General features: G+C 39.2%; 111 protein-coding genes (2 of these 111 cut by a window edge). 56 read left to right on the forward strand and 55 right to left on the reverse strand.

Annotated elements, in window-relative coordinates; all coding sequences use genetic code 11:
- Positions 1-923: the 3' portion of a sensor histidine kinase gene (locus EHQ52_RS18145; protein ID WP_135616692.1), read on the forward strand. The gene continues 973 nt to the left of window position 1, outside the view; the window shows 923 of its 1896 coding nt (coding positions 974-1896); its start codon lies beyond the left edge, outside the window; its stop codon occupies positions 921-923.
- Positions 924-958: 35 nt separating this feature from the next.
- Here the strand turns inward: EHQ52_RS18145 and EHQ52_RS18150 are convergent, their stop codons facing one another.
- The 3 genes from EHQ52_RS18150 to EHQ52_RS18160 form a co-directional block, all read right to left on the reverse strand.
- The gene (locus EHQ52_RS18150) at positions 959-1576 is read right to left on the reverse strand and encodes a glutathione S-transferase family protein (RefSeq protein WP_135616695.1); all 618 of its coding nucleotides are present in this window, start codon (positions 1574-1576) and stop codon (positions 959-961) included.
- 116 nt (positions 1577-1692) lie between these two features.
- A complete protein-coding gene (locus EHQ52_RS18155) occupies positions 1693-2124 on the reverse strand; it encodes an MAPEG family protein (protein WP_135616698.1) in 432 nt (143 codons plus the stop codon).
- 76 nt (positions 2125-2200) lie between these two features.
- The gene (locus EHQ52_RS18160) at positions 2201-2779 is read right to left on the reverse strand and encodes a PaaI family thioesterase (protein WP_100710294.1); all 579 of its coding nucleotides are present in this window, start codon (positions 2777-2779) and stop codon (positions 2201-2203) included.
- 183 nt (positions 2780-2962) lie between these two features.
- On the opposite strand from EHQ52_RS18160, the gene EHQ52_RS18165 reads away from it, so the two are divergent.
- Both EHQ52_RS18165 and EHQ52_RS18170 read left to right on the forward strand, forming a co-directional pair.
- A complete protein-coding gene (locus EHQ52_RS18165; RefSeq protein WP_135616701.1) occupies positions 2963-4000 on the forward strand; it encodes a zinc-binding dehydrogenase in 1038 nt (345 codons plus the stop codon).
- A gap of 62 nt (positions 4001-4062) precedes the next feature.
- Entirely contained in the window at positions 4063-4788 is a 726-nt protein-coding gene (locus tag EHQ52_RS18170) for a hypothetical protein (protein ID WP_135616704.1), read from the forward strand.
- 3 nt (positions 4789-4791) lie between these two features.
- Here the strand turns inward: EHQ52_RS18170 and EHQ52_RS18175 are convergent, their stop codons facing one another.
- Positions 4792-6504, reverse strand: coding sequence for a methyl-accepting chemotaxis protein (locus EHQ52_RS18175; protein ID WP_135616706.1), 1713 nt, complete (start codon positions 6502-6504; stop codon positions 4792-4794).
- Positions 6505-6834: 330 nt separating this feature from the next.
- Here EHQ52_RS18175 and EHQ52_RS18180 point away from each other — a divergent pair, with 330 nt between their 5' ends.
- Together EHQ52_RS18180 and EHQ52_RS18185 are read left to right on the forward strand one after the other, a co-directional pair.
- Positions 6835-8331, forward strand: coding sequence for a hypothetical protein (locus EHQ52_RS18180; RefSeq protein WP_135616708.1), 1497 nt, complete (start codon positions 6835-6837; stop codon positions 8329-8331).
- A 42-nt stretch (positions 8332-8373) separates the two neighbouring features.
- Entirely contained in the window at positions 8374-8769 is a 396-nt protein-coding gene (locus EHQ52_RS18185; RefSeq protein ID WP_135616711.1) for a DUF4345 domain-containing protein, read from the forward strand.
- 53 nt (positions 8770-8822) lie between these two features.
- Here EHQ52_RS18185 and tmpT read toward each other — a convergent pair whose 3' ends face one another.
- Positions 8823-9452 (reverse strand): thiopurine S-methyltransferase, encoded by a 630-nt coding sequence (gene tmpT, locus EHQ52_RS18190; RefSeq protein ID WP_135616713.1) that lies wholly within the window; start codon positions 9450-9452, stop codon positions 8823-8825.
- A gap of 356 nt (positions 9453-9808) precedes the next feature.
- On the opposite strand from tmpT, the gene EHQ52_RS18195 reads away from it, so the two are divergent.
- The gene (locus EHQ52_RS18195) at positions 9809-10366 is read left to right on the forward strand and encodes an O-acetyl-ADP-ribose deacetylase (protein WP_135616715.1); all 558 of its coding nucleotides are present in this window, start codon (positions 9809-9811) and stop codon (positions 10364-10366) included.
- Between the two features lie 4 nt (positions 10367-10370).
- Here the strand turns inward: EHQ52_RS18195 and EHQ52_RS18200 are convergent, their stop codons facing one another.
- Positions 10371-11888, reverse strand: a complete 1518-nt coding sequence (locus tag EHQ52_RS18200; protein WP_135616718.1) for a pectin acetylesterase-family hydrolase — start codon at positions 11886-11888, stop codon at positions 10371-10373.
- Positions 11889-11950: 62 nt separating this feature from the next.
- Positions 11951-13384, reverse strand: a complete 1434-nt coding sequence (locus tag EHQ52_RS18205; protein WP_135616720.1) for a pectin acetylesterase-family hydrolase — start codon at positions 13382-13384, stop codon at positions 11951-11953.
- A gap of 195 nt (positions 13385-13579) precedes the next feature.
- Here EHQ52_RS18205 and lon point away from each other — a divergent pair, with 195 nt between their 5' ends.
- The 4 genes from lon to EHQ52_RS18225 all read left to right on the forward strand — a co-directional run bounded on the left by lon (position 13580) and on the right by EHQ52_RS18225 (position 18351).
- Positions 13580-16021 carry an endopeptidase La gene (gene lon, locus EHQ52_RS18210; RefSeq protein ID WP_135617119.1) on the forward strand — a complete coding sequence of 814 codons (2442 nt, stop codon included), beginning with the start codon at positions 13580-13582 and terminating at the stop codon, positions 16019-16021.
- Between the two features lie 93 nt (positions 16022-16114).
- Positions 16115-17230, forward strand: coding sequence for a DegT/DnrJ/EryC1/StrS family aminotransferase (locus tag EHQ52_RS18215; RefSeq protein ID WP_135616722.1), 1116 nt, complete (start codon positions 16115-16117; stop codon positions 17228-17230).
- 71 nt (positions 17231-17301) lie between these two features.
- Positions 17302-17694: a TIGR04452 family lipoprotein gene (locus tag EHQ52_RS18220; RefSeq protein ID WP_135616724.1), complete on the forward strand. Its 393-nt coding sequence runs from the start codon at positions 17302-17304 to the stop codon at positions 17692-17694.
- Between the two features lie 189 nt (positions 17695-17883).
- Entirely contained in the window at positions 17884-18351 is a 468-nt protein-coding gene (locus EHQ52_RS18225) for a Dps family protein (RefSeq protein ID WP_016543993.1), read from the forward strand.
- A 105-nt stretch (positions 18352-18456) separates the two neighbouring features.
- On the opposite strand, the gene EHQ52_RS18230 is transcribed toward EHQ52_RS18225, so the two are convergent.
- A complete protein-coding gene (locus tag EHQ52_RS18230; RefSeq protein ID WP_135616726.1) occupies positions 18457-20760 on the reverse strand; it encodes a hypothetical protein in 2304 nt (767 codons plus the stop codon).
- 322 nt (positions 20761-21082) lie between these two features.
- Here EHQ52_RS18230 and EHQ52_RS18235 point away from each other — a divergent pair, with 322 nt between their 5' ends.
- Positions 21083-22303, forward strand: coding sequence for a helix-turn-helix domain-containing protein (locus EHQ52_RS18235; RefSeq protein WP_135616728.1), 1221 nt, complete (start codon positions 21083-21085; stop codon positions 22301-22303).
- Here EHQ52_RS18235 and EHQ52_RS18240 read toward each other — a convergent pair.
- The gene (locus EHQ52_RS18240) at positions 22284-23618 is read right to left on the reverse strand and encodes a peptidoglycan recognition protein family protein (RefSeq protein WP_135616730.1); all 1335 of its coding nucleotides are present in this window, start codon (positions 23616-23618) and stop codon (positions 22284-22286) included. The two genes, EHQ52_RS18235 and EHQ52_RS18240, sit on opposite strands and share 20 nt — an antisense overlap.
- Positions 23612-24190, reverse strand: a complete 579-nt coding sequence (locus EHQ52_RS18245) for a hypothetical protein (protein ID WP_135616732.1) — start codon at positions 24188-24190, stop codon at positions 23612-23614. The genes EHQ52_RS18240 and EHQ52_RS18245 overlap by 7 nt, the downstream gene beginning before the upstream one ends.
- A 76-nt stretch (positions 24191-24266) precedes the next feature.
- On the opposite strand from EHQ52_RS18245, the gene EHQ52_RS20140 reads away from it, so the two are divergent.
- Positions 24267-24434: a hypothetical protein gene (locus tag EHQ52_RS20140; protein ID WP_167373742.1), complete on the forward strand. Its 168-nt coding sequence runs from the start codon at positions 24267-24269 to the stop codon at positions 24432-24434.
- Positions 24435-24472: 38 nt separating this feature from the next.
- Here the strand turns inward: EHQ52_RS20140 and EHQ52_RS18250 are convergent, their stop codons facing one another.
- Both EHQ52_RS18250 and EHQ52_RS18255 read right to left on the reverse strand, forming a co-directional pair.
- A complete protein-coding gene (locus tag EHQ52_RS18250) occupies positions 24473-24859 on the reverse strand; it encodes a GxxExxY protein (protein ID WP_135616734.1) in 387 nt (128 codons plus the stop codon).
- Between the two features lie 122 nt (positions 24860-24981).
- The gene (locus EHQ52_RS18255) at positions 24982-25785 is read right to left on the reverse strand and encodes a tetratricopeptide repeat protein (protein WP_135616736.1); all 804 of its coding nucleotides are present in this window, start codon (positions 25783-25785) and stop codon (positions 24982-24984) included.
- 47 nt (positions 25786-25832) lie between these two features.
- Here EHQ52_RS18255 and ribH point away from each other — a divergent pair, with 47 nt between their 5' ends.
- Genes ribH through EHQ52_RS18280 form a run of 5 tightly spaced genes read left to right on the forward strand, consistent with a single transcriptional unit; the run spans position 25833 to position 30726 of the window.
- On the forward strand, positions 25833-26294 hold the full coding sequence (gene ribH, locus EHQ52_RS18260; RefSeq protein ID WP_135616738.1) for a 6,7-dimethyl-8-ribityllumazine synthase: 462 nt from the start codon (positions 25833-25835) through the stop codon (positions 26292-26294).
- Positions 26295-26297: 3 nt separating this feature from the next.
- Positions 26298-26762 carry a transcription antitermination factor NusB gene (nusB, locus tag EHQ52_RS18265; RefSeq protein ID WP_135616740.1) on the forward strand — a complete coding sequence of 155 codons (465 nt, stop codon included), beginning with the start codon at positions 26298-26300 and terminating at the stop codon, positions 26760-26762.
- Positions 26710-28782, forward strand: coding sequence for a tetratricopeptide repeat protein (locus EHQ52_RS18270; RefSeq protein WP_167492235.1), 2073 nt, complete (start codon positions 26710-26712; stop codon positions 28780-28782). Before nusB ends, EHQ52_RS18270 begins: the two co-directional genes overlap by 53 nt.
- Positions 28783-28802: 20 nt before the next feature.
- Complete coding sequence (locus tag EHQ52_RS18275) at positions 28803-30119, forward strand: HEAT repeat domain-containing protein (RefSeq protein WP_208653540.1); 1317 nt, start codon at positions 28803-28805, stop codon at positions 30117-30119.
- 1 nt (position 30120) lies between these two features.
- Positions 30121-30726 carry a hypothetical protein gene (locus EHQ52_RS18280; RefSeq protein WP_244244956.1) on the forward strand — a complete coding sequence of 202 codons (606 nt, stop codon included), beginning with the start codon at positions 30121-30123 and terminating at the stop codon, positions 30724-30726.
- 64 nt (positions 30727-30790) lie between these two features.
- Here EHQ52_RS18280 and EHQ52_RS18285 read toward each other — a convergent pair whose 3' ends face one another.
- Both EHQ52_RS18285 and EHQ52_RS18290 read right to left on the reverse strand, forming a co-directional pair.
- Positions 30791-31432, reverse strand: a complete 642-nt coding sequence (locus EHQ52_RS18285; protein ID WP_135616744.1) for a hypothetical protein — start codon at positions 31430-31432, stop codon at positions 30791-30793.
- Positions 31404-32048 carry a molecular chaperone DnaJ gene (locus EHQ52_RS18290; protein ID WP_135616745.1) on the reverse strand — a complete coding sequence of 215 codons (645 nt, stop codon included), beginning with the start codon at positions 32046-32048 and terminating at the stop codon, positions 31404-31406. The genes EHQ52_RS18285 and EHQ52_RS18290 overlap by 29 nt, the downstream gene beginning before the upstream one ends.
- 113 nt (positions 32049-32161) lie before the next feature.
- Between EHQ52_RS18290 and miaB the strand changes: the two genes are divergently transcribed.
- The 3 genes from miaB to EHQ52_RS18305 all read left to right on the forward strand — a co-directional run bounded on the left by miaB (position 32162) and on the right by EHQ52_RS18305 (position 36200).
- Positions 32162-33511, forward strand: a complete 1350-nt coding sequence (gene miaB / locus EHQ52_RS18295; RefSeq protein ID WP_135616747.1) for a tRNA (N6-isopentenyl adenosine(37)-C2)-methylthiotransferase MiaB — start codon at positions 32162-32164, stop codon at positions 33509-33511.
- Positions 33508-35289 (forward strand): LptF/LptG family permease, encoded by a 1782-nt coding sequence (locus EHQ52_RS18300; RefSeq protein WP_135616749.1) that lies wholly within the window; start codon positions 33508-33510, stop codon positions 35287-35289. The genes miaB and EHQ52_RS18300 overlap by 4 nt, the downstream gene beginning before the upstream one ends.
- Positions 35290-35363: 74 nt before the next feature.
- On the forward strand, positions 35364-36200 hold the full coding sequence (locus EHQ52_RS18305; RefSeq protein ID WP_135616751.1) for a hypothetical protein: 837 nt from the start codon (positions 35364-35366) through the stop codon (positions 36198-36200).
- Between the two features lie 67 nt (positions 36201-36267).
- Here EHQ52_RS18305 and EHQ52_RS18310 read toward each other — a convergent pair whose 3' ends face one another.
- Positions 36268-37074: an FcpA-related putative periplasmic flagellar protein gene (locus EHQ52_RS18310; RefSeq protein ID WP_135616753.1), complete on the reverse strand. Its 807-nt coding sequence runs from the start codon at positions 37072-37074 to the stop codon at positions 36268-36270.
- Between the two features lie 93 nt (positions 37075-37167).
- Here EHQ52_RS18310 and EHQ52_RS18315 point away from each other — a divergent pair, with 93 nt between their 5' ends.
- On the forward strand, positions 37168-37614 hold the full coding sequence (locus tag EHQ52_RS18315; RefSeq protein ID WP_135616756.1) for a methylglyoxal synthase: 447 nt from the start codon (positions 37168-37170) through the stop codon (positions 37612-37614).
- A gap of 1 nt (position 37615) precedes the next feature.
- Here the strand turns inward: EHQ52_RS18315 and EHQ52_RS18320 are convergent, their stop codons facing one another.
- The 6 genes from EHQ52_RS18320 to EHQ52_RS18355 all read right to left on the reverse strand — a co-directional run bounded on the left by EHQ52_RS18320 (position 37616) and on the right by EHQ52_RS18355 (position 46951).
- Positions 37616-38005, reverse strand: a complete 390-nt coding sequence (locus EHQ52_RS18320) for a hypothetical protein (protein ID WP_135616758.1) — start codon at positions 38003-38005, stop codon at positions 37616-37618.
- Positions 38006-38013: 8 nt separating this feature from the next.
- Positions 38014-40422: a TonB-dependent receptor gene (locus tag EHQ52_RS18325; protein ID WP_135616760.1), complete on the reverse strand. Its 2409-nt coding sequence runs from the start codon at positions 40420-40422 to the stop codon at positions 38014-38016.
- 499 nt (positions 40423-40921) lie between these two features.
- Positions 40922-41413: an SRPBCC family protein gene (locus EHQ52_RS18335; RefSeq protein WP_135616764.1), complete on the reverse strand. Its 492-nt coding sequence runs from the start codon at positions 41411-41413 to the stop codon at positions 40922-40924.
- Between the two features lie 35 nt (positions 41414-41448).
- A complete protein-coding gene (locus EHQ52_RS18340) occupies positions 41449-43470 on the reverse strand; it encodes a tetratricopeptide repeat protein (RefSeq protein ID WP_135616766.1) in 2022 nt (673 codons plus the stop codon).
- Positions 43467-45506: a 6-bladed beta-propeller gene (locus tag EHQ52_RS18345; RefSeq protein ID WP_135616768.1), complete on the reverse strand. Its 2040-nt coding sequence runs from the start codon at positions 45504-45506 to the stop codon at positions 43467-43469. The genes EHQ52_RS18340 and EHQ52_RS18345 overlap by 4 nt, the downstream gene beginning before the upstream one ends.
- Before the next feature lie 518 nt (positions 45507-46024).
- The gene (locus EHQ52_RS18355) at positions 46025-46951 is read right to left on the reverse strand and encodes a histone deacetylase family protein (RefSeq protein ID WP_135616772.1); all 927 of its coding nucleotides are present in this window, start codon (positions 46949-46951) and stop codon (positions 46025-46027) included.
- Positions 46952-47043: 92 nt separating this feature from the next.
- Here EHQ52_RS18355 and EHQ52_RS18360 point away from each other — a divergent pair, with 92 nt between their 5' ends.
- A complete protein-coding gene (locus tag EHQ52_RS18360; RefSeq protein WP_135616774.1) occupies positions 47044-48180 on the forward strand; it encodes a putative glycoside hydrolase in 1137 nt (378 codons plus the stop codon).
- A gap of 72 nt (positions 48181-48252) precedes the next feature.
- Here the strand turns inward: EHQ52_RS18360 and EHQ52_RS18365 are convergent, their stop codons facing one another.
- The 3 genes from EHQ52_RS18365 to EHQ52_RS18375 form a co-directional block, all read right to left on the reverse strand.
- A complete protein-coding gene (locus EHQ52_RS18365; RefSeq protein ID WP_135616775.1) occupies positions 48253-49530 on the reverse strand; it encodes a tetratricopeptide repeat protein in 1278 nt (425 codons plus the stop codon).
- Positions 49531-49762: 232 nt separating this feature from the next.
- Positions 49763-50464, reverse strand: a complete 702-nt coding sequence (gene mtnC, locus EHQ52_RS18370) for an acireductone synthase (RefSeq protein ID WP_135616777.1) — start codon at positions 50462-50464, stop codon at positions 49763-49765.
- Positions 50465-51850, reverse strand: coding sequence for an MFS transporter (locus tag EHQ52_RS18375; protein ID WP_135616778.1), 1386 nt, complete (start codon positions 51848-51850; stop codon positions 50465-50467).
- A 257-nt stretch (positions 51851-52107) separates the two neighbouring features.
- On the opposite strand from EHQ52_RS18375, the gene EHQ52_RS18380 reads away from it, so the two are divergent.
- The gene (locus EHQ52_RS18380; protein ID WP_135616780.1) at positions 52108-53058 is read left to right on the forward strand and encodes an alpha/beta hydrolase; all 951 of its coding nucleotides are present in this window, start codon (positions 52108-52110) and stop codon (positions 53056-53058) included.
- 18 nt (positions 53059-53076) lie between these two features.
- Here the strand turns inward: EHQ52_RS18380 and EHQ52_RS18385 are convergent, their stop codons facing one another.
- A complete protein-coding gene (locus EHQ52_RS18385; protein WP_208653536.1) occupies positions 53077-54102 on the reverse strand; it encodes a hypothetical protein in 1026 nt (341 codons plus the stop codon).
- A 149-nt stretch (positions 54103-54251) separates the two neighbouring features.
- Here EHQ52_RS18385 and EHQ52_RS18390 point away from each other — a divergent pair, with 149 nt between their 5' ends.
- The gene (locus EHQ52_RS18390) at positions 54252-55337 is read left to right on the forward strand and encodes an endonuclease/exonuclease/phosphatase family protein (RefSeq protein WP_135616782.1); all 1086 of its coding nucleotides are present in this window, start codon (positions 54252-54254) and stop codon (positions 55335-55337) included.
- A 70-nt stretch (positions 55338-55407) separates the two neighbouring features.
- Positions 55408-55866 carry a VOC family protein gene (locus tag EHQ52_RS18395; protein ID WP_135616784.1) on the forward strand — a complete coding sequence of 153 codons (459 nt, stop codon included), beginning with the start codon at positions 55408-55410 and terminating at the stop codon, positions 55864-55866.
- Positions 55867-55912: 46 nt separating this feature from the next.
- On the opposite strand, the gene EHQ52_RS18400 is transcribed toward EHQ52_RS18395, so the two are convergent.
- The 6 genes from EHQ52_RS18400 to EHQ52_RS18425 form a co-directional block, all read right to left on the reverse strand.
- Positions 55913-57379 carry an adenylate/guanylate cyclase domain-containing protein gene (locus tag EHQ52_RS18400; RefSeq protein WP_135616787.1) on the reverse strand — a complete coding sequence of 489 codons (1467 nt, stop codon included), beginning with the start codon at positions 57377-57379 and terminating at the stop codon, positions 55913-55915.
- A gap of 21 nt (positions 57380-57400) precedes the next feature.
- Positions 57401-57775 (reverse strand): DUF1987 domain-containing protein, encoded by a 375-nt coding sequence (locus EHQ52_RS18405; protein WP_135616788.1) that lies wholly within the window; start codon positions 57773-57775, stop codon positions 57401-57403.
- Positions 57776-57777: 2 nt separating this feature from the next.
- Positions 57778-58329: a SiaB family protein kinase gene (locus EHQ52_RS18410; protein ID WP_135617122.1), complete on the reverse strand. Its 552-nt coding sequence runs from the start codon at positions 58327-58329 to the stop codon at positions 57778-57780.
- A 32-nt stretch (positions 58330-58361) separates the two neighbouring features.
- The gene (locus tag EHQ52_RS18415) at positions 58362-63740 is read right to left on the reverse strand and encodes a protein kinase domain-containing protein (RefSeq protein ID WP_135616791.1); all 5379 of its coding nucleotides are present in this window, start codon (positions 63738-63740) and stop codon (positions 58362-58364) included.
- A 48-nt stretch (positions 63741-63788) separates the two neighbouring features.
- Positions 63789-64766, reverse strand: coding sequence for a ketoacyl-ACP synthase III (locus EHQ52_RS18420; protein WP_135616794.1), 978 nt, complete (start codon positions 64764-64766; stop codon positions 63789-63791).
- Positions 64767-64838: 72 nt separating this feature from the next.
- Positions 64839-66650, reverse strand: coding sequence for a CoA-transferase (locus tag EHQ52_RS18425; protein WP_135616797.1), 1812 nt, complete (start codon positions 66648-66650; stop codon positions 64839-64841).
- Positions 66651-66950: 300 nt separating this feature from the next.
- Between EHQ52_RS18425 and EHQ52_RS18430 the strand changes: the two genes are divergently transcribed.
- From EHQ52_RS18430 to EHQ52_RS18445, 4 genes are all read left to right on the forward strand, one after another.
- On the forward strand, positions 66951-67421 hold the full coding sequence (locus tag EHQ52_RS18430) for an acyl-CoA thioesterase (RefSeq protein WP_244244957.1): 471 nt from the start codon (positions 66951-66953) through the stop codon (positions 67419-67421).
- Entirely contained in the window at positions 67418-68296 is an 879-nt protein-coding gene (locus EHQ52_RS18435; protein ID WP_135616798.1) for a four helix bundle protein, read from the forward strand. The genes EHQ52_RS18430 and EHQ52_RS18435 overlap by 4 nt, the downstream gene beginning before the upstream one ends.
- On the forward strand, positions 68293-69054 hold the full coding sequence (locus tag EHQ52_RS18440) for an SDR family NAD(P)-dependent oxidoreductase (protein ID WP_135616800.1): 762 nt from the start codon (positions 68293-68295) through the stop codon (positions 69052-69054). The genes EHQ52_RS18435 and EHQ52_RS18440 overlap by 4 nt, the downstream gene beginning before the upstream one ends.
- Before the next feature lie 176 nt (positions 69055-69230).
- Positions 69231-69995 carry a PP2C family protein-serine/threonine phosphatase gene (locus EHQ52_RS18445; RefSeq protein WP_135616802.1) on the forward strand — a complete coding sequence of 255 codons (765 nt, stop codon included), beginning with the start codon at positions 69231-69233 and terminating at the stop codon, positions 69993-69995.
- 10 nt (positions 69996-70005) lie between these two features.
- Here the strand turns inward: EHQ52_RS18445 and EHQ52_RS18450 are convergent, their stop codons facing one another.
- Both EHQ52_RS18450 and EHQ52_RS18455 read right to left on the reverse strand, forming a co-directional pair.
- A complete protein-coding gene (locus EHQ52_RS18450; protein ID WP_135616804.1) occupies positions 70006-70545 on the reverse strand; it encodes a SiaB family protein kinase in 540 nt (179 codons plus the stop codon).
- Positions 70546-70552: 7 nt separating this feature from the next.
- Positions 70553-71839: a beta-ketoacyl-[acyl-carrier-protein] synthase family protein gene (locus tag EHQ52_RS18455; RefSeq protein ID WP_135616806.1), complete on the reverse strand. Its 1287-nt coding sequence runs from the start codon at positions 71837-71839 to the stop codon at positions 70553-70555.
- Positions 71840-72105: 266 nt separating this feature from the next.
- Between EHQ52_RS18455 and EHQ52_RS18460 the strand changes: the two genes are divergently transcribed.
- Positions 72106-72534 (forward strand): LA_2478/LA_2722/LA_4182 family protein, encoded by a 429-nt coding sequence (locus EHQ52_RS18460; protein WP_135616807.1) that lies wholly within the window; start codon positions 72106-72108, stop codon positions 72532-72534.
- 73 nt (positions 72535-72607) lie between these two features.
- On the forward strand, positions 72608-73126 hold the full coding sequence (locus EHQ52_RS18465) for an OsmC family protein (RefSeq protein ID WP_135616810.1): 519 nt from the start codon (positions 72608-72610) through the stop codon (positions 73124-73126).
- Positions 73127-73130: 4 nt separating this feature from the next.
- Here the strand turns inward: EHQ52_RS18465 and EHQ52_RS18470 are convergent, their stop codons facing one another.
- From EHQ52_RS18470 to EHQ52_RS20295, 5 genes are read right to left on the reverse strand one after another with little or no spacing between them, the layout of a single operon-like run.
- Complete coding sequence (locus EHQ52_RS18470; RefSeq protein WP_135616812.1) at positions 73131-74078, reverse strand: lysylphosphatidylglycerol synthase transmembrane domain-containing protein; 948 nt, start codon at positions 74076-74078, stop codon at positions 73131-73133.
- A 19-nt stretch (positions 74079-74097) separates the two neighbouring features.
- Complete coding sequence (locus tag EHQ52_RS18475; RefSeq protein WP_135616814.1) at positions 74098-74445, reverse strand: histidine triad nucleotide-binding protein; 348 nt, start codon at positions 74443-74445, stop codon at positions 74098-74100.
- Complete coding sequence (locus tag EHQ52_RS18480) at positions 74442-75347, reverse strand: ROK family protein (protein ID WP_135616815.1); 906 nt, start codon at positions 75345-75347, stop codon at positions 74442-74444. Before EHQ52_RS18480 ends, EHQ52_RS18475 begins: the two co-directional genes overlap by 4 nt.
- Positions 75344-76009, reverse strand: coding sequence for an ABC transporter ATP-binding protein (locus EHQ52_RS18485; protein ID WP_086446064.1), 666 nt, complete (start codon positions 76007-76009; stop codon positions 75344-75346). The genes EHQ52_RS18480 and EHQ52_RS18485 overlap by 4 nt, the downstream gene beginning before the upstream one ends.
- Complete coding sequence (locus tag EHQ52_RS20295) at positions 76006-76308, reverse strand: hypothetical protein (RefSeq protein ID WP_244244958.1); 303 nt, start codon at positions 76306-76308, stop codon at positions 76006-76008. Before EHQ52_RS20295 ends, EHQ52_RS18485 begins: the two co-directional genes overlap by 4 nt.
- A 292-nt stretch (positions 76309-76600) precedes the next feature.
- Between EHQ52_RS20295 and EHQ52_RS18495 the strand changes: the two genes are divergently transcribed.
- From EHQ52_RS18495 to EHQ52_RS18510, 4 genes are all read left to right on the forward strand, one after another.
- The gene (locus EHQ52_RS18495) at positions 76601-78163 is read left to right on the forward strand and encodes a tetratricopeptide repeat protein (RefSeq protein ID WP_135616819.1); all 1563 of its coding nucleotides are present in this window, start codon (positions 76601-76603) and stop codon (positions 78161-78163) included.
- A gap of 33 nt (positions 78164-78196) precedes the next feature.
- Positions 78197-78790: a hypothetical protein gene (locus tag EHQ52_RS18500; RefSeq protein ID WP_135616821.1), complete on the forward strand. Its 594-nt coding sequence runs from the start codon at positions 78197-78199 to the stop codon at positions 78788-78790.
- Positions 78791-78864: 74 nt separating this feature from the next.
- Positions 78865-80328 (forward strand): TolC family protein, encoded by a 1464-nt coding sequence (locus tag EHQ52_RS18505; RefSeq protein ID WP_135616823.1) that lies wholly within the window; start codon positions 78865-78867, stop codon positions 80326-80328.
- Between the two features lie 2 nt (positions 80329-80330).
- Positions 80331-81512 (forward strand): efflux RND transporter periplasmic adaptor subunit, encoded by a 1182-nt coding sequence (locus EHQ52_RS18510; protein WP_135616825.1) that lies wholly within the window; start codon positions 80331-80333, stop codon positions 81510-81512.
- Here the strand turns inward: EHQ52_RS18510 and EHQ52_RS18515 are convergent.
- Together EHQ52_RS18515 and EHQ52_RS18520 are read right to left on the reverse strand one after the other, a co-directional pair.
- Positions 81502-81903: a type II toxin-antitoxin system VapC family toxin gene (locus EHQ52_RS18515; protein WP_135616827.1), complete on the reverse strand. Its 402-nt coding sequence runs from the start codon at positions 81901-81903 to the stop codon at positions 81502-81504. The two genes, EHQ52_RS18510 and EHQ52_RS18515, sit on opposite strands and share 11 nt — an antisense overlap.
- A gap of 3 nt (positions 81904-81906) precedes the next feature.
- Positions 81907-82203: a type II toxin-antitoxin system Phd/YefM family antitoxin gene (locus EHQ52_RS18520; RefSeq protein WP_135616829.1), complete on the reverse strand. Its 297-nt coding sequence runs from the start codon at positions 82201-82203 to the stop codon at positions 81907-81909.
- A gap of 88 nt (positions 82204-82291) precedes the next feature.
- Between EHQ52_RS18520 and lexA the strand changes: the two genes are divergently transcribed.
- The 7 genes from lexA to EHQ52_RS18555 all read left to right on the forward strand — a co-directional run bounded on the left by lexA (position 82292) and on the right by EHQ52_RS18555 (position 87787).
- Positions 82292-82900, forward strand: a complete 609-nt coding sequence (gene lexA, locus EHQ52_RS18525; RefSeq protein WP_086446331.1) for a transcriptional repressor LexA — start codon at positions 82292-82294, stop codon at positions 82898-82900.
- Positions 82901-82959: 59 nt separating this feature from the next.
- Entirely contained in the window at positions 82960-83262 is a 303-nt protein-coding gene (locus EHQ52_RS18530; protein WP_135616831.1) for an LA_1448 family UV-C exposure upregulated protein, read from the forward strand.
- Entirely contained in the window at positions 83252-84619 is a 1368-nt protein-coding gene (locus EHQ52_RS18535) for a S41 family peptidase (RefSeq protein WP_135616833.1), read from the forward strand. The genes EHQ52_RS18530 and EHQ52_RS18535 overlap by 11 nt, the downstream gene beginning before the upstream one ends.
- Positions 84620-84621: 2 nt before the next feature.
- Positions 84622-85638, forward strand: coding sequence for a tRNA (adenosine(37)-N6)-threonylcarbamoyltransferase complex transferase subunit TsaD (tsaD, locus tag EHQ52_RS18540; RefSeq protein WP_135616835.1), 1017 nt, complete (start codon positions 84622-84624; stop codon positions 85636-85638).
- Complete coding sequence (gene pssA, locus EHQ52_RS18545; RefSeq protein ID WP_135616837.1) at positions 85635-86393, forward strand: CDP-diacylglycerol--serine O-phosphatidyltransferase; 759 nt, start codon at positions 85635-85637, stop codon at positions 86391-86393. Before tsaD ends, pssA begins: the two co-directional genes overlap by 4 nt.
- A gap of 114 nt (positions 86394-86507) precedes the next feature.
- A complete protein-coding gene (locus tag EHQ52_RS18550) occupies positions 86508-86765 on the forward strand; it encodes a DUF433 domain-containing protein (RefSeq protein WP_135616839.1) in 258 nt (85 codons plus the stop codon).
- 416 nt (positions 86766-87181) lie between these two features.
- The gene (locus tag EHQ52_RS18555) at positions 87182-87787 is read left to right on the forward strand and encodes a hypothetical protein (RefSeq protein ID WP_135616841.1); all 606 of its coding nucleotides are present in this window, start codon (positions 87182-87184) and stop codon (positions 87785-87787) included.
- Between the two features lie 11 nt (positions 87788-87798).
- Here the strand turns inward: EHQ52_RS18555 and EHQ52_RS18560 are convergent, their stop codons facing one another.
- Positions 87799-89097 carry a hypothetical protein gene (locus EHQ52_RS18560; RefSeq protein ID WP_135616843.1) on the reverse strand — a complete coding sequence of 433 codons (1299 nt, stop codon included), beginning with the start codon at positions 89095-89097 and terminating at the stop codon, positions 87799-87801.
- The gene (locus tag EHQ52_RS18565; RefSeq protein ID WP_135616845.1) at positions 89098-89964 is read right to left on the reverse strand and encodes a hypothetical protein; all 867 of its coding nucleotides are present in this window, start codon (positions 89962-89964) and stop codon (positions 89098-89100) included.
- A 287-nt stretch (positions 89965-90251) separates the two neighbouring features.
- Here EHQ52_RS18565 and EHQ52_RS18570 point away from each other — a divergent pair, with 287 nt between their 5' ends.
- Genes EHQ52_RS18570 through EHQ52_RS18590 form a run of 5 tightly spaced genes read left to right on the forward strand, consistent with a single transcriptional unit; the run spans position 90252 to position 94510 of the window.
- On the forward strand, positions 90252-90476 hold the full coding sequence (locus EHQ52_RS18570; RefSeq protein WP_086446075.1) for an LIC12298 family protein: 225 nt from the start codon (positions 90252-90254) through the stop codon (positions 90474-90476).
- 2 nt (positions 90477-90478) lie between these two features.
- On the forward strand, positions 90479-91150 hold the full coding sequence (locus tag EHQ52_RS18575) for a JAB domain-containing protein (RefSeq protein WP_135616847.1): 672 nt from the start codon (positions 90479-90481) through the stop codon (positions 91148-91150).
- Between the two features lie 37 nt (positions 91151-91187).
- Positions 91188-91958 (forward strand): ABC transporter permease, encoded by a 771-nt coding sequence (locus tag EHQ52_RS18580; RefSeq protein ID WP_135616849.1) that lies wholly within the window; start codon positions 91188-91190, stop codon positions 91956-91958.
- On the forward strand, positions 91955-93157 hold the full coding sequence (locus tag EHQ52_RS18585; protein ID WP_135616851.1) for an ABC transporter ATP-binding protein: 1203 nt from the start codon (positions 91955-91957) through the stop codon (positions 93155-93157). Before EHQ52_RS18580 ends, EHQ52_RS18585 begins: the two co-directional genes overlap by 4 nt.
- 42 nt (positions 93158-93199) lie before the next feature.
- Complete coding sequence (locus tag EHQ52_RS18590; protein ID WP_135616853.1) at positions 93200-94510, forward strand: UDP-glucose dehydrogenase family protein; 1311 nt, start codon at positions 93200-93202, stop codon at positions 94508-94510.
- 1 nt (position 94511) lies between these two features.
- On the opposite strand, the gene EHQ52_RS18595 is transcribed toward EHQ52_RS18590, so the two are convergent.
- Positions 94512-95333 (reverse strand): thioredoxin family protein, encoded by an 822-nt coding sequence (locus EHQ52_RS18595; protein ID WP_135616854.1) that lies wholly within the window; start codon positions 95331-95333, stop codon positions 94512-94514.
- Positions 95334-95453: 120 nt separating this feature from the next.
- Here EHQ52_RS18595 and hisE point away from each other — a divergent pair, with 120 nt between their 5' ends.
- On the forward strand, positions 95454-95732 hold the full coding sequence (gene hisE, locus EHQ52_RS18600) for a phosphoribosyl-ATP diphosphatase (RefSeq protein ID WP_008593771.1): 279 nt from the start codon (positions 95454-95456) through the stop codon (positions 95730-95732).
- 7 nt (positions 95733-95739) lie between these two features.
- On the opposite strand, the gene EHQ52_RS18605 is transcribed toward hisE, so the two are convergent.
- From EHQ52_RS18605 to EHQ52_RS18630, 6 genes are read right to left on the reverse strand one after another with little or no spacing between them, the layout of a single operon-like run.
- Positions 95740-96144 (reverse strand): zinc ribbon domain-containing protein, encoded by a 405-nt coding sequence (locus tag EHQ52_RS18605; RefSeq protein WP_135616856.1) that lies wholly within the window; start codon positions 96142-96144, stop codon positions 95740-95742.
- Complete coding sequence (locus EHQ52_RS18610; RefSeq protein WP_135616858.1) at positions 96144-96728, reverse strand: cytochrome c-type biogenesis protein CcmH; 585 nt, start codon at positions 96726-96728, stop codon at positions 96144-96146. Before EHQ52_RS18610 ends, EHQ52_RS18605 begins: the two co-directional genes overlap by 1 nt.
- Entirely contained in the window at positions 96725-98908 is a 2184-nt protein-coding gene (locus EHQ52_RS18615; protein WP_135616860.1) for a heme lyase CcmF/NrfE family subunit, read from the reverse strand. The genes EHQ52_RS18610 and EHQ52_RS18615 overlap by 4 nt, the downstream gene beginning before the upstream one ends.
- Entirely contained in the window at positions 98905-99303 is a 399-nt protein-coding gene (locus tag EHQ52_RS18620) for a cytochrome c maturation protein CcmE domain-containing protein (RefSeq protein WP_086446084.1), read from the reverse strand. Before EHQ52_RS18620 ends, EHQ52_RS18615 begins: the two co-directional genes overlap by 4 nt.
- Before the next feature lie 7 nt (positions 99304-99310).
- Positions 99311-100135, reverse strand: coding sequence for a YdcF family protein (locus EHQ52_RS18625; protein ID WP_135616862.1), 825 nt, complete (start codon positions 100133-100135; stop codon positions 99311-99313).
- A 2-nt stretch (positions 100136-100137) separates the two neighbouring features.
- Positions 100138-100317 carry a tautomerase family protein gene (locus EHQ52_RS18630; protein WP_135616863.1) on the reverse strand — a complete coding sequence of 60 codons (180 nt, stop codon included), beginning with the start codon at positions 100315-100317 and terminating at the stop codon, positions 100138-100140.
- A 155-nt stretch (positions 100318-100472) separates the two neighbouring features.
- On the opposite strand from EHQ52_RS18630, the gene EHQ52_RS18635 reads away from it, so the two are divergent.
- Entirely contained in the window at positions 100473-101009 is a 537-nt protein-coding gene (locus EHQ52_RS18635; RefSeq protein WP_135616865.1) for an Mpo1 family 2-hydroxy fatty acid dioxygenase, read from the forward strand.
- Positions 101010-101081: 72 nt separating this feature from the next.
- On the opposite strand, the gene EHQ52_RS18640 is transcribed toward EHQ52_RS18635, so the two are convergent.
- Both EHQ52_RS18640 and EHQ52_RS18645 read right to left on the reverse strand, forming a co-directional pair.
- Positions 101082-101864, reverse strand: coding sequence for a helix-turn-helix transcriptional regulator (locus EHQ52_RS18640; RefSeq protein ID WP_135616868.1), 783 nt, complete (start codon positions 101862-101864; stop codon positions 101082-101084).
- 15 nt (positions 101865-101879) lie between these two features.
- Positions 101880-102707 (reverse strand): alpha/beta fold hydrolase, encoded by an 828-nt coding sequence (locus EHQ52_RS18645; RefSeq protein ID WP_135616870.1) that lies wholly within the window; start codon positions 102705-102707, stop codon positions 101880-101882.
- 144 nt (positions 102708-102851) lie between these two features.
- Between EHQ52_RS18645 and EHQ52_RS18650 the strand changes: the two genes are divergently transcribed.
- From EHQ52_RS18650 to EHQ52_RS18665, 4 genes are all read left to right on the forward strand, one after another.
- On the forward strand, positions 102852-103229 hold the full coding sequence (locus tag EHQ52_RS18650) for an SMR family transporter (protein ID WP_135616872.1): 378 nt from the start codon (positions 102852-102854) through the stop codon (positions 103227-103229).
- Between the two features lie 161 nt (positions 103230-103390).
- The gene (locus EHQ52_RS18655; protein WP_135616874.1) at positions 103391-104257 is read left to right on the forward strand and encodes a polysaccharide deacetylase family protein; all 867 of its coding nucleotides are present in this window, start codon (positions 103391-103393) and stop codon (positions 104255-104257) included.
- A gap of 87 nt (positions 104258-104344) precedes the next feature.
- Positions 104345-105517 (forward strand): CaiB/BaiF CoA transferase family protein, encoded by a 1173-nt coding sequence (locus EHQ52_RS18660; protein ID WP_135616876.1) that lies wholly within the window; start codon positions 104345-104347, stop codon positions 105515-105517.
- Positions 105518-105582: 65 nt separating this feature from the next.
- Complete coding sequence (locus EHQ52_RS18665) at positions 105583-106524, forward strand: MBL fold metallo-hydrolase (protein ID WP_135616878.1); 942 nt, start codon at positions 105583-105585, stop codon at positions 106522-106524.
- A gap of 13 nt (positions 106525-106537) precedes the next feature.
- On the opposite strand, the gene EHQ52_RS18670 is transcribed toward EHQ52_RS18665, so the two are convergent.
- The 4 genes from EHQ52_RS18670 to EHQ52_RS18685 all read right to left on the reverse strand — a co-directional run bounded on the left by EHQ52_RS18670 (position 106538) and on the right by EHQ52_RS18685 (position 111385).
- Positions 106538-106942: a hypothetical protein gene (locus EHQ52_RS18670; RefSeq protein WP_135616880.1), complete on the reverse strand. Its 405-nt coding sequence runs from the start codon at positions 106940-106942 to the stop codon at positions 106538-106540.
- Positions 106939-107334, reverse strand: a complete 396-nt coding sequence (locus EHQ52_RS18675; RefSeq protein ID WP_135616882.1) for a DUF1761 family protein — start codon at positions 107332-107334, stop codon at positions 106939-106941. The genes EHQ52_RS18670 and EHQ52_RS18675 overlap by 4 nt, the downstream gene beginning before the upstream one ends.
- A gap of 284 nt (positions 107335-107618) precedes the next feature.
- Positions 107619-109397 (reverse strand): UvrD-helicase domain-containing protein, encoded by a 1779-nt coding sequence (locus EHQ52_RS18680; protein WP_135616884.1) that lies wholly within the window; start codon positions 109395-109397, stop codon positions 107619-107621.
- A complete protein-coding gene (locus EHQ52_RS18685; protein ID WP_135616886.1) occupies positions 109394-111385 on the reverse strand; it encodes an ATP-dependent nuclease in 1992 nt (663 codons plus the stop codon). The genes EHQ52_RS18680 and EHQ52_RS18685 overlap by 4 nt, the downstream gene beginning before the upstream one ends.
- A 570-nt stretch (positions 111386-111955) precedes the next feature.
- On the opposite strand from EHQ52_RS18685, the gene EHQ52_RS18690 reads away from it, so the two are divergent.
- The 3 genes from EHQ52_RS18690 to EHQ52_RS18700 all read left to right on the forward strand — a co-directional run.
- Positions 111956-112510 carry a TetR/AcrR family transcriptional regulator gene (locus tag EHQ52_RS18690; RefSeq protein WP_135616888.1) on the forward strand — a complete coding sequence of 185 codons (555 nt, stop codon included), beginning with the start codon at positions 111956-111958 and terminating at the stop codon, positions 112508-112510.
- Complete coding sequence (locus EHQ52_RS18695; RefSeq protein ID WP_135616891.1) at positions 112507-114036, forward strand: FAD-dependent monooxygenase; 1530 nt, start codon at positions 112507-112509, stop codon at positions 114034-114036. Before EHQ52_RS18690 ends, EHQ52_RS18695 begins: the two co-directional genes overlap by 4 nt.
- 203 nt (positions 114037-114239) lie before the next feature.
- Positions 114240-115343, forward strand: the 5' portion of a protein-coding gene (locus EHQ52_RS18700) for an acyl-CoA dehydrogenase family protein (protein WP_100710386.1). The gene runs 60 nt beyond the window's last position; the window shows 1104 of its 1164 coding nt (coding positions 1-1104); the start codon lies at positions 114240-114242; the stop codon falls past the right edge of the window.

The following is a 115343-nucleotide window of genomic DNA, read 5'->3' on the forward strand; positions in this document are numbered from 1 at the left end:
TCGCTGGTATTGCTCATGAAGTGAATACTCCTTTAGGCGCGATTATTTCTTCTAACGAAGGAATACAAAGTGTATTCCGTCAAGATTGGGAAAAATTACTCTGCGAATTTGCAGACTTGGATACTCAAGAAAGGGAATCCTGGAAGAAAATTTTCACCAAAGGAAGTATTTTTCCGGACTTCTATGATTCTTCTGAAGAAAGAAAAAATAGAAAGATCATCCGAGAAACATTACAAAATCTTGGATTTCCATCATCCGAATTCTTATCTGAAAACCTTGCGGAATTAGGGATACGAGTAGAAGATATTCCGGATTTAGTCCAAGGAATTCATAAAGAAAAATTTCCTACTTTAGTTGCAAATGCTTATAATCTTTCTGGAATTTTAAGATATAGTAATGTGGTCAGAGAAGCAGCTTCTAAGGCAGCCAGAGTAATAAGAGCTTTAAAAACCTACGTATACCAAGACCATGCAGGTATAAGTCTGATCGATATCCGAGAACAGATGGATCTGGTCTTAACGATATATTATAATAAGGTAAAGCAAGGCGTTGAGATCCGTAGGAATTTTGCAGATAATTCGCTTGTGAAAGGACAAGCAGATCAGCTGACTCAGGTTTGGGCCAATTTAATCAATAATGCATTTCAGGCGATTTCTTACCAGGGAAGATTAGATTTGGAATCTTATATCAACGGTGATTATCTGATCGTATCTGTAACTGACGATGGTCCTGGAATTCCAAAAGAGATCCAAGATAGGATTTTCGAACCATTTTTCACCACAAAAGAAAAAGGAGAAGGAAGTGGTTTAGGTTTGGACATTTGTAGAAAGATTGTAGAAAGACACCAAGGAAAAATAGATTTCGATTCTGTTCCTGGAAAGACTACATTCAGGGTTCATCTACCTTTAGCGGAAAAATTTTAAAAGCCGCTCTTTTATAAAAGGCGGCTTTTTTGTGATCAGGATTTTTTAGGGACTTCGCTTCCTTTAATGAAAGCGGGTCTTGCTCCTAATTTTTCTTCCCAGGCTTTGAGTTTCGGATAATCATCCAGAGAAAGATCAATATAAGATCTTGCTTTTACCCAAGGCCAGGTCGCGATGTCTGCGATACTCAATTCACTTCCTGCAAGATATTCTGATTCTTTCAGACGTCTTTCCAAAACTGAATATAGTCGTTTTGTTTCATCTACATAACGATTCATCGCGTATGGAATTTTTTCAGGCGCAAACTTAACGAAATGGTTTGCCTGTCCTTGCATTGGGCCGACGCCACCCATTTGGAACATGAGCCACTGGATAGCGATAGATCTTTCTTTTGGATCCTTCGGTAAAAATTTTCCGTATTTTTCTGCAAGATAGATCAGAATTGCGCCAGATTCAAAAACAGGAAAATCCCCGTTGTCTTTGTCTACGATGGCAGGTATCCTACCGTTTGGATTGATTTTTAGATACCATTCTTCTTTTTGCTCTAATTTGCTAAAATCGATTGGATGTACTGTATAAGGAATTCCTAATTCTTCCAGCATGATGGAAGCTTTTTTTCCGTTAGGCGTCCCTGCGGTATATAATTCGATCAAATGATTCTCCTTTAACTCGGCCGGAAAATCCGGATATAATTTGGACTATGGTTTTTAGACTCTTGGCAGAATTCTTTTAGAGTAAAACCCTTTTATTTTTTGGAGAATCTTGGAGATCAGGCAAAAAATACAGAATGTATAATATGCCCGGACAAAAGGAGCATACTTAAAATTCCTAGATCGTATGCGATATTTCTCCAAGGTTGTTTGTGAAGAAAATAGAAAATTGCATGAAGTATCCTGGATAATATAAATATTCCGGAATAGATGATGGTCCCTTCATGCCAGCTATAAGTATGGATATATCCTATTAACAAGAATAAGAAAATTGGAATATTCTCTAAGTCATTCCTGAATACTCCGTTTGCAGTTGCGACTACCGTATGATCGTCTGTGGCCGGAAATGAATTGGTAAAAAACTCTGCGTCTTCTTTCCAGCGGAATGTTTTGGTTTTGATCCGGACCAAACCCTGAACGATGGAAGTGGAAAGTAATTTTAAAAACAGAATTACTGTAACGATCGCAAAGACCTGCCAAGAAGATTCCATTCTATGCTCCTGAATGCAAAGATTGACGGAGCATAGGATCGAACTTAATTCAGATTAATGCGAGCAAAAAATAAACTTACTCAGACTTCAGTTTCTCTTTTTTGAGTCGTTTCCTGATTTCTTTTCCTCGTTTTTGGTTCTCTTCCAGAACTTTCAGAATGATATCCACAGGAAATGCGGTGCCTTGGAACATTCTTGAAAAAACTCGATCAGGCATATCATACCAGCGAGCCTTTGAAGAAAGTAGAAGTTCTCCTGTTTTTTTAAGATGTACAGTTCCTTTTGTATAAAGCCTTCTGCGTCTTACCATTGTGACCCAACATCGGACTTCTAACTCTTCTCCCAAAGGACATGCCTTATAATAACGCATATACAACTGGTCGGTCATCACAAAATGACCTAAATGAAAACATAAAACACCTTGGGCCTCATCTAATAGAGTAGCAAGAGCTCCTCCATGAGCATAACCCGGTGCTCCTTCAAAATCTTTTTCTATAGTCCAAGCAAATCGAACTTCTCCGCTTGGTTCATGAAAAGGAAAGCTTGCATGCAAACCTCTTTTATTTTCCGGTCCACAACCGAAACAATTCTTATGATGCCAGTCTTGTCCATTTTGGCTGGCCTTGATATGTTTATAAATGTCTTCCGCAGTCATCTGTTTATACAACCATGGAAAAATTCCGAGTAAACCGAACAAGGACGAAATTCGAGACAAGACTGTAACGAACAGTGTATTTGTTTTGCTTCCGAACTTAAAAGAAGAAGGCCCAAATTCTTCTTCAAATCCCTTGACCGATTCCTGCCAGTTTATAATCTCATTTCCGTCGAGGAGTGAACGATGAAAGCCGCAGTATTAGAATCCGGAAAAAGAAATTTGGTCATCAAAGAGGTTCCAATTCCTCATCTTGGCCCAGAACAAGCTAAGGTAAGGATCAAAGCTTGTGGTATCTGTGGTTCTGATCTACATTTAGTATTACATGGAACCTTAAAGTGTAAACATTACCCTCAAATTCCTGGGCATGAAGCTTCCGGTGTAGTGGAAGAAGTGGGAGAAAAAGTCACTCGTATCAAAAAAGGAGATAGGGTAGTGATCGCTGCAGGAACAAGCTGCGGTGTATGTTCTCATTGTTTAGCAGGAAGAGAAAATCTTTGCAAAGAGATCGGAGTATTCGGTTTTGATAGAGAAGGTAGTTTTGCAGAATATAATATAGTAGAAGAACGTTATCTGTATCCTCTACCTGACTCAGTTCCTTTTGAACAAGGTGCAATCTTAGCAGATGCAGTTTCTACTCCTTATAACGCGATCAAGTTCAGAGGAAAGATCCAAGACGGAGATAATGTTGCAGTCTTTGGGTGTGGTGGCCTTGGAATTCACGGAGTAGTGATAGCTAGAGCTTTGACTAAGGGTAAAGTTATTGCTCTGGATGTGGACAGAGGCGCACTAGAAAATGCAACCGCTTATGGTGCAGACGAAGTAGTGAATTTAAGAGATATAAAAAATCCGGGTAAAACCTTAAAAGAAATTTGTAAGGGTGGAGTGGACCTTCTCGCAGACTTCTCAGGAAGAATGACAAATATAGAAGAGTCACTTCGTGCAATGAATCCTGGAGGAAGAATGGTGCTTGTAGGAATTGGAAGAGAACCCTTAAAGTTTTCCATTCCATTCTCCATCATTGAAAAACAGATCACAGTCGCAGGTTCTTATGGTTCGGATAGAAGAGCTATCCCTGAATTGATAGATCTTTATGTGCAAGGAAAATTAAATCTTAGCAGATCAATTACGGATGTGAGAAAATTAGAGGACATCAACGAAAGTCTGCAAGATCTGGAAGACAGAAAAGGAAATCCGATCCGATTCGTGATCTCTCCTTCATAATTTCAAAAAGAACTTTGCTTGCTATCGTATCTGCTTCTTAAATCCTAACGGATAGATAGCTGATGTTTAAAGAATATTTACAGTATATATTTTCCAGAGGGCAGATCCGATTTATCGTACTCGTCCGGTCCATTTTAATATTGTTTAGCGCAACTCTTGCGATGCAAGCAGGAGGAGCTGTAACTCTGGACTTACTTCTGGTCATCTTAGGGATAATCGGAACTTATGCGGCGAATGGATTTGTGATCCGATCTAAAATGGATCCAGAGAAGCCTGTAAAATTTTCGAAGTACTTTATATTCTTACTTCCCTTAGCATTGTTTTTAATCCTCTATCTTTTGATCTTTCTTCAAGTGACAGGATCTTTTTTAGGAACGCAACTCGAAGAATTTGCCAAAAAGAAGAGTATTGATCAGAGCGTTCCTTACCCTGTGGAATTCATTCAATTCTTTTTGATATCCACATTTGTATCTGGATTAATTATGCATTTGCTCTTGCCGGTAATTTTTTCCAAACTAAGTTTGATCCAAGGATTGAAAGAATTACCGAATAGCATCAAACGTTCTGATTACATTATGGCAGCTTGGACCCCGCTCGTAATTATGTTTGCTCCGGTGCTTTTGGCTTCTCTTATTTCCAGTTCTGAGGAAATGACGGATTCCGTTTTTGGAAAGATTTTACAGGTCGTGATCTTTTTCTTTATGCTCACCTCGGATATTTTTTTACAATACCCGACTTACTATTTGATCCGCACCGAGAAAAAGACCGCAGACAGTCCTGAAAATTAGAGCTTAAGCTTTTAAGAAACTCATAGTATCTCTTAAACTTTTTGCAATATTCAATAGCCCAGTTGCACTTCCTGCGATCTCTTCCGAGTTTGCAGCGCTGTTCTGGACAGTGACAGAAATATTTGAAACCGCATTTGCAGTTTCTGAAATTGCTACTTTTTGTTCTCTAACAGAAGTTCTGATCTCTTCCGATTTCGAATCTACATCGTTGACTGCGGTGATGATTGTTGCCTTCTTCTCTTGTTGGACTTTCATAGTGGAAACTATATTGTCTGAAGAAAGTTTAATGAAGGAAAGCCCTTCCAAAATTTCCGCATATACTTTCACACAACTATCCACGAAGTTTTTGCCAGATTCAATTTCCTGATTACTTGTGCGGATCAAACTTTCGATTGTTTTGGTACTTTGATCCGTTTGTTCTGCGAGTCTAGTTATCTCTGTGGCAACTACTGCGAATCCTTTTCCATGTTCTCCAGCTCTCGCTGCTTCAATAGCTGCGTTTAATGCAAGAAGGTTTACTTTTTCAGAAATTTCCTGGATGATCGCTGTGATAGATCTCATTTCTCCGGAACTGGATTCAATTTTTATCATACTTTCGGAAAGGCTTCCCATCGTTTTTTTACCTGCTTCCGTTTTAGAATACATATCCGAAATTTTTCCTAAAGAATCAGAAACTGAATCTCCTACCTTAGTGATCAAACTATCCAGCTCTTTCATTTCACCCGAGAAAGAAAGGATCAACTTATACTGACCTTCTGCATTCGTAGTGACTTGTTCCATACCTGCACTAATCTCTTCAACCGAGGCAGAAATTTCTTCCACGGAGGCGGATTCACTTTGGGCATTTTCTGAAAGATACTCACTTGATTTAGAAAGTTGTTCTGCAGCCACCAAGATGGATTCAGAGAAGGTAAGGATAGAAGAGAGCATCTCTTTTACTTTTGTCTGAAAATTCCGGAACACTAAGGATAAGAGATAAAGTTCGTCTAGATTCAGAATATCTTCGTCTACTTCTACCGGATTACTAAAATCTGCATCTCGGATCGATATTCTAACTCGATTTAATCCCTTTACGAGTCGGATCGAAAACTTGATAGAAGCATACAAAATATATACGAGTGTAAGTGCAGAAAGTGAAAGAAAAATTGTAAGACTCAATGCGTATTCTGTTTCTGCTCTTTGGTAAATCCTTTCCGAGATAATCAGCTGAACTGAGATCAGCTTTTCTATATTCCCAGCAACTGGATCTATCATAGAATACATCCTATGATCTGCAAAATTTCCCAGACCTTCTTTGTCTTTTGCAACCATAAGTGCTCTTGCTTCTTCTACACTTTTATCCGCGTCTGCAAAAAGAGGTTTTAACTTATCGATCAGCACAGTTTCTTCTTCTACCAAATGGGTTTGGAGATAAGCATTCCATTCCGACTTGATGTCTTTCATAGCCTTGTCTAGATTTTCGATACCTTCTTCGTAGGTGAACGCGCCACTTCTTGTTTTGTGAACACAATCGACGATGGAGATTGCATAATGGTCTGAGATTGTTTTTAATTGTTTTAAAGGAATTAATCTGTCGTTCCGGATTGTTTCTATATCGTTGATCCTAGAAGCGGAATTGATGAGAGAAAGAGCCAGGATAATTAAAAAAGGGATTAATACAGAAGAGAACAAGATCGCAAGTTTAGATTTTAAGCTTAGTCGCAAATACCATTTCATGAAAACACTCCGGCCGGGGAGTATAACATAGAACACAATATAAATCGAGCAAATTAGAACGCTTCCACCAACTAAATGAGAAGAACGATTTTCTGACTGAAGAATTTATTTCCTAGGGGATAGTATCTTCTTCACGAGTATACAAAATCGATTTCAGTATACGAAATAGAATTTACCAAAGTGAAACAACTGTTAGATATCTGATTTACCTCGGCTTGGATCATTGTAGCGATTGCTATAGGCTTGACAGGTTTGGATTAACGACTAATGTCGGAGATCAAGCCCCCTGGCTTTATATAATACGAATGTTATAAAAAGGGAGAGGCGGTAATGAGCCTTCTGAAACAAAAAATAGAAAGAGAAAAAAAATCCGGGAAACTGCTGCTCCACTCATTGATCCTCGCATTTGCGATCAGCGGGTCCGCATTATCCTTAGCTGCGTTTTCTTTAAAACAGATTCCAGACTCTATTGGTCCGGATGGAAGAAATATCTCCAGACAATTCTTCCAATTTTTGAAAACAGCAATTATTAAAAACAAGTATGATGGAAGGGCAGAAGGTTTTCATAAATATCTGGATCGCTCTTTGGAGAGATTCGAATTAAAAAATTTGTTTAATTCTGAATACATGAATAAGGATGATAACGGGCAACATTATGTTACCTACCGGGGTAGATTTGCGAACGATGGATACAAGGTAAGCCTTGAAACAATCCGCATGAAGGAGGTTCCGATACCTAGTTTCGGCGACTTCACTGCTGAGTTTGCATTAAAACATAATCCTAATCCTGCTTATGGTGGGAATTCCTACTCCGGAAATCTAGATGTTCTAACTCATTTGGGGCCATTCACTCATAAACATGGGCTGAGTGCTATGGATTCTGGGTTACATTTTTTAGATGCAAATAATTTAAAATCTATCAACGCGCCTGAGACTACTTCATTCAAAAAGATTAAGGATCCAGAAGCAAGAAAGGCTATTAACGATTTTACTGAATCTTTCCCAGCTCTAGCAAAGTTCATGGGTTATTATTTTGGTTTGGATTCTTTGTTGAAGGTCCAGCAAGACGGAAAACTCCCTGGAATTACTGCTTTTGCATTCGAAGGAAATATTGAACAAACCTTGATGAGAGATTATCCGGATCTAGGCGATTATTTGGATGATATCAAATATTTAGGATTTATTAAATTAAGAATTACGAATGTTTCTGGAAGATCTTTGGCGGAATTTGCGATTGAATCTAAAACAAGAGAGATCCGTTTCAAGTTTTTCACACATAACGGTAAAGTAATCCCTTATGATACAAAGGGAAATTTTTATCCTCAAGAAGCGTTCACGCTTAATTCTCTTTCTGAATTTCCTTTCGTAGTAAAAGCAAGTTTAGAAGCAAACCTCTACGGTTTAATGCTGGAAAACAACGATGTTCAATTGCTCGGCAGATTTTCCAATACTGCAACTTCTGGGATCCTAAATTTAAAAATAACTAAGATAGAAGAGTTTGATGTTAGTGGAGCCTTCGCATATTTGGCACCTTCTTGGGCGATCAATCTATTTATCCCTGGAAATCTTCAGTCTATTATCTACGAGTTCACTGAAACTCTTGTAAAAGCAAATAATGGAAAAGGGACTAACATCGTACTCCGATGGGATAGAGATTCTTCTAGAACAACTATGAAGACCCATATAGAAACAGAGTTTTTGGATAATTTTTTCATCAGATTCGGCTTGAAGATCTGGAATCATAAGGTCCTTCCGGATGAAGATGCAAAGGATGATATTAGAGCGGTTCTTTCCAAAACAATCGACCTGTTATTAAAAGGAATTTAACACTTTACGGATCGAGGTTTATTCGATCCGATTGTGGGAATTATGCAAACAAATCAATCTGTATCCATTAGTACTCGTATAGTCCAAGTATGTTTGTTTTTAGCAGCCGCCATTGCAATTTTTGGCGGAAGTTTGCAGATGTATTTAGGTGAACCTACTGTCAGCGCAAGGTTGGACAATATACATAGATTCATGGCTGGGATCTATCTATCGATGGGATTGATTTGTTTTTGGGCGGCTTATACAATTCGTGTCCAAAGAACTCTGGTGTATCTGATTGCTTTAGGAATATTTATTGCCGCGCTCGGGAGAATACTTTCTATCTCTATAGTTGGTTTGCCGGAGCCTGCCGGGCTTTGGATTGGTTATTTAACTCCTGAGATATTACTTCCTATCATTCTTGCAATCGCTCAATCTAGAAGAAAAGAAATCCAATAAGGTTAATTTTTTAGATGCTCGTATGTTTATATACGAGCATTGATCTTCTTCTATTAAGATAATTTCCAAACATTCTCTTTTGCAGAATGTCCTTTTAATCCACCTGCCATTTCCTGACTTAAAAGATTTTTTAAAGTAAAAGTGTTTTTATAATGTAAGTTTACTTCTTCCGTTGAAATAGAAAAGGGAGGACCTGCCATTTTAGATTGATCATATTCAAATGTAATCAGAAGTTGAGGCGCTTCATTTGTAATTTGAGTTAAATGCGAAGAATATCGAATTCGGGTTTCTTGTGGAAGTGCTACTAATGCCGCTCTATCATAGACTGCATCTACAGGACCCAAAACCTCTTTAGATAAATCGAATATATCTCCTACGAAGATATCTATACCGTTCGAGCTATATAGGACCAGTTTTCCTATTTTAGAAATTTTAGGCTCTACTCCCAATTCTTGAAACAACTGTTGGATTGCCATTTCTACAAGCTCAGCACCAGCGACTCTATATCCTTTAGAAAGAAGCCAGGCTATGTCTAAGGTTTTGCCGCAAAGTGGAATAAACACACGGCTATCTTTTGGTATAGAAAGTTCCGCAAAATAATTGAGTAAAAGCGGATTAGTTTCACTTTCGTGGAAAGGAATATTATTTTCTTTCCATCTGCTTAGCCAAAAATCTTTTTCCATTTTTTATCCCTCTAATTTGCGCTCTACTCATTTGTAGGAGTTCCAACCTATGGTAATTGTTTTGGAACGTTTGGCAACCCTTTAGAAAGAGGAAAACGGGTGTATGTCAAGTGATTCATTCGAATTCGTGTGCATGTGCACATGTTCGGATATGCACGCAAATTCACACGCATAGGCGCATGTGTGCATATGCCTTTATAAAATACCCATTATTTTATTCTAAACTTCTACTAAATCTGTGCAGAATTGCTTAAATCTTCGCCAAACAATCAATATCTCTTTTTCTTATTATTAAACGAATTATGAAAATAAAATATAAATTCTACTTGCAAGGCAGCTGTTTTTAGTCTCTTTAAATGGGGATGGAAATTTTTGTTTGGAAAGGTGATATCACGTCCATCCAAACGGATGCGGTGGTAAATGCTGCTAATTCTTCCCTATCGGGAGGAGGTGGAGTGGATGGTGCCATTCACAGAGTGGGTGGGCCAAAGATCATGGAAGAATGTAGGATATTAAAGATCAAAAAATATCCGAATGGTCTTCCTACGGGACAATGTGTTCTTACCTCTGGTGGACAACTTTCTGCCAAATATGTGATCCATGCTGTGGGTCCAGTTTGGAAGGGGGGAGATTATCAGGAAGCGTCTCTATTAGAAACCTGTTATAAAAATATTCTACAATTATCTTCGGATCGTGCATTTGAATCGATTTCAGTTCCGAGTATCAGTACAGGGATTTATGCTTATCCAAAAGAATTGGCTGCTCCAATTGCAATCCGAACGATCTTGGATCATAAGGAGCAATTTCCCAGAAAGTTGATCTTTGTTTGTTTTGATCAAGAAACAAAGGATTTATATGAGAAAATTCTAAACCAATCTGGTATTAATTTTAAAGAAGGAACTCCTTCCTTCTAATATTCTATAAGCCTATTCCTGCTGCTTGTCCGCAGCTGGTGTACATATCTTGTTTCGGGTTTATTGCATAGGATTCGTCGGATGTTGCTTTTCCTAAACTATTATTGATAGTGCTATCGAATAGATTCGTATTTACACAAGATCCCGAAGAATTATTACATTGAACATTTGCGGGAGGGCTTGCTCCATTTGCCAAAGTATTTAACCAAGTTGCAAAATTAACTCCTCCACTTTTTAAAGAATACATATCATTATAAGTGGTGATTGTGTGAACATCTCCGGGGCCTATATAATATCTATAGTTGGGTTTGGTAGCCGCATCCTTCATTTTAGAAACTGCCTGTTTGGACCAATCACAAGTAGTATAATCGTTTGAACTAGATGAACTTCCATCTGGCACAGAACTTCCGTCACTGTCTCCGTAAATGGCTGAATATGATTTTCCGGCTTGGTAAGGATCAGGAGTGGTCGCAGTCGAATAGATCAAGCTTCCATCTTTAATCTTATTGATCTGCCCCATTGTATGATAAAAAAATCTTTGGTTCCCATCGAATAATGCAGTGTATTGTCCGAGAACATCTCCAGAATACTCAGTAGCCACTTTTTTGAAGAAGTCATTAATAGAAGGTGAAGCTCCAGTCGTATAATTTGCATCGATCCCATTCACCCAAATCGGAAGATTAGAAGAAGAAAAACCAGTTCCACTTCCAATCCCATTTGTTTCTACACCCCAAGAGCTTTCGAGTAATGGAAAAAATGCATCATTTGCACCGTAAGCAGCTGTCGGCACAACTGCGTTGGAAGCATCAGATAACATCCTAACTTTTGCACCGGAATCGATTGTAGTTACTGTTTCTCGAATAATCGGATAATTTAATATAGCTCCATAACCTCCAGCACTTTGGCCGGTCACAAAAACTCGGTCCAGTTGGGGATAAGAATTTTGGACAAATTTTAAGACCGAGATCACATTATCATACCCATGATGTTTAATGGTCCCACTTGTATAAGTTTTGTCCTTACTTCCTATATGAAGATCTCCAGTGCAATAGGGGACAAATATAATATCATAATCTTTGAATGGATTTGCCGCTACGGATTGGTCTATAATACCTTTGAATAAAAGATCTAATGCAAAATCAGGGACCGTATTTAATTGATTAAAATAAGTGACTGTATTACTTCCGAAACAATTTGCATCGTCCCAACAAGCTCCTCCTCCCATAAAATTGATGAGTAACTTTTTGTTATTCATAGCTACAGTTTTTCTGAAAAAATAGAAGTTCACATTTCCTTCTGTTCCGCTACATTTCGGATCGAAGGTCGCAGTATATGTATAAGGGCTTGCGCCATGATCCACCTGAGTTGTAAAGGTTCCAGGTTCAGGAGTGATCCTTGTAAACGGGCTTGTGACCAGATCTACAATGAGTCCGGTGGTGAGAAGTTCCTGGGAATTATCTTTGTCTTTTGTACAGAAGATTTGAGAGAATAGAACTAGAATTACAAGATATCGAATGTTCATAAAAGCCTGATACCACCCCGAAAGGTGATATAGGCTTTATTTTATTCCTGCTTTATAGAATGTCAAGGACCGAAACAGGTCTCGTATAGATCTTTATTATTATCGAATGAGTCCTGGGATGTCGCTCTTCCTAGGGTATCATTCAGAGAATTAGCCCCGAAATTTTTATCAGTGCAAGGATGAGATCCTGAACCCGCAGCGCAATCTACAGTTGTTGGAGTTCCTGCATTGGATACGATCGATTTTAACCAGGTATTAAAATTCACTCCATTACTCATGAGTCCATACATTGTATCACTTGTGGTGATTGTATGAATGTCTCCAGGAGCTCTATAGTAATAATACTTTGGAGCTGCAATGTCGGACATCGCATTATTCGCGTTGATGGCCCAATTACAATTGGATGGAGTATTACCGGTCTTAGGAAGATCTGGCACATCCCGAGCATCTCCTGGTCCGAAATAAGAACTAGAATCGGAATAAGAAGGAGTTCCCGTGTCAATGATCCCCATTACATTGAAGAACCATCTTTGAGTTGAATCGAATGCTGCAGTGTATTGTCCTATAACATCATCCGGGTATTCTCCTGCGATCTGGGTAATATAATCTTCGATAGAAGGAGTTCCGGTCGTCAGGTAGTTGGCTCCTACCACCCAATCCGGAATATTCGGTCCGCTTCCCCATTGAGTGTTTACAATATCAGAGAAAAATCCATCGATCACTGCTCCATTAGAAGCATCTGCCACTAAGCTGATCTTACTAATATTTGGAAATTTTGCACTTTCCGAAAATACTGAACGAATATGAGGATAATTTAATACTGCTCCGTATCCTCCTGCACTTTGTCCCGCGACTACCACGTTAGTAACTTGTCTATAATTCGATTGGATATATTTTAAAACTGAAAGAACATTATCATGTCCTCTGTGACTATAGACAGAAGGATCAGAAGAAACATAAGGATCATCGTATGTCGCTACATCTTTGGAGCCCATATGGAGATCTCCAGTGCAATATGGAATAAAAAGAACATCATAATCTTTTAATGGATTAGAAGAATTTCCTGCATCCAAAATTCCTTGGAATGCGACCTTGATAAAAAGATCAGGAACATCATTTAGGAAATTGAAGAATGTTGTAGTATTCTTTCCAAAACAGTTATTATTACTCCAGCAAGCTCCTCCTCCCATAAAGTTGATCAAAAGTTTTTTATTATTCGCAGAAACAGATTTTCGGAAGAAATAAAATTTAGTGTTTCCTGCATTTCCGAAACATTTTGGAAAATATTCCCTTCCTGGTGTTTGGTAATTGGCATTAGTATTCGGGATTATGATTGTATCGCTGGAGGGTGGGGTGATCCTTTCGTAAGGATTATAAAGAACTTCGCCTAAAACTGCTCCTGTAAGAGCTTTTGTATTGTCCGGTTCGTCTTTTTTACATCCGATAAAAAGTAACATCGGAACTATAAATAGAAGCGATAGGTTTTTGGCCTGCATTCGTTTCATCTCCACTCTAGAAAACAGTCAAATTGTTTTATATTTCCATTAAGACTGGCGTATTTCCTCAAAGATTCAAGCCCTTTTCATTATCGCAGAAAAAGAAAGATTTGAGTACTAGGAGCGAGCCCAGAAACTGGAATTGGTCTAATTATTTTTTAAACCGAAGGTGAAACCGTGGATCTTTTTGATAATATGGATGAAGTAGATGGAAGTATCATACCAGTAGACTCCATTCTTCCTCCCGAATTATTCTTAGTGCCTATCAAGACCAGACCGGTATTTCCCGGGATCATCACCCCTCTTATTGTTCCTGGGGGAAAATTTGCCAAGGCTGTGGACGAGGCCTTAAAGGGTAATTCTTTCATTGGTCTGGTCCTTCTCAAAGATGAAGAGAACGAAAAGAAGACAGAAGAGAATATTTATGATTTCGGTGTAGTTGCCAAGATCTTGAAGAAGGTAAATCTTCCTGATGGTGCAGTAAATATTCTGATCAATACTGTTCGCAGATTCAAAGTAGAATCATTTTCTTCTGTAGAACCTTTGTTGATCGCAAAGGTGAATTATCCGGAAGAAGAGCCTGGGGCTTCTAAAAATACCATCAAAGCTATGATGAGAACCCTGCTCATTATGACAAGGGAACTTGCTCAGAATAATCCTCTTTTTACAGAAGAGATGAAACTTACAATGCTGAATGTAAATGAGCCGGGCAAGATGGCAGATTTTGTATGCAGTATTTTGAATATAGAAAAAGAAGATTATCAATCCGTAATTGAATCCGTAAATCTAAAAGATAGGATCGAAAAAGTATTACTCTATCTCAAAAAAGAGATCGATCTAGTTTCTCTCCAAAGAGAGATCCAGGAGAATATCCAGGATAAAATAGATAAACAACAAAGACAATTTTTCCTAAGAGAACAATTGAAAGCCATACAGGCTGAACTTGGTCAGAAAGAAGGTAAATACGAGAAGAAGTATGAAAAATTCTTAGAAAGACTAAAAGTTATTCCGGCAGATCCGGAAGTAATAGAAGAAGTAGAACGAGAAATGGATAAGTTCTTCTATACTGATCAGAATACTGCAGATTATAATGTTATCCGAAATTATTTAGACATCATGGAAAGTCTTCCTTGGGAAGCTGCTCCTTCCCGCGAAATTGATCTAGATAAAGCCAGAAAAACTTTAGATAGAGATCATTATAAATTAGATGATGTAAAAGAGCGAATCCTGGAATTTTTGGCGGTGAAGAAGTTAAAGCCGACTGAGAAGGGCTCCATTCTTCTTTTGGTGGGACCTCCCGGAGTTGGAAAAACTTCTATTGCTAAATCTATAGCAGAAGCAATGGGCAGAAAGTTTTTTAGATTTTCTGTGGGCGGAATGAGGGATGAGGCAGAGATCAAAGGGCATCGTAGGACTTATATTGGAGCAATGCCTGGTAAGATCATTACTGCATTAAGAATTACTAAAGAAAAAGATTCAGTAATTCTTTTGGACGAGATAGATAAGCTTGGTCTTGGAATGCAAGGAGATCCTGCCGCTGCACTTCTAGAAGTTTTAGATCCAGAGCAGAATAAAACTTTTAGAGATCATTATTTAGATCTTCCTTTTGATCTTTCATCTGTATTCTTTATCGCTACGGCAAATACGTTAGATTCTATTAGCAGGATCCTTTTGGATCGTATGGAAGTGATCAATCTTTCCGGCTATATCACAGATGAAAAAGTACAGATCTTCAATAAACATTTATGGAAGAAGGTACTGGAGAAAAACGGGATAGAGCCATACGGCATCCAAATAGACAAAAAAGCTGTTGTCTCTCTGATTGATCATTATTCCAGAGAGTCAGGAGTGAGAGGACTTGAAAAACAATCCGACAAACTTGCAAGAAAACTCGCTCTTCATATTGTAAAAGGGGAATCTTATCCTAAACATATAGGACCTTCCGATGTAGAAAAATTCCTAGGAGTTCCTAAATATACGGATGATAGGATGACTAAACCTACAGTTCCCGGAACTGCTTTGGGACTTGCTTGGACTTCTGTAGGGGGTGCAACATTACTCATCGAAGCAGTTTTTGTAAAAGGAAAAGGCGGGATCCTTCTTACTGGAATGATAGGAAAATCCATGGAGGAATCTTCCAGTATTGCCCTCAGCTATATTAAGAATTTATTAGGTAGCGAAGAGTTGTTCACCGAAAAAACGATCCATCTTCATGTTCCTGACGGCGCCACTCCAAAAGACGGACCAAGTGCGGGGATTACAATGGCAACTACCATTCTTTCCTTAGTGCTGAATAAAAGGATCAAACTTGGATTTGGTATGACTGGAGAATTAACTCTTACTGGCGAGGTTTTAGCGATCGGTGGTTTAAGAGAAAAAATCGTTGCCGCAAAAAGAGTTGGAGTCCATAAGATCATTTTCCCATCGGACAACAGACCTCAGTTAGACGAAATACCTGATTATGTGAAGAAGGGAATGGAATTCTTTCCAGTTTCTAGATTTGAAGAGGTTGCTAAAATTTTATTCGAATCGAAAACGATTGATGGAATTTTAAAACCAAAAACAGAGCAGGTTGCAGTTGTTAAGAAGACAAAACCTTCTCCTAAAAAGAAGTCGGTTACCCGTAAAAAGAAATAAGGCCTAGAATTTGCTTGGTGAGCGAGTTCTAAGCCGCCCCAAAATAATTTGCTTTTTAGGACACCTTTCGGACGCTGTTCGGAGGAGACCATAATGGGCGTACCTTTCATAGATATTAAAAGATTCGAGCCGGGATTACTAGATGCTTGGGAAGATAAAGTAAAAACTCTCAGCAAGAACGCCTCCTTTATCGGAGGAGAAGAAGTCGCATTATTAGAAAAAAATCTGGCAACAACTGCTGGAACCAAATATTCGATTGCGTGTGCAAACGGAACAGACGCGCTTCAATTGGCTCTAAGAGCCTTGGGAGTGGGGAAGGGAGATAAGGTATTAGTTCCTGATTCTACCTTTTGGGCAACATTCGAATCAGTCGTAAACGTAGGAGCTGATCCAGCTACAATAGATACAAATCCAGATGATCTACAAATGGATTTCGAAGAATTCAAAAGAGCACTCGAAGAGGTAAAACCAAAAGCTGCGATCATAGTTCACCTTTATGGCTGGGGAAGCTCTAAGTTAGAAGAATACCGCAAACTTTGTAAAGAGAAGGGAGTTTTCTTATTAGAAGATGGAGCTCAATCTTTCGGAGTTTTGTATAAGGGAAAACCTATTTACCAAGACGCATTGATCACTACTACTTCTTTCTATCCTGCAAAAGTTTTAGGCGGGGCCGGGGATGGTGGAGCGGTTTTCACAAATGACGAAGAGCTTGCAAATAAAGTCAGAATGCTCGGAAACCATGGGAGAACTTCTCATTACGGTTACGGAGATGTGGGTTGGAATTCCAGAATGGATACCTTGCAGGCTGCATTCTTAAATTTGAATATTCCTTATTTGGATGCAAGGATCGCTTCTCGCAGAAAAGCAGCTGAAAAATATTACCAAGTTCTTCCAGGTTTAGGGGTGAATGTAATCCATCCTCCAAAAGACTTTCAAGAAAATGGATATTGTAACGTTACTCTTTTCGATCCTGCGGAAAGACCAAAAATCCAAGAAGTCCTAAAGACAAAAGGGATCGGTTCTGCGGTTATTTATCCTGGAGCGATGAGTGATCAACCAGGTGCAAAACCATATATCGTAGGTAAATTTGGAAAAGAACATAGAACTGGAAAGATCTGTGATTCAATTTTAAATTTCCCTCTATTCCCTTATATGACTGATTCCGAATTGGAAGAAGTTTTTGCCGCGATCAAAGAATACAAAAAATAAAAACATTTTATATTCATATCCTGTCTGAAAGGCCTTCAGGCAGGATAATCCTTATAGAGGATATCTTACAGATGAAAAAGATTAATAGTATATTATATTTTCTTACTGTTTTTGCAATGAGTTGCAATATTATTGAATCAACTGGTGCCACAAAGAACTCATTTTCTGGTGGTGAAGCAAGGGAAATAATTAGAAATGCAGCGTTTAACGCAGATGGGGTCTACTACACAGAAAAGTTTGGTGGCTATAGTGGTTTGGTAGAGAATGTCGCTATTTCAAATTCATTGATTGTTTCTTTCACTTTAGATCTGGACGATTCAAAATATTATAAAAGGAAGAAAGTGACTGATTGCGCTTCTGATATGGAAAAGTTTTCTTATCTCAATCGTTTTGATTCTTTGTCAACATTGACGCTGAGTGAAAATTGTCGTAACTTCGAAGAAATTAAGTTTCTTCCTAATTGATAAGGCAATTCTTAATCTAACTTAATTCCGTCTTTCGGTTTATTTATATTTTCTTTTCATACTGAGCTGATTTCTTTCTCGCCAAAATCTGCAAAAAATCATTTTTATTCCGAAAGAAATTAGATTGCCACTGTCTAAGATTCAAATTTAGAATGATTCTAAATTGGCTAAACTAAAAAGGAGATAAGTATGAAACCGAATATAGGAATCCCAGAGAAGGATAGAGAGGCCATCAACCAAGGCTTACAGAAACTTTTAGCAGATACGTATTTTTTATATTTAAAAACTCATAACTACCATTGGAACGTAACCGGACCCTTATTTAATACATTACATTTGATGTTCATGACTCAGTACACTGAGCTTTGGAATGCTTTGGATCTGGTTGCAGAAAGAATTCGTTCTCTTGGTTATCCAGCACCCGGAACCTATAAAGCATTCTCTTCTCTAACTTCTTTAAAAGAAGAAGACGGAGTTCCTAAAGCGGAAGATATGCTTAAAAATCTTGTAGAAGGGCATGAAGCAGTGATCCGAACTGCAAGGGCAATCCTTCCTTCTGCGGATTCAGGTGGGGATGAGGTGACTACTGACCTTCTTACCCAAAGATTAGAGATCCATGAAAAGACTGCTTGGATGCTCAGAAGTATGTTGGAGTAGAATTTTAGAATATTCTGAAAAACAAATATTTCGGGGAGAATTCCCCGAAATAAGAACCCGGAGAGATCGATCTGGTATTCGATCTTTCTCCCCGGGCGTAGAGAGTTAGAGAGTGAGGATATACTCCACTAGATCATCCACCTCAGTTGCTGAGGCAGAACACCATGGATGAGGAGCGGCTGGCATTCCGATTGGTTGAGAAGTTCCCAACTCTTGAACGCCATATTCTCTTCTCATCTTCTGGTAATCCCAATAGTACCAATCTGGATCCCAAGGAACAGTTACGAAATATTTATGTCTTTCGATGAATCTGTTTCTTTTTGTTCCTGCATCAGTATTAGGAGATTTGAATGCTCTAAATACATCTGACTTTCTGTTTTGAGGAGGATAAGGTTCCGGATGATCCGGTCCACCCAATGCAGGAGTCACAGGTGCATGTAGAGTATAATACTGGTTATAAAGAGCAGACCCTTCTGTGCATCGAGCAGGATTGACCAGGTCCTCTAAGTTACGAACGTGACCGTCACTTAATAAACCTCTATGTTGTACCCAATACATAGCTCTTAAGAAAGTAGCACGAACAGATTGTTGTTGTTTATGATAGATGGTTGGTGCGAAAAATCTTCCCACTTCATTGATCTTAAACATCTTCTCGTTAGAGTTCAGACCCACCTTATCATTATGACAAGATCCACAATCTCTTTGGAAAGTTGCCTTTCCTCTCGCAACTGCAGCAGCAATGCCAGGTTGGTTTTCCCATCCAGCTTGGACGAAAGCACCTTCTCCTGAATCTGTTCCTGCTTGAGCGATCAGTTTACCCTTAGATTTTAACCAACGATACATTCCCACTTGTCTGAGAGCCTTATCGTTTTGGTCCAACTTAGTCATATAGGCGGTAAGAGCTTGTAGTTCTTTCGCATACATTGCACCAGTAGCTCCATCAGGTTCTTCCGAATGGATATAAGAACCTTCGAATCCTACGTAAGATTCTGTATGAGAAAGAGATCTTCTGACTCCCATATAATTGGTAACGTTTGGAATTGCGATTGGAGAGAACTCGTAATCGTTATCAGTTTCGCTACCTTCTCCTTTGATACGGATCAAAGAGTGTTCGCCAGCTCCTTGTGGCATAACGTAGATCAACATTGTTTTATCTACATCTTTGGCAGAAGAGTCGAAACTTGGTCCAGGTTCACTTTCTTTGATTCCTTTAAAATCTCCTAATAGAGACCATTTCATGGACCATTTAGGGTTAGGAAGTCCTGGAATTACTTTAGTTACAGTGTTTCCAGGAGAAGCTTCATAAGTGATCTTATATCCATGACAAGAAGCACAGTTGAATCCAATCCATTCTCCATTACCTGTATACGGATGAGATGCTTCCGCATATCGATAACCTGCCCAACCGCTATTCTTAGTATTCCCTTTAAATTTTTGATCCCCTCCCAAAAGTCCTGGGATTGGAGTTGGTTGAGGATAACGATCGAAATAGACGTTATCAATTGCTGCAGAAGGAACTTGGCCGGAAACTGTTTGGTAAGCACCGAATAGAAGAAGTGGATCTGCAGTGTATCCAGTAACTGGATCTTTTGCTTGGTATGCGAAAATTTTCTTCCAATCTAAATTTCGGATCGCGTGAGCTACACCTATATTGAAGTCGTAAGACCAGAAAATCTTTTCGCCTAATGCAAGGATGGAAGCGAAGCCAGGGTTGTTCACATTTACTTGTAAAGGTGTAGTACCTTTCGCATCACTTAAGATAGAGACAACATCACATTTATGTTTGAAGTCTTCGTCAGTAACTCTTCGAGTTTGTGCATCAATTACGTTATGCGGTTGTCCAGGATGAAGTAAAGAGTCGTTATATCCGATTCTTTTCTGTATCTGAACTATAAGAGGACCTGAGGTTGTGTGTTCAGGAACTTTGAATTGGATCTGATTATCAGTCCAAGCAAGAATATACTTGCTCCAACTATCCAAAGGTTCATCCACTTCGAAGTTCACCTGTTTGGTGATGTCCAATCTTTGCTCGAACATTCTCAGATCAGTTTCCAGAATTCTGGTATTACCGATCATAATTTTAGAAAAGTCGATTTCAGGTCCGGCTCCAAAGCCTGTTCCTCTAAGTGTGATGGTTTGGCCAGGGCTGAAAGAAGGAGTCGGGTACGCCGGCCCATCCGTTACAGTCTGCCATACAAGATTTCCATTTACCAGCACCGATTGTAATACCGGCTCCGGGAAAGAAGATGCGGACACTCCGCGAATTCCTTCTCGGATCGGATCAAATTTACATACTTCTTCCTGGTTTGGGAATTCTGTAAAAATTCCTACGGGGCAACCCGCAGCTAATACAGCCATCCCTAACAAGGCGTACCGCAAATAACGTTTTGCGGCACGTATTCTTTGCATTTCCATTTTTCCGCTCCCTAGTCCGGAAAGAAAATTCCGGATCAGTTCTGGCGGAGAAGAATACTCCATAATAAAAATTGGGTCGTCCGAGAGACAGAATTCGAACGTTCGAGTTTCATTATTCGAACAGTTGTGTAAAAATCAAGATTTGGAAAATAAGTAAGATATAAGAGAGAAGATGATTTGGTTCTGAAAAAGAACGGAAAATGCAAGTGTTCGAAATAAATATTTCCTACTTATTTTATTGGATCTCAAATCGTTCTATAGCTTGTTTCGAATGAGAACACTTGACAAGCCTATCTATTTTCTTAATATACCGCCTATGTTAAATCCCGAAGTGGTGACTCCTTTATTCTACTTCGGAAGTGGCCTTTCCTTTTTATTGGTGGTCCAAAAGTTAATTCCACCTATAAAACGCAGAGAAGACAGGATTGGAGCACTTCTGTTTCTTTCGTTGGGGATCATACTATTCACAGTTGCGAATGTGGTCTTGGAAATAGACAGGACTTACCCACATGCAATCTTCTTATTACTCACTTCTTTTTCGGCTATTGGACCCTTATCTTTACTATATACACATTCTTTGATATACCCTAACCAAACTTTGTACAGGGACATACGACTTCACTTTCTTGTGCCTGGTCTTTTTTTATTAGGTGAGTTACTTTTTTTCGGAAGGCCTTGGGATTCTATCATCTCCGATCTGGGAGACTTTAGAAATGTTAGATATAAACATTATCTTTCTTGGGGATTTTTTCTAACAACTGCGCTTACTACTGCTTACTTCGGATTTAGATATAGAATGTTATTAACTGTAATCTCTATTCCAGAGTTAAAATCACAAATAAGATTCATTTTTATTTTGGCGACCATTACAGTATTTGCAATGTATTCCTTGGTATTCGGTTTCATGTTCGGCCTGGATATTTTGTTTAGAGTGGGTGGACTTCTTGTGACTGGGATAGTGACACTTCTATTCTTGGCTCCTTCTAGATATCCGGACTTTTTTGCTCCTTTAACTAGAGAAGTTCGAAAGAAGAAGTATGAAAAATCTCTTTTGATCGGTTTGGATCTGAACTTATTAGAACTTAGGATCCAAGAATTAATGAGAGAAGATAAACTGTATCGAGATCCTGAGCTTACTCTTCATTCTTTATCAGAAGACTTGGGGATCAAACCATATCAGTTGACTGAATTTTTAAATGAACATCTACAAACCGGATTTCATAATTATATCAACGGATTTAGGATAGAAGAAGCGGTCAAACTTCTGGAAGAAAAGTTAGACCAGGACATTCTTTCCATCTGTTATTTTGTAGGATTCAATTCTAAATCCTCTTTTAATGATGCATTCCGAAAAGTAACAGGAAAAACTCCTACACAACTTCGTCAGAAGAAATCGGAATTTCCTGAAAAACAAAAAATGCATACTGCCCGCACAGGAGTTCCTCCTTTGGGAAAAGGACTAGGTGGTATGGTGGAACTTGGTGATTCAGATCGAATTTCTGTGAAAAATCGCCCGATCAAGGCTGAAAATCGGTAAAGAGAAGGATCCATTCTTCTCCATTTCTATCATACCAATCTTTCTCTGAATAATAAGTCCCGCCTAGAGTCTCTATTATTTTTTTCATATATGGTTCGCCTGGATCAAAGTCCTGTGCATCCAGGAAGATAGAGCCTCCCCATTTTTTCTTTGCCTGAGTATGGGAGAATACACCTTTTAGAGATTCCACTCTTTCGTTATTCAAAGGGATTTGGTATTTTTGGCAAAGTTCATAAACAAGTTTTGAAACCGCGGTGATCTGAGCAGGATTTGCAAGTAACATCTCAGTATCCTTGCCTACGATCTCTATTTGGAAACAATTTCGGTTTGTGCCTGTGGCGGCCGCAGCCATATGAAGTGGAGAATCCAACAATTGATAGATTTTTCCGTCCTTATCAGCAAGGAATGTGGCTGCTAAATTCCGTTTTTCTAATACTCTTAGAGTCCCATCATAATCGTTGATCGCAGTGAAATGTAAGACAACACAATCAGCGGTGATAGCACCTCTATAATTGTATCTAAGTCTTTTTTCTTCAGGAAGAAGTCCGTCTGCGGTTTTTTCTATGGTCTCCAGCTCTGCTTTAGGAGTAGGAGTGACAGATCTACCTTTATCGTAGCTTGGTTCTTTGACTTCTCCGTTTTGCCCTACAAATGGTTTTTCTTTTCGAAGGACCCATTCTCCATATCTATCCTTCCATTCCATCTCGGGGAAGTAAGAACCTTTTAATTCTTCCAGAAGTGCTTTTAGAACGTTCTCATTCCCGCAATCACTTCCATTTAAGAAGCCGCCGAATTTCTTTTTGGCCTGGCTATGTGTAAATATTCCGGAACGACTGCCAACATCGAAGTTTGTAACCGGTATTCCGAATTCCTGAGAGGTTTTTGCGATCGCGTATAGTAAGGATTTTTTCTGGAGAGGACGTTTGAGTATATCTTCCTTATCTCCTTCCCAAGAAATATGGATCATACTTGCATCTGTTTTTGGTGCAGCCTTGATAAGAGATATTCCGGGATCTTCTATCCCATATATCTTACCTTTTTTATCTACGATGTAATGTACTAACCATCCGGAATTTGCACTTTTTGTAATATAGTCTTCGGCGGAAAGTCCCTTGGTATGATGGAGTAATATTCCGCTTACTTTTATTTTTTTGCGAAGAGTGGAGAGCGAAGCTAGGCTTTTATCCTTAGGCAATAATTGAGAGATCGGATAAATAGGAGAAGCAGCTTCCGCAATAGAAAAGTTTGTCTCCGGAAGGGAAGAACAACTAGATATAATACATGCAGTGAGTGATAGAAGGACAGTTCTCAACATCCTTTCTCCGTTAGTTTTTCTTTTAATAGAGAAAGGTCTGATCTAACTCTTTCCAAAATGGATTTTGCTTTAGTATGTTTATTTAGAAGATACTTATATTCCGGGACCGCACGATTTTTTTCTTCTCCAATATCTGGCTCTAAGGGAAGTGTTTCCAGATCTCTGAGTGAAGCTTCTGCATCTGTTCTAATCTTGGTCCAGTTTGCAGTATAAGAAGAATAAATTTCTTTAGGAAGTTTATCTCTGGAAACCTTGATACGTTCTTCCATTTGAGGAAGATCTATCTTTAGGAATTCGCTTAATGCTTGGGAGTCCTGGACTAATTCCTCTAAAATTCCACTTAAATGTTTTTCGATGGCCTGTCTTTGGGAGTGTATCGCCTTTTTGGCTCGGCTGAAAATCCGCAACATTGCCAAGCCGGAAAGTATCAGGACAGATAGGAATACCCAAAAGGAAAATTTGGAAATGACCCAACGGAATCCGGGAGAATCGAACCATTCCTGAAAATAGAAGGCACAAGCCCCTAAGGCTAATACGATTAAAAAGAATACGAGAGCAAGAAATCGCCTCATCTCTTTCTCATTTAGGAAAAGGTTTTCTTTCTGTCAAGGTCAAGACGGACCTTCTCGAAGCCGAAACTAAATAGTGATGGATGCTTCTGCGAAACATTTTCCTTCTTCTTCCCGCAAATCCGACCCACCTAAAGTCGTGAACCTTGGCTTTTATCGGATCAAAAAAACTCTAAGGGAAGAAGGTTTCGAAGTAGTGGAAAAAGCAGACGGCAAGATCACTCTCGTGCTTAGAGTAAAAGACTAGAAAATTTCACACGGAGCTCGCGGAGGACGCAGAGAGGATTAGTATCCATTCACTAATCGAGTAATTCCGTTTTTTAATAAATTTTCATTAAAATTAATTAGTAATCCACATTGCAGTTTCATAAGGCGCAGATAAGTTAGTGTTTGCTTGCTATGAATTGGAAGTAGCTTCTCGACTGACTTTACTTCTACGATAATCAGATTTTCTACCAGCAAATCTACTCGAAAGGCATTCTTTAAAACAATATCTCCATACTGGAATGTGATATTCTTCTGTCGATTTACATGTAGATTTTGCTTTTGTAGCTCTTTCTCCAGAATGAATTCATAAACAGATTCGAATAAACCTGGCCCTATATCTTTATGAATTTTTAAGGCGGCGCCTATAACTATCTCTGTGATTTCATCGATTTTTAGATCTTTCATGAGAATCCCGGAAAGTACAGGTCTTCAGATGCATCTTTCGATTGTAATTTTTCCCAAAAACTCCGTGACCTCTGCGGTCTCTGCGTGCTAAAAATTCAGCGACTCCTAAATCCTCTGCGTCTCTAAGGTGCAGATTCTTCTATCGTAGGAAGGTCGTCTGAAAATTCTTTTGGTTCTGGTTTTTTAGGGACCAAAGTTTCCCCGCAGCTTTTTTTGATCAGTGAATCTATTTTAGATTTTTCAGCAGAGTGGGGAAGTATGCGTAGATAGATCCTATAATTGCGAACCGCTCCCGGACAATATCCGTTCTTTAAATATAAACTTCCGAGTAATCTTCTGGCGCCTGGATGAGCAGGCTCATGTTCTATGATCTTTGTAGCGAGCCTCATCGATTTATCTGGATTTGTTTTTGCGTTCTTCTTGGATTCATCCCAGGTTTTGATCAGCTCTTCTTCATATAAATAATAGAGTTGGTTGTTTCCCATCTCTAATACTCTGAATACGATTGCGTCTTGGGCTCCGCTCTTGCATACTCCGAACCAGATATCTTCTCCGCTATCGGTCATTTTGTTTCCGCGGACTTTGATTAGGTCGCTTCCATCCAAACAACCTGCCATCTCGTATATATCTCTCATGGCTGCAGGCGAAACCGCTAGTAATACTCTGAGTTGGTTTCCGTAAGAAGCGATATCATCTTCCGGCATTGCGTCTTCCGGATTGATCACATTGGGAGAATCATTGAATATTCGAAGCTTGATAGAGGAATCTAGGACCCAATCAGGTAGATCTAGACTTTTTATAAATGCATCTTTTGGTTTCCAGAAAGATCGGATGGTCTCACAGGAAGAAAGGGTGAAAACCTGGACTCCTAATAGGATCAGGAATATGCAGAATTTGGATTTGGAAGCTTCTTTTCCGGTTGCCACTCAGGGTAACTTGTGTTTTCTCGATATAAGAAGCAACCAGGAAACAGATGCCTCAAGAATTGAAAGCCAAGCTGGACGGAAAGGGACAAAAACATTGTATTGTTGTCTCCCGTTTTAACGAATTCATAGTCGAAAGCCTTTTGAAAGGTTCACTTGACGGACTCCATATGACAGGAGTCGAAGATAAAGATATCACTGTAGTAAGGATCCCGGGAGCATACGAACTTCCGATCGTGGTCTCTAAGGCTGCACAAAGTAAAAAATACGATTCCATCATTTGTTTAGGCGCCGTGATCCGAGGAGCTACTGCTCATTTTGATTTTGTTGCGGGAGAATCTGCAAAAGTAGGTTCTATCGGAGTGCAACATTCTGTGCCTGTGATTTTTGGAGTTTTGACCACAGATACAATTGAGCAAGCCATCGAAAGAGCAGGCACCAAAGCAGGCAATAAGGGCTACGAGGCTGCTTTGACTGCGGTGGAAATGACAAATCTGCTCAAGCTTCTCTAATCTATGTCTTCTTCCAGAAGGAAGTCCCGCGAAATCGCATTAATGGCATTGTACCAGTTGGAACTGGTGAATTCCGCATTGTCGGAGGTCCTAAAGTTCCGTTGGTACGATAAAAAGATAGAAACAGAAGAAAGGGATTTTGCCATTTCTATCATAAATGGTGTTGTGAAAAACGCGGAAACAATCGATACTCTCATCAAGAAATACTCGAGGAATTGGGATTTTGCTAGAATTTCCCCGGTGAACAAATGTATTCTACGTTTGTCCATTTACGGGATATTGCATTCCAAAGAAATTCCACCCAGGGTCACCATCGACGAAGCTGTCGAGTTGACTAAGGAATTTGAAAGCGAAAATTCGGTCCCTTTTATTAACGGGATCTTGGATTCCATCCTTCAGTACGAGACGAACCGACATGGAAAACCCGATCCGCAAGAACCGAATCTTCCTGGAGACGGAAGAACCTAAACCGTCTTATTATTACGGAGACGAACCGGAAGAGTTTCGTCCCAGACGTCATTATAATCCGACAACATTTGCTTGGGGAGCCTTAGCTGCCTCCCTCCTTCTTTTGATCGGCCTTGCGATTTGGTATTCTTTTTTCAGAGAAGGCAGGGCCGGCTTCGGAGCAAATGGAGTTGCAGATGGCAAATCTCCTTTGATGCCTAAGGGAAGTCTTGCCCAAGAATTACAAAGACCTTATCTTCCCGAAGGCACGAACAATCCACTTCTGACAAAATGTGTTACTTTATATAAACAGAATTATAGAAAACAATCATTCGATTATTGTACTGAGTTTTTGACAGGTCCAGCTACAAGTCAGGAGAAGTCCCTGGCTTTGACTGTGCTCGGAGTGATCTATGATGAGGATGGAAGATTTCCTCAGGCAATAGATTCATTGCAGAAGGCGATCACTCTGGATGGAAATAACGTATACGCTTATTATAATTTAACTTTAGCTTATGCTCATAGTGGGCAAAATTCTGCAGCCAGAAGTACAGCTCTAAAAGCGAGAGAGATTGCGCCTAATGATCCGCGTATTGCTCTAATGGCTGGAAATCTTTTCAACGAGATCAATGATCCGGACGCTGCTATAGATGCGTATAAGCAGGGACTTTCTTCTTCTCCGGATGATCCTTATCTAACCTATAACCTTGCATTAAGTTATTTTAAAAAAGGTGAGATCCCGCAAGCTGAAGAAAATTTCAAACTTGTGGTGATGAGGGCGAGAGGTGGAAAACTCGCTGCACTTTCCAGTTCTTATTTGGGAAATATTTCCTATAATAGAGGGGATTATGTTTCCGCAGAACATTATTTTAGAGAAGCGGCAACCATAACTCCTAACGATGCAAAAGCATTGTATAATCTTTCTATCGTTTTGAAGAAGAACGGTAAATTAGAAGAGTCCGTAAAATATCTGGAACTTGCCAATCAAGCTGGTTCTAATGACCCAGAATTATTTAGATCCATTGCGGAAGGTTTCGAACAATTAAATCAAGGAGAGCAATCTATCAATGCACTCCAAAAAGGTTTAAAATATAACCCAAACAATTTGGATCTATTATTCCAACTCGCAGAAACATATTATAATAAAGGGGACCTTCTCGCTGCAGAAGAAACTTACAGAAGGATTGTGGACTCCACACCTGGTGATAGTTTTACAGAAACTGCATTATTAAACTTAGGCGTGGTCCTAGACCAAATGGAAAGATATGGAGAAGCGATCACATATCTGAATCGTGTCTTGGATCTAAATCCTAAAAATGCAAAAGCATATTATAATTTAGGCCTTGTTTATAAACATACCGGGAATGGAACTCAGGCAATTGAAAATTTCCGTAAGGCATCTTATTTAGATCCGGATGATATCAAACCTAAGGAAGCATTGGGCGATTATTATCTCGAAAATAAATTTTATAGAGAAGCGATAGAAGAATATTCTGCGCTCTTTAAACAAAAAGAAGATTACTACAAAGTAGCCTTGAAACTTGCAGAAGCATATATGGGCACAGGAGAATCTTCCAGCGCAGAAAAGATCTTACTACAAGTGTTGAATAGATCCAGAAATTCGAATGAGATCAAACAGGCTCATAAGAAACTCGCACTTCTATACAATAAATCCAAAGATCCTGATCTAAAAAACAAGGCCAAAGACGAAGCATACCGTTCTGCTCATATGGATCCTGAAGATTATGAAGGCCGCTTAGTTCTTTCCAAAATCCTATTGGATTCCAACTCTGTTTTGGATAGAGAGAAAGCGATCGAAGAATTGACTGCGATCGTAAAATCAGAAGTTAAACCTAAGACCGCATCCACTGCATATAATTATCTGGGAGTTGCATTTTATAAGAACGGGGAATATAAAAAGGCAGTTCGTTCTTTCCAAAATGCAATAGACTTAGATCCATCCAATACGGAAGCTTACGATAATAAGCGTGCCGCGACGGCCGCATTGGAGGATTCCTCCAAGAGGGACGGTCTTTTCTGAAAAGAATTCCATTCTTTTGTCTGGTTCTATTCTTCACTTTTACTTTTGGCGAAAGCATTTTTGCCGAAGAACAAAAGGATCCTTTTAAGGAATCTGTTCTTTCTAAAGGAAGATCTCAAGCCAGAGCTATCTCCGAGATCAAATCCAAAAATCGTTTGGACTTGATTAAGGAACTTCCCAAAATTATTTCAGAGCCTGACGCGAGAGAAGATAGTATCTTCGCTTCCTTAGCATTATTTTCTGAGTTAGAAGATCTGGATTCTCTTGCTCCATATTGGGCAAACGAACTCGACACAGTTTTTAAAACCACGCGTAATACAGAGATACAAACTAGGATCTTAGAACTTGCAGATCGCAAAAAAGAAAAAAGGCTGATCTATGCAGTGATTGCAGGACTCACTCATACAGATTTTGAAGTGAGACAATCTTCTTATCGATATGTGCAAGGGATCAAGGATGACAGGGCAATGCCTCACGTATTGGATCTTGCTGTTTCGACTAATCCAGTCTATAGAGAATATTTTTTAGAATCTGCTATCTGGATCAAAGACGAAAGAGTTCAAAACCTGATTAACAAATTTGCCACTGACGATATTCCTGCTCTTCGCCGAAGATTTTTTACAGTATTAAATAAGAATAATATTCCAGATAACCGCGGGAATATTCCTCGAATGGCTGCGGCAGACCCAGATGAAGATGTTCGTCTTCATGGTTTAGAGATCCTGAAGAACAGAAAAAGTAGGCAGTATATATCTCTTTTTTATAAAGGGATCACAGAGCCAAACCCTGATCTCAGAAAGATCTGCACTGAGGCATTATTTTATCTGAATGATAAACAAGGAGCTAAATCAGTTTCTGAACAACTAGTAAAAGAAACTATTCCTGGATTAAAAGCCAGATTGATCGATCTACTTTTGGATCTTGGAGCTCACGGAGGCGGGCAGGGATTACTTACTATTTTGGACGTGGATAAGGATCCTGGTCTTCGTTCTCGCGCTGCAGAAGTGATGGGAAAATTAGGATTCAATCCTGGAACGAGCGAGCTCAAACGTATTTTTGAAAAAGAAAAAGTAAACGAAGTCAAACTTTCTCTCTTAAAGGCACTCGGAGAATTGAAAGACAAAACTTCTGTTCCAGCACTTATCTCTTTTGCTTCTAATAATAAAAAAGAATATCTTCCTCTTCGTTTACAAGCCATCGATACTGTTCGGATCATTGGAGATCCAGAATGTTTACCTGCATTATTCGATTCTTATGTAATTGAAAAAACTCCAGAAGTGAAATCTGAAATGGAAAAAGCGGTCCGAGAGATCATTTCTATTAAAGTATCTAAGTGAAATGCGAGTTTTCCTTCTTCTTTTAATTTTATTCACTTTTTCCTGTAAAACCACTTTGGAACGTAAATATTTGCCGGAAACTTCATGGGATAAAAAAGAAGGAAGAGCGGAGCGATCAAGTAGAGAAAGAGTCGCTTATGATGTTCGAGTTTGGGAAGTCAGGGGCCAAATTTTAAAAAACATATTAGAAGATCCTAATAATAATACTACTGTATCTAAATCTAAAGAAAGTCTGTTAGAGTCGGATCTGGGTTGGGACCCGAAAGGAAAACGAGTGTTTTTGATAGATATCCGTCCTAATAATATTTATCGCCCTGTGGATATGTTGGGAGAAGTTGGGATCCGTTTAGGGGAATGCGAGGGAAGGGATAAGATAGAATTTCCTTATACTTATTATTTTTTCCCCGTAGAGGAAGGCGGAGGAAGAGATGGTAAAAATCAGATCACGAAATACAAATTCGAAAATTCTAAACCTTCTTCTTCTCCAACAAAATTGAAACACAAAAATTCTTATGAAGAAGAAACCAAAAAAAGTACTAGCTGCATTTCCAGAATCCTGTTTTCAAAAAGGGTCGAATGGGTTGGAGGTTCAGATCCTTGGTTATGAACTTTTTACTTTTAGATTCCTGTTTGATTATTGAGACTGCGTTGGAATTCCGACATCGACCAGATCAAATATACTGCTTTAGATATTCTTTCCCTTTTAGATGGCTAGGGTAAAGAATCGGAAATTCAACTCCAGTACGTTTTCTTTTTCTGCGATACGCTTTGCTTGAATCAGTATAAACTTCGTATTCTGATTCAACTCTGAATAAAAGTTTTTCCCAGAATAGAAAATGGTTATCTATGAATTCTTGTCTTACATCTTTCGCTCTGGAAGTTAAAGGACATTTAGTTTGGAATTCTTGCATGAATACAAGTCCCACTAAAACTCCTCTCGTATCTAAATAGGGCTCTAATGGAAAAGTCCTGCAGCTGATGGAACGATTCTCTCTTTCGCAATGAGCCGCTCCTTTGCATTCACAAAATGTAATTTTCCTATGATCGTATACTGCGAATTCTTTTTTTTCTTCCCTGGTCATTGGAACATATGCTTTCCATAAGTCTGTTCTTTTGGATAACATTTCGTATTCTGCTTTGTACAATGCAGGGAGTGCATTATCTGCTTGGCAACAAACAGGGATCCCACCGTTGGAAGGAGCACATAAACTTCCACAATTATATTCTGTGACTTCTTCTTGAAGAAGTGAATAGTAATATTGAATTTCGTCTTCTGTTAAGGCTTTAGGGTCCGATGTCCGTGACTTCTTCATTCTGCTCTATTTCTCTTTTTTTCTCTCTTACTGAGATCACTCTTTCCAGATAGAATACACGGAACAGTGTATAGGTTGTTCCCATAAACGTACAGGAAAACAAGAGTCCCCATCTACGATAGAAAAGGTCTGTGCTTGTAGAGAGCCAGCCGTTTTTCTGAAATACTACAAAAACTAGAGAAGAAAGTACTAAGGCAGAGAAGCATGCTAATATAAAATATACTGTTGCTCTGAAGATCCAAAGTTTATCTTCCCTTTCGTATTTTAACATTAGGAATTGTTTGTATAGTCTCTCATATTCCGTTGGGGTGGAAATTTTTTGAACTTCGAAATATTCTTCGAATTCTTCCGGCACCCCTTCAGGATCTGGAAGCACCAATTCATAATCTAAGGAAGAATCATAACGTTTTCGTCTGGTGGGATCTGATAGATGATAATATGCCTCTGCTCCTTCTCTCAATTCTGAGTCTTTCCAAGGCACCCAAGAATGTTCTTGGAGATTCTGTACATATCGATGAAAAGCTTCTTCCACAGCTCGAGGAGAGGCATCTCTGGAAAGATCCAATAATACATAATAGTCAATTTTACGACTAAGTCCAGCTCCGGATCGATTCATCTTATACGTCTTTAGAAGAATTCTGATTATGATCCTATCCTGGCAGGAAAGGAAACTTTTTTTTAAGGTTTCGAGCGGGTTGACAGGCTCTTTACTTCTCCAAAACTGGACCTATGAGCGTGCTTGAAGTAGAAAAAAAGGCCGGTAAGGTTTATATAGAGACCTATGGCTGCCAGATGAACGAATACGATTCTGGTATCGTGTCCAGTTTGATGCAAGGCGCTCAGTTTGAGACAGTTTCCGATCCGGAACTTTCTGACGTTATTTTCTTAAATACATGCGCAATCCGTGAAAATGCTCATGCAAAAATTTATGCGCGGCTCCAAGGTCTTGGATATCTGAAAAAAAGAAATCCGGACTTGGTGATTGGAGTTCTTGGATGTATGGCCCAGAATCTGGGTGATGATCTTTTTCATCAGGAACTTCCTTTGGATTTGGTTGTTGGCCCTGATAATTACAGAACTCTTCCTGAATTGATCCAAACAATTCGTTCCGATAAACAACCTGTTTCTTTAACACGTCTTTCTAAAATTGAAACTTATGATGAGATAGAGCCTAGGGTCGTAAATGGTATCCAGGCATTCGTTACGATCATGAGGGGCTGCAATAATTTCTGCACATTCTGCGTGGTTCCTTATACAAGAGGAAGAGAGAGAAGTAGAGATCCTCATTCTATCGTAAGAGAAACTCGTGACCTTGTTGCGCAAGGTGTAAAACAGCTTACTTTGCTTGGGCAGAATGTGAACTCTTATAAGTCAGAAGGCGTGGACTTTGCTGGGCTTGTTCGACTTCTATTAGAAGAAACTGATATAGAAAGAATTCGTTTTACTTCTCCTCACCCTAAAGATTTTCCAATGCATCTTTTGGAACTGATGGCTGAAAATCCTAGATTCTGTCCTAATATTCATCTTCCATTACAGTCTGGAAATACCGATGTACTTGAGAATATGAAAAGAACGTATTCCAAAGAAGAATTTTTGGAAGTAGTGGATCAAATCAAAACGATCGTTCCAAATGTTGGACTTACAACAGATATTATAGTAGGTTTCCCGGGAGAAACAGAAGAGCAATTCGAAGATACTTTGGACATGGTCCGCAAAGTTGGCTTCGACATGGCATTCATGTTCAAGTATTCTGAGAGAGAGGGCACAATCGCTCAAAAAAGATATCCTGACGATGTGCCTGAAGAAGTAAAAGGAGAACGTCTTACAAAGCTCGTGGATCTTCAGACTTCTATTTCTGCGGAGCAAAACAAAGCAAGGATAGGCAAAGTATTTCCGATCTTGGTAGAAGGTGCTTCTAAAAAATCTTCCAAGGAAGCTTGTGGTCGTACTCCTTGTGGAAGAATGACTGTTTTCAAATTACCGGAGAATGTTGATGTAGATTCTCTGATCGGAAAAACGGTTTCTGTTAAGATCAATTTTGCAACTAGCGCAACTCTCAAAGGAGAGGTGATAGAGTGAAGAAGATCTCCCGTACTTCGGGAGGCGATTCCTCTCCAAAGAAAAAAAAATCCGAAGCAACACATCGGACTGATACCACAGGTTTTGGAACAGAAGCCGCCGGAAAAGTAGCAGAAGGAAAAGACTTACGCTCCGTAAGGGTGCATAATGTTTCAGACCTTCCTCCAGGTTTTTTTGTTCATACTGATAGAGAGAAGTTTTGGAGATGGCTTCCTATCTTGGACCGTTATATTCTCTCCGAAATTGTTCCTTCTTTCTTAGTAGCACTTTTATTTTTCACAAGTATCTATATGGCCATCGCACTCAAGAGTATGATCGGTCTTTTTGTGGGGAAGGGTGTGGATCCTTTCCGACTTCTGGATTACTTCGGATATCTATTGGGAAATATTCTTCCTACAACTGCGCCTCTTGCTTGTTTGATGAGTGGTGTTATGGCAGCAGGAAGACTTTCTGGAGATTCAGAGATCACTGCGATACGTTCTGCTGGAATTGGATTTTCCCGTATTTATGTAGTGTTTGTGGGCTTCGGTGTATTCTTAGCCGCTCTAGTTGCATACCTATGCTTCTACCTTTCTCCTATCAATACCCGAAAAATGACAGAGTTCAATAAATGGGTTTTGGCTTATAATCCTCTTCTTGCTTTAACTCCTGGACAGTTTGCTGGGGACCAAGTGCAGAATATAGGCTCCGAAAAAGCGATTGCGATGTATACGGAAGGAGTGAACGCAAAAACGGGAGAACTTTCAGGAGTTCAGATCCGCGAATGGACTGTCTTTATTCCACAAAATCAAGATCCTTTTCTTCTTTCTATGGGGGCTGCGAATCGTCCTGTTCAATTAGGAGAATCTTATATTACACAGATCATTTCCGCGAAAAAAGGAACTCTAGTTGAGAAGAAGGGGCCTGATGGTGAATTCGAAAAATCCATTCGGTTGAAAGAAGCTTGGATCTTAGAATGGGACAAAGCTAAACAACAATTCTCGGTTGGAGATCTTCGAAAAGGGGAGATGGATTATAATATTCCGAAAACGGAAGAGAAAAAAAGTTTAGTCATCAACGTGGATCCGGGTTCATTCACTCTTCTTACCTTGATTGATATCAGAAATAATATCAAAGCGGGAAGATTGGAAAAAATCCCTGGACTTGAAATTTTGCAAGAGTTGGGAATCCAATCGGACGGATCGGAAAATTTAAAAGATAGAGTTCTACGTTTACAATTTGAATTGCCAGGGATCATGAGTGACCCGAAAATCTCGGATGCTCAGAAATCCCAGAGTGTTGCTATTGTTCTTCAGCTGACTACTTTATTAAAAGAAGCTAAAAAGAGAGTCTCTCAATTTGATGTGGAGATCCAAAGAAGATACGCGATCCCTGTTTCCTGCATTATTTTTTCCTTAGTTTCCTTACCTTTAGGTCTCGTAGTAAAACGTTCCGGCAAAGGGATGAGTTTTACAATGGCAGTGGTATTGATCATCGTGTATTGGGCACTTTTTACATTCGGATCGAATATTTCAGAAAATTCCAAGTTCCCGGTTTGGCTCGGACCTTGGAGTGGGAACATTGCGATCGCGATCATTGGTTCAGTTGTTATGTTAAAACGAACCGATATGCGTTTTCCGCCAGCTTTAGTAAATTTCTTTCAGATCTTAGCTAAGTTCTTTTCCCCCGTTGCCCGCGTTTTTGCCCGGATAGAAGGACCCCTTTCCTCCCTAAAAACAAAATTGACAGAGGGACTCAAAAAATTATCCTTATGGAGAAATCGAGAAAATCGATACTGATTTCCGTTTTTTAGAAGGACGGGATCGGCTTTCGACGTCTTATTTATGATGTCGAGTAAGGGGGAGAGTCGGCTTTGAAAACCGCGAATATTTGGCACATTACTTCCGGAGCTGAATTCCCCATACATATATGGAAACATCCGAGAATTAATATCGAATTACGTAAGGTCCAGTTAAAGGACTACAGATCGATAGAATTAGATGCCCAGGATATCAATGTATTCTATGTGAATACTAACTTGAAAGAATGGTCTGAAATTAAGGAAGATTTCCTAAAACGTTTTGAACTTCATCCATTCGTTGCACTTACTATTATCTCCTCCCCCGAGGCTGAAGAAATTTACAATAAACTTTCCCCTAAAGGTAAAACTGAGGTTTTAGAAAATCCGGTCCAGCCAAGGTCTTTAAGGATCATCTTAGACAGAGTGATCCAGACTGAGTTTTTCAAAATGGTGGCTAATGAGATCGGGAATAGCTGCCTCGCGAACGTGGGATTTTTCGAGGGAGTTTTCGAACTCGCTAATAAAGAATATAAAGATACTCACAAGGCAAATGCAGCTCTTCATGCAATCCTTGAATTTGAAGTAAAGATTAAGAAGAACAACGAAGATATCAATAAAGCAATTGAAAGAGTGAATGAGCTTAAGAACCAAGAGCTTTTAACTCTTCATGAGAGACTGAAAGTTTCCGAGATCATAGACAATCTTAAAACTATGGAATTAAAACATGCGCTTGAGCTGAAAAAAGCTACAGAAAGAGCCTTGGAATATTCTAGCATAGAAGAGATCGAAATGAAAAACATCCTCGAAGCTCATACGAAACTGTTCGAATACACCGAACAAGAGATCAAGGATCTAGTCGAGGAAAACAAACGTCTCAGAAAAGAATTAGGACTTCCTGAGAATAATTAGAACGGTTTGTCGGAATTCCGACAACACACGTTTGATATACTGTGTAGTCCTTACAAGCTCTGGATCTTTACTCTCTCGCAAACAATTCTAAAACTTTTTTGAATTCGTAGGAATTCCTACCGTAGGCTTTTTCAGCGTATAAGATCCCGTGTTTCTTTCTTCTGTCCTTATAATAGTCCATACCTTCTGGATGGCCGGACTTCTTAGCTGAAAGATAAAGTCTTTCGTAACAATGAGATAAAATACGATGAGGTTCCGCTTCATCGTTAAATTTAGGATCCAGAGAAATATACTTCTCCAAAAATTCTGCAGACTGGTTAAAGTTTTTAAGAGCGTACTGGTGTTTGATAAATTCTCTATAAACTCCAGCTTGTAATTCTAAGAAAGATTCAGATTTCCTAATGTTTGGGTTTGCGATCTTATCCAGATTTTTCATCGCAAGAGAAAGATTTTTAACTGAATCCAGTCTTGCCTTGGTGAGTTCTCTATTCCAAACTCTTTCAGCGTTTTCCAATCGGGTCTTTCTTTGCCAAGGGAATCTTTCCGAATCAAGGACCTTACCTTCTTCTTTTTCCCTTTTGGATTTGATATTGTCCGAAACTTTTCTGAAACCATCCAAGGCAGCGGAAAAATATTCTTCCGTTCTTTCTAATGCTTGTTTGGAATTTCCTTCTGAAAAATCTCCTAAGAAATCAATGTCCTTAAATTCGTTGGGATCATCACTCCAGGGGCCGTCTTTTGCAGATTCAGGGATCAAGATCTCCAGTCTTTTGGGGCGATCATGTGGATCTTCTTGGGAAAATAGAAAGGAGGAAGAGGGGATCAGTAGCAATAAAAGCAAAGATCTTAAGCATGAAAGCTTAACGAGTTTCATTAGCACTAGGATCGGGAAACCGCTTCGAGAGATAAACTATAAAAAAGGTTTCATTAGGAAAGCCTTCCGATGAATTTGATTTAGGAGCAAAATATGCAAAGCCCCGAGGTCCCAAAAACGAAACGTATCGTGCTTATCGCACACGATAATAAAAAAGAAGATCTAGTGGAATGGGTACAACTTCATAAGGACATACTTTCCAAACATCATCTCTATGCGACAGGGACAACCGGAAAGATCGTCCATGAAAAAGCGGATCTGCCTGTTCATAGATTTTTGTCCGGCCCGCTCGGTGGAGACCAACAGATCGGTGCGAAGATCGTAGATGGAGAGATAGACGTGGTAATCTTCTTTTGGGATCCATTGACGGCTCAACCTCATGATCCGGATGTTAAGGCTCTTTTGAGAATTGCAGTACTTTATAATATTCCGATTGCTAATAATAGAAGGTCAGCTGATTACTTGATCTCTTCTGACCTTCTCGCAACATCTTATAAAAAAACTACAATCGATTACAATACAGGGCTTCCGATTTACTGAGTTATTTGCCTTCTTCAGTAAACGCTGCCCTATACGCTTCGGGAGGGCAGGTTAGATGACTGCAAGAATAAGAATCAGAAGAAGCCTGGCTCCAAGTCCCTAATTCTACCAACTCATCGCAGGAAATCTTATAAGAGTTTGATTTACCTTTGCCGGCAGGGATGCCTGCGCAGGAAAAAACTGGGATCTGCTTATAACAGGAACAATTTCCCTCAAAAGCTCTCGTATCTGAACAATAAACACAATCTGACCTTTGATTTCCATTTAATGCTGCGGAGATCAATGACTGGTTTTGATAATCCTCCTTCTCCTTTTTTGTTTGTGGGTCAGAAGTGCAAGATGCAAGTAATAATATTATAAATATGTAAATTGAAAAGTATCTAAAATTCATAAAATTCCTCATTCGGAGATCAGAGTAAAAGGGATCGTCGATTTGAAAGTGACATTTGTCCCTGGATTCAAAGCGTATTCCTTATAACGGCTTAGATGATTCACATATTCTTTGTCGAAAATGTTTAGAATAACTACGTCGAAGGTTGCAGATTCAGTTCCATTCGTTAAACCAGGAATTTCTCCGCCAAAACCGACATCGTATAAATTATAACCTTGTGTCGGAGTTTCCAATTTATCTACCTTATACTGGGACTGAACGAAAGTGCCGTTCACAGAGAAATAAGGTTTAGAAATCCCAAAAAGTTTATCAGTAGTAAATCTAAGACCTAAACGAGCACGATTCGGAGTCATTCTAGGAAGATACTTATTGTTAATATCAGAATATACTGAATTAGGATCGGTGGCTCCAGGATTCAGAGTGATTTCTGGAGGAATATTTTTTTGTATGGTCGCTCTTAGGATATCTATACCACCTATGAGAACTAACCATGAAGTCGCTTGGGCTTGAAAGCTAAATTCTCCACCTTCTAATTTCGCTGCATCTTGCCTGTATCTATAAACGGGAAGCCCTGAATCGGAGTCAAATGCGCCTGCACTTACAGAATAAATATAATTATCTATTTTATTTCTGAATACACTTAGTTCTGCTTGGAACTTATCGTTTGCAAAACGAACAGAAGCATCATAGTTTAAAGAAGTTTCCGGCCTTAAACTATCTTTACCTATCTCGAATCTACCGCTCCCTTCATGAACACCATTAGCAAATAATTCGAAAGGAGTTGGGGCCCTAAAACCTCTACCAGCATTTAAAGCCAAAGAAAAATCTTTTGCAAATTTCCAAACAGTTCCTAGACTTCCAGTGCTTGCAGAATAATTTCTGGTCTGTTCCAAATTCCCGAGATCTGCGTTAGCTCTAATGTCCATACTTCTTTTGTCAGTCCGAGCACCTGCAGAAAAACTAAAGTCTCCCAGTTTCCATTCTTCGAATAGGAAGAATCCGATATTACTTAAACCATAACCTGGGATCAAGGGTTCGGTTCCGATCGTATTACTTCTTTGTTGCATTCCTGAAATACCTACAGTACCTTTCAGGCCCTTCCATTCCTTGTGATGGATTTTTGCATCTGCAGTAGTAGTATCCAAAGAAAGGTTTAAACCCTGTTTATAATCATACTTATTCACTTGATAAGCAGAAGCAGCCTTGGTGAAAGAATCGATAGAAGGATCCAATAATGTATCCTTGATCGGCATATACCTATTTTTATCTTCAATCTCTCTACGATTGTTTCTTTGGTAAGCCGCATCTAGTTCTACATTTACGTAAGGAAGAATGAAGAATGCGTGCATATGAGTTTTCTGATGAAGAACAGTCTGGTATGCAGTCGAACCAGGAGATTCATTCGGATTATCATATAAATCCTGCTCTTGGTATCTTTGGAAAGAATCCACATAGAAATTCCCCCAAGAACCATCGGTCCCTATCGAAGCATTTACGTTTCTTTCATGAAAACCTGTATTAGGAAGAGTCCCTTTTGGAGTAGTGATCCTTCCAGCTTTTCGAGTATCGGTTTGCACTCTATATCCGAAGTTGGTTTCTTTATGATAACCGAAAAGAGAGATCGCGCCTGCATCTTGTTTATTGTTTGAAAAACTATTCGTAGAAACTGTTCCTCCTAAAAGAGGGGCACCGTCTTTTGCAGTAGGCGCCTTGGAACGGATCACATTAACTACACCGCCTAGAGCGTCGGAACCATAAAGAACAGATCCAGGACCTCTCACAATTTCCATCTTATCTATATTAAATGCATCTAAATCGACTGTATGATCGTCGCCGAATTGTTGTTCTTCTTGTCTTACTCCATCGGTCATTACCAAAACTCTTTGTCCCGTTAAACCTCTGATCACTGGCTTAGAAGTTCCAGCGCCAGTAGTCAGGGTTGCAGTTCCTGGAGTATTTTCCAAGGCAGACATAACGTTCTGTCCTCTCAATCTTTGCAATTGTCTGCCTTCTAAAACTGTCGTAGGCTGTGGGGTTGATAAAAAATCAGAAGCTAAGGTTTTGGCGGTAACATTGATCGCTATACCTTCTAATAGAGAAGGTTTTAAAACTATATCTAAAACTTTATCTAGATCCTTTACTTCGAATCTTTCGGTTTTTAATTCATAGTTTGGAGCAGAAGCAACTAACGTGTAATTTCCCGGGGAAACATGTTGGAATTCAAAACTGCCGTCCTTACCTGATCTGGACACGAACTTGTTTTCGGTAAGGAATAGTTTGGCGCCCGAGATGGGACGTCCTTCCGAATCTTTAAGAATCCCTCTGACATTCACATCCAGGGAAAAAACTTCTGAAAAAGGCAAAAATAAGCCGATAAAAACAGGTAATAAATTAAATTTATATAAAATACTTTTCATTCTTCCTAAACTCCAGGCCGTTCAGGCCGGGTTCTTCATATACAAAATAAAATTCAAAGCGGATCGCAGATGCCAAAACCGCCGAAAACTATAGATACGGATAAGATTAGGAAAAATAAGGAGGGGATCTTTCTCTAAATATTCCCGATTGGGAATTTTGAATAGGAATTAATTCATGTATTATGAATTCGTTATATTCAAGAACGGGTTGTTCTGATTTCGGACCTTGAACGAAGTCTGCTGCTGAGTTTATTTGGGTGTGAATACAAACAAGGCAAGAGTCCGAAGAAATTTTAGAAGAGTGTTTGGAAAATATCCCCTTTTCGGATATATCTAAATGTGAGTGGGTACTTGTAAGTAAGAGTCCGCCGCAAAAAGCAGCCAGCGCAAAGAAGGATCTAAACCCGTTTTTTCGCCTTCCTACTAAAGGTCCCATTTTTTCAATAATGATAAATCGTTATTAATAAGCAAGTAATTTTTTGGTCACCTCTATCTGAACTCAAGGCATGGGCTCTTTTGTTTTTCCGCAGAACTCGATCCTATAATTACATCCGATCTGTTTCGCAGTGATTTTATGCCGAGCATGGAATTCATTTTTCATGGTCTTCTCGAGTAGGAATTCAAACAAAAAGTGATTTGCATACCAAGGAGGGCTACAAGAGATCCTATCTTCTAAGATTGAAGAATTTTCACTTGTTTGGATAAAGATATGTTCATGTTTAAATTTCGCAAAAGGCCCAGATTCTTGGATATCAACGAAACGTTTTTCTGGATCTAATTCAGTATGCAAAGCTACCCAATGGAAAGAAATCCCTGGAAAAATTTTCACTCTTACAATTGCTTTTGAACCAGGCTCCAAGGATGGAGGAGGGGAAATGATATCTGCTTTTTTAGAAGATCCTACCAGAGAAGAAAATCCTTCTGGACCTGCATGAAATCCAAATAATTCGGAAACTTTACAATCGAATTCGGAACGACAAATAAATATCATGAGAATTCCAAAAACATTAATAAATCAGAATATACTTAATTGGTAGGAGGATTTTCCGTCTTTTTCCAGTAGGCTTTGTTTCCTACCGCGATATTTCTTAAAACAGCATCCTGATTTTTCGGAACTACCTTTGCGGTATAAAGATCTGCTTCGGTTACGGTACCTTCCCCAAGTAAAGTTGCTGAATTGAAGAAGTAAACAGTGGTCCCTTTTTTGAGTCCGTCTATTATTCCTGCATTTACGATCAACGAATCTTCCTTCACTCTATGCACTTTTCCACTTGCAGGGATTAATGTTAGGATCTTATCTCTTGCTCTTAAGGTAGCTTCTGCGAGAGCATCTCTACCTTTCGCGTAAATCCTAAATTTTCCTAAAATTTTCTCTTCTTTATGATCCCTGAGGCTCCATTCTGTGCGTAAGTTGCCATCTTGGAAGGAAATTTTTCCACTTACAACAAAGCGAATATTTTCACCTTTGGAGTTCTTGATCGAAGAATAGTTTCGTTCCGTTTTATGAATTGCACCTGAATAAGGCTCTGATTCTAAACTTTCGGACTTTCTAATATTATCCAGATCGATATTGCGTATTCTTGGATCAGAATTTAGGAAATGGCGAAGAACTTTTCCTGCTAAAGCGGGAAGATCAGTATGCTTTGCTAAAAAGTCTTCTCCATCTGGATCGAACACAAGGACTTCGGGAGGAGTTCTGCCATAATCTTCTTGGATACCAAATTCTCCGATCTTTACCAAACCCTCGCGATAACTTAAGGAAGTTTTAAAACCTTCTAAGTTATTCTCTACAGAATATCCGTATTTTTTATTATCTGGAAATTTATCTCTTAAAAGTAAAAGTAGGTTGAAGTAGCTTGGGAAAAGACCTCTTCTTTTATATTCTTCTAATGTTAAGACCAGGATTTCAGGGCGGTTAGGAAGAAGTTCTTTAGCTCTGATCAAATGATACCAAGCTAAATCATATAAGAATGCATTTTTATTGGCTCTATATCTTTGGAGTCTGTATTCCCCCAGGGTTCTTCTGAGTGAATTTCCTTCTGGTAGGTTTTCCAATGCATACAATTCAGAACGATTTCTTGCAATTGGATCTAAGTCGTCCAATGAAATCAATTTTTCTAAATCTGTTCTAGCTTCTTTAGAGGCAGGATCTTTTTTCAATCTTGCATAAGAGCGTAAATATAAATATTCAGTGGAGTTTGGAAATAAACCTAATAAGCGGTTTAAATATTCTTCTGCTTCTTGGTATCTTCCAAAATAGATCCTGGTTTTTGCTAAAAGTTTAAGTGCTTCTTCTTCGTTAGGATGTAAGGAAACTGATCTTTCGAATTTTTCAGCTGCTTCTGCAATTTTAGAATCTCGTTTGCTTCCTTGGGATTTTTCTGCCCAGATCAATAAAAATTTCCCGGATTCCAAAAAGATCCCTGGATCATCGGAAGTTTCTGCTTCTAATTGATTTCTGAGAGATGCAGCTTTTGTAAAGTTCCCGTCGAATGCTTCTACCTTTGCTTCTAAGGTTTTTACTTCCTTATTTTTAGGGATCCTGGAATATGCAGAATGAAATTCGAAACTGGCTTTTTGGGTTTTTCCTGAAGCAAGTTGAACTTCTATATAGATTGGAAATAGATCAGAATCGTATCTATCTTCTTCCAAGAATGGTTTTAGGATTAGAAATGCTTCTTCATAACGTCCTAATTTTGCAAGTGTGATCGCTTTTTCACGGACGGCCTTTTTGTTTTTAGGTTCTAACTCTAAGACCTTGTCTAAAGACTGCAGCGCTTCTTTTTCTTTATGAAGTTTTAATGCTGCATCTGCAAGTCCCAATCTAGAGCGAACAGATAAAGGATTTAAGTTCACTGCTTCTCTGAAAGAATCATAAGCAGCAGGATAATTTCTGGAAGCTAATGCGCCTTCTCCTTCTTTGATCCAATCTATGGTTTGTTTGGAAGAAAGTGAGAAGGAAAAAGATAAAACAAAAAGAACTGCAAAATTCCTGAAAAGAAATTTTAAGTTCAGATACTTATTTGAGATTTTGGATCCGAATATCATGGCGTAAAAAATCCGGTCTCCGCTTTTCCATTAGAATTTCTAAATATGGCTTCTACAACCACAGGGACATAGACATCCATTCCTGATGGATTGATCCTACTTTTGAAAGAAAGAAGATACCTTCTGTCTTTTTTGGAATCGATCCAACTTCTTAGATTTTTCTCAGTTCCTCCGGAAGGAATTGTTAAGAACTTTCCTCCCGTTTTTTCCGCGATCTCTTTATACACGGAAACTGATTCTCCATTTTCCCCTAAACAAAGAAAGTAGATCGGAATATCATGAGCGACTGCGAAACGAATGATCTTTGTTGGAGAAAATTGTGTGAATGCTGCCTTAGAATCTTTTCCTGAAACGATTGCGACGATTGCTCTTGGACCTAAACTATCTAAAAGATCTGTAATCCCTCTTTGGAGAGATTTTCCAATTTGAGATTCTTCTTCTGGGACAAAGGAGCGTAACGCTTTCAGAATATCATACATACTTTTTCCGAAAGGGTAGGCGGTTTGTGTGTCTCTTCCAGAACGGAGAAGTTGGATTTTATCGTCTACTCTGATCTCTGATAAAAACGGACGGATTGCTTTCTCAATTGTAGCATAAGATTCAGATACGATCTGTGAATTTTCTGCAACGATAGAAACGCTTATCCTATTATTATACTTTTTCATGTCGGTTAAACCGATCAAAGGAGAAAGATTATCCATCTCATAGATTCGGAATGAATCCCGAGGAATTGCTTTCACCGGGACTCCATGTCTATCTTTTGCATGAAGGACTAAAGATATATCAGGATAATCAGAACTGATCGTTCTTTCCACAATTAGATCTAAGTTGGAAGAAAGTTGTCCTTTAGGAGAAAAGGATTCAATCCTATGTCTATTAAAATCAGCAACAAACATAGAACCTGTATAATCAAAAGTGACTGAGAATGCTTGGTCGAAATTTCGGACTGTATTTTTAGAATCCTTAAAGTTATCAAAACCTGACCAAGTTTTAGAAACGGAGTCATAGATAAAAAGTCCTGCGGTTTCATCTGCCACGACTACCTTATTATCTTTGATAGAAAGATTTCTAGGTTTTTTAAAAGAAGGATTATTGATCTCTTTTAAAAAGTTCCCTTCATGATCGAATACGACTAGTCTCTTGTTTCCTCGATCCGCTACGAAAATTTCCCCACGATTATTAACTTTGATACCAGCAGGTTGTTTTAAGATACCAACGCCTATTTCTTGGAGAGGTTCTCCTGTTCTGGAAAGTTTTTGGATCCGATTATTCCCCATATCGGAAACATACAAAAATCCTTCTTTTGTAAAATAAAGCCCAGCCGGACCGTGAAAACTTCCTGGGTCTTTTCCAGTAGAACCAAAACGATTTACGTAAGTGCCCCTGGTATCAAATTCGAAAATTTTATCACCAGCATAATCAGCAATGAAGATTGATTTGCCTCGAATACTGATCCCGACTGGTCCTTCTAAATTTCTACCGAAAGAACCTTTGAAATTTTCAACTGGAAAGCCGTTCGCATCAAATTTGACTACGTTCGCTGTATCGAAACTTACTACGTAAAGATATCCTTCTTCATCTACGGCTAAGTCTGAAGGATTTCTAAAACGAAATCTTCTTAGATCGTCTCCGAAAATTGATTTATAATATTCTAAATTATCTTTTCTATTTCCGCCGCCTAGTCTGTATCTAAGAGCGTCTAAACGATTTTTACTTATTAAATCAAGTTTATTAGAAGATTCTAATTGTTCTAATTCGGAAAGACTTTCCTGCCAGTCTCCACTTAGATAGTATGCTTCCGAAAGAAAAAACTTAGGATGAACGAAATCTGGTTTGATAGAAAGAGAGCGCACAAAATTTTCTCTTGCCGCCGCGAATTCTCCCTTGTTATAATAGGCCAGGCCACGTTTAAAAAATGTCCTGGCTTCTTTTTCTTTCAGTCCGAAATTAGGTAGGGGCTCGGACCATCCGGATTGCGTGAGAATTCCTAAGAGTAGAACTAAAACTAGAAGTTTTGTTTGCGTACGTCTCCCCATTCTAATCCTCTTAGTCGATAGAATAGCTTAAGAGACATAATTTCAACCTATTTTTCGGGCCTTCTATAAGGGTTTTACTTATCCTGCAATCAATTTAAGGCAACGGGTTGCTGCGGAAGGGATACGGAGGCGCTAGTCCCGAAGGGATGAGCGCGAATGCGCGAACCCGTAGTAGCCCGGCTGAGCGAAGCGAAGAGCCGCCCTGAAAATTATCCGAGTCTTCTTTTAACTGAGAATCTTTCTTTTAGATTGGAAGAAGGGGAGTTGCCCGTCGGGGAAAGCCAGGCGTTTTTCCAGTTGGAATGCCATTCGGACCATTCGCTGCGGACGGATTGATTTTGTTGGAGTTCCTCTTCGACCTCTCTCATCAGTCGGTCCAATAGAATCACGTAGTTTCTGAATCGCAGGGCCAGGTCGGTGTTTGAGGAATATTCCTGCATGATTTTCATATCGGCCTGAGCAGGTGGGAAGAGGCATTTTTTCTGGAAATTTTCGGGCGGAAATAAAAGAAATGGGCGTTAGCCAGCGAGGACTGCTATATGGGCCTCCACACTTTCGGCCAAGGCGTCGAGGTCGTAGCCTCCTTCTAAGAAGGATATAGTTTTCGCACCGATCTGATTTGTTGCGGCTAATATTAATCGTGTAAATTCTGCGAATGCGTTAGTGCTTAGGTTCATGCCTGCTAATGGATCTCTTCTATGTCCGTCAAAGCCTGCGGAGATTAATACATACTCTGGTTGGAAGTCCAACATAGAAGGCACTACTATTTCTTGGAAATAATGGAAGTATTCTTTATCTCCAGAACCCATTGGTAATGGGATATTTAATGTAAAGTTTTCTCCTTTTCCTTCTCCTCTTTCATGGACTGAACCTGTTCCTGGATAATATGGATATTGATGAAGTGATGTGAAAAATACTTTGTCTGAGTCATAAAATATTTCTTGGGTTCCATTTCCGTGGTGCACATCCCAATCCAATATATAAACTTTTTCAACTCCTTGTGTGAGTAGATAACCTGCGGTGATTGCAATATTATTCAGTAAACAAAAGCCCATAGACCTTCCTGTTTCTGCATGATGTCCCGGTGGTCTTACAAGTGCGATCCCTGATTCTATTTCGTTGGATCTTATTTTGTTTACTAAGTCCACTCCGCTTCCTGCTGCCAAGAGTGCTGCATCAAAACTAGATTCTGAATAGGGTGTGTCTCCGTCGAAACTTCCTCGTTTACCTTGGATGACTGAAAATCTTTCTCTATGTCTATTATTATGTACAGATTCGATCAGTTCTAATGGCAGCTTGTTTGGTTTGATCCAATGCAAATCCTTAAAATAGGAGGTCTTATGTAGTCGATTGAGTATAGATTCCAATCTTTGAGGGGATTCAGGATGGAATGTTCCGGTATCATGCAATAAAAATGTATCGTCATAGGCGTAGCCGAGTTTCATTTTCTTCTCCCGTTTTTTGTTGGAAGTCCTACAAAGAGGACAAGTACCGAGGTCTCCGGTTCGATATTATATTATAGATCCGGAGTAAATTTGTGCGCAAACCGTTTTCACTTTTTCCTATCTTAGTTCTTACCGCTTTTCCGGTCTGTGCAGAGTTCACAATCCCTTATCCGGAGAATTCTAATAAGAAGGAAATTCCTGTTTTAGAATCTTCTACAAATAGTAAGACCAAACCCCAAGCTGCTTCCAAAGAAAAAGAGAAGAAAGGTGAGATACGACTTTCTTCCAGAAACACGCAGATGGAAAGCGAAAAGGAGGCTCCCAAAGAGAAACTTAAAAAGTTTTTTACAAGTCCAGCGAAGAAGGGCGCCTACGGAGATCGTCCCAAATTCTACCGTGGTCTTTATGTGAATAATTCTTTGGTTTCTGATAAGTCTCGTAAGAATGAATGGGAGTCCTTATTGAAGGATGCTTCCGATTATGGTGTAAATGTTTTAGTGATCGATCTCCAACCTAAAACTCCCTCTCCGGAAGAGATTTCTCGTATTAAGGGAATGGGTTTCTATCCTGTAGGAAGACTCGTAAATTTTGACGGTGGCCTTAAGACTAAATATCCTAGTCCTGAAAGATTAAATTCAATTTTGGGTTATGTTAGAAAGGCATGTCTTTCCGGATTTCCAGAAGTGCAATTGGATTATATTCGTTATGCAGATATAACTGATATAGATCTTTCTTTGAAGGAAAAATATAGTAATATCAACGAAATTGTGACTCGTATTCGTGGAGAAGCAAATCAGTGCGAAAAACTTCCTTACTTAGGTGCGGATATTTTTGGTAGAATTCCTTTTAACAGAGATGATCAGATTGGGCAGAAGGTGGAAAATTTTGCTCAGCTTGTGGATGTTATCTATCCTATGTTATATCCTTCTCATTTTTATGGCCAACCTGGTCGTATCGCAAATCCTTACCAAACTGTTTATGATGGTTTGAAGAATACTAGAAAAAGATCCTTATCAACTACCAAAGTTGTAGGTTGGATCCAAGGTTTTGGAATGAGTCTTGGTCCTTCCGGTAAATCTTTGAAAGATTATATCAAGGCTCAGATAGAAGCAAGTGTGGACAGCGATAGCGATGGTTTTGTCGTTTGGAATATCGTAGGTAAATATGGAGATACTTTCAGAGCGATTGAAGAAAGTATCCAGAGCGGGAAACTAAAGATCGAGGATTAATATTGTTTTGATCGCGATGTAGGAATTCCAACACGCAGGGTATAGTCCAGTGTAGGAATTCCTACACAACAATTAAAGTCCAAGATCTTTTTCTAATATTAGAAGATCCTTATCTCCGGGAACATTCTTAGGCCTATGAAGTTTATAGGCTTGGATAGATTCTACTGCTTTTGTTCTCAAGAAGGTTGCTTCTTCGCTGATCGTAGTAGATTTTGCTCCACCTGAAAGTTCCATATATCTCTTTCCGTAAAGAAGTGAAGTCAATCTATGAAGTCTATAGTCTGTGATATTATCAAGAGCTGCTTCTTTCAAAAGTTTTTGGGCTATTTCCCAGGATTTTTCCTGGCGATTTCTGAGTTTAGGCTCTTCTTCTGGAGAGACACTTCCCTTAGGTCGTTTGCTGGATGAATAAGAAGTGTATAATTTATAATAGGTTTCTGCACTTCTGATCAGAAGTTCATAATCTGTTTTGGAAAGTCTGAATCCTTCTCTGGCCACTTCTTGTGCTCTTTCTAATTCTTCCGGAACAAAACTATTTTTGGAAAAGCTGGGAGCCTGATCAGACTTACAATTTAAAAAGGAAACGTATTCTCTGGAAAATCGTATCAAATCTTGGTCTGAATCAAATCTGGATCTTTTTTTCCACGCAGAAGAAAACTCTGCGCCCGCGCTCATCGGCAGGATCCCGGAACATACTGGTTCTTTGGAATCTACTCCTGCCTCGCTCAAGTATAACATTCCTAATCTGTAATGCGGCACTGGAGACATTGGATCTAAACGAATTGCTTTGCGGAAAGATTGGATTGCTTCTGGGATCTCATCTCTTGTGAAATGATAATCTCCAGTTTTACGTTCTACGAGTGCAGGTCCGCTTAATTCGGAAGAGACTGGATAGGCAACGGTCAGTACCTTCTCTTTTGCCATTCCTAAGTATCCAACACCTCTTAATTGTTTTCCTGTGAATGCGGTTTGGAAGATGGATTTAACTTCTATTTGTCCTACGATACTTCCGTCTTTGAATGTTTCATGATCAAAATCTTTTTCGATCAAATAGAGTATCTGTCCCGGGCGGATCCCTGGGTCGTGATGCACTTTTACAGTGACTATATCAGGTCTTGTGTCGTATCCCAATTCGAATCTTTTGTATTTACCTTCGTATTCGATTGGTTTGACCTTATCGAACATAATGGTCTCCCCGACTAAGACCATTTTTTCTTTTCTTGGCATTCCATCTTTACCTGTGTTTTTGGGCATTCCCACATCTCGGAACGCATACACGAATTCTTTGGAGAAGATAGAAGAGGAAAAAGTGCAGAGTAATAGTATGATTACAGGTCGGGTTAGGGCCATACTTTTATTTTCGGCCGGATTGGAGCCGACCAATATAAGAATTTAAACGATTTCGACGAAGATGGAATCTTTAATTTGATATAAGATCTGTAAATTTAAGACTTGGGCGACTCCTTCGCTCCGCTCAGGCCGCGCTGCTACGACTTCGCGCATTCGCGCTCATCCGGGCAAAGCCCGGACTAAAGGTCTGCGCATTGCTGTCGCATTCGTATTTGCGAATTCTTTTGTGATTTTACAAGATCTTGCTAAAGTCCTCTATCACTTGATACTTATGTTCCGCCTGAGGATGGTTCCCTGGCCGAGAAACGATAATAGGTCGAACTCCAGCTTGGGTTGCTGCATCCGCTTCTTCTTTTATGTCCGTGAAGAATACAATAGAACTTGGAGGCAAAGAAAGTTTTTCGGCGATTTTAGTATAACTGGAAGCTTCTTTTTTTCCACCTACCGCTGTATCATAATAGTTTTCGAAATATACTGTTAGGTCTCCTGCTTCGCAGTATTTATAGATCAGAACTTGGGCTTCTACACTTCCCGAAGAATATACAGCAGCACGTTTTCCTGATTTTTTGATCCTTTCTAAAAAGAGAGGAACGTCTGAGAAAATTGTACTTTTGAGTTCGCCTGATTCATATCCTTTCTTCCAAATCCTTCCTTGGATCTCTTTCAAAATTCCTAATTTACGATCTTTGGATACTAGGTATTTGCAAAATTTGGTAAGTGATTCTGGAGAATTGGAAACTTGTTCCGTATATTCTTTTTCATTTTTGGAAGCGAGGATGAGTGCCTCGGCGAAGACTGTTTCCGCCGAGGTTTCAGAGAAGAATGATTGAAAGTTTTGGACCGAGTAGGGGAATAAAACCTTGTGCACGAATTCTATCGGCGTGGTTGTACCTTCTATATCAAATAAATATAACTCGGTGTTTTGTTCTTCCAATTAAGCTGTCCTTTTGATCCTGCTAGCTTCTGCTGCCAATTCTTCGTGCATCTTTTGTTCGTCGTGTTTGAAATTTTTCAGGATATAGAGCCAAGCCAGTCCGCAAGGTATCCAGAAAAGGATCGCGATCGTAAATGCTTGTGTTCTATCCGGCAATACTGTAAGGATCAATGCCGCCATTGCAGGTCCGAGCCCGTTCCCCAAATTGTCCGTAAGATTATAAAGAGCAAACATAGAAGATCTACTTTTTGGAGGATTCACATTCATAATAAGCGCTCTTACATTCGGTCCTGTTACGGATATAATAATACCTGTAAGTATATTAATGAAAATGAATGCAGAACTTCCTGCAACACTTCCTGCGTGTAATAGATATACAGTAGGCAAGATCCCAATAAGGATCATACTACCGCAGAAGATAGGTAAGAATGTTTTGTTCGTATCGTATATTTTTTGGCCTACAACTCCGCCGAAAAAGGTTCCGATAAAGATCCCAACAGCAGCAAATATGACCATTGCAGAAGCGGAGTCTTTAGGCATTCCATAATGGAATTCGTAATAATCGTTCAAAAATACGAAGAATACCCCCCAAGGAACACATCCTGGGATACCTTGCATGAAAATACCAATATTGGTCTTGGTAGAAAATAGAGTTTTAATATCCTTCCATGTTAAGCGAACAGCTTCTGAGTTCACGTCGGTGGATACATTTGTCAATTCCTTCTCTTTTCCTCCTCTTGCAGGTTCTTTACAGAATAATCCGTAGATCAGCATGAATAAGAAAGAAGGCGCAGCCATATAAATAAAACTGTCTCTCCATCCGTTGATCGGGTCGGAGGTTCCTAAAGTTCCGCCCACTATTTGCCCGAGGCCTACTCCCAGTCCCATGGAAAGAGATAAATATCCTGCGGCAGTGGAACGGGACTTGTCTGAAAAATAATCCGCTACTAAGGAGAATAGAAGAGGGAAACTTCCTCCCAATCCGAAACCTGTTAGAGTTCTAAGGATTAAAAATTCTTCGTAGTTTCTTGCGAATCCGGAAAGAAGGCAAGGGATCTCTCCCAATAATACTGTTCCGATGACCAAAGGTTTTCTAGGAAATCTTTGAGTAAGATAACCCATGTAAACCGAAACAAATCCTCCTAAAACGAAGAAGCAGATTGGGATGAGTCCTCCCAATTTCCAATCGATCTCTTGTTGGTCAGTGATCCCGAAAGAGCCTGCTATGTTTCTGAGGTTTGGCGCGATCAGGTTTTGGTCCGCGAATAGAAAGAAGGCCATTCCCATAATCATCCAAAAGGCGAGGATCGCGTTTCCTCCATGGGCGGCAAGTTCGCCTAATCCGAAATATCGAAGCAGGCTTTTTTCCGAGGTCGGTTGAGACATCCAATTCTCTCCACTATGTTTCTGTTTGATGTCGGCTTCTATAAGAAGCACGTAAAGCGACAGATTGGTGAGGGGAAAAGGAATCGGCAACGAAAATGTGATTTTACTGTGAGGGCTTTGAAAGAAAGGTCCGATTTTCGTCCTAGAACATCCTCTTTCTTCTGTTTTGGAATAAATACTTGACCCGACGTTTACTTGTCTATAGCTTCGGTCCGACTACGAGGGATGCCGCCCTAACCTAACTGGAGCCAAACAGCATGGCCTACCAACATAAAGAGTTCTTCTTTCAATCTTCCAGAGACAATACCAAATTATACGGTCAAGCATGGACCAAATCCGGAGCCAATCGTGTAATTGTTTTCTGTCATGGATTCGGAGAACATAGCGGTAGGTATTCCAACCTTATCCAATATTTTAAGGATAGCGATGTTAACTTTTACGGTTTGGATCTAAGAGGTCATGGTAAATCGGAAGGCAAAAGAGGTCATGCTTCCGGTTTCGAAGCATTTGTAGATGATCTTGCTGACTTCGTGCAAGAGGTTCGCAAAAGAGAACATAGGGATAAGATCCTACTTTTAGGACATTCTATGGGTGGAGTAGTGGTCATCCGCTACGCTTTGGAAGGTATCAACCAGGATTATATCTATGGAGTTGTTGCCTGTTCTTCTGCATTAAAAATCCCTACTACACCAGTCCAAAGATTCCAGATCTCTGTGGCTGGTTTTTTACGTAAGATCGCACCTTCTACCACTCTGGACGCGAACCTGGATACAAATTTGGTAAGTAGAGATCCAGAAGTGGTCCAAGCTTATATCGATGATCCTATGGTTCACGGTAAAATTTCATTTTCTATGGGTTATGAATTGTTCCAACAAGGTGCAATTGCAAATAGAAAGGCCGGGATCTTAAGAACTCCTATCTTAATTCTACATGGTTTGGCTGACGGGATCGCCGATCCTGCCGGAAGTTTGGAATTTTATAATCATTTGGTTTATAAGAATAAAAGAATGAAAACCTATAAAGGTTTCTATCATGAACTTATGAACGAACCTGCAGGAGAAAGAGAAAAGGTCCTAAAGGATATCAAAGAATTTATGGATTCTTTGGTCCCAGAAAGGGCAAAATCATCTGCTAAAAAGGTCAGTGCGAAGAAGGCCACAAAATTGAAACCTTCTCCCAAAAAGAAAGCAGCAGCAAAGAAGAAGTAACTAAGCCTGCTTTTTCATTTATTCTTTTCTCAATCTATAGGTAATCGTAAAAGAAAGGAAGAACAGAAAAGAAAGAATTCCGATCACACCATAAATCGTTTTTTCAGTAGAAACGAATATACTTCCGTTATTGATCTCTCTTTCCTGATTTGCGGTCTCGTTGATTGGTTCTCCACCGATTACAGAAAAAGTGATCTCATATTGAGGTCCCGCATAACTAACTATATTCGAATTCACGTCCGGCGGGGCATCCACAGAAACAGGGCGTGTGCCCTTCTGCCCAATAAAAGAAACCTGCATATCCTTAGGTTTGGAGAAGATCACCTTCTCTCCTTCTTGGTTCTCGAATAATAATCTGTCTTTGAAGTGAGTAGGGGATAGGGTACTCGAAGGGATCACATAACTCACAAATAACTGAGAAGTTCCTGGAAGGATTGCCCTATCAATCACCCAACCATTTTTTCCTTTAGTCAGTTGGATTGGGATCGCCATCTTGTTTGTGCTCTGGGTCAATTGAGCGCTTACTTCTAAAGCTTCTTCAGGTATATAAACTTCTAGAGGGTCGTTGGGATTTTGGAAACTTTTAGGAGGAATGGTATTATTAGTTAAGATAGATACTTTAGAAATTACTAATGCTTCTTTTTCACGTACTACTTGAAGAAGGGATTTTGTTTTTACTACGGAACGATCCAGAGTTTTATCATAAACTGTTACCTCTTGTGGCCTTGACCTCATCATAGGTACCGGAGGGATCATCTTATTATAATTTACTCCGTTATAAGTCACTTGTAGCAGAATGGGAAGTCCATCAGGAGCATTGATCTTAGGAAGTTTAAAACTTCCTCTTACTGGACCCTGGTCAGGAAGAGGCAAAGGCATCATCTGTCTTTCTAAGGCGAAGAGGCGGATCCCTTCTGCGGACCCTGGTCCGCCTGTACTTCCATTTTTAAGGACAATCTGTAGTTCAAGTTCCTCCCCGAATAAGGGAGATAGGCTGAAACATATAAAAAGAGAAAAGAATAGGATTAGAAATTTATTCTGCATGGGATCGATTCCAATGTTTCTTATCCCCTGAAAAAGGGAAAGCCTTTCCGTTCTGATTCTTGTATCTGAAAACTCTAAAATTGTGGACGAATGTGGGGAATTTCGTTAGAAAGGAAGGCCAAGAGTGATATAAATAGAAAGAGGCCGCCTTGAAATTATTCAAAAGAATCCTTCTGGTTTTGTTAAGTGTTTTCGCGTTATTACTTCTGTTAGTTTATTTTTCCACATTCCATCCATCCGATTTGGAATCAGTACAAGTAAAATGTGAAGAAGGTGCTCCAAGCCTAGAGTCTTCCGAATCGATCAAGGTACTATCTTGGAATGTGCAATACTTTGCAGGAAGGAATCGTGTATTTTGGTATGATGTTCCGGATGAAACTGGACCAGATACTGGCCCGTCCAGAGAAGAGATAGAATCTACTCTCAAAAAAGTTGCGAATGTGATCTCAGAAAGAGATCCTGATTTTGTTCTATTCCAAGAAGTGGATGACGGAGCTAAAAAAACGTATTCTGAAAATCAGTCAGAAAGAATTCTTCCTTTGCTTTCTGATAAATACCCCTGCCAAACAGAAGCATTTTATTGGAAGGCAGGATTTGTTCCTCATCCAAAGATTATGGGCCCTGTTGGAATGAAATTAACTATATTCAGTAAATATAAAATTCTTTCTGCTTCTCGCCACCAACTTCCTACTCCTCCCGCAGATCCGATCACTAAACAATTACAATTAAAACGTGCGATCTTAGAAGCATCCATAGATGTAAAAGATAAACAACCTTTGGTTCTTTTGAATACACATTTGGATGCATTCTCCATGGGAACGGATACAATGCAAAGACAGGTCGCATTTATAGGCCAATTATTGGAAAAATTGGATTCAGAAGGATCGGAATGGGTTTTGGCAGGAGACTTTAATCTTCTTCCTCCAGGTTTTTCCAGAAAACAATTACATGTTAACGGGGCTTATTATTATAGCGACGACGAGGAAATTTCTCCATTATTCAAAAAATGGAATTCTACCGCAAGTTTAGAAGAATTGAACGGATCTAATCAGGAAAAATTTTACACTCATGTTCCTAACGATCCTCAGATCGCAAAGCCTGATAGGACCATTGATTATATGTTCTATTCTAAAGGTTTAACTAAGAAAGAATATAAAGTCTTAAAAGAAGGAGACGCCTTAGAATCCAGTGATCATCTTCCTTTAGAAGGTACCTTCTCCTTAGAAACTCGTTAATCTGTTCGGACAAATCCTTGCTCTTTTCTTAGAAGGCAAAAATTTGGAAAAAAACGAAAGATAGGGCATTATGAGACCGTTTAAAATTCTGGGAGTGCAGCAGATCGCAGTCGGCGGAGATAGTAAGGATAAACTCAAAAAATTTTGGGTAGATACTCTCGGATTGCAAAACATTGGTTCTTTTAGAAGTGAAAAAGAGAACGTAGATGAGGATATCCTACAGATGGGCAAAGGTCCTTACGCTGTAGAAGTAGATATCATGGAGCCTGTGGATCCAAGCAAAAGTCCAAAAGTGAATGATCCTAAATTGAATCATATTGGACTTTGGGTTGATGATATTCACAAAGCAGTAGAATGGCTAAGCGCTCAAGGAGTTCGTTTTACTCCAGGAGGGATCCGCAAAGGTGCTGGCGGTCATGAAGTGACTTTTATTCATCCAAAAGGAAATGAAGAATTTCCACTTTGTGGAGAAGGTGTTCTTGTAGAGCTTGTGCAAGCTCCTAAAGAAGTGATCGAAGCATTAGGCTGAAGATCAAAAAAAAGGATCTCTTGGGAGATCCTTTTTTATATTAAAATTACTTAATTCCCTGCAGGAAGTAAGTATGCATCGGGCCTTTTCCTTTTACCTCGATTACATTCCTATCTTCAAAATTATATTTATCTTTTAAGGAAAGATAAACAGATTCAGAAACATGGATCCTTCCGGTTGCTCCATGAGATTCCATACGAGAAGCAGTATTAACTGAATCACCCCAGAGATCGTATACGAATTTGTTCTTTCCGATCACTCCGGCAACAACCTCTCCGGTATGAAGACCGATCCGAACATTAAACTCGAATTCTAACTCAGGTTTTAATTCGTTCAAACGATGTATCATGTCGAGAGCTGCCTGAGCCGCTTTATGAGCATGGTCTTCCGTTGGGACAGGAATACCTCCTGCTAACATGTAACAATCGCCTATTGTTTTAATTTTTTCTAATTTATATTTGTCGGCGATCACATCGAATTCTGTAAAAATACGGTTTAAGATCTCTACTAGTCTAGTCGGTGTTTGGATCTTAGTGGTTAATTTAGAAAATCCAACTATATCAGCAAAAAGTACGGTAGAAGAAGGGAAATAATCTGCGATAACTCCTTCTCCTCCTTTTAAACGATCCGCAATACTTCTGGGTAGAATATTCAAGAGAAGATTTTCGGACTTCTGTCTTTCTTCTTCTATACTCTTATTTAAAACTTCGATCTTTTCCAATGAATCTTTTAATTCTTTGTTTCTTTTGGAAAGAGTTCTATAGGCATCCGCGTTATCCACACCGATTGCAACATAGTTTGCCAATGTCCTGAGAATATTCAGCTGATTTGGTTGGAATGCATTTTTAGAATAACTGTGAACTGTAAGAATTCCGATCAGACGTTCTTCTACCTTTAGGGGGAAGTATAATGCTGATTGGGAATTTTCTCCGAAATGTTTTCTGATATCTGATAAATAATTTGGATAATCTTTTTCAATATCTAAGGTGATCAGTTCTTTCTGTTGTTTTACACAATAAGAAGAAGGGTTATCCTCTTCTAAAGAATCTACGGAAGGAGCCGGGACATATCTTCCGTCTATTACGCAAAACTTATATTTGATCTCTTTTTTTTCTTCGTCGTAAGTTCCGAATGCGAGAACATCCATTGGAACGATTGACTTAGTATTCTCATAAACTGATTGTATAATGATTTTAGGTTCGAGGGAAGAAGTGATTATCTTACCGATCTCTGTTACAAGTTTGAGGTCCATATAAGCGGCCTCTAACATTATATTAGAATCGGTTAATGCTTCTTGGGTTTTGAGAAGTCTATGCTGGGTGGAATCCCCGATCTTCATGATCTTTGAAGATTGTTTGAGAAGAGACTCGTAGGATCCTATAATCGTTTTTAACTTTTGTTTAGGATCCTCTTTGGTATTCGAATCTTCTAAAAAAGACTGAGCGTCCGAGAGAAGTTTATATTCTTGCTCGAAAAAAGTATTTTGTTCTTTCGAAGTTTCGTTCTTTTCCACTTGTTCCGCACGAAAGAAATCTTATTTATAAGATTTCATTTTGAAAGTCAGGGACAAATCGGAAGAGAATTCTTCTCCGGTTTCCTGCATGTCCTCATCGTCTTCTTTATAAAGCCATTCGACTTCTACCTTTCCACCTTTGTCATGATATTTCTGGAGATTGTCCAATATATCCATGATCACTTTGGAAGAACTGGTATTAAAATAATCCATTTGGAAACGGAACTGGATTTGTTTGTTTGCAGTTTGGATTGCTGACAACCAATCAAAGACTGGTTTGTAAAACGCCATTGCGTTTTCCGGATAAGATTCTCCGATAATTTCCGCGAGCCCCTTATCTGATTCTAAGATGATTTCCGGTGAAGTTTTAGTCTGTTGTATATGTAAGGATTCCATGATTAGTTTTCCTTCGTAAAGAATGCGGAGATTGTAAAAAAGGATAGTTTGTTATCCAATTTGTCGAAACGAAACACCAGAGGTCCGTCTGACTTCCTGGCGATATCGATTAATCCCACACCTGCTCCTTTGCTATCTTCCGGCCTCTCCGATCTAAGTTGCTGTTGGTAGAAGGACTTTAATTCGTCCTTACTCATGGAGTTGATTTTTTGGATCCTTTCGGTCAAAAACTCGATCTTCTCGTTTAGTACCAAATTTCCCGAAGCAACATGGTAGCCAACCGAATTTTCCCTGACTATGAGGATCCCTACGCCTGCATCTTTCTGCTCTTCGTTAATTTTTCGCTCAGCGGAGTAGTGCAGCATATTTTGCGCTAGTTCTATAAATACCGCGAAAATTTTCTTTATTTTGGATTCCGTGCTCAAAGAAGTCCGGATCATAGATCCTAATTCAGTTAGAACTTCCTGGGACAGTCTGCCCTTAAAGGATACGAGCAGATTAAACTCGCTAGTTTCCTGATAAGTCTTAAATAGATTTACGACTTCATTTTCCATCTTCAGCATCTTCCTTTTTCAGAAACATCTCCTTATCTTCCCCCCAGTATTATACCGACTAGTGTTATGTCGTCCCGTTGAGCCTCTCCATTTTGGTGGGCTAACAGGAAGGATTCTAAACGTTCTTTTTGTTCTTCACCAGAAAGATGTTCTATCCCGCTTAAGAAGTTTAACAACCCTTTGGTACCTATTTTTTGTCGGTCCGGATTCGGCTGGTCCATAAAGCCGTCCGTGGTTAAGTAAACACTCGTACGTATTCCTTTTTCCAAGGAGATGGAGTGTGTTGTAAATTTTCGCGTTTCTTCTTTTTGCCTGCCGCCGATCGAGAATCTATCACCTTTAATTTCGGTCAAGACTCCGCCTTTTCCTATAAAAATAGGTCGTTTTGCTCCCGCAAAGTATAAATTGTTTCCTTCAATCTTTAATAGACAAAGATCCATTCCATCTCTTGAATTCGTTTGGTCCATGTCCTGTTTGAGGGCCTGTCTTACTTTTTTATGCAGCTGTTCTAAAATAGAACCCGGATCTGTAATACCAATTTCGTTCACGATCTGATTGAGCAAAGTATTTCCAATCATGGACATAAGAGCTCCCGGAACTCCGTGACCGGTACAATCTACAGATGCGATATATATTGCATCTTCCTGTTTTGAAAACCAGTAAAAATCTCCAGATACTATATCTTTCGGACGGAATACCACAAAATAATCGGAAAGTGCATTTCCTAATACTTCAGAAGAAGGTAAAATAGCCTGCTGGATATTCAATGAATATGTAATACTATCCGTAATATGCTGGTTTTTTAAAGCCAGATCGTCGTTAGCTTGAGCTAATTCTTTGGTTCTATCCGCGACTTTACTTTCCAAATTCGCATAAAGTAATGCGTTATCGATGGAGATCGCAGCCTGAGAGGACAAAATGGAGATAGTTTGTAGTCTATCCGAAGTGAATGCAGCCTCGGAAAGATTATTCTCTAAATATAATATACCAATTAGTTCTCCCTGCTTGATGATCGGAGAACATAGAACGGATTTTGTTTTCCTTTCTCTAATATATGGATCCTTGTTGAACTTCTCGTCGGCAAACGCGTTACGCAGCACGAGGTCCTCTTTAGTCCTCTCCACATAGTAGATAACACTGATAGGTATATTTTTACTCTCTTGGATCGGGATCCCTTGGAGAACTCTGATCTCATCGTCGGTGGTGCTACCTTCCGCTTCTACGAAAAGTTTTCCGTCCCTTCTTAAGATCATAACTCCTTTTTCAGCACCCACGTTCTCAATGGAAATTTGCATTAAGGTGTCTAATAAGGATTCTAGTTTGATCTCTCCGGAGATTGCGGTGGAACTTTTCAGAATGGATTGGAAGTCCAGAGTCTGGCCAGAATATACTTCTGTTGCAGAGGCTGTTCTTGTGCTTAAAGTCCCGATCGTGCGGGTAGTGCGGAAGGTATCCCTTCCTCCTTTTTCTCGGATGAATTCTGGGAATTTGGCCTTAAGAAGTTCCTGCTTTTTAATAGCTCCCCATCTTCCATACTTTTGATAAGCCTCTGCGATATACTGAGATCCTATCTTGATACTTCCTTTGGAGAACCAAAATTTGGAAGCAAGTTCCGCTGCTAAAGCCTCGTCATTATAATATTCATTTTTACCGGCAAGTTGAACTGCTTGCTCATATGTTTTAGCAGCTTTCCAGTTTTTGTATTCTAGTCTTGCAAGTTCAGCTTCTACTAAAAGAAACTTATGTTCGAAGTTTTCTGGAGCATTTGCAGAAAGAAGTTTAAGCTTCTCTTGGTTTTTCTTAATCCTTTCTAGAAACTTAGCTTTTTGTTCTTGGGTAGAAAGTTTGTAGTTCGCAGCCATTGCGAGAGAATATAGATAAGCATGTTCCTCTACAGCGATCTGACCTGAGATGAATCCAAGCATACTTTCGGATTCTTCTAATTCTTTTAATGCACTTTCTGCTTCTCCATAGCTGAGAAGTGTTCTTGCTTTCATGATCTTGAAAAGACAAACAGGGAAAGGACTTTGGTGAGAATTACATAATTCTATATAACTCTGCTCGCTCATATCATCGATCGAGAATTCAAGATGAGAAGAAGTTTTTCCTCTTAGATTGGAAACTACCAGAGCAGATGCGAGAACGGTATCGATCGCTAAGTTGTTTTTTACTTTGCGTGTAAATTTTAAAAGTCCATCTATTTTAGGTTTTACTAATTCTAGATTTTTGGACTGAAGAACCACGTTGACTGCGTCATTCATTGCGCAGTAACCACCATGTAAGAATTCCCCAGACTCTAAACTAGCCTGGATCCCTCTATGATTGATCTCTTCTGAATATTTTAAATGTCTCACGAAAGGAGTGGTATAGTTTGCGAGAATATTCGCAGCTTTAGTGATCCCGCTTGGGTTCTTATACTTCTCACTTACCTTGATAGCAAGTTCTGCGAATTCGTAACCTTTTCTATATTGTTGGAATCCTGAAGTGAGAAGGATAGCATACATAGAATATCCGTATGGATCCGAAAGATTTCCATACTTCAAGAATAGGTTTACCATCTTCAAGGAAACGATTGGGAAAAGTGATAATGCAAAATTGTAAACAGTAGGGATGGCGCTGATCAAAAGATTCACTGCCATGATCTGTTCTTGTTTTTGGATCAGTGGGAGGTCCAACAAGGAGTCTACTGTCTTTTCTTCCAGAGCCTTGTTTACGATCTCTATCTCTTCTCCTGTTACTTTTTCATGATCCGTTTCAGGAATATCCACCCCTAAAGGTTGGAGAGCCTTGATGATCATAGGAAGAGCTAAGTCGAATTTTCCAAGAGCTGAATATTGAATGATTAAAAGATTACAAGCATCAGCTTTTTCGATAGGAGATCTTGCGTATTTTAAAAGTGTATCTATTGTTTTTTGAGAATCATCAAAGTTCCCTGTGAGATACTGAGTTTCTCCTAGTTCTCTGAAGATAGAATAACAAAGTTCATACTTAGAATTCCAAAGAGCATCATCTCCTTGAGACGCTTCTGGCAGAAGGAAAAGTAATTCTCTCGCCTTTGCGATATAAGAAAGAGCAGGTTTATAAGCCGTAGAATTTTTGGCCTTCTTCCCTGCGATCAGATCCAACTGAGCTAATTTTAATTTTTCAGCGGATTCAGTGATCAGCCCAGATCCAATATTCATGTGATTTGCAATATCAAAGATATTGTCTTCGATCTGTTTTGGATCGGCTCCTTCTATAAGGAATCTTCCCAATTGCAGACGGATCTTCTTTTTCTTTTCTTCTTCTATAATTTCGTAAGCTGCTTGTTGGACCCTATCGTGTTGGAACCGGAAAGTAACTGTTTTTGCAGTTTGGTAATTTTTATCCTTATTCGCAGCTGTATCTTCGAAAGATTCAGCAAGACGATAATTTTCTCCGATTGGAACAATCAATTCTTCTGCGATTGTTTCCTGCAAAGAACTGAGAGCTGTTTTATAATCTGTTTCTAAAATTCTTGTTAGAAGAGCCAGATCGAAACTACTTCCGATACATGCGGCCATCTCAAGTGTTTCTTGGATCTTAGGAGAAAGTTTACGGATCCTATTTACTAAAAGTTCAACTACGTTATCCGAAATTTTAGTATTTTTGATCTTGGCGATATCCCATTTCCAAACACCTTCTCCCGGTTTCCCGGAACCCTGATCAAAATAGACTGAGTCTTCCTTGGCGAGTTGTTTCAGAAGTTCCCCGATAAAGAATGGGTTCCCTCCGGTTTTGGAATGAATGATTTCCGCAAGTTCAGCGGTTTTATCTTCCGAAATATAAAGACTGTCTGAGAGTAATTGCCTTACGTCTTTTAATGCCAAAGGTTGGAGAACGATCTTGTAAGGATCCAGTCCTTCTTTTTCAAGGGTATCCAGCAATACTTGGAAAGGGTGGGAAGAATCTACTTCGTTATCTCTATAAGCTAATATGATGAAAAGGTAATTTACGGTTACGTCTTCCATCAGATTTTTGAGAAGTTCTAAGGAAGCAGTGTCCGCCCATTGCATATCATCTAAGAAGATCGCAAGTGGATGTTCAGGACTTGCAAAAACCTTAATGAAGTTTTGGAATACTATATAAAAACGGTTTGCGTTCTCCTGCGGGCCAAGTTCTGGAACAGGATCTTGCTTTCCTATGATGATCTCGAGTTCAGGGATCACATCTGTGACTACTTTTCCGTTGGCACCGACTGCTTTTTTGATCTTACTCTTCCAAGATTCGATCCTTTCTGGAGATTCTGTTAAGATCAATTCTACTAAACTGGAAAATACCTGGATGATAGCAGAGAAGGGAAGGTTTCGATTGTACTGGTCGAACTTTCCTGAAATGAAATAACCTTTGGATTCAGTAAGAGGTTTGTTGATCTCTTTTACTAAAGAGGATTTCCCCACACCGGAATATCCTCCGATCAAAACCATTCTGGATCTTCCGTTTGTAGCAACGGATTTGAATTCTTCCAGAAGTGTTTTGATATACTCGTCCCTTCCATAAAGTTTCTGAGGGATCTTGAATTCTGTCGAAAAATCTGTTTGAGCTAGAGGGAAAGAAGGGAAGTCTGTCTTTTCTTTCCAGAGAGCGTAAGCCTTCTCCAAATCTCCTTGGAGTCCTCTCGCAGTTTGGTATCTGTCTTCTGCATTTTTTGCCAGAAGCTTCATTATGATTTCTGAAAGTACGGTCGGGACTTCTGATCTTGCTTCTTTTGGAGAAGCTGGTATCTTTGCTAAATGAGCATGTACTAATTGTAAAAGATCCTCACCATCGAATGGAAGTTTTCCGAGTAACATCTCGTAGTAAGTGATCCCTAAAGAATAAAAATCACTTCTGTAATCTACCGAACGATTCATCCTTCCTGTTTGTTCTGGAGAAACGTAATGGATGGAACCTTCTAAAATATTAGGTGCTGACCAGGAAGTTTCTTCCTTATTCAATTTGGTGGAAATTCCGAAGTCTATGATCCGGACTTGTTTTTCGTCCTTATTGAATATTATATTTTCAGGCTTTAAGTCTTTATGTATGATCTTTTTGGAATGTATTTCACTCAGTCTTTCTGCGAGTTGGATGGAGATTGGAAAGAAGTCCGAAAGAGTCATCGGCTTTTTGGAGATAAAATCCTTTAAGGAACCTCCAGGCACGAAGTCCATAAAAAGTGCGAACCCGTCTTGCAACTTTTCGAATTTGATAGGTTTTACAAAATAACCGGAAGAAAGTAAATTTAAGATCTCGAATTCGTTCCTAAGATTGACCACCGAAGGATGTAATTCGTCCAAAACTGGAAGAAATTTGATGATGACGGATCTATTGTCTTCTTTACGAACAGCTTTATAAACTTCGGACGCAGATTCGGCGTTTAGCCTTTCTTTTAGTTCGAACCCTGTTACGATCATCCTTCTACTTCACCTTTATTTTTATATTATATTCTAAATATCGAATTTTCAGAGGCGATACAAAAGTCCGCCCCAATAAAATCCGGCCCCAACCGCAGGAGAAAGGATTAAGTCGCCTTTTTTGACGATCCCTTTATAATAATATTCAGATAATGCAATTGGAATGGATGCTGCGGAAGTATTTCCTACTCTTTCGAAATTCAAAAGTATTTTTTCTTTAGGGAACTTAGTTCTTTTTAGAACATCCTGCACTACCACGTCTGTGCCTGGATGAGGGATGACCCAATCTATCTCTTCTAATGAGACATTATTCTTTTTTAATAGATCATCCATGGAAGAAAGTGTAAGATCTGCAGCGTTTGTTACCAGTTCCGGATAACTTTTTACGTAAAAGTTCGGCCCAGGTCCTGTCTCGATTATGCTAGCAAGATCTCCATCATCCTTTAAAAAAGAATCTATAATGCCGAATTCTTTGTCTCCAGTATACTCTAATAGAACTCCTGCGGCTGCGTCACCTGCTGTGAATTCTCCGTAACCGCCCATTCTGGTGCGGACAGAAAATCTTTCGCTGCCTATCACGAGTGCGTTCTTAAATTTACCGCTGCTCAAGAACGCTGCGCCCATTTGCACACCATGAACAAAACCGGTACAAGCAGTACAAATATCGAATGCTAATGAATTAGAAGTTCCTGCAAGTTTAGAAGCCTGAGGCGCCAAATCCGGAAGATAAAGTCTATCTGTCCAGTTAGCCAGAATGAATAAGTCCACATCCTCTGCTTTTTTTCCTGCATCTTTCAGGATCATTTTAGAGGTTTCTGCTGCCATGAACTGGGCGGTCTCTTTTTCGTTTGCCCTTCTTCTTTCAGTTACGCCAATATTGCCGATGACTGCTTTTTCGGCAGGATGCATTTCAGGATATTTTAATCTAGGGCGAATTTCCTCATTGGTGACGATCCTTTCCGGAAGATAATGCCCAATCCCGGTGATTCGAACTCCGTTCGAAACTAGGTTTTTAGAATTCGCCATGGATCAATACTCCTTTGGTCCATAATAAATTTCCAGTCATAATTCCAATCTTTTGATGCATCTTTATCACACTTAAGGCAAACGGGTATACACCATAAATTGTTCGGTGTAAATTCTTTCCGGATCTAATTCTCTGAGAGCGGTCAATTCATCCGAATTGATGGCTGGCTCTTGAGCGATTGGAAGATCCTCGTCGGGAGGAAGCCAAAGTGTATATCTTAGAACAGCTTCTTCCGATTCCATTTCGTCGTCGGATGCAGGTGCAAGCCAAGAACTCAATTCGAAAGGATGGTCCGAAAAAGAGGACCTTTGGAATCTACCGAACTGGCAGACTGCTTCGATTACCCTGTCTCCAGGTGAAGTGATATGTTTTACTTTTCTTACGAATCTAAAACGGTTTGCCTTTGCTACTACGATTGTGTCCGCAACGGAGACGATATCATTCGCACCTCCTGATCCTACTAAGAAGTTTCCTTTTCCATCTAATACTGAGTTGATATTTCCAAACCAGTCTACTTCTGCAGCGCCAATCACTCCCAAACAATCATCAGGTACAACTGTTCCTAATATACTTACTATATCAGATAACATGGAGCAATGTTGTGTGTGAAGTTGGCTGAAAAGAAAAACGTCTCCCACAAAAGGTTTCATTCCATAAAATCCGAGCTCAGCAACGATCTTAATATGGATCCCTTCTTTTTCTAGAAGTTTAGCCGCTGTCCAGGCGGCCATATGTGCGGCTCCGATTCCTGCGAGAATTGTTTTGTATCCTTTTGTCTTGACCTTCTCTATGATCGCTCTTGCAGCAAGAATGATCATCTGTTCTGAATCATTTACAGTTTTAGGATTTTCAGGAGAAGATAGAGAATGTTCCGGAGGAGTCATCTTCAAACGTCTGAGCCTGACTTCTCCGATCAGATCCAGATATTCTTCGTGTCCACCGGATAATATTACATTTTCTTTATACCATTTTTCAGCCTTAGCGGGAATGCCTGCCGCCTTATTGGCCTCCATTTGGAATTCATAATCATCTAAATATGATTCTACACCTTCGAATGCTGGGATCTCAGGAAAACCTTGCACTCTTAAAGATTGAGGATGTGCTCCGAATCTTGCAGGAGCGATCCCTAAAACTTTTGTGCCAGGTATATGTACTAGTTCAGGAGGAACTGTTCCTCTTGGTACGATCTTCTCCACAGTAGCGATCACACCTTTAGTGGCAGCAAGTGCACCCCAAGCTCCTTCTCCACCTGGTTGAGAGAGAACAATATTTCCGTCTTCGTCAGCTACTACTCCGTGGACCAATGTAATATCTGGGCAGAGTGGAAGAAGAACTACCATGTCCTTCTCTTTTGTTCCTCTACTTTCAGAAACTAGATGAGGGCTCGCAGCTTCTCCATAAGGATTTCCTTCTGTAGGTTTATGATATAAGAATGCAGTCTTTCCTAATTTGTCCGTAATCAGGTCAGAACCTACCAAAGAATTTGAAACAAATCCTGGAAGTTTCATGGCGCCTGCCATCAATCTTTGCACCAAGGTGAGAAGGGACCAAAGTTCCAACTCAAAAGGTTTTCCTTTCATTAAGTCTTTATACAAACTATTTGGACTTGGCTTAGGATAATTATCTCCTGCAAAACCTGTGATCATCTTCTTTACGATCCCTGAAAGAGCGAGACAGTGAGCGCTAGAGTGAATTCCCGCAACACTGATTGTGAACTCAGGATTTGTTTCTTCGAAAACACGAGAGAGAGAATAGATAAGTGCATTTGGCCTAGACATTGTAGTGGCCAAGTGTAAGTACATGCCCGGTCTAACGAATTCCCGCACGAGGGAATCAGGATCAGAAAGAATCTTAGTAGTTTGATGATTCGATTCTTGTGGCATTCGTTTATTTTGCAAAAAAGCCCGGACAAAAGGCATTTTCACCAAAGGTTAGATTTTTGACGGAAAAAAGGCCATATTCATACGAAATCAGCGTGAAAATACTGCCAAATCGTGAGTTTAAATCCCATGACATTTCGCATCTAAAAACTAACATCGTTTAATGCGAGGGTTTACTAAGTAAGAGGGATTAGGCCTCTCTTTTTTACCAGACTCTGGTATAAAAATTTCAGTTCTTTCCAGCATTCTTTATTATACGAGAGCTCAGGCTTTAAGATCGGATTTCTGGGCTCCGATACTTAGATGGAACCCTCCTTAGAAAGAGAAGCTGAAATGTCAGAAGCCCCAAAAGAGTCTTTTAACTTCAAGACAGAACTAGTTGTCCGCAGATCGGATACTAGAAGTGCCACTGTAGTAGGTGGACTTTTTGTTTCTCACCTAACATACGAAACATTTATCCCTCTCGTAAACGAAGTGTTTGATGCATTCTTAGAATCTAACTCCTGGTCCAAGGCGAATATTGCAGGAGCAAATATTATCATTCCTAAAATGGATGTGGAATATAAGTCAGAAGCTAAAGCAGGAGATGTTTTAGAATTTTCCGCCGGAGTTTTTAATTTAGGGAAGAAGTCCTGCGAGTTACATATCTTAGCTTCTCAAAAAGTTTCTAAAGAAGAAGTGGGACTTGCAAAAATTTCTCTAGTATTCTTTGACTATGTTTCTAAAAAAACTTTGGAGATCCCGTCCGCATTTAGGGCGAAATTCGAAGTATGAATTCCAAGGTCCAAACTTCTCAAACGGAAGCTGAGTTTCCTGCGGAATATTATTTTTCGACGGAGATACCGATCCGTAAGATCGATCTAAGTTTGGACATACATGTTTCTTTCGCAAGTGTGTTAGATCTTGTGATGGAGGCTCACCTTCAGTTCTTTCAATACCTTGGTTATTCAGTCACTGATATTCATGGGAACAGCATCATATTTGCAAACGCTTCCATACAATACCAGGGTGAACTATTATATAAAGATAAAGTGATTATAGATGTTTCCTTGGATAATTTCGGGGAGAAGTCTTTCGATCTATACTTTAGACTTTCTAAAAGGAATCGAGCGGAGAAGGTCTCCGTCGTAAAGATTAGAGTTTTATTCTTTGATTATAAACTTAGAAAGGTAGTTTCGATCCCTTCTGAATTCAAAAATAAATTTGATACAGGAAAATATATCAAGATGCAAAGCCCAGAGATCGGAAAAGAGGTCTCAAGCGCAGTTGGTCCTGATGGATTTGTATTCGGATTTCGTAAATTGGAAGTTTGGAATCTTTCTCATGTGTTCCTTCTTCATTTATACGAACTTTGTGAGAGTTGGAAAGGAAAAGTAGAACCAAGTCTTTTAGAACATATCAGATCTATTTCTTCCTTATTGCCTGTAAGAATTGCAGGAGCTTGGGGGACTAGGATCCGCGCAGAAAAAGTAAAAAATATACTAAGAGCAAAAGTACATTTAGAAGAGCTTAGATATCTTCTAATCTTAGTAGCTGATCTTGGTAAAGTAGATCCTTCTCAAGAGTTGGATGATCTTCAGACAATCAATTCTCATCTCAAAAAATATCTGAACAAAGTCAGGACCGGAGAAACTAGAAAGATCCGATGAAAGATAAGATCGCATTAGTCACAGGCGGAAACGCAGGTATTGGAAAAGCAATCGTACTGGAATTTGTTTCCAGAGGTGCAAAGGTAATATTCTGCGGAAGAAGAGAAGAAGAAGGAAAAAAAGCAGAAGAGGAAATTTCCAAACTGGGTGGAAAAGTAAAGTTCTTCCGTTGTGATGTGTCTGACGATTCACAAGTAAAAGAATTAGTACAAAAAGCAGAATCAGAATTTGGAGGTCTGGATTTCGCAGTGAATAACGCTGCGGTTGGAGGACTTGCAACTGATTTGCACCAATACCCAGAAAAAGTTTGGGATAAAGTGATCTCGGTAGATCTAAAAGGCACCTGGCTTTGTATGAAACATGAAATAGAACTTCTTTTGAAAAGAGGAGGGGGTTCTATCGTAAATGTATCTTCTATCGCGGGACTCGTCGGAGCAGATTGGAAAGTGGCTCCATATTCCGCAGCAAAACATGGAGTAGTTGGACTTACAAAATCCGCAGCATTAGAATACGCAGAAAAAAAGATCAGAGTGAACGCAGTTTGTCCGGGATTTATTCGAACAGAAATGTTAGAAGGATTATTTAATTCTTCGTCTGATCCTAAAGAAGCTGAGAAAAAAATTACCAAATTACATCCTGTCAATCGACTTTCTGAACCGAGTGAAGTCGCCAAGGCAGCGGTTTGGTTATGTTCCGAAGAGGCTTCTTTTATTACTGGTGTGGCGCTTCCTGTGGACGGCGGCTATACTGCTAAATAAAAACGTAATATTTTTTCTTGTAGGAAAGTTCAGATGCGTCAAATATGCGTAATTCTGTTTCGAAAATTATAAGAACCTGTCCCAAGGGGCCAGGCTCTTGAAGCCCGAAACTAAATACTTATTTACGATCTAAATTTTAAAACGGACTATAAACGGTTTTTCCGGTCAAAAAAAATATGAAACTCCGGTATTATGCAATCACGGATAAAGGAAACTTTCGCTCTCATAACGAGGATTCTTTTTTATCCGTAGATAGTTTGGTATGCGGCCAAACTCATGGAGAATCAGAAACAGTCCGTCAATTAGATACGGAGGAATTTTCCGGATTATTCGCCTTGGCAGATGGTTTAGGTGGACATGAGGCAGGAGAGATCGCAAGTAGAGTCGCGTTAGAAAAACTTGCGTGGATGGAAAAAGCAATCCGCCCTATCGAAGAGTTACCTTCTTCCGGCTGGAAAAACCTAATTCGCAAAATTAATAATGAAGTAAATACTTACGGAGAATCCATAGGAAAACCTAAAATGGGGACCACTTTGGTTGGTTGTCTTTTGGGAAAAAGAAAGTCCTGGATCTTTAACGTAGGGGATAGTCGTCTTTATCATCTGACTAAAGAAGGTCTCAGCAAAGTAACAGTAGATCATAATATTGGAGAAGAGCTGGGTTCCAGTTATGGCCGAAATCTTCTGACAAGTTGTATTGGTGGCGGAACAAAAAGTATCGAAGTAGATACATTCGACTATTCCGGAAAATTATCTCCGGGAGATTTTATACTGATCTGCACAGATGGTTTAACTGAAGTTTTAAATATAGATCAAATAGAAAAGATCATGAGAGAACATGAGGATCTAAGAGAAACTTGCAGGATCCTTTCTGAAGAAGCAAATCTAAGACTGACTCGAGACAATCACACAATTGTGATCATCAAAATAGATTCAGTTTAAGTTGATTGTTTTAAAGTCCGGAAGAGTAGGCGCCTTCTAACAGAAATCGGGCAGTCAATCGGAAGAATAAATCCCCGTTGTCCGCCTCCTCTAATTGGTAAACCAAAGGCATATCCGATTTTCTTGCTATTTCAAAAAATCCTAAACCTGCGCCCTTACTTTTTTCGGGCCTGTCAGAACGGATCTGCTCATTATACCTTTGTTTGAGTTCTTCTTGAGAAAGTTTTTTAACTTCTTCAATTTTACCTTTTAAATATGCGGCCTGTTCTTGTGTGACAGCGTTTCCGCAATTGAGTTCCCAGTTATGAGCCTTTCTTCTTAAAACTAAAATTCCAATCCCACTCTTTTCATCTCTTTCGATGGAATAATGTGCAACGTTCTGAGCCATTTCCACAAATACAGTGAGGATGCGGTTCTTCTTCTTTTCTTCTTCTAACTTTTCTTTTAGAAGATCATTTAAAGAAGAAATGGTAGTCTCTGAAAAAGGCCCTTTATAAAGAAGAGCCACTCCGGTCCTTTTAAGAACATTATATTGTTTTGATAACTGCATATACCCCTCAAAATTCCGGAGCTGCCAAACTTACGAATGAAGATTGGCTCCCGATCGCAAACGCCATGGAAATTGCATATCTGATTTTTGCCTTTCTGGCTCCTTCTGCGACATGATCATGATCGCATTCAGGATCTGGATTTTCCAGATTGATTGTAGGACATAGAGTTTGGTTTTTCAACATGAGAGAAGTTGCAGCCACATTGATAATTCCTGCCGCTCCGAATGTATGGCCGAATATAGGTTTGATAGAACCAACAGGGGCCCAATGAAATTTAGGGCGGCCTTCATATAGATGACCGATCGCACGACTCTCTGCTAAATCATTATTATGTGTTGCAGTTCCATGTCCGCAGAAATAATCAACATCTCCTAAACGAAGTCCACTGATCTTCATTAAATGTCTTAGACCGGTGGTTGCTTTTTTACCTGTTAAGTCCATTCTCATCGCATGGTCTGCTTCATTATAACTATAAGTTCCTAGAACTTCTGAATAGATCTTAGCGCCTCTTTGTAATGCTCTGTCTAATCTTTCCATTACAAGAACGACTGCACCTTCTCCCAATAAAAACCCATCTCTGCTTTTATCATAAGGACGGATCCCTTTTTTAGGATTATCTTTTTCTAAAGACATTACCCGACTCATAGGATCAGAATACATCATCATCAAAGGTTGTAGAAGAGGAAATTCATGGCCGCCAGCATACATAACTTCTGCTCTACCTTTACGGATAGCTTGGTAACATAAACTGATAGCATGATGTCCACCAACACAAGCGGCAGATACGGTTGTCACAAACCCTTGGATATTTGCGTTAATTGCAGTGAGGTTTGTGGGGTTAGAAGCCATAGAAGTTAAAACGGAATAACGATCGAATACGTTATGATCCTTTTCTTCTAAATATTTTCTCCAGGCAAAATCCCACCAAGCCATAGATGCTCTGGAAGAAGAATCTATAAAACCAACTCTACTAGGATGTAAATCACCTTTAGTGATACCTGCATCCTTATTAGCTTCTTCCATTGCTGACATTAATGCCAGAGTTTCTGTATTATAATTTTTAGAGTATTTATCGCTCAGATCAGGTAGATGTTTTTTGTAATCGAAAGTGTTCATCTCACCAGCAACTTTGATTGGAAAGTTTTCTGTGGGAAAACGTGTGATAAAATCCAATTGGGATCTTCCCTCTGAAAGATTTGTCCAAAAGTCTTGTACTGAAAAAGTGTTCGGGAGAATGACCCCGATACCGGTGATGACTACCCGGGAGTTTTTTCCGTTTTTAGATTTATCCATAGAATAGCGGGTTTAGAAATTACCTATGTGTATTAGTTTTGGAAATAAAAAAATCATTCCGAAACATATAGGACGCAAAAAAGGGAGAAAAATCTCATAAAACCGGAAATAGGCGGGCAAAATGGGAAGAAGTACCACTAGTTTGTGAAAATCCGTCCGGAAATCCCCTAACCAAGTGTTAGGCCGTCGATTATAGTTTTATGAAAAACGGTTTTCTATTATTCTATATATACTAAGATTGTCAAAAAATTTCCAGAGGTTATCGTATGAAATATATAAAAATTATAATGTTATTGTCTATTGCAGGTCTTGCTTTAGGGAATTGTTCCAAATCTCCTGAACAGAAAGTCATGGAATTAGCTCCTAGATTGCAATTGGCTCTTTGTTCAAAAATGTTGGAATGTGGAAAGGATGAGATCGAAAAGATACCACCTCAATATAGGTCTTCCCTCCCTCCATTTATGCAATCCCAAGAAGCATGTGTTTCCTATTTTAAGGAAAGTTTCGATAAAGCAAGGGAACAAAGAAAAGAAAGAAAAGAAGAAGTCACACCTGAAATGGTACAATCATTTGAAACTTGTGTAATTGAATTAGAAAAAGCTAGCTGTGAGCCTTTCAAAAATGGTCGTGGGAAAAGATTGGGAATTCCAGGTTGCGAAAATCTGACAAAGATTGGACAACCGGAAAGTCCTTAAAATTTTCCGGTTTTTATTCTTAGGCTGATTGTTGGATCTGTATCGGGACAAATATCCCGAACAGGTCAGATACATGAACTCCGAAGAATTAAAAAAAATACAAACTCCTTTAAAAGATAAATACCGCGAGGTCCCCGATTCCGCGGTATATACATTAAAAGCAAAAGGCAAATTAGGCGAGGGGATCTCTTGTAAAATAGAGACAGGCAGAGCGTTAGCAGATGCGGGACTTCATCCTGCAACTGGAGGAAATGGAATGCTTGCTTGCTCCGGAGATTTACTTTTGGAAGCTCTCGTTGCATGCGCGGGTGTTACATTAGGTGCAGTTGCGACTTCTATCGGTATAAATATCAAAGAAGGTTTTGTAAGAGCAGAAGGAGATTTGGATTTTAGAGGAACTTTAGGAGTTTCTAAAGAAATTCCCGTGGGATTTAAAGATATCAGATTATTTTTTGATCTGAATTCGGATGCAGATCAGGAGAAGATCCAGACCTTGTTAAAACTTACGGAAAGATATTGTGTGGTTTATCAGACGATTGTTTCTGGTACTAAGATCAATACAGTAATCCAGAACAGTTCTGCTCTAGTTTGAGAGATTATTTGGCTTTTTCTTTTTCAGTAAAAGACCAGTACACATAAAGTATAGCTGTTAAGATCCCAAGTGCAACCATCTGCCCTAAATGAACGGTGGTTGCATATACTAAACCTTCTGAACTTTCTCTACCTAATAATACAAACCCAGATGTGATAGAAGCATGATAAACTCCTGCACCGGATGGAGCAGAAGGTACCATCACTCCTACGGCTCCACAGAACATGATAAATATAGTTTCTAAGGGACTTAAGTGGATCCCTACTAAATATTGTAGAAGAGTATAATGTATTGCGTATCCTAAAAGCCAGGTGCAGGCAGTTAAAACTCCATAACTAGAAACATTACGAAAAGTTAAAAAACTTCCTAACTCTGAAACTTGGGGGGCGAGTTTTTCAGAAAAAAATTCTTTCTTTCCTATTTTAGAAAATAAAAATTCTCCTAAAGAGATCAGGCGTTGATGAAATAAACGAACGATTACAAGTGTGGAGAATATCCCGAAGATCCCAAGTAATGGAAATAGTATCTTGGTTTCAGATCCGTTCACTCCTAAAAGAAAAAGAGCTCCCAGTCCTGCGCAGAATATAAAGGAGAAGTCTAAAACCTTTTCTAAAAAGATCCCACTGACTAAATTTCCATAACCAATATTCTCCCCCTTTTTACAGAGATAGAGACGAAAAATATCTCCTCCTCTTGCGGGTAAAAATTGATTGGCCCCTACTCCAATATAAGCAGAAAGAAGAGCAGTTTTGAATGGGACCTTTTTGTTTAATAATAAATACCATCTCCAAGAGAATAGATATAATCCCCAAAGAATAGCTACGAAAAATGGAATTAAGAAGATAGGTTTCCATCTTTCTAAAATAGAAGTAAAACCGGAAAGATCTAGGTTCCAAAATAAGAAACCTAAAGATAAAACGCTGATACCGATACCGAGTAATAATTTTTTCAAAATAGATCCTCGTTTCAGATCAGCCTGGAGGCCATTTCATTTGTCTTCCACCAAGTATATGGAAATGCAGATGGAATACTGTTTGGCCGCCGAGTACGCCCATATTGTTTACGATGCGAAAACCTTCTTTATTGAGTCCGAGAGACCTTGCGATTTCTGTGGCTCTATATAAAATTTCGCCAAGAAGTGCTTTGTCTGCCGCACTTGTGTGATCAATATCTACGATATGTTTTTTAGGAATAACCAAAACATGAGTAGGAGCCTGAGGGGCAATATCATGAAAAGCTAATAGATCCTCATCTTCGAAGATGATCTTAGCTGGGATTTCTTTATTGATAAGTTTACAAAATATACAGGAATCTGTCATGTTTTATTATCCAAACATAAACTTGCTGCTCCCAGGGCACCAGTGACTGATTTTCCCGGAAGGATCTTTACGTATTCTTTGAATATGGGAAATATGATTTCTCTCACCCTGTTTTCAAGTCGTTTTCCGAAAAAGGAATAGGACTTAGCGATCCCTCCGGACAATACGATATGTTCTGGATTGAGTAAATGGATTAGATTACGAATGAGTTGCGCTAAACTTTCGATCCCTTCTTCTAAGATCTCGTTTGCTTCTTTATGATCTTTAGAAGCCAGATCAAATAGAGTTTCTATATCTGAAAGTTTGGAACCTGTTTTTTCTAAAAATCTAGAAGAGAATCCGCTGGCACTGAAATAAGCTTCTGCGCAACCTCTTTGTCCGCATCCACAAAGTGCCCCGCCTGGCTGGATTGTAGTATGTCCTACTTCCATAGAGTTTCCAAGATAACCATCGAATAGTTTTCCTTGGAAAACCCATCCTCCACCAAGGCCTGTTCCTAGTGTGAGAACGATCAGATTGGAAGAAGTTTTACCTTCTCCGAACCAATACTCTCCGAGTGCTGCACAGTTTGCGTCGTTATCGTAATATACAGGAACGCCAAACTTCTTCTTTAAAAAATCAACTAAAGGAACATTTTTTAATAAAGGAAGATTTGCAGAAGAGATCAATATTCCATTTTCTTTATCTATTGGTCCAGGACTTCCAAGTCCGATCCCTTTTACTTGATCTTTACAATCTGAGCTGAGTTCAGAGATCTGTTCTTCGAGAGAAGATAAAAAAAGTTTTGAATCCATCTCTGGCCCAGTCTTTCGATCGGATTGAGAGATCATCTGACCAGAAGAATTAGTAAGGCAGGCTTTTATGCTTTGGGCGCCGATATCCACGCCTATAATAGAACTCATTTAACGACTCTGGTAAAACTTCCTTCTCTCATTTCGTAGATCGTCTTAGCATCGAATGCAAGATTCATATCATGGGTCACGAGCAGGATCGTGAGTCCCCTGGAATTAAAATCGGAGAGAAGTTTACGTACTAATTCACTATTTTCTGGATCCAAGTCACCGGAAGGCTCATCAGCAAGAAGCATTTCTGGTTCATTGATGAGAGCTCTTGCAATTGCAGTCATCTGGATCTGTCCGCCGGATAGACTGCTTGGTAGTTGATTTCGTATTGTATGAAGATTCAAACTGGAGATTAGATATTCACATTTTTCTCTGTATTCTTGTTCTTCGAATTTTCCTACGAGTAACGCAGGCAGAAGAATATTCTCTTCCACAGTTAGATGAGAGACAAGTTCTGAAAATTGAAAGATCAGTCCTATGTTTTTTGCTCTGAACCTAGCCAGTTCTCCTTTGGTCATGGAGGAAAGTTTTAAAGTATCAAAGTAAATTTCTCCAGAACTACTGGATAACATACCAGTGATCATGGATAGAAGAGTGGTTTTTCCAGAACCAGAAGGCCCTACAATCGCGACATAGTCGGATTGATTGATATCGAATGAGATCGCATTAACTGCCTTGGTGGAACCATAATGCCTGGAGAGATTATTAATCCTTAGGATCATTTTCCCCTCCGAATCGATCTGTAAGGATCAACCAAGGTGTACAAATAGGCAATGAGGGCGCTAACCCCGCCGATTAGAATGGCCTCGGAACCCAAACTTGCGAGATAATCCAGAGGAGAGACTAGCTCAGACTTTCCAATAGGGATAAAAACGCTTAAAATTAAGGATAATAAGAATCCGATCCCGTGTATGATCCAAAGTTCCACGGTTTGTAGGAGCACGACTCCCTGTCTATTCCCGCCTACGGCCATCATAATTCCGTTATCCCCGGAACGAGTCATTACCCGGACTATGCTCATAAAAATTAAAGCGAGGCCACAAAGAGATAAAAGCAAGTACGGAGAATTCAGGAATAGATCGATACTAGAAATGTCCGTGGGTCTTTTTTCCGTACGAAGGGAGAAAAATCCGAATAAAAATCCGTAGGCGAAAAACGTCGAGAATACGACGTGCAATAAACTGGTGATCCAGTCCCGAAGAAAAAGGGAAAATGCAAACCTCAGGTAAGTGATTCTTCCCATCGGGAGCAGGATATTGAAAACGTTTGATTTTATCCAACATTTATTTAGTTAATAGCAGAAATTCCGAAAAATGATCTTTGTAATTCTCGTAGCAGCTGGAATCATCCTGATCGTCGCGGCAGGTTCCTTTCTCATTCAATCCAAAAAGGATTCGTTTGAGAAGGCTCTAGCTTTGGCGGCCATGGGAAATTACGTCGACTCTCGGATCCTCATCAGAGATATTCTAGATTCCAATCCATCTAACACCAGGGCTCATTTTATCATGGCGAAAATTTACGCCATGGAAGGTGATTATAATAACGAAGCGAAACATTTAGATAAGATCAAAAAGATCGGAACCTTCGATAAGGAAATTTCAGAAGTAGCAGTTTCCAATCGTCTCGCAGATATATATTACCAACAAGATCTATATGAAGAAGCTGTATTTCATTATTCAGATACTCTTTCTGTTGACCCGGATAATCTAGAAGCTTGTATCCGAATTGGTTTTATGGCAATAGGCCAGAAAGAATTTGGGATCGCAGATAAATTCCTTTCCAGAATTCCGGATGAGAAGATCAAAATGCCAGCCTTACTCTTAGGAAAAGGTGTGGTCGCGGGGATCTTAAGAAAAGGAGATCCCAGAACTTATTTTCAAAAAGCATTCGAAGAAGATCCAACTTCTTCCGTTGGTGGATTTTTATACGCAGTCTCTTTGTCCAGAGCTGGAGAACATGACGAAGCAATTCGTGTAGCAAATTCTGTGGTAGACGTTGTCACAGATGAGTATGTTCGTTACACATTATTCCAATTTATCATGTTGGAATTTATTCTGAAAGGAAATTGGAACGAAGCTTTAAAACATGCAAGGTTATGCATGGAGATCGCAAGGAATAATGGATGGAAACAGGAAATGATAGACTCCGATTTCCATTTCTCCCTGATTGCGGTCCATATGGGAAGATTAGAAGACGCCAGCGAATATTTGATCGAAGCAGAATCCGAAAGAGTGGATGATGATCGTATCATTGAACTTGCAAATTATAAATACCAAGTAGAAACCAAAAGATTAGAACTTGGAAAAGTCGCCAAGAGCGGATTTCTTCCAGAGCAAGAACTAGGAAAATTATTCACAGAACTATTTCCAGTAGAACGTTATTATGAGATCTCGGGTTTAAAATCTTCCAAATCTTTCCATATAAAAGGGATCATAGATGAAGAAGGTAATAAGATAGTAATCGACGTAAATAAGATTGGGATCAGCGCCATGGATCATTATAGGTCCTTAAAGGGTGTGGATTTCAAAAACTTATGCGTAAAAGTTGTTATCGCCCTGAATTATACAGTGAGTAGAGAGATCCCCAATAAGGAAGGGGACGGGGTCAATTTCCAAGGTTTGAACAAGACTGACAAAGAGACCAGAGCTCTTTTCAAATTCAGAAAATGGAAGGACGCTAAAATTTCGGATATATTCTTAAGAGATACCTTGGGCCAAGTAAAAGATATGGCATTGGACAAGGCATTTATCATAGGAGATGCGGACTTCACAGAAGGTGCCCGCAGATTTCTGGCGGATAATCCGTCTAGACTTTCCGTACTCTACGGACGAGATTTAGAAGAACTTTTAAAAAAGGCACTGAAATCCCAAGGCTAAAGGGAACCTTCAGTTTTATTAGGGGTCCTAAATATGTTCCATTTATCTTTTTACGGATCTGTTTTGTTCAGAGGACTATTACTTATAATATTATTACAATTTTCTTGCATAACGAGAGGAGAATCTTCTCTTTCTGCTAAGCGAAGTCCCGAAATTCCACCAACTGTTACTCAAGGAAAAGTTTTTTTAGCGGGACATACTGGAGAACATTCCAAGGACACAGAAGAGATATTGAAATTAGTCCAACGTCTTGTCTCAGGAACGATTTCAAAAGATCTGAACTTTTTGCCTGAGATAGTATCCAAGAAAGATGGGATCTATTTGGACATAAAAGGGAATTGGACCAGAGAACAACTCATACAAGAGTTATCTAAGTCGGATAATTATTTTCGCATATACTTCTTCGATCGAGATCTATTAGAGAAGCAGAAAAATTCTACAGATGTAAGAACAGTCCGGGATTTGTTTCTCTCTTCTGGAGGGATAGAAGTCGACTTTTATTACGAGAGTAAGAGTGCTTGCGAGTTAAAGCTCAAATTTAAAGAGAACCAGAAACTAGAAAGGGAACTGATCAATCCATATTTCATAAAGCAGGACGGGAAATGGTACTTATTCCGGCTTTTCTAAAATGAAATCTTCTAAAAAGGCAAACGGACTTGCGGTACCAGGGCTTGATATTGAAATAGCCATAAGGAAAGAGGATGCGAGACTTCCAATCGGAACACGAACAAGATCTACTCGATAAAACTTCCTATAATAAGAACAGAAGTTGGATCCTTCTTTCAATTTTTGCAGCTTCTTCCTTCTTATTTCCTTTCGGGACACTTGTATTTCCGGAAACAATTCCTTTCGAAACAACTATTGAAGATAAAAAGGGAAGTCCGGTAAATAAACCGAATCAAAATGTTTCTCCCGTAACTAACACTTCTACGAGTGCTGCTCCAATTACTGGAAAGGTCATAGATTGGGATGTAGATCGTTTAACTGAATATGCGATCTCAAACAACCCGCTGTATTTATCTGAAAAACAAAATATGGGGATTGAAAGAGGACGGGTGATCACAGCCTCCTTGTATCGGAACCCTGTCGTTCAATTCCAACAACAATTCATTGGTGGAACTCCAAACTCCCAAGGGGGAAGTCCGGAAACTGCACCGGGCATGTACCAAGAAGTGGATGTGTATGGAGTTGTTCCTCTTAGAACAAGAGTAGCCAAAAAAGGATTCGAAGCTTCTATCCAAGATTTCTGGAATTTTGATCGTATTTTTAGGATGAGACTTCGCCAAAATTATTGGGCATTTGTATTTCTCACACTTCTTGTAGATACAAATAAAGAATTCTATGAGAATTATAGCGACCTTTTGGAACTCACAAAGTTTAGAGTGCAGAAGGGGGACATCTCTCCTTTAGAATTTGAACGTCTTGAGTTAGAAAGGATACAGGTAGAAAAATTCTACCGTGATGCAATCGTTCGCAGACAAGTTATCGAAAAAGATCTACGCATTCTTTCTGGTTTATCTGAAGAAGAAGGTGTATTTGCATTTAAAGTAGACTCAATGAAGTTCAGACCTTTGGAAGAAATGGGACTTCATCTAAAAGAGGACTTTCCTTCTATAGAACGTCCTGATCTTACTGCACTTGAGCAAAGACTTCAAGAGAAGAAGATGAACATAGAACTGCAAAGAAGGGAGTCCTTCGGATGGTTGCAGTTAGGTGGGGAATGGAGAGTCAAAGGTGGAGAAAATTATGGAGGAGTATTCGCTTCCATTCCAATCCCTTTGAACGATAGAGGCCAAGGAAAAGTATATTCTGCGAAAGAAGAATATAGGAAATTCGAATTAGCCTTAGATGCAAAAAAAAGAGAAGTAATCGCAGAGATAGAAGCTGCTAAAAAAGAACTTTTGGCAAGAGAAGAACTTTTAACCAAGTATGAAAGGATCAACCTTCTCCAAAAGAACAAACAATTGGAAGAGAAGTCCAGAATTGCATATGTCCGTGGTGCCTCCGATCAAGTAACCTTCCTCCAAGCAGAAAAAAACTACCTCACCATCCTCCGAGAATATTACGATTTACTGTATTTATATTTTAACGCGGTAGAAAATTATAAGGCCGCAATTGGAAAAATCGCGGAAATTTCTTCTGCAAACAAGGCGAAGGGAGAATGACAATGAAGCTATTATTCCAAAAATATAAAATTCTGATCGTTTTAGCCTTGGGGATCACAATCGCATTTTTTGGATTCAAATATCTCTCTAAAAAGAAACCAGAAAAAAAGGTTACTGAAGAGAACAAAAACGTATTCACAGTTCCGGAAGACGTACTCAGAAGACATCCACTTACTTATGTTGGTTTAAAAGAAGTCTCCCAATTTGAAGAACTTGCGCTGCCTGGTAGGATTACTTACGATCCAGAAAGTATGGCAAAGGTAGGTTCACAAGTTGAAGCTAGGATCAAAAAAGTTTTGGTCAAAGAAGGAGACCGAGTTAGCCAAGGATCTCCATTAGCAATTTTATCTTCTATCCAATTGGGAGAAGTAGAAGCGGCTTATGTAAAAGCAAGAGCTTCTTTGGATGCATTGAAGATGCAAGCGGATCGTGCTAAGGAACTTTTCGAAATGAAAGTTACTTCTGCAAAAGAATACGAGTTCGCAACAATGCAGTACAAAACTGCAAGAACAGAAGTGGAAACCACTCGTATCAAGTTGGACAATTATGGTCTGACTCCTTCTGAAATTGAAGGAATCGAAAGAGGCATCTATGTTTCTTCTAACTTAATCCTCAGAAGCCCTATCAACGGAGAAGTTACCGAAAGGAAAGCGGTCCTGGGGCAACAGATAACTCGCGCAGAAGAATTATTCACAATTGCTAACTTAAGTCATCTCTGGGTCCTTCTCGATGTTTACGAAAAAGATTTGGGTGGAGTGAGAGAAGGTGCGCAGGCAACTATCTTTCCTTTGGGAGACGAGCATAGTAGTGTCCAAATCCAAGGAAAAGTGGGTTATGTAGGAACAGTTTTAGATAACGTAAAACGTACTGCAAAACTTAGGATCATGGTCTCTAATAAGGGGAACAAACTAAAACCTGGCCAAACTGTTACTGCAAAAGTCGCAGGTCTTGTGGTGAGCACTGGAGGTGGAAAACGTAAGATGATCCCTCTAGAGGCAGTCCACGAGATAGAAGGAAAATTTTTCGTATTCATTCCTCATGGAGAAGGTAGTTTCGAGGCCGTAAACGTAATAGTAGGGGACACGATCGAAGATGATATAATCATCTTAGGTGGACTTCCTGATGGCGCAGAAGTTGTCTCAAAAGGTTCCTTTGTCCTAAAGAGCGAGTTCCTTAAGTTTTAATATTTTCTAATATTCTAACAGGATATTTTTTCAAGATATCATCCGAAGTAGCAAATTCCCAGCCGTTTACCATCGCATGGGAAAGAAGTAATCTATCAAAAGGATCCCTATGTATATTCGGGAGTTTAGTTAAGAAGAAGATTGCCTCGTCTTGCATATTCGATTTTTCCAAACCTGATTGAATACATGCTGTTACTAAAAAATTCCCAGGTGGTTCTGGCAAAGGCAGTTTTCCCAGATCATATTTGATCTGTATTTCCCAGAGAGATACTTGGTGGAATAAGAGTCTGGTATCTTCTTCCTTACATAGTTCTTTGATGATGGCGGGAAGTTTTGGGTCTTCTAATAAAAACCAGAGAAGGATCTGTGTATCTAATAGGATTGTTCTCAAATCTCATTCCCCGTAAAAATCGGATTCGAATTCTGTAAGAGTAGAATTGAAATCATCCGGTACGGAGAATTTACCTGCCAAGATCCCGGGTTTGAGCTTTTTTGTCTTGGGCATTGAGATTGCGACGAGTTCCACCATAGGGCGGTTTCGTTCAGAGATGACTACTCTTTCGCCAGAACTAGCGGCTTTTAGATAGCGCCCCAAATGGGCCTTTGCTTCACTTAGATTCACTTTTTTCATAAAGTAGTCTAGTTTTAGACTACTATTAGTCTCTAAATGGATCAATTGTTTTTCAATCATTTACCCCTCCAACTGGGTATATTTTATTAAAAATCATATCACCAAAAAAGTACTTGCACAACATTTATTCACTAATAACTTGTTAAGCATGAAAGATCTAACGGAAAAGCAACTCGCTGTTTTACAGTTTATTACCAATGTAATCAAAGAAAGAGGCTTTCCGCCAACGATCAGAGAGATTGGAGATGAATTCGGGATCACTGCAAAGGGTGCCTACGATCACCTGAAAGCCATCGAGAAAAAAGGATATCTCAAGACCTCCAAAAACCAATCCAGAGCAATAGAACTTACCCGCCAAAGTCCATTCGAAAGTTTACCAGTTCCCACCCCAAGTATTCCTCTCTTAGGTAGAGTTGCTGCCGGACTCCCTATCCTTGCCGAAGAAAATATTGAAGCTTATATCCCAGTTCCAGAAGAGATGGCCTCAAAAGGGATTACCTTCGCTCTGAAAGTGCAAGGGGATTCCATGATAGAAGCAGGGATCAATGACGGAGACGTTGCAATCATCCAAAAAAAGGATATAGCTCGAAATGGAGAGATCGTAGTAGCACTCATCGAAGACGAAGCCACTTTAAAAGTATATTTTAAAGAAGCGGATCATATTCGTTTGGAAGCTAGAAATCCAAAATACAAACCGATCCGTAGTAAAAAAGTTACCATCGTAGGAAAACTGATCGGCCTTTACCGTTCCTATTGATACACGCTCCGGATTTCGGAGTTGACATTAGCCCTTGAGAGAGGAAAGATTTTGAAAGAGTGAATAATCTTTCCTTTTTCCGCGTATTCGCGGCCTTCTTCCTGTTACTTTCATTATTCAATTGCGCCTCTCCAAAAAAAGAGATCGGAGACAAGGACTTAAAACTAGTCCTTGAATATCTAACCAAGGCTCGCCTTGGGGAAAGATTGAATTATACTTCCGAACAGCCCATTCAAAAGGACTCCGAAATTTTGGAAGATGCCTGCGAAAGATACCAACTAGATAAGGATTCCGTAATGGAACAAATTCGAATCAAATATCCGAAGACTTACTTCGCATTGGTCGGCAAAAATGAAAAATAAGGAAAGATTTGCCTGGATCAGTTTGGTTCTGATCTTATTTACTACACTTGTATTTCGCCCAGTCCATGCAAAAGCAGTTTCGGAAACTGCTGAAAAATATCTGCAATTATTCCATGAAGTTTTTGGACTCATGCAAAACGGTTATGTAGAAACCGTAGACGAAGAAAAAGTATTCTTAGGTGCAATCAAAGGAATGCTCGGATCTTTAGGAGATCCTCATTCTTCTTTCTTGGAAGAAGAAGAATACAGACAGATGCGGGAAGAGACTCGTGGATCTTTCGGCGGAGTCGGAATGGAAGTGGCTTATACTGATGGAGCCATAGTAGTAGTTTCACCAATTGAGGATACTCCTGCAATGAAAGCAGGGATCCTGCCTCAAGATAGGATCATTGAAATAGACGGAAAAAGTACAGCAAACTTGGGCTACGCAGAAGGTATCAAACTAATGCGTGGAAAGCCTGGAAGTTCCGTAAGTATCAAAGTAGAAAGAAAAAATATCAAAGAACCTTTGCAGTTCACTTTAGTGCGTGAAAACATCAAAATAAGATATGTTCGTTCTTACTTCTTCGAAAAAGAAAAAGTGGGTTATCTACGTTTGAACCAGTTTATGGGAGAAAACACATTAGAGGAATTTAAAAAACATCTAAAGTTACTCTCAGATAAAAAATCAGAAGGTCTGATCGTAGATTTAAGAATGAATCCTGGTGGTTTATTACCTTTATCTGTAGCATTATCCGATATTTTTCTTCCAGAAGGACTGGATATAGTTTCCGTGAGGGGAAGAGGCGGAGAACTCGCAGACGTTTCTAAATCAACAGGAAGCGGATATAAGTACACCACTATACCATTAGTTGTTTTGATCAATGAAGGTTCTGCTTCTGCTTCTGAAATTTTTGCTGGAGCTATCCAGGACCACAAAAGAGGTAAAATTTTAGGCGTTACTTCTTTTGGAAAAGGTTCTGTGCAGATTGTTTATCCACTTTCTTTTGGAATGGCGGTAAAACTTACAGTTCAAAAGTATTATACTCCTTCTGGCAAATCACTTCATGGAAAAGGAATACAGCCAGACGTGGTTGTAAAAGGAATCGAACCTAACGAAGATGATCGTTTTTATCTCAGGAAGATGACTGAGAAAAAACTGCTAGATCAACTTGCTTCTAAATACCCTGAATATAATGAGCAAAACTTTTTAAATTTCGAAAAGGCGCTTAAAGAACAAGGAATTAAACTTAGTTCAGATGTTGCCAGGGCGGTTTATAAAAATAAAACTCAGGCCGAAAAAGAAAGAACTATGACCGATTTGGAATTGGATCCTCAATTGAAAAAAGCAGTGGATCTACTTTCTTCCAAACCTTAGTTATGATCGGTCTTGGAATAGAGACTAGCTGCGACGAAACCAGTCTCGCAATTGTAAAAGATGGGAAAGAATTACTTTCCCTTAAAATTTTTAGCCAGATAGATTTGCATAAACCTTTTAGAGGAATTGTTCCAGAAATCGCTTCCCGCGCTCATTTGGAAAAGATCAATCCTCTTCTTTCCGAAGTTTTAGAAGAATCTAAACTTGGACTTTCTGATCTGGACTATGTTGCTGTGACCAGATCTCCCGGTTTAACTGGTTCCCTCATGATCGGTGCACAACTCGCAAGGTCCATTCATGCGGTATATGGAACGCCTATTGTTCCACTTTGTCATTTACAGGCGCATTTTGCAGTAGTACATTTAGAAGAAGTGGAGCCTGTATTTCCAGTATTAGGTTTACTTCTTTCAGGCGGAAACTCTGCCATCTATAAGATCCCTCATTTCGGCAAAATGGAAGTGGTGGGAGATACGATGGACGATGCCTTGGGAGAAGCGTTCGATAAGGTAGCCGGTTTATTGTCTCTGCCTTATCCAGGAGGACCTCCTATTGAAAAGGAAGCTTCCAAGTATGTTCCTGAACCCAAGGAAAAAGATCTTTTGCCACCTTTACTTAGGAATTTGGAACAGGATCGTGTAGCGTTTTCATTTTCAGGTTTAAAAACTGCGGTTTCTCATTTAATCGCGAAACGGCCAGATCTATCTACTCAGGCTGTATGTTATCATTTTCAAAAGACAGCATTTGAACTTGTGGAAAGAAATTTAAAACGTGCGGTCTCTATTACAGGGATCAAAAGGATCGTGGCAGGGGGAGGGGTCTTGGCGAATTCTACACTTCGTAACAGATTATCTCAATTCGCGGATAAAAATTCCCTGGAATTTTTATCTCCCCAAAAAAAGATCTACTGCACGGATAACGGTGCGATGGTTGCCGCCCTCGGCTACTATCTATTTAAACAGGGATATTCTAAGAGTTTGGACTTTACAGTAAGTCCAGTAAGGCAGGAGACCTATATATGAATCGCAGGCTACATTGGATTCCAAATATGATCACTCTCGGGAATTTGAGTATGGGATTTGTTTCCATATTGATTGCTTCCGAGGCAACAGGTAACGGACCTCAATCCTATATACTCTCCGGATTTTTCATCTTACTCGCAGCGATCTGCGACGGATTAGATGGAATGACTGCAAGAGCATTGGATGCGACTAGCGAACTCGGCGCTGACTTAGACAGTCTTGCGGATCTTACCGCATTCGGTATCGCACCTGGATTCCTTTTTTATAATATGGTTTTGAGCGAATACAAGATTGACGTTTTCGGAAAAGAAGATCTTTTCCCAATCGGAATGTTGATTGCTGCGATCTTTCCTGCTTGTGCTGCATATAGACTAGCAAGATTTAATGTGGCTCATGATCCTTCTTCTTTTACTGGATTACCATCTCCAATCGCAGGAATTACTATCGGATTTCTTCCAATCTTTTTAGGAAAAGATCATACTCTTCCTCATTGGTTAGGAATTCCTTTATTTATCCTAATCGCCTTTTTAATGGTTTCTAATATTCGTTATGGAAAACCTCAAGTAGCAATTCGCTCTAAGCTCAGTCCATTACGCGCTGGTCTAATGCTTGGAGCCGCATTGATTGCACTTTTCTTTGTAGGATTTGCTCGTTGGCCCTGGCTTGTATATGGACTAATCTGTCTTTATATCTTCTCAGGGATTTTGACTTTCCTTATTCATATTCTGCAAGAATTGAGAGTGAAGCTAGACTGAAAGTTTTTAGTTTTTAGGTCTGATACAAGTGGAATCACTTTTCACTGATGCTACTGTTATCTTTGATGAAAAAGATTGGACTAGGTTTAAAAAATCTAAGAAAATGAATGCAGTATGGACCAGGAAGTGCTAATTAAAAGGATCACCTTCGATCCTAAAATCTTGGGCGGAAAGCCAATCATTCGGGGTCGTAGATTAGCCGTTGAGCATATCCTTGGAATGCTCGCGGCTGGCGATACATCTAAACAGGTCCTACAGGGCTATCCATGGTTAGAATTGGATGATATACAAGCATACCTTGTATATACACATCGAGTTGTTTCTCATGAAAGAATAGAGAATATTCCTACTGATTCAAGCCAAGTTGCGTGAGAGTCTTATTAGATACCTGCGTTTGGGGCGGTGTATACTAGCAGGATAGTCGCTATGTCGAAAATGAAAAATTGGAAAAAAAATGTCTGATACAATAAATGCTTTTACAAAGCTATTTGAAAGCATTATCGATAAATATGGACCATCGAACACTGTTCTAATTGGAATTGTATTGGTTGCTGTTCTATTTTTATTCCGTCTATATACTGATTACAGGAAAGATCGAGAAAGAGACAAAATAATTGAAGAAAAGGAGCGAACTGTCTAGCGACTTGCTCAGGAAGCAAGAGAATGGCGAATTGTTATTCTAAAAGAAAAGTATAAATGGACCGATGAGCAAGTTGAAAGGTTCATACATAAAGGCGACTTTAAAGACGGTGTTGAAGCACGTCAGAAATTAGAAGGAACAAAGTAAGATGAATACTAATTCCACAATAGTTATTACTACCTTTTTTGCAATTTTATTGGTCTTCGTCATTAAAGAGATTATATTAATTTATAGAAATATACGGAAAATACGCCGAGACAGACATTTAATTAGAGTAGAAAAAACTAGAGAGTATTTTTCTAACATTCGCGAATCTTTACTTCGTCTGATGAGAAATGAGACAGTTCATCCTGATAATGATCTTTTCCAGGTTATTTATTCTGTATCTACAATGATAATGCGTCGCCCTGACCAATATGCAGAATTGAGTGATTATCTAGTTGTTTCTTTTATAAATACTAAAGTTGAGAAAAAACAAAAATCGAATAAGGCAGAAATTCCAAAAGAGCTGAAGTCGCTTCTGTTTAAGACTGCAGAAGGTTTATATAAAATTATAATTGAATATTCCGCAATCCTTAGAGTTTTATTCCAAATAAGCAATGCCTTGAAACAAATTACTCCATTAGAGTTCCTTTCCCCAGTATTCAAACAAATTCGGGAAAAAATATTTGAACAAGAAGTTAAATCTAATCCAAAGATAGAAAATATCAATATTGCTAGAAAAGAGCTTAAGACTCTCTCTTTGGCCGCTTAAATAATCAGCGACTAATCAAACAGTGGAATATACACCTGAAATCTCATACTTAGGCCGTCACCTTTGCCTTCTTTCTCTCTTGTATGGCGAATATGAATTGCGAAGTAAGGATGAAAGATCCTCAAAAAAGAATAAAAGGATTTATCCGTTACAACCAAGCCTGTCTCTTCTGGAGTAATTGATTCTTCTACGAAAGCCGGATATAAATTTTTCTCTTCTGCATAAATGAGGCTAGAGTAGATCTTCCAGTTTTTACCTACAGAAATTTGCAAACCTGCTTCTGTGAGTTTATCTCCGTTCTTTCTCCATTCTTGTCCTAATTCCCATCTCCAAAATTTTTTTTGATACGATATGTATAAACCTTTTCCAAAAATCCAAGAAGAATGATCTGAAAAAGAATAAGCTCGAGCTTGGGCCAAGATTGCGAACCAAGGAAATTCTAAAATTTCCATTCTTCCTAAAACTGATTGAGCAGAGTAGATTTCCTTCCCATCGGAAGAATATCGATTGGATTCTGCGAATTGTAATCTTCTATAGGGCCCTGGTTCCCAGACAAATCTGAATAATTCTGCTTTTTCTTCCGGATCTGTTCTTTCTGAAAGCTGGAATAATTGTCCTGATCTTCCTCTAAATCCTGATACAAATATTCTTTTGTCCTTCTCTCTGTCCGCCCAAGAAGCAGATACAATTCCTTGAGGATCGGTCTTTGTCCCAAAAATTTCAGTTCTGAACCAATAAGGCCTCTTTTCTGATTTTCTTTCTTCTGAAGAAGGGAATTCTAAAAGTATAAATCCTTCTTTTGTCTGGGGAGAATAAGCCAATTCCAGATAATTTTTATATGGTTTGAAGAAGAAGCCTGGTTGTTTATTCGCAGAATTTTCTGCATAATAAGTCCCTAATATACTTTCTCCGAATTTTAATCCTAAAAATCCTGTTCTAACAGTTGGTTGTTCTAAGAACCAAAAAGAAGAAAAATCAAACTTTTCTCTTAAAAAGAAAAAATGATTTAAAGGTCTGAATCGATTCCCGTAAGAAAGATAAATATTCTTATTCTCGAATAGATAAGAACCTAAATAAGTTTCTCCTCTTTTTTCTAAAAATAATTTGTGCTTGGAACATTCCGCATCAGGAAGAGCTAAAATAAAATTTTTGAAACAAACTTCTCCTCTAAACCATACTGTTTCCTGTCTTTTTGTATAATACCTGGAATCATATCCTGAAAAAGAAACTCCCGTGGAAAAAGGGGATGGTAAACTTTCCGCAAATAGAATATTCGAAAAAAAGAATAATACGAAGAGGGATCTTTTCATTTAAAATCCCCTTTTGGTCCGGATCAGTCTTTTTATTTTTCTTCTTTTAGGTTCCGGAATTGTACCTAAATAATGTTCAAATTTTTCAGCAGGTCCTTTTGAAAGTGAAGAGATGGAAATGGATTCCTGTAAGGAAAACCCAAGTCTTAATAATTCTTCTGTTTCGAGAGAAGGATATATATTTGTTCTTTCGGTGGGTGCTTGTGAGGTAGTTGTAGGTTTGGGTCCTTCTTCTTTTTTATAAAATGGAGAATATCCAAGTCCTACAAATCCGATTGGATCTTTCTTTGATTCGAAACCTTCTACCTGGCCTAAAAATCCTTCCCAGTTCCCGTATATCGCGATAGAAATTCTATCTTCAAAATCCGGGGAACTCGTTTGGACCCTTTCAAAACTTAAGCCGATCCTAAATTCTGAGTCATGGGAAGAGTTAAGTAACATCCCTAACGAATTTTCTTCCTGATTTTTTCTTCCGAAAATATCCCAACTCAGTTTGGGACCATAGGTCCCAATGGAAGTAAAATAAGAAGAAGGTTCCGAACCTCCTTTTCCCAATCTAAATCGGATACCTAAATTTTGAGTTAGCTCTGTTTGATAACCTAAGGAAACTGTTTCGAAAAATTTCCCTTCTTTGTTTCTGCCGCTGCGAACATAGGAGAGTCTGTATTCTTCTTTAGAGCCGAATGAGAATGGAAGTTGTAGAGAAATTCCGGGCAAGGGAACTTCTTCTTTTTCGAATATTCCAAAAAGGGATGTTTCTCCTCCTTTCCACCAAGGACGGATCCAAACTTCCGCAGGTATATTTTGATCGAATCCGAAAATGAAAGCGCTGGGAAGAAGAAGGATGACTAAATGTAGGAACCTCATTCCCGAGACGGGTCAAACTGAGTGAAAGGCCAGTGCGATTTTTTTGGAATTAGGCTATTTTTTTCCTAATTGAAACCCAGCCGACTCAGGATTTGTCCGGGCCAAGGGTAGAATGGTTTTTGTGAGTGGGAAATTGCTTGAGCAGATATTCAGAAATTTCCCTAAAAAAACACGGTAAACGCTTGACGGTAACTATAAATTCGTATAGTATATAAATAACCGTTTAGTAGATTATTGGTGTAATTAATTCAATTTATGTCGTCTAAATAGACGAGGGAGAGAAAGTTATGATGATTCGATCTCTACAAGATTCAGGGGCTTACGAAAGAAGCCGTAAAGGTCTCGCTGGAGCGGGATTCGATTGGAGGGAAAAAGTTCGTTCTTCTGAGCCGAACTCTAAAACCTTCGCGGATTATTTGGAAGAATCTTTCCAAGGGGACTTGGTCCAGGACGGAAATTGGTTCTCTGAAACACTTTCCGAGCTGAGCAAGAAGAACCTGAGAAAAATTTAAACTTGGCTGAGCGCTGGGGCTCAGGCCTGGATCCTAGATCTCGTATCCTGAATGATGCGGTGGATCTGGAAGACTGGGAGCTGATTGCCGTTCTTTTGGGCAAAGGGAGCAGGGGCCTTCCTGTCGAAGATCTCAGCCGAGATATTCTTAAAATGTCCCGAGGATTGGGAGGACTTCTCTCATCCAATATTCCTAGAAATTTTCATATCAATGGTTTGGGTAAGGCAAAGCTTACTACCTTACTAGCCGCTTTAGAACTTGCTAAAAGACTCAAATACGAATCGATCCGAATGTCGGGTTATAACCCGACAACTCTTACTTCTTATCTGCAGGGTTTATTTTCCCCTTTAAAAAGAGAATGTTTTGTTTTAGCCACCATCTCTCCAGCAGGAGATCTTTTAAGAGCAGAGATTGTCTCCAAAGGTAGTTTGGAAGAAGTGGGAGTCCTTCCTAGAGACTTGGTCAGGATCGTTCTCAATGACGAGGCATCCCAGGCGATATTGGCTCATAATCATCCAGGTATGATCTGTTATCCAAGCCAAGAAGATTGGGATGTCTATACCAACTTAAAGGACCTACTGGGCAGTTTGGACGTGGAGCTCTTAGACCATTGGATTTTTGGAATTGACGGGATCTTTTCCTGTAAACAATCTACTCGACTAGAAGAGAACTGATCTAATTCTCCTCTTAAATTCCAATCCTAGGTTGTAGATGACCTCTTCCGTTTTTTTGCGTAATCTCAGAATTTTATCAGTTCTTGTCAGAAGGGATTATGCATTGCAGTACGCAGGTTCTGCATTGGGCCTGACCTGGATGTTTCTTCAAAACGTAAGTCTTATCCTAATCTATACGGTTGTATTTTATTTTATTGGGATCAGATCCCAGGGCGAAAATTCCATAGAATATTTTTCTAATGTACTTAGCGGACTTTTGTTCTGGATCCCATTACAAGAATATTTGATCAGAGGCACAGGAATTCTCACTGATAATAGACAGTTGATCAAAAGATCTCCTCTTGGTCCTGAAATTTTTCTTTGGATCCCATTTGTTCAGTTTTTGTTGCATTGGCTCGTAACTTCTATTCCGATCTTCATTTTTTTGGGCTGGGCGGGCAAACTCGGATTTTGGAGTTTACCTCTTTCTTTTTTATCTATGTTCTGCACCGGATTATTTCTGGCCTGTCTCCAAAGTTATTTGGCTCGAGTGAATATTATTCTAAGAGATATTTCTCCTTTGGTGAGATTATTGACCCAGTTTTTGTTCTGGGGACTTCCTATTCTTTATGAATCCAAAGGTATTTTAGGAAAACTGAATGTGTTTAACCCATTCTTCTTTCCTTTAGAAGTTTTTAGATCTGCGTTACTCCTTGGATATACTCCTCAAGCTGGGATTTTGGACTTTCTACCTTTTTTTGGGATTTTTCTGGGGATCTTTTTTCTAAGTCGTACTAAATTGAATCAGATAGTGTTGGATCACCTTTGATTAGAATAGAAAATATTTCTAAGACCTACCAAGGTTATAGCAAACCTTGGAATAGACTTCTAAGTGCGATGACCTTTGGATATTTCGGCTTGGATGTAAAATACAAGGCATTAGATGGGATTTCTTTTTCTGCGGGGAAGGGAGAAGTCATCGGGATCATCGGCCGAAACGGAGCTGGAAAATCCACCCTACTTAAATTGTTAACCGGAGTTTCCAAAGTAGATTCGGGTAAGCTGGAGAAGAAGGGAACGGTTCGTTCTATCTTAGAATTGGGCGTTGGTTTTAATCCTGAACTTTCTGGAGAGGAAAACTTATACTATAACGGTTTAGTTTGGGGATTAGATCCAGAAGAGCTGATCAAATCTTCGGAAGAAATTTTTAAGTTTTCTGGTTTGTCTGAATTCCGCAAAAGCCCTTTGAAAAATTATTCTTCCGGAATGACAATGAGATTGGGATTTGCACTCGCGACTGCAAAACGTCCTGATATTTTGATCGTGGACGAGGCTTTGGCTGTAGGTGATGCAAGCTTCCAACAGAAAAGTTTAAACAGGTTCCGCAAGTTTTCGGAAGAAGGAACTCTGACTTTAATTGTAAGTCACGATCTGGAACTTTTAAAATCTGTCTGTACTCGACTTATTGTTTTAGAAAAAGGAAAATTGGTATTCGATGGGGATCCGATAGACGGCTTTAGAGAATATATGCAGATTATTGCATCTTCTTCTTTGGATGGAAATACTAAGATCCAAGATAAGGATTCTTTGGTTGAATCTTTGGATGTAGAGATCCAATATGCAGGCAAATCAAATCCATCTATCCTTCCTGTGGGCGCCGAAGTTTTATTAAGAGTTGCAGCATCATTTCGTTCTTCTCTAGAAGATCTAACCGTCGGTTTTCATATTGATGATCATAGAGGGATCAGAGTTTTCGGAACGAATACATTCCATATAGGCGGTCGCCAAAAAGATCTAAAACCAAAGGAGCCTATTCGGATCGATTTTCGTTTTCCTATGAATCTTTCTCCGGGAAAATACTCACTTGGGATCGCATTACATTCTGGAGAAAGTCACGCAGAAGGTTCCTATCTATGGAAGGATGGGGTTCTGCAATTCGAACTGGAAAGATTGGATGTCCCTAAATTTGAAGGCGCAGCTTGGATCCCGGTCAAAGTAGAGGCGAAAAAAGGGGATTTTTCGGGATAAATTCCTTCCCAGCCTCCTCTTTGAAAGGATTCTGGTTTTCGTATGAAAGTTTGCGTAATTGGAAGCGGCTATGTGGGCCTAGTGGCCGGAGCTTGCTTCGCTGAATATGGAAATCATGTGATCTGCGTGGATAAGGACTCTAAAAAAATAGAGGACTTGAAAAAAGGAATCATACCTATTTATGAACCTGGTCTATCCGAATTGGTTTTGAATAACCATAAGGAAAATCGACTTAGTTTCAGCACTTCTATCCAAGAAGGAGTAGAAGGCTCAGAAATCATTTTTATCGCTGTTGGAACTCCAACATCTGACGATGGATCTGCTGATCTAAGCGCTGTATTTGCAGTTGCAGAGCAGATCGGAAAATCACTCAACGGTTACAAAGTGATCGTGGATAAATCCACTGTTCCAGTAGGGACCGCTGCTAAAGTTAAAGAAATTGTTTCCAAAAACACCAAACATGAATTCGACGTTGTATCCAATCCAGAGTTCTTGAAAGAAGGTGCTGCGATCGACGACTTCATGAAACCTGAAAGAGTTGTGATCGGTGCAGACACTGAAAAAGCGGGAGAACTTGTTGCTCAACTTTACGCTCCATTTGTATTGAATGGAAATCCTATCATTAAAATGGGAACTGTTTCTGCAGAGCTAACTAAATACGCATGTAACGCATTCTTAGCTACTAAGATCTCATTTGCAAATGAGATCGCAAACTTATGTGAAACCGTAGGTGCAGATTACGAAGATGTAAGAAAAGGAATGGGAACTGATTCCAGGATCGGCCGCCAATTCTTATATGCTGGTATCGGTTACGGTGGATCTTGTTTTCCTAAAGACGTTCGTGCCTTGATCCGCACTTCCGAAAATTTCTCTTCTTCTCTTCGTATTATTAGAGAAGTAGAAAGAGTGAACGAAGATCAAAAAGTCCGTTTATATACAAAGATAGAGGACTTTTTCGGAAAAGGCCAGATCAAAGGAAAAACTCTAGCAGTTTGGGGACTTGCGTTCAAGCCAGGCACAGACGATATGAGAGAAGCACCTTCTATTCCTCTATTATTAAAATTGCATGAAGAAGGAGCTAAGATCAAGGCATTTGATCCTGTTTCTAAAGAAACTTCTGAATATTATTTTAAAGATAAGATAGAATATGCTAAAGATGCGTATGATGCGTTAGAAGGCGCAGATGCACTTCTTCTTCTTACCGAATGGAGAGAATTCAGAGAACCTGATTTTTCCAGAATTAAAAAATTAATGAAAGGTCATGTGATCTTTGACGGTAGAAACCAATATCGTCCGGATCATATGAAAAAAGAAGGATTCAAATACTTCTCTATTGGTAAACAATCGGTTTAACTTAGAGCCGATTCAATAAGTCCTGGATCTCTTTTTTTTCCTCAGGATCAGAGCTGAGTTCCAGGGCTTTTTTTAAATCTTCTTTTGCTTCTGTTTTTTGGCCGAGAGAAGAATAAGCTCCCCCTCTATAATACAAAGCAGCTTTGGAATGTCCCGTTGGGAACTTGTCCAAATATAAAGAAAACGTTTTGATCGTTTTCTCCCAATTTTTTAATTCTGAAAAACTAAGTCCCAAATTGAATAATGCCTTATGTTTGTTCTCTGGCATTCTAGGATCTTCGGATGCGAATGATTTATAGAAATAGTCCGCTGCCTTTTTGTATTCTTTTGCTTCGAAGTAATATTCTCCCACTTTTAAGAGAAGAAGATTATTTTCAGGATCTTTTTCCAAGTCAGCAAGTAGACTAATTTCTTTGTCTCTTTTTAAATATGCTGATCTTAAGGTTTTGATCACCATTTTATGATCAGGCATCCCAGCGATCTTCTCTGTGAGACTTCCGTTCTTATCTAAAAATAGAAGAGTAGGATATCCTGTGACATCATACTTTTTCTTTAGGTTAGGAAACCTGTCCCCATCCAGAGAAAGAAGTACGAACTTAGACAATTCTTGTTTCACTTCTTTTCTAGGATAAATTTCCTTTTTGAGGGTTTTGCAATATCCGCACCAATCTGCATACACATCTATAAAGATGGGTTTTCCTTCCTTCTTCGCCTTATTAAAAGCGGTCTCAACGGAGGTCTCCCAAACCTCGGCGCTTACTTCGGATGTAAATATGAGGCAGATCAAGAGAAGGATGGATCGGGTTTTTGAAAAGGGGAGCATAAGTCTCATCTCTTCGACCTTTTTTTATCCGTTTCGTTTTTAAGGAAACGCAGAAATACGGAATTTTTTGTTTACCGTCAAGAACAGGTCCGGATAGTCGAAGTATCTCCGGTGGTAATGATGGACTTCCTGCTTCAGTTAGAGCAAATCCTTAAAAAAAGAAAAGAAGAACTTCCCGAAAAATCCTATACTGCGGACCTCTTTCGAGGCGGCGTGGATCGTATCCTTAAAAAAGTAGGGGAAGAAGCTGGAGAAGTGATTATTGCTGCAAAAAACGCAGACAAAAAAGAACTCACTCACGAATCCGCGGACTTACTATTTCATTTACAGGTTCTTCTTGTGGAAAGAGGTCTTTCTCTTTCCGACATAGTAGAAGAACTTAAAAAAAGACATTCTTAAAATCAGTTCAAACTTGGAGTTTTGTCCCACATTCTGGACAAAACTTCGCTCCGAAAATTTCTATTTTAAATCCACAGTTATGACAGAACTTTCCGCCGAGCGGAGGTTTGGAAGAAGTTTCCGTTTTGGAAGATATTGCAGAGTCTTGGCTGATCCTTTTGTCCTGCTCTTCTAATTCTTTTACTAATCCAGAAGAGATAGATTTGAACTCTGTCTCGGTCAATTTTCCTGTATCAAATTCAATTTTCAGATCTTTTAAGTTATCCAGAAGAACATCTCTTCTATCAAATAACTCAGAACTTTTAGGGTCAGTTTCGTACGGAATATATTTTGCAAATATACTTACGTAAACGAATGGTGCTGAAACGATAGCGACTAAAATTATATAAAAGAAAATTAATAAATAATCCATTATTTCTGTTTTTCCTCTATTTCGGAGATGTACTTATCGAATGAGGAATGATTTTCCGATTCTGTAGCAATTGCTGCTTTAGGAGCGGTCCTTCTTTTTAAATATAAATAGATAAGAAGTATTCCGAATGCTGCGGCGATCGCGATACTAAAATCGATCCAAGAAGAATCAGGTTTTGCCAGAATGTCTGGACCAAAACCCATGATGACTCCTTGAGCCATACTTTGGCTTCCATTTTCAATAAACTTAGCAATGATAGGATCAGAAACCACATCTTGACCGAAACCGTGGACCATTTTTTCCACGATTACATCCGCAGATTCTCCAGCTCTAATTCTATTCTCTATAAAAAGTTTGAGTTTTGCAGAAACCGTACAATTATTGAAAGAACAACTTTTGATCGCGATAGAAGGGATACAAATACATCGGATCCTTTCTGTCACATTATGGAATATGCGGATCTGTTCTGGATCAGTCAGATTCGTAAAAGTAGAATCTGCATAAACTGCGTTTGTCCAAATAAAGAACCCAAAAAGAGAAATTAAGATTTTCTTATATAGTTTAGAAGAGATCAAAACTTTCATTTTTTATCTTCTCCTATTGGTAATAGGATCAGCAGTCCAGATAAGAAGAACATCAAAGATCCTGCCCATATAAATTTCACCATCGGATTTACCCAGACCTCTAAATTTGCTACGATCTGGTTCGGGAATTTTAGATATTTTGCAGCCTTGATTGCTGGGTCTCTTGTAAAGAAGAAGTCCAAAAACATTCCAGGTAGATCCGGATTTTCGTCCGAAAGATCTGCATGTTCAATTGCTCCCAATTGGATATAAAGATCTTCTTTTGGGGTAGAAGAGATAGAAGGTTCACTAGTTGGAATATGTGTCTCGAAATCTCCGCTTAAATGTGAGATTTGAGGATAATATCTTCGCTCTGTTACCATCGTATCAAAGTCTTTTAGTTGTCTTTTGACTTCGAAGGTCGCTTCATGAGAAACAATTACGTTTCTATGATTTACTCCAGCTTCTGGATCTCCGTTCACAATCGGTTTGATCTTAAGAGTGGTTGCACTTATTGTATAATCTCCTAAGATTGCAGTATCTTGGCTTGCATAGATAAGCTCATTGGTAGGAGAGAATTTTAAGAAATAGAAAAACTTTACAGAAGTATTTTGTTTGAATGCGTTTCCCGCAAGACCGATAAACAAGACTACCATGGATAGGTGAACTAAATATCCACCGTATCTTCTTTTGTTTTTCAGAAGCATTCTAAATCCGGCTTGGAAATAATTCTCTCCGTGGATAGCGGACCTTCTCGCCTTGATACCATTATGATATTCTTGTGCGATCCCAGCTATAGTAAAGATCCCGAGTCCTACCGTAAGAACGCTGTAAATCTCTCCCATTACATCGCCTAGGCTGTAATCGCTGATGGAGAAATTGTTTCTGTAATATAGGATATAGATCCCTGCACCTATAATCCCTGCGATCAACGGTTTTAATAATGTAGTAAAAAAGATTTGGTCTGCACCTTTTCTCCAAGCGAGTAATGGAGCTGCACCCATGAGTAGAATAAGAAGAATTCCCGCAGGAACTCCCCAGGAATTGAACCAAGGCGCCTTATATTCTACACCTGATAATAATGGAGAGAATACTCCTAATAGAATGGAAAGAGTCGCTATCACCAAAAGGAAATTGTTCAGCAAGAAACTTCCTTCTTTGGAAGTGATTGCTTCTAAGTTTCTTTCCGGCTTAAGTTTATCTTTTCTATATATTAGGATCCCAAGATAGAATAAGAAGCTTACGCCGATAAAAACTATAAATGGGGTTCCGATACTGGATTTAGAGAAAGAATGTGGTCCTTCTAAAACTCCACTTCGGGTGATCCAAGTCCCGAGCAAGCAGAAATGGAATGCTAATATGATCAGAAACATATTCCAAAACTTTAACATTCCTCTTCTTTCTTGGATGATCATTGAGTGTAAGAATGCAGTGGATAGAAGCCAAGGCATCAAACTTGCGTTTTCGACCGGGTCCCAGGCCCAATAACCACCCCATCCCAATTCTTCGTAAGCCCATTTGGAGCCTAAAAGTATTCCTGTTCCTAAGAAGAACCAAGAGAAGATACTCCATCTTCTTACGAATCTAAACCAGTTCTCTGATAATTGCCCTGTGATTAAAGCGGAAGAAGCAATTGCGAATGGGATCGCGAAACTCACATAACCTATATATAAAATCGGAGGGTGGATGATCATCGCCCAGTGTTGTAGTAATGGATTTAATCCTCTACCAGCAACTGCAGCAGGTTGGAATTCACGGAAAGGTTGTGCGTCTGGAAAGAAGATCGCTAGAAAGGAGAAGAAACATGTGATCACTGCTAAAGAAAGATTCATTACTGGAATTCTTTCGTTTAATAGATCCTTTGTTTGCCAAAGAACAACGAAGGTGAATCCGGAGAGTAGCAAATTCCAGAACAGAAGTGAACCGGAAGATCCTGACCAAACAGAAGTCATCTTATAGAATAATGGAAGATGTTCACTGGAATGCATCGCAACATAATAGTTGGATAGATCCGTTCTCATGAGTTGGACAACCAACACTATGAATGCCAGTAGAACGACCGCAAAATTGGCCATTAGAGTATAACGGCCTAATTCTAATGCTCTGGAATCGTTCTTAAAAATTCCGTAACTGGTTTGGATAATGGAAAATAATAGGATGGAGAAGGAGGATATGAGACAAACTGCACCTAAATCATTCATTGTTCTTCTTCTTTATAACCTGCTTCGTATTTGGATGCACATTTTGCTTCTACCTTATCGGCTACAAGGACTCCGTTTTTCCAAACTCCGTCCACTCTTGCTCTGGCACCTTCTTTAAATGCATCAGGTAATAATGTAGCTCCTGTAAAAAAAACAGGAACTTCTTTTTCGTTTAGTTGGAGGACAAACTTGGCAGTTTTTCCTTCCCGGATAAGAGAACCTAATTTTACAAATCCTCTTACTCTTAATAGATCATCTGCTTCATATTTTGTAGTATTAGCAGCTAAATCAGAAGCATCCAATAATGTGTAAGAAGTTTCTTTAGAAGAGAAGAATGCAATTGTTCCTAAGGAAAGTGCGATGATACTCGCAAGCACGGTAAATTTCACGTTCATCTGTGTTTTAATTCCAGTCCTTAGACCAAGGATATCGGATACGGAAGGGAAGAAAAGTGGAAATACTCTCTCTAAACCCGTAAACGAATAGGCCTATTCTCTCTTTCCAGGCAATGCTCGTATTTTCTAAACTTTGGGAAGAAGGTATAAAATCGTCTATGGTCAGAATTTTGACCCTGGACCTATAGTCTGTCGGCCAAGGATGGATCTTAATCCCAGTATTTGCAAATACCAAGAGTGATCTTTCCATATGAAATGCAGAAGTGATTAGGATTGCAGACTTCCATTTGTTTTTACGGAAAAGTTCTGCCGTTTTTTCTGCATTCTCCTTAGTGTTCCTGCTTTCATTCTCCAGAAAAACAGCTTTTGTAGGAACTCCTAAAGTTTGAAAAAATTGGAGAGCAAAGTCTGATTCCTTTTTAGTTTGGAAGAATAAATTCCCAGAACCACCAGTGAAAACAATACGAGGAGCTTTTCTTTTTTGGAATAATCTTACGGCGTCAGTCATTCGTTCTGCCGCAGAAGTCAACTGCACCTGTTGCTCGTATAATGCAAGATTGTCTACGGCCCCACCTAAAACTAAAATTGCATCTGAATTTTCCAAAGTTTCTTCACGAACTGGAGGATGTTTTTCTTCCAAACCTCGGACCAACCATTGGGAAAAACTATCTGTAGAAGCTGTCCAGATAATGAGCGTTGGAACTAAAATCCAAACCTTATGTTTGAATTTAGGAAGTCTGAAGGCAAAAAATACCAACAGAAGTAAGGAAGCAGGTAAGGGGAATAAAAAGGCCCCCGCGAGTTTGGAGACCGCAAAAAAGATCGTATCCATTTTTACTCTAGGAGTTTTCCGCCTACAGCCCAGTTCTCTCTGGAAACTTCGTCGATCACGATATACGTAGATTCGGGAGGTCTTGACGCAACTTTTGCAAGAGTTTCTGAAAATTCTTTAGATATCTGCTGTTTTTGCTCTTTTGTAAGAGGTCCTGCGACTTTTAAATTGATATAAGGCATACGTTTCCTGGTTTGAAAGGGTTTAAGGGTGACTCAATGGTTTATTTCGAACGGGTATTACGCAACGGATTTTTTTCTAAAAATGGCAGGTTCGTTCAAGCCAGAACCTGGGATCTGAGTATATACTGGACCTGAAATTGTGAGGAGTTTTATCAATGAAATTCGCTAAGGAAATGGCCTTCTATTCTGCATACCACCAAGAAAAAAGAAACGTGTGGATCCATGTGTTAGGAGTTCCTACCATCACCTTCACCTTATTTTTGGTGCTTAATAGATTAGAGTTAGTTAATGTTTTCGGTTATACAATAACTGCTGCTACCGTATTTGGGATCGTAGTGCTTGCGTACTATTTCACCTTGGATTTTATTTTCGCAGCTACGACTACTTTGGTGTTCGGATCTTTGATGTTCCTTGCTCAATACATTACCCTGTCATTGACTGCTACCACTGCATGGAGCATTTTTGCAGTTGCTCAGTTAATAGGTTGGGGAGCTCAGTTTTACGGACATTTTATCTTTGAAAAAAGTCGTCCTGCATTATTCGACAACTTATTCCAAGCTGTAGTATCTGCTCCTATTTTTGTAATTGCAGATGTGTTCTTTGAATTGGGACTAAGAAAAGATGTGCAAGAAGCAGTTCGTAAAGAATTAGCAGCACAAGGCAAACTCAAAAACTTCAGCACTGCTCATTAACATTCTCTCTTGCTTTTACGCAAACGCCCGCGGTCCAAGCGGGCGATTTTCTTTTATCATATTAAATTTAACTTAAACACAAAAATGAACTGCAACGTTCGTATTTGCACCCAAAAACTTAGAAGGTTGGACACCAAACATTCTTTTAAAAGTCCTACTTAAATGCGCTTGGTCTGCAAAACCTGCCGCATGAGAAGCCTCAGTCAGATTTCCACCTTCTTTCAAAAGTTTTGCCGCTTCATGAAGTCTTAACCAAAGTTGGTACTGTCTGACAGGTAAACCCATCTGCAATTTGAAAACATGCATAAACCTTGTTTCTGAAAATCCGGCTTCTTTAGCAAGTTCTGGAACTGAGATAGAACCGGGAAGAGCAGATTTCATTCTAAGAGTTGCGGATAAAACTCTTGGATCCAAAGAAACTCGAGAAGGTTTTTCAGTTCCTACACAAGCCAGAATATCTTCGAAAAGCTCTTTGGCCGCCTGGCAGTTTATATTTTCATGAAATAGATTTTTACATCTGGAAAGAACTGGTTCTAAATTTTCAAAAGCTATTTCTGAGATTCCCTTTCTTCCGAACCTGGCAGCAACCGAAGCATAATCGATACCATAAGGATCGATTTGTAAAACGATCATATTAGAATTTTCTGCGGAAAGAGTATGGTAAGTATTAGGAGCCAAAACTACAGCTTGGAATTCCAATACATTGCCTGATTCTTCGATTACTTTGAATTTAGAAGTTAAAGAGATTAGAATGGAAACCGCATAGTGAGAGTGGGGATCTGTGGTCAGTCCTTTTTGGGCCAAGAATACCCTGGCTCCGAAATAGAATAATGTTCCTAATTGAGATTCTTCCATTTCCCGAATACCGGATTATAATTTTTGAATGATTCTTTCCAGGGTTTTTTCAGGACGTTCGAATGGAAAAAAATGGGAAATATCATCCCATAACTCTAAGCTTGAATTGGGGTTTCCTCGAATTATTCTTTTGGCAGCAGAAGGAGAACATACTTCGTATTTTCTGGGGATCGTTATATGAGTTTCTGTTTGGATCCTTCTATATTGTAATAAACTTAAGAAACTAACCGAGTTAAAAATTTTAGCTTCTAATTCAGGAGGACAAGATAAGGCCCATTTATCTCCTTCTTTTCTGAAACATGAATTCAAATAATCATCGAATACTTCATCAGACCAATTTGCAAATGTAGGGGTCTTTCTAAATGCTTTTTTGACAAGTGTCAGATCTTTAAATTCTCTTCTTCTTTTGATTGCACCTTTTGCTAAAGGAGTATCGAAGGCTAACGCAAGAAGAAGGTAAGCAAAATTTAAGATCACTGGATCCATTGCAAAAATTTTACGGAACAGATCTGGCCTTTGGTAAGAGGAAAGAAGAATGCTTGCTCCTCCTAAAGAATGTCCAACACCCACAACATTCTTCAAACCTTCTGTTTCAATCAGAGATAAAATTTGATCTCTAAAGAAAAACCAATCCTTCCATTCCATGTTTGGTTCCGATTGACCATGACCGCAAAAATCTAAGGCAATAACTCTATGAGTCTCGGAAAATTTTTTGATAAGATAAGAATAACAACCTGCAGAAAATCCATTTGCATGAGCGATCAAGATTGGATCAGAAGATTTATTACCTGCATCTATATAAGAAAGTTTGATCCCGCGGAAGTTAAATGTTTTTCTATCCATTCAAGATTTGCCCTTGCTATTTCTTTCCCTTTGCTTTCGATGGACAGGAATTCGGAGTTTTGACCGATTCCCAAATAAGGGATAATACACTCTTCCTAAGGGGAGATTACAAGAAAACAATAATCGAATTCTTGAGAGAGATAGATGAAATTAACGGTGATAATCATTTTCGTAGTCGCATTATTCTTCAATGCCTTAGCAAACATTTTGATCAAGGCAAGTTCTTTAGGAGATAAAACAAATACGGCTTCCGGAATCGAAGGATTGATCAAAGCATTTTTACATCCAGTGTTCTTTGCGGGACTTGCTTCTTTCGGGATCGCGTTATTAGGTTATAGATGGGTATTAGGTAACGGATTAAAATTATCTTTGGCTTATCCACTCTTCACATCTGCAGGATTTATTATAGTGCTCGTTGCTTCTGCTATATTTTTTAAGGAAGAACTAAATTGGACACAATGGACAGGCATAGGTTTGATACTCGCGGGAGTATGGTTGACCTCTGCAGAAATGTTCGTCTAAGTCATAAAGTTAATAAATAATAAACCGAATAGAGTAGTGATCTCGAACTCGATTTGTAGCCGAGATCATTACTTCTGGAGTCTAATTACAGGAGGATATGCTAAAAATTCAAACCGGTCCAAGCTTAAAGTTTTTTAACTTTATAGGATGGTATGAGTTTTATGAAGACTCGCGCCTTTCTCCTTTCTTTACTATCTATAGTTTACTGTTCCAGTTTCGAAACTTCTACAAATATCCAAACAGATCACGACAATCCTATCGGATATTATGAAGGAGATCCACTTCCCCCAAAAACTGCATTTTTAACATTTGATGATGGGCCTTCCGACTGGACCTCCGACGTATTGGATGTTCTCAAAAAAGAAAATGTAAAAGCTACATTCTTTGTGTGCGGCGCTTGGTTACCAAAGGCTAGCAATAGAGGAAACAGTTTCAGAAAATACAAAACTGTTTTGATCCGAATGAAAGAAGAAGGTCATACGATTGGAAATCATACACTTGGCCACCAGAACTTCGCGTATATGTCCCCGAAAAGAATAGAAAGCCAATTAGAGGAAAACCAGAGATTATACCAAAACGAACTGGGAGAATATTCTGGAAAATTAATATGGATCCGACCTCCTTTTGGATCTCCATATATCAAAACTAAGAACGAAACAATTCGAAAAAAAGTAAGTTCAGCACTCCAAGGGAAAGGTCTGGTATTCATGTGGAGCAAAGAATTTGATTCCACAGATTCCAAAGAATGGGTAAAAGGAGAATGGTATGAGAAAGGACCAAGGATCAATCCAGACAATGAAAAGTTCAGAAAGAAAATGGACCGGATCTATAACTCACTCGTATATAAAACGGAAGGGCAAGGAGTAGTGATCTTATTTCACGATACACATCCTACTACTAAAGAAGTCTTACCATATATCATAGAAAAATTGAAAGCGGAAGGATATACTTTCGCTACGGCAGAAGATTATACTAAATGGCGTTGGGGAAAAACTAGCGAAGAGTTAACTGAAGAAGACTCCGATTGAACGCCGTTTTTTAAAAACAAAAAACACTTTTCTTCCCACATTCCGGATCTAAACAGGTCCGAAGTTTATTATCAGGGAATTATAAAAATGAACAAAGGTCCACTTTCGGGAGTTAAGGTAGTAGATTTAAGCTTATTGCTGCCTGGCCCATTATGCTCCATGTATTTGGGAGATATGGGAGCTGAGATCATCAAGATAGAAAATCCAAGAGCAATGGATGCAACCAGAGTGATGTTCAAAAAAGCAAATGGTGCACCTTCTTTATATTTGATGTTGAACAGAAATAAAAAAGCCATCACACTCAATCTCAAAAGAGAAAAATCAAAAGAGATCTTATTTAAACTATTAGAAGATGCTGATATATTATTGGAAGGATTTCGCCCTGATGGACTTTCCAAGATGGGTCTAGGCTACGATGACCTAAAAGAAAAATTTCCAAGACTGATCTATTGTGGGATCTACGGTTACGGAGATTCCGGAGCTTACAAAGACTTTGCGGGACATGACCTAAATTATCTCTCGCTCTCTGGCGTATTAGACCAAACAGGAAAAAATCCACAGGCTCCAGGATTCCAATTAGCGGATATAGGAGGAGGAACGTTAACTGCTCTTTCTTCTATTTTGGCTGCATTGTATTATAGAGAAAAAACGGGACGTGGACAAAAGATCGCTATCTCCATGATGGAAGCTTCTCTTCAATTCATATCCTTATACGGAGGGATCTATTCTGCAACCGGCCAAAATCCGGAAGGTGGAAATGAATTATTATCTGGAAAACTTCCTAATTATTCTACTTACAAAACTAAAGAAGGACGTTGGGTTGCATTAGGTGCCTTGGAAGAAATGTTTTTCAAAACATTCTTAAGACAATCTGGACTCGATACACATTTAGAAAAAGTTCCGATTGCAGAGACACATTTTGCAGAATGGAAAAAGATCCTGACGGAATACTTCTCCTCTAAAACCCTTGCTGACCTTGAGCCTATATTCCAAAACCCTGATTCATGTCTAACTCCTGTTAAAACTCTGGACGAAGTTTCCAAAGATCCAGTATTAAGAGAGAAGGGGATGATCCTAGATCGCACCCACAAACAATATGGGGATTATATACAATTCGGTTCTCCTTTTCCTTTCTCTGAAAGTAAGGTGACCTATAGAACAGATCCACCTGGTCACGGAGAGCATAATCAGGAGATCTTAAAATCTTTGGGCTATACCGATTCCGAAATAGAAGAATTGAAAAAAGATAAAGTAATTTAATTGAAAGATTATTTAAAATCCAGAATTCTTTTCAAACTATCTTAGATATATAAGGTCTATCTCTTGTGAAATTCCAACGAATCATTTTTTCATTTATCGCGATAGGTATCCTAACCTCTTGCGCAGTTACTTCCAATCGTTCTGTTCTAGTGAATAAAGGAACTCCAGTCGATATTAAAGATATCAATCCTTCTGATAAAGGCCCGATTATCCTTAAAAAAATTATCGCTGCGGATTGGGCGACGGAACGCGCTGGTTTGATCAATTTAAAGGATCCGAAGGCAGTTGCCGCGGGTTTACAATCCGGTCAGGAACCGATCCAAATTTATTTTTACGTAATAGATCATCCTAAATTCGGTAGATATGTAGTAGATACCGGACTCGGTGATGTATTTCGCAAGGACACAAAAGAATGGCCTGTTTCGGGAATAGTTGCTTCTCAAATGAATCTAGGTGCGTTGAAGATCCATACTACGATTAAAGAGTGGCTGCAGAAAGAACCAAAGAAGGTGGAAGGTATCTTTCTTACTCATATGCACTTAGACCATATCTTGGGTACTCAAGATTTTCCAGTGGGGACTTCTGTGTATACTGGACAGAACGAACCTGGTGATACTCGGTTTTTACATCTTTTTGTGCAAGGAAGTACGGACAGAATACTTGGAAGCGATACACTTCTTTCCGAATTGAACTTCTTAGGAAAAGAAGGTTCTCCAATTAAATTTTTAGATTTTTTCGGCGACCAATCTTTCTATGTAGTTTCTGTTCCGGGACATACAGAGGGCAGCATCGCATTTTTGATAAAATCTACGAATGGGGTCCATCTGATTACAGGAGATACTTGTCATACTAGCTGGGGTTGGTTGAACAACGTGACTCCTGGAGGTTTTACTAAGGATTTAGAAAGGAATAAAGTGAGCCTAGATTTATTGCAGGCAGTCGCAGCTAAGTTCCCGAAAATTCAGGTCCATCCAGGACACCAAAGTATTCCACCTGCAGCTAAATAGATTTTTAATATCTTTACGATACTGAAGAAGAGCGAGAAACGCATTGAGGCAAAACGAATCTCGCTTCTAAGTAAGCTAATGCTAACAAGTAAATGCCTTCAAGCAATAGAAATGAGGTCCCGATATAGGTGGCCTCTTCTTGTAATCTCCATGCTTGTGCAAAACATTGTAAACCCCAAAGCGAATTTGCTATAATTAATATGAAAACAAATACACGAGTAAGGTTTCCCTTTAGGAAGAGTAAGAGAAGAACTCCAGAATACGAACCGTATATTAAATTCGCAGAACCTTCCATGTGAGTGAAACTTTCTTCCCAGCCGTTTAAGGTCGAAATAAAAGAGGAGAAAAGAAAGATGAATGCTCCTACGACTAATGCGCCGGAAGAATCGAGTGTGAGAATGAATCGAGCTTGTTTCATTTATAAAATAATAATAATACAAACATTAAAACTTGGATCGTAATTAGAGAAGATATAGATTCAAAAATCCATAACTTCAAATGTTTACCTTTCCAGATCACATCTATAGAACTGGATGTAAATATAAATCCGAACCAAAGAATGAAAGCAATGGATTGGCCATGAGCTTTATTTTGCAAACTCATATATTGCAGGATCAATGAGATAGAAAATGCAGTAGCAACGAAAACGCAGAAATTCAAAAATATTCTGATCCCGAGATTTTTCTTCTCTTCTTGCGAAGGTAAATTCAGGAATTTTGAAAGGCCGAAATAAAGAGGGCCGCTAAAAATGAAGGCGCAGATAAATCCGGCAACTCCTGCAACAATAGGCGCTACAATACTTTCTATCATGAAGTTTCTCCTAACAGAATCAACTGAGGCAGATATTTATTCATTTTTAGCTGAGGAAGTAAAGGAATTTATCGGTCTGAATTTTGTGTTTCTTGTAAGCCTCTGGGCGACTCCTCACATTTGTTCGGACCGCGCTCTACGCTGCAATCAGCGAAGCACCATTATAATTCTATAATTTAACACCCCTCTCAATAAGCATGGTGCATCGCCGGATTTCCGCTACGATCGCTGTCGCTTTGTTAATCGATGTCTTCTGTTCCTCCTAACATTTCTTTATTTTTTTCTCACGCAGAGCCACGAAGACGCAAAGGGTTACCTAATATATTTTCATTACCGAAAATCTGCTCCAATACTGAAATAGATTTTGTAGATAATTCCTGAGTGAACAAAAGAGTTAGATTGTGTTTGGCTCTCGAGCAACTCACGTAGAACAAGTTTCGGCTGCGCTCAAATGTATCCTGCTTGTCTTCAGGGATATTTTCGTTCATCCATTCTAACATTTGGTTCCAGTTATATTGATTCCAACCTCGACCACAAACGACAAGAACATTATCAAACTCTGCCCCTTTCACTCCATGCTTCGTTGAGAAAGGTGTTTTTTCGTCGATATACTCAGCCAGGTTTGATACCTCAAGATAATCTACAGATCGCAATTTGGTTAGTTTATCAACAAACTTCGCTTCATCAGCGTCTAGTTCGTCTTTCGGTTTTAATTTTAGCTGCGCGAATCGTTTCTCTGACTCTTCAATTTTTGATGGAATTCTCGGTGTTCTCGTCTCCATCAAAAGATCAAGCATATTGCCAATTGTAGAATTGGCTCTTGCTCTCATAACTTTATCAAGATTTATTAACCATTCTGTTTTATCCGTCTGGCGATTTAACTGTGGATAATTTTTCTTTTTTAATTGAAACAACTCACCGTATTGTTTGTTTTTGTAGGCAACTGCAGTTGGCTCTAACATTTCGAGAAAGAATTTTATATATTTTTCGTTCTTTTTTAAGTAGTCGTCCGTGTAATTAAAGCAATCAGCGAGATTTTTAAAATTTTGCTCGCTAGCGATAATGTTATTTGTTAAAAAAAGTATCTTAGTCTTGTCGGGGGATATATCCCATCCGGCTTCGAGCATTAGCTTTGTTGTTTTATCGACATATTCCTTTGCTGTGCTCTCTGGTAGATCACCCTTCCAATGTCCACCTCCTCTACCATCCCTCCGTGTACCTCCCCACTCATTAGAATGAAAAATATTTATTATCCCTTCCGAAGAAGGGTTTGATTCAGCTTGCGGTAGTTCTGGACGCATTCTGTTTAAACAACGGACAATATTTCTATCCGACCGGAAGTTTGCTTTCTTGCCGATTACTATGATTTTACCTACATTACTTGAAACTAATCCACAGGCAGAAGAACCATAAATTTTTTGCCAATGATCTCCGAAAAGACCAACAACAAGGCCAGAGTCGTTATCGATTAGGTTATTTACAATGCTAGTTGCTAGCTCGCTATCAGTATCCTGATATTCATCTATCAATATAATGGGGAATTTGCTTTTTAATAACTTCTGAAACTTAGGGTAGGCGAGCATATGGGCCATCAGAGCCACTACATCATCATGATGTAAGGTAATCTCACGTTCATTAATTGCTGGGAACCCTAATTCGTACTTAACAACTTGATCAGTAACGCCTACTGATTCACCTATCCGCTGCTGCCACTTTTCGCCAAGCTTCGGAAGGTATTCTCGAAGTTTTACCTGGTAGTGTTGCAATATGCTCCAGCAAAAGGCATGTATTGTATCTGCTAAAATAATCGGGTGATGGTCCGTCCTATCCTTTATTTCATTCTTTGCAACGTTTGTATATGTGATGCAAGCAATCTGTTGTCTATTGTTTAGCAATTCGTTCGCGCGACTTGAAATCAGGTATTTAATCGACTCAATCAATGAGTAGGTTTTTCCTGCACCTGCACCGGCCTCTAGGCGAAAACACTGGTTTTTATTGATACAATTTTTGAGTTGCTCCAATGTCTCGATCGAAGCTTTTTCAGCCGGGCTCAACTTATTCATGGGTGCGTAGCCTCATCCTTATCTAGCCATTCAAGTCCTTCTCGAATATACTTTGGTACGGCCCATTCTGTATTTTTAATAGAATACTCGATAGCAAAGTTAGCTTTGCTTTCTTTTCCAATGGCCTTTGCCTTTTCAAAAATAGCATTTTCCAATTCGATGCCTGCTAAATTTTCTAATGTAAAGAGGGTTGTGTTGGCTAAAATAAATGCATCTTCAAAGCTACGGCCACACAGTCCTCTTTCATCTTCATCTACCTGAAATGCTAGTCGGCGACAGCCGGAAACTTTGGATTCATCATTGTGGGAACGTATCTCAGTCAAATCTATGTATCCTTCCTTTCCAAACCAATTGGACAGACCAACATTGCTTGAATGTGTACCTTCACTAACGTATGAAGCAGAGTAGGTCGTTGGCTTTTTACCCGTAGTCTTTTTTACCGAATCCAAATCAGTTATGAATAGAGTCTTAAGCTCAAGAAAGTCGATAAACTTATAAAAATGATGCGCATAGGCACCCCCCACTTCGACAATAGACAAATATTTTTTACGCAAATTACATTGCCTTGTTTTATCTACCTTTTTGATTATTTCGGGCATAATAATTCTTTCAGTAGGACCTTCGATCAATATTGCTTTATCCGCAAAATAGAGGTCACATTTTGTAAGTGTTAAATACTTATGCAGAAATTCTCTATCCGCCTTTAGCTCTTCGCAATTAAAGGCTTCTCCCAGATCCTTTACTGTAGTTTCTTTTCCAAACTTAGATAAAAAGTAACGAATTTTGCTAAAATCAGCCTCATTGGCAATGTGCGAGGAATGTGTGCTTACTACAAACTGAACTGGCCACAACTTTCCATCGTTAAGTTGCTCTTGGAACTTGCTAACTATTTCCTCAAGTTGACGAATGAATACTTCCTGCATTTGAGGATGAAGGTGGGCTTCTGGTTCTTCAATAAAGATCAAATGGCCTTTCGGTGGCGTTGTTTGTGACTGAAACTCTCTGAAATATTCATAAATACGGAATAAAATAAAAATAAGATTACGAACACCTAACCCGTTGTAAGTTTCAGGGAGGTGGAAGAAATCATCACCTTTGTAAAACACTCTAGTGTTACTTTCTAAGAGCGATTTTAAATTTAAATCTGTAGCAGCACTTAAATTAGGATCTTGCAGCCCTGGATATCCAAATAAGTTTAGAGTGGGTAAAAGCCCCATTACTTTTTCTTGAAAATCAGTATCGACTTTCTCTTGTAGCTCTGAAACTACAATTTTGATTTCTTCAGATCTGGCTTTAAATTCTTCCGGTGCACCTGCATTGTTAGAGCTTTTAAAAATATTTCCGAGTGCTTTACCAAGAACATCACGTTCGTTATGAGTTTCATCGTCAAGGCCGCGTTGAGCATTTATAAGACCAGAAAGTATTAATCGTTTAAATGTTGCGAAATCAAGTCTTGCTTTATTGGTTCGGTTAGTAGGTTCTACCGCATAAACGACAGACTCGAAGTGCTGATTAATTAGATTTTTTAGATCAGAAAAATATTTTTTACGATCTTCTATATCTAATTCCTGAAAAAATTCCTTTATTTTTCCGTCTTTTAACTGGTAAGAAACTAATATGTTAGTTTCAAATAGCTTATCGTCAAGATCGATAATGAAATCTCCCAAGACTCCATATTCATTTTCATCATCTTTATAGTCGATAACTAGCTCCAATTCGATCGTAGGAATTAATGTCCTAATATCCCCCTCTTTGCTATCTAATTTAAATGCCTTCAGGGCTTCTTCGAAGCCTGTGAGACAAGACTGATTGAAATCTTCGTAGCGAACCTTCGATCCATTAGGATTTAAAAAACTGCGGAATATTTCTGCTAGGGATGTCTTACCCGTGTTGTTACGCCCAACGATGAGGGTTATCTTATTATCCAGCGTAAGAGAGACATCTTTTAACAATCTAAAATTTTTTATACGAGCCTTTTTTATTTTCATTGTTCTTCCTATTGAGATGTAAGTAAGTCTATATATAGAATGATAAGCTAGTGACCACGAATGATCACCTTATCCCTGACGCTTAGATTAGTATTCGCGAATACCGACTAACTTTACATTTTCTGCACATTAGTCATCTTTAGTAAACAAATTTCCGAATCTAAATTCCGTTGTAGGAATTCCAACATGTAGGTGAAAAAGAAATTTCTCTCGCCAAACGGAATGAAATGTGCTAAGGGAGGGCTTCGTGTACCACCGCACCGTCTCCTTTTGAGCGACCCATAGGAAGCGAAAAACCCAAAGGGTGACCGAGGGAATCGAGGTCAAACGAGACTGAGGTTGAAATCAAAACGATCAGACTGAATCGAACGCTTTTCTAATATACCCACACAGCTTGGCCCTAAGTAGGGCGGGGCCCCTTTTACCAAAATATCCCTAAAGGGACTCATTTTCTCCTAATTTCTAATTATTGCACTAAGTATAAAATTGTAGTAACTACAATTTTATACTTGCTATCGTTTTCATCCTGATCATAATCAATACAGATCTCTATTACAGGAGCGAATTCGGATGGGATTGCGTGAGACAAAAAAGGCAAAAACTCGAAAGCTTATTTCGGACATTGCCCGCGATCTATTCATAGAAAAGGGGTATGATGCCGTTACTATCGTTGAAATAGCCGAAAAAGCAGAAGTTGCTGTTACTACACTTTTCAATTATTTTCCGACCAAAGAGTCTCTTATTTTCGACCTTGAGGATGAGATAGACTCAGATATCTTAAGGGCGATTCGCGAAAGAAAGAAGGGCCAATCCATTCTGGATGCTCTTTATCAATATTTTTTCTCGAGCAAGTTATTCAATCCACCAGATAAAAAGATCTTCTCCGGATTTGGAAAACTTATCAGGTCTTCTCCTGAGCTTACTTCTTATCTGCGAGGGTTATGGGCTCGTTATGAAAATTCTTTGGCGAAAGAGATCCAAAACGATTCAGGTGTGACTAAGATGGAAGCAGAATGTATTGCAAAGTTGATCCTAGAAGGTGTGAGTTTTGCGTGTAATTCGCCTTCTCCAAAGGATGTATTAAATCTCACGTTTAAAGTTTTGAAGAATGGGTGGAATAAATGAAACAAGACCAACCGATTTACGATGTTATTATTTCCGGGGCGGGTCCAGTAGGACTTTTTCTCGCCTGCGAACTTGCCTTAGCTAAATGTAGTGTTCTTATATTAGAAAAAACAGATAGTTCTTTGTCTCCGTTCAAACAACTTCCCTTTGGAGTGCGTGGGCTTTCTGCTCCTAGCATTGAAGCTCTTTATCGCAGGGGATTATTAGAAGAACTTGAAATACATAAACGTCTTAAAAATCCTCATGCAAATACAGTTCAACAAGGGCCGCGTCGTCAGGTAGGACATTTTGCAGGTATCCCATTTCATGAAGGTAATATTGATACTTCAAAATGGGGACATCGGTTAGAAAGTTCTACTGAGACCAACTTGATCTCTGAAATGGAAGAGATGGAAACTATACTGGCTCGCCGCGCAGAAGTGCTCGGTGTAGAGATCAAGAGAGGTTTTGCACTGACTTCTTTTAATCAAATGGACGATGGGGTAACTGTTCAATCAGGAGATCAAACTTTTCAGGGACAATGGCTCGTAGGTTGTGATGGAGCCAGAAGTGTTGTTCGAAAATCTGGAGGTTTTGAATTTGAAGGTACTGATCCTGAATTTACCGGTTATTCTACTAAAGTTGATCTAGTCGATCCGGAGAAGCTAAGTCCAGGAAGAAATATAACCGAAAGAGGAATGTATTTACAATCTCAACCAGGCTTTATCGTACTTCAGGATTTTGATGCTGGAGAATTTCATAGTTCTGAGAAACCAATTACCTTGGAACATGTGCAGGAAGTCCTACGTCGTATCTCTAACACGGATGTGACTATCAGTGCTCTTCATTTTGCAACTACTTGGACTGATAGAGCAAGACAAGCAACGAGTTATCGAAATGGAAGGATACTTTTAGCTGGAGATGCAGCTCATATTCATTCTCCTTTGGGTGGTCAAGGTCTGAATCTCGGGTTGGGAGATGCTATGAATCTTGGATGGAAACTTGCTGCAACCATTCATAAAAAAGCGCCAGAAGGTTTACTGGATAGTTATTTTACGGAAAGACATCCGATTGGTGCCCAGGTTTTAGATTGGTCACGAGCTCAGGTTATGATCATGAAACCAAATCTACATGCGCAAGCATTGAATTCGATTATGCGAGATCTGATGGAAACTCGTGATACTGCAACCTATATGGCAGCAAGAGTCTGGGGAATTTTTACACATTATAATCTAGGTGATTCTCATCCTTTAGTGGGTTACAGTGTTCCGAACTTTGAGTTTGAGGATGGCAGAAGGATAGGTGATCTTATGCTGGATGGCCAAGGGATACTTCTCGATTTTGGTATGAATACTTCTTTAAAAACCTTGGCGAATGAGTATGGAGATAGGGTAAAATATATTTCCGGTCGGGCGAAAGAGCAGTTAGGATTGAGAGCTGTACTGATCCGTCCGGATGGAATTATTGCTTGGGCCTCGGATAGCGAACCAGATGAACAATCTATCAGGCAAGCGGCCTCTCTCTGGTTTAGTCAATTTATTTCTTGAAAATACTATGAGAGAATCATTAACAGAACGAACGTTCTGTTTTTTATATGTTTTCCTATCGCCAAAATCTAGGAAAATAACGAGATTTCCAGGAATTCTGTCCCATTAGGGCTAAAATGAACGTTTAATCAGCCATGTTTTTCTTGATTGAATCGACCACGGCGAAAAATTAGGACTAGAAACTCTCGTAAGAAGGGAAAAGAATGTATCAGGAACTGACTGAGCAACAGATCGAGATTAGAGACACGATTCGTGCTTTCGTTAAGAAAGAAATCACGCATGAAGTTGCTATCCACTGGGACGAAGAAAACAAACATCCAGAAGAACTTATCAATAGAATGAGAACTGAGTTGGGAGTCAATGGACTCACTATCCCCGAAGAATACGGCGGATGGGGTCTTGGTTCCGTAGAGCAGTGCTTAGTTACCGAAGAACTTTCCAGAGGATGTCTCGGTATCAGCCTTTGTTTCGGATATACCGGTCTTGGTATCCTTCCGATCATGAAAGGTGCAAGCCACGAACAAAAGAAAAAATGGCTACAACCAGTTATCGACGGAGAATACGGAGTTTCTTTCTGTCTTTCCGAGCCTGGTGCAGGTTCAGACGTTCCTGGTATGAGCACTACTGCAGTTAAAAAAGGTGACAAATGGGTCATCAACGGAACTAAACAGTGGATCACCGGTGGTGGAAGTGCTGGAGCTTATACAGTTTTTGCTTATACTGATAAAGGCCGTGGAACTCGTGGAGTTTCCTGCTTCTATGTAAAACGTGATACCCCAGGTTTGATCGTTGGTAAAAAGGAAGATAAACTTGGTATTCGTGCATCTGACACTCGTCAGATCATCTTCGAAGATTGTGCAGTTGAAGAAGCTACTATGATCGGAAAAGAAAACCTTGGATTCATCTACGCTCTTCAAACTCTGAACGCATCTCGTCCATACGTTGCTGCTATGGGAGTGGGTGTTGCTCAAGCTGCTTTAGATCACGCATCTAAATACGCTCGCCAAAGAGAGCAGTTCGGTTCTAAAATTTCCAGCTTCCAAGCTGTTCAGCACATGCTTGCGGATATGTCTATCGGTGTAGAAACTGCACGTCAGATCTGCTATCTTTCTGCTCGTATGTCTGATGCTGAGGATCCTCGTCTTCCGAAATATTCCGCAATCGCAAAAGCTTATTGCTCTGAAACTGCAATGAAAGCTGCTACTGATGCGGTTCAAATTTTCGGCGGATACGGTTACACTAAAGAGTATCCTGTTGAAAAACTGATGAGAGACGCGAAAATCCTTTGTATCTTCGAAGGAACTACT

It is taken from the genome of Leptospira koniambonensis (genome assembly GCF_004769555.1).
Lineage (GTDB): Bacteria > Spirochaetota > Leptospiria > Leptospirales > Leptospiraceae > Leptospira_B > Leptospira_B koniambonensis.

Bases quoted from the DNA above. Each gene is read 5' to 3' on its own strand.
- tmpT (WP_135616713.1), bottom strand. From the start codon at position 9,452: ATGGAAAAAGATTTTTGGCTAAGCAGATGGAAAGAAAATAATATTCCT.
- EHQ52_RS18235 (WP_135616728.1), top strand. From the start codon at position 21,083: ATGTTAAATCCCGAAGTGGTGACTCCTTTATTCTACTTCGGAAGTGGC.
- EHQ52_RS18555 (WP_135616841.1), top strand. From the start codon at position 87,182: ATGAATACTAATTCCACAATAGTTATTACTACCTTTTTTGCAATTTTA.
- EHQ52_RS18520 (WP_135616829.1), bottom strand. From the start codon at position 82,203: ATGATTGAAAAACAATTGATCCATTTAGAGACTAATAGTAGTCTAAAA.
- EHQ52_RS18355 (WP_135616772.1), bottom strand. From the start codon at position 46,951: ATGAAACTCGGCTACGCCTATGACGATACATTTTTATTGCATGATACC.
- EHQ52_RS18340 (WP_135616766.1), bottom strand. From the start codon at position 43,470: ATGATATTCGGATCCAAAATCTCAAATAAGTATCTGAACTTAAAATTT.
- EHQ52_RS18660 (WP_135616876.1), top strand. From the start codon at position 104,345: ATGAACAAAGGTCCACTTTCGGGAGTTAAGGTAGTAGATTTAAGCTTA.
- EHQ52_RS18310 (WP_135616753.1), bottom strand. From the start codon at position 37,074: ATGAAACTCGTTAAGCTTTCATGCTTAAGATCTTTGCTTTTATTGCTA.
- EHQ52_RS18550 (WP_135616839.1), top strand. From the start codon at position 86,508: ATGGACCAGGAAGTGCTAATTAAAAGGATCACCTTCGATCCTAAAATC.
- EHQ52_RS18405 (WP_135616788.1), bottom strand. From the start codon at position 57,775: ATGGAATCCTTACATATACAACAGACTAAAACTTCACCGGAAATCATC.
- EHQ52_RS18425 (WP_135616797.1), bottom strand. From the start codon at position 66,650: ATGCCACAAGAATCGAATCATCAAACTACTAAGATTCTTTCTGATCCT.
- EHQ52_RS18560 (WP_135616843.1), bottom strand. From the start codon at position 89,097: ATGAAAAGATCCCTCTTCGTATTATTCTTTTTTTCGAATATTCTATTT.
- EHQ52_RS18175 (WP_135616706.1), bottom strand. From the start codon at position 6,504: ATGAAATGGTATTTGCGACTAAGCTTAAAATCTAAACTTGCGATCTTG.
- EHQ52_RS18645 (WP_135616870.1), bottom strand. From the start codon at position 102,707: ATGGATAGAAAAACATTTAACTTCCGCGGGATCAAACTTTCTTATATA.
- EHQ52_RS18205 (WP_135616720.1), bottom strand. From the start codon at position 13,384: ATGCAGGCCAAAAACCTATCGCTTCTATTTATAGTTCCGATGTTACTT.
- EHQ52_RS18380 (WP_135616780.1), top strand. From the start codon at position 52,108: ATGGCCTACCAACATAAAGAGTTCTTCTTTCAATCTTCCAGAGACAAT.
- EHQ52_RS18280 (WP_244244956.1), top strand. From the start codon at position 30,121: ATGCGAGTTTTCCTTCTTCTTTTAATTTTATTCACTTTTTCCTGTAAA.
- EHQ52_RS18690 (WP_135616888.1), top strand. From the start codon at position 111,956: ATGGGATTGCGTGAGACAAAAAAGGCAAAAACTCGAAAGCTTATTTCG.
- EHQ52_RS18460 (WP_135616807.1), top strand. From the start codon at position 72,106: ATGAAATATATAAAAATTATAATGTTATTGTCTATTGCAGGTCTTGCT.
- EHQ52_RS18465 (WP_135616810.1), top strand. From the start codon at position 72,608: ATGAACTCCGAAGAATTAAAAAAAATACAAACTCCTTTAAAAGATAAA.
- EHQ52_RS18670 (WP_135616880.1), bottom strand. From the start codon at position 106,942: ATGAAACAAGCTCGATTCATTCTCACACTCGATTCTTCCGGCGCATTA.
- EHQ52_RS18200 (WP_135616718.1), bottom strand. From the start codon at position 11,888: ATGAACATTCGATATCTTGTAATTCTAGTTCTATTCTCTCAAATCTTC.
- EHQ52_RS18475 (WP_135616814.1), bottom strand. From the start codon at position 74,445: ATGACAGATTCCTGTATATTTTGTAAACTTATCAATAAAGAAATCCCA.
- EHQ52_RS18620 (WP_086446084.1), bottom strand. From the start codon at position 99,303: ATGAACGTGAAATTTACCGTGCTTGCGAGTATCATCGCACTTTCCTTA.
- EHQ52_RS18420 (WP_135616794.1), bottom strand. From the start codon at position 64,766: ATGGCGAATTCTAAAAACCTAGTTTCGAACGGAGTTCGAATCACCGGG.
- tsaD (WP_135616835.1), top strand. From the start codon at position 84,622: ATGATCGGTCTTGGAATAGAGACTAGCTGCGACGAAACCAGTCTCGCA.
- pssA (WP_135616837.1), top strand. From the start codon at position 85,635: ATGAATCGCAGGCTACATTGGATTCCAAATATGATCACTCTCGGGAAT.
- EHQ52_RS18480 (WP_135616815.1), bottom strand. From the start codon at position 75,347: ATGAGTTCTATTATAGGCGTGGATATCGGCGCCCAAAGCATAAAAGCC.
- EHQ52_RS18640 (WP_135616868.1), bottom strand. From the start codon at position 101,864: ATGGAAGAATCTCAATTAGGAACATTATTCTATTTCGGAGCCAGGGTA.
- ribH (WP_135616738.1), top strand. From the start codon at position 25,833: ATGCCTCAAGAATTGAAAGCCAAGCTGGACGGAAAGGGACAAAAACAT.
- EHQ52_RS18570 (WP_086446075.1), top strand. From the start codon at position 90,252: ATGATGATTCGATCTCTACAAGATTCAGGGGCTTACGAAAGAAGCCGT.
- EHQ52_RS18455 (WP_135616806.1), bottom strand. From the start codon at position 71,839: ATGGATAAATCTAAAAACGGAAAAAACTCCCGGGTAGTCATCACCGGT.
- EHQ52_RS18445 (WP_135616802.1), top strand. From the start codon at position 69,231: ATGAAACTCCGGTATTATGCAATCACGGATAAAGGAAACTTTCGCTCT.
- EHQ52_RS18505 (WP_135616823.1), top strand. From the start codon at position 78,865: ATGCGAGACTTCCAATCGGAACACGAACAAGATCTACTCGATAAAACT.
- hisE (WP_008593771.1), top strand. From the start codon at position 95,454: ATGGACTTCCTGCTTCAGTTAGAGCAAATCCTTAAAAAAAGAAAAGAA.
- EHQ52_RS18500 (WP_135616821.1), top strand. From the start codon at position 78,197: ATGTTCCATTTATCTTTTTACGGATCTGTTTTGTTCAGAGGACTATTA.
- EHQ52_RS18495 (WP_135616819.1), top strand. From the start codon at position 76,601: ATGATCTTTGTAATTCTCGTAGCAGCTGGAATCATCCTGATCGTCGCG.
- EHQ52_RS18225 (WP_016543993.1), top strand. From the start codon at position 17,884: ATGAAACCGAATATAGGAATCCCAGAGAAGGATAGAGAGGCCATCAAC.
- EHQ52_RS18440 (WP_135616800.1), top strand. From the start codon at position 68,293: ATGAAAGATAAGATCGCATTAGTCACAGGCGGAAACGCAGGTATTGGA.
- EHQ52_RS18160 (WP_100710294.1), bottom strand. From the start codon at position 2,779: ATGACTGCGGAAGACATTTATAAACATATCAAGGCCAGCCAAAATGGA.
- EHQ52_RS18290 (WP_135616745.1), bottom strand. From the start codon at position 32,048: ATGAATCGATCCGGAGCTGGACTTAGTCGTAAAATTGACTATTATGTA.
- EHQ52_RS18375 (WP_135616778.1), bottom strand. From the start codon at position 51,850: ATGTCTCAACCGACCTCGGAAAAAAGCCTGCTTCGATATTTCGGATTA.
- EHQ52_RS18415 (WP_135616791.1), bottom strand. From the start codon at position 63,740: ATGATCGTAACAGGGTTCGAACTAAAAGAAAGGCTAAACGCCGAATCT.
- EHQ52_RS18595 (WP_135616854.1), bottom strand. From the start codon at position 95,333: ATGCTCCCCTTTTCAAAAACCCGATCCATCCTTCTCTTGATCTGCCTC.
- EHQ52_RS18610 (WP_135616858.1), bottom strand. From the start codon at position 96,728: ATGAAAGTTTTGATCTCTTCTAAACTATATAAGAAAATCTTAATTTCT.
- EHQ52_RS18215 (WP_135616722.1), top strand. From the start codon at position 16,115: ATGGGCGTACCTTTCATAGATATTAAAAGATTCGAGCCGGGATTACTA.
- EHQ52_RS18180 (WP_135616708.1), top strand. From the start codon at position 6,835: ATGAGCCTTCTGAAACAAAAAATAGAAAGAGAAAAAAAATCCGGGAAA.
- EHQ52_RS18270 (WP_167492235.1), top strand. From the start codon at position 26,710: ATGGAAAACCCGATCCGCAAGAACCGAATCTTCCTGGAGACGGAAGAA.
- EHQ52_RS18195 (WP_135616715.1), top strand. From the start codon at position 9,809: ATGGGGATGGAAATTTTTGTTTGGAAAGGTGATATCACGTCCATCCAA.
- miaB (WP_135616747.1), top strand. From the start codon at position 32,162: ATGAGCGTGCTTGAAGTAGAAAAAAAGGCCGGTAAGGTTTATATAGAG.
- EHQ52_RS18165 (WP_135616701.1), top strand. From the start codon at position 2,963: ATGAAAGCCGCAGTATTAGAATCCGGAAAAAGAAATTTGGTCATCAAA.
- lexA (WP_086446331.1), top strand. From the start codon at position 82,292: ATGAAAGATCTAACGGAAAAGCAACTCGCTGTTTTACAGTTTATTACC.
- EHQ52_RS18240 (WP_135616730.1), bottom strand. From the start codon at position 23,618: ATGTTGAGAACTGTCCTTCTATCACTCACTGCATGTATTATATCTAGT.
- EHQ52_RS18650 (WP_135616872.1), top strand. From the start codon at position 102,852: ATGAAATTAACGGTGATAATCATTTTCGTAGTCGCATTATTCTTCAAT.
- EHQ52_RS18565 (WP_135616845.1), bottom strand. From the start codon at position 89,964: ATGAGGTTCCTACATTTAGTCATCCTTCTTCTTCCCAGCGCTTTCATT.
- EHQ52_RS18680 (WP_135616884.1), bottom strand. From the start codon at position 109,397: ATGAATAAGTTGAGCCCGGCTGAAAAAGCTTCGATCGAGACATTGGAG.
- EHQ52_RS18535 (WP_135616833.1), top strand. From the start codon at position 83,252: ATGAAAAATAAGGAAAGATTTGCCTGGATCAGTTTGGTTCTGATCTTA.
- EHQ52_RS20140 (WP_167373742.1), top strand. From the start codon at position 24,267: ATGGATGCTTCTGCGAAACATTTTCCTTCTTCTTCCCGCAAATCCGAC.
- EHQ52_RS18510 (WP_135616825.1), top strand. From the start codon at position 80,331: ATGAAGCTATTATTCCAAAAATATAAAATTCTGATCGTTTTAGCCTTG.
- EHQ52_RS18655 (WP_135616874.1), top strand. From the start codon at position 103,391: ATGAAGACTCGCGCCTTTCTCCTTTCTTTACTATCTATAGTTTACTGT.
- EHQ52_RS18245 (WP_135616732.1), bottom strand. From the start codon at position 24,190: ATGAGGCGATTTCTTGCTCTCGTATTCTTTTTAATCGTATTAGCCTTA.
- EHQ52_RS18675 (WP_135616882.1), bottom strand. From the start codon at position 107,334: ATGATAGAAAGTATTGTAGCGCCTATTGTTGCAGGAGTTGCCGGATTT.
- EHQ52_RS18320 (WP_135616758.1), bottom strand. From the start codon at position 38,005: ATGAATTTTAGATACTTTTCAATTTACATATTTATAATATTATTACTT.
- lon (WP_135617119.1), top strand. From the start codon at position 13,580: ATGGATGAAGTAGATGGAAGTATCATACCAGTAGACTCCATTCTTCCT.
- EHQ52_RS18385 (WP_208653536.1), bottom strand. From the start codon at position 54,102: ATGCAGAATAAATTTCTAATCCTATTCTTTTCTCTTTTTATATGTTTC.
- EHQ52_RS18430 (WP_244244957.1), top strand. From the start codon at position 66,951: ATGGAACCCTCCTTAGAAAGAGAAGCTGAAATGTCAGAAGCCCCAAAA.
- EHQ52_RS18450 (WP_135616804.1), bottom strand. From the start codon at position 70,545: ATGCAGTTATCAAAACAATATAATGTTCTTAAAAGGACCGGAGTGGCT.
- EHQ52_RS18285 (WP_135616744.1), bottom strand. From the start codon at position 31,432: ATGAAGAAGTCACGGACATCGGACCCTAAAGCCTTAACAGAAGACGAA.
- EHQ52_RS18315 (WP_135616756.1), top strand. From the start codon at position 37,168: ATGCAAAGCCCCGAGGTCCCAAAAACGAAACGTATCGTGCTTATCGCA.
- EHQ52_RS18365 (WP_135616775.1), bottom strand. From the start codon at position 49,530: ATGGCCCTAACCCGACCTGTAATCATACTATTACTCTGCACTTTTTCC.
- EHQ52_RS18695 (WP_135616891.1), top strand. From the start codon at position 112,507: ATGAAACAAGACCAACCGATTTACGATGTTATTATTTCCGGGGCGGGT.
- EHQ52_RS20295 (WP_244244958.1), bottom strand. From the start codon at position 76,308: ATGAGCATAGTCCGGGTAATGACTCGTTCCGGGGATAACGGAATTATG.
- EHQ52_RS18325 (WP_135616760.1), bottom strand. From the start codon at position 40,422: ATGAAAAGTATTTTATATAAATTTAATTTATTACCTGTTTTTATCGGC.
- EHQ52_RS18605 (WP_135616856.1), bottom strand. From the start codon at position 96,144: ATGGATTATTTATTAATTTTCTTTTATATAATTTTAGTCGCTATCGTT.
- EHQ52_RS18630 (WP_135616863.1), bottom strand. From the start codon at position 100,317: ATGCCTTATATCAATTTAAAAGTCGCAGGACCTCTTACAAAAGAGCAA.
- EHQ52_RS18685 (WP_135616886.1), bottom strand. From the start codon at position 111,385: ATGAAAATAAAAAAGGCTCGTATAAAAAATTTTAGATTGTTAAAAGAT.
- nusB (WP_135616740.1), top strand. From the start codon at position 26,298: ATGTCTTCTTCCAGAAGGAAGTCCCGCGAAATCGCATTAATGGCATTG.
- EHQ52_RS18625 (WP_135616862.1), bottom strand. From the start codon at position 100,135: ATGGATACGATCTTTTTTGCGGTCTCCAAACTCGCGGGGGCCTTTTTA.
- EHQ52_RS18335 (WP_135616764.1), bottom strand. From the start codon at position 41,413: ATGATATTTATTTGTCGTTCCGAATTCGATTGTAAAGTTTCCGAATTA.
- EHQ52_RS18250 (WP_135616734.1), bottom strand. From the start codon at position 24,859: ATGAAAGATCTAAAAATCGATGAAATCACAGAGATAGTTATAGGCGCC.
- EHQ52_RS18635 (WP_135616865.1), top strand. From the start codon at position 100,473: ATGAAATTCGCTAAGGAAATGGCCTTCTATTCTGCATACCACCAAGAA.
- EHQ52_RS18615 (WP_135616860.1), bottom strand. From the start codon at position 98,908: ATGAATGATTTAGGTGCAGTTTGTCTCATATCCTCCTTCTCCATCCTA.
- EHQ52_RS18485 (WP_086446064.1), bottom strand. From the start codon at position 76,009: ATGATCCTAAGGATTAATAATCTCTCCAGGCATTATGGTTCCACCAAG.
- EHQ52_RS18410 (WP_135617122.1), bottom strand. From the start codon at position 58,329: ATGGAAAATGAAGTCGTAAATCTATTTAAGACTTATCAGGAAACTAGC.
- EHQ52_RS18580 (WP_135616849.1), top strand. From the start codon at position 91,188: ATGACCTCTTCCGTTTTTTTGCGTAATCTCAGAATTTTATCAGTTCTT.
- EHQ52_RS18185 (WP_135616711.1), top strand. From the start codon at position 8,374: ATGCAAACAAATCAATCTGTATCCATTAGTACTCGTATAGTCCAAGTA.
- EHQ52_RS18345 (WP_135616768.1), bottom strand. From the start codon at position 45,506: ATGGGGAGACGTACGCAAACAAAACTTCTAGTTTTAGTTCTACTCTTA.
- EHQ52_RS18155 (WP_135616698.1), bottom strand. From the start codon at position 2,124: ATGGAATCTTCTTGGCAGGTCTTTGCGATCGTTACAGTAATTCTGTTT.
- EHQ52_RS18395 (WP_135616784.1), top strand. From the start codon at position 55,408: ATGAGACCGTTTAAAATTCTGGGAGTGCAGCAGATCGCAGTCGGCGGA.
- EHQ52_RS18170 (WP_135616704.1), top strand. From the start codon at position 4,063: ATGTTTAAAGAATATTTACAGTATATATTTTCCAGAGGGCAGATCCGA.
- EHQ52_RS18590 (WP_135616853.1), top strand. From the start codon at position 93,200: ATGAAAGTTTGCGTAATTGGAAGCGGCTATGTGGGCCTAGTGGCCGGA.
- EHQ52_RS18435 (WP_135616798.1), top strand. From the start codon at position 67,418: ATGAATTCCAAGGTCCAAACTTCTCAAACGGAAGCTGAGTTTCCTGCG.
- EHQ52_RS18220 (WP_135616724.1), top strand. From the start codon at position 17,302: ATGAAAAAGATTAATAGTATATTATATTTTCTTACTGTTTTTGCAATG.
- EHQ52_RS18230 (WP_135616726.1), bottom strand. From the start codon at position 20,760: ATGCAAAGAATACGTGCCGCAAAACGTTATTTGCGGTACGCCTTGTTA.